Source organism: Christiangramia lutea (assembly GCF_022489035.1).
GTDB classification, from domain to species: Bacteria; Bacteroidota; Bacteroidia; order Flavobacteriales; family Flavobacteriaceae; genus Christiangramia; species Christiangramia lutea.
In genome coordinates this window covers 171,344-268,832 of sequence record NZ_JAKVTV010000005.1, presented here as the reverse complement: position 1 = coordinate 268,832, position 97,489 = coordinate 171,344, and the positions used below count along the sequence as shown (strand labels likewise).

Here is a 97,489-nt window from a genome sequence, read left to right as displayed (position 1 = left end):
GATCCAGGTCTCACAGAACTAAACGAAATTAAAGTAGAAAAAGAGAGGGGATTATCATTGTTGACGGAATCTCAAGTTCCCACGGTTCATGTAACCTTATTCCTCTCTTTTGTTCTTTCTGGTTATACCATCAAAATTTAGAGAAATTAAACTTAAGACGGTTCATCGCCAATAACAGGTATTGTTAAAAAAGTTTAACTTAAGAAGCCAGAAAACAAAAAAATATAGTGGCAAATCCGCGTCACTTAAGCCGCCAAAGGGAGATAGTCGAGACTGTTACAAGCAAGCTTTTTTGATATCATTTCCTGAAATAGATTGACTAAAAATTTAACAACTTTGTTACTTATAAGATGAACACACAATATCTAGTTTGTAAAAAAATTCTGCAAAAATAGGAAACCAATTCAGTGCGAGATAATTTGAGAGAACAAAAAGTTTGAGAATTTGAATAACCACATCTGCTCAATTTCTCTTAAAACAAATACTTATTCTACACTTATTGATCTTTCTTTTGTAAATGAGCAATTACTGCCACCTTCGTTGATTGCTACAGTTGCCTCGACTTTGTAGGTACCTGGAGAGGAATAAGTATGATTCGTAGTCAAACCTGTTCCCTCATTCCCATCTCCATATTTCCAGTTGACTCTGGAAACACTATATTCACCATTATATTCAATTTCCAATTCAACTCTTAAAGAATTTTCAGAATTGGGTTCATGTCGAATATGCGTAACACTGGATTCTCCTAGACAATCAAAAAAACTGTTAGCATCATCTTCACTACATGAAAAAATTACCAATACAAATAAAAAAAACCAAGTTGATAGAATTTTTCTTTTCATAGGTTAAAAACTTAATTATACTAAAAATAGGATTAATTTTACCAGACAACACAATTTTAACACATACAAGATTGTAAAACAAATATATACACGTATTAAAATCTATACCTAAACCTATTAAGTAAAGGTGAGAACTGGTGCAACAACGTCTCATCGCTAAAAGTCGGCAGCCTTAGAATAAATAAAATTAACCTGACCAACAAAACAGTATTAAGCCTAATATTCCGTGTTCCCTTTTCCGTACACCGCCTATAAAAAAGACCAAGGGCAATCACGTTTGTAACCATTTTTTTTATAGTTCGTCATATTCATGATTAACAAGTTTTTTTAATAATGAAAAATCACTTTTTAAATTCGAAAGAAAAAAGACTAAAAACTGGATGGCGGATTTTGATATTTTTAATAGTCTTCCTCTCCTTCTCTTCTCTAATCTTTCTTATGAAACCAATTTTAGGTGATATAACCAAAAGAGAATTTTTAGAAAATTACGGTTTGTTTATTGTTGCCATTTTAGCATTTGGTGCTACCATTTCTACTTTTCTTTGCAGGAAATTTTTAGATAAGAAAACCTTTAAATCATTAGGATTGAAACTTAATAAAAAAGCCGTAAGGGATCTGTTTTTTGGATTTCTTTTGAGTTTTTTTATGTCGGCATTATTTTTTGCTCTATTAGTAGGCTTGGGTTTTATAGAATTTGAAGGAGTTAGTTTCCAGAAACTCAACTTTAATAGTTCATTCAATTTCATTCAATTTATGAGTGTGATAACTATAGGATCTTTAAGCTTAATGCTTCTAGAACACATTTTCGTAGGATATTGGGAAGAATTGGTATTTCGAGGATACCTATTTCAGAATATGATTGAGGGAATAGGCCTGGGAATTTCCATCGTAATAACCTGTATAATCTATGGCTTAATTCATTTTATGAATCCCAATGCAACAATATTATCATCATTAATAATAGTGGCCTTTGGATTTTTAAGAATTTACGGTTATTTGAGTACCAAAATGTTATGGTTATCAATGGGAATGCATATAGGTTGGAATTTTTTTCAAGGTCCTGTTTTTGGGTTCGCAGCTAGCGGTCATAAAAAAGAAACACTCTTGAATCACAATTTTTTATCTGGTAAAGATTATCTCACCGGTGGAGAATTTGGGCCGGAAGGAAGTATTTTGATTATACCTATTTTGATTTTGGCCTTAATAATAATGAGATGGTATTCGGCAAAATTTTATAGAATATAGAAAAGCTAAATTCACTTACTGTTCATCTTTAATTAGTGGCAGCGTTAAAAAGAAAATATATAACTTTACCTGAGCCAGGTTTTCGTAATTATTTTGCCATTTTCTATTTAGGTTTATAGCAGTGATCAAGACCGCGTTTAGTATTTAGACGAAATTAAAAATCAATCTAATGGGACAGACTACCCTCATAATTGCTTTAATAATATTTGTAATAACCACTATCTTCTCCTGGATCATCTTAAAAAATTACAACAAAAAACAAATTGGTAAAAAGATGTCCAAACAATGGAATTCAAAACTTTATTTGTGGCAGGGTATCATTTTTTCAAGTACAGGTTTAACCTTTCTAATTATGTACCTTCTTAAATGGACCAAAATTCTGTCTTTTTAAACCCGTCATCAGTAAAAAACATCTTTCTTAAAAATTTCCTCACGGCGGACTAATTCTCTTGAGAAGTTAAAGGACAGGTATTTATTTTCATAATAAGGTTTAAATTAAATATGAGTAAAGACTTTAAAATTATTGATTATTTAAAACATGGGACTACCCGGCAAAAGGAAGTATTTGGAATATTTAAGAATCACTCGATAATGGAAAAACTTGAAGAATACTCTCCAATTTTAGTAGGGACAATACCTATTAACATTGATATTGACAATAGTGATTTAGACATTATATGTTTTGCAAAAAATTTAAATAGTTTTCTGGAATTTTTAAATAATAAATTTTCGAATGAAGACGAATTTATAGTTATCCAAAAAAATATTAAAGGCAGGCAATGCGTTTTGGCACGGTTCAGACTTGACAATTACGATTGTGAAATCTTCGGACAAAACGTACCTACCCATGAACAGGATGCATATCTTCATATGATAAAAGAATATGAAATTTTAGAAAAAGAAGGTCCTGAGTTTAGAAAGACTATTATAGAATTAAAAAGAACTGGATTAAAAACTGAACCGGCATTCGCCCAATTACTAGGTATAAAAGGAAATCCGTATTCTGGATTATTAAAATACCAGGCCCACATAAATTAAGGTTTAGTAATTATGATAATTAGAATTTAAAATGAAAAAAATTGCAATTCTAAGAGGAATAAATGTCGGTGGGAAAAGAAAAATCCTGATGGCAGATCTAAAAGCCCTATTCGAAAAAACGGGGTTAGAAAATATAAAAACCTACATACAAAGTGGTAATATCATTTTTAATTCAAACTCAAACAATTTCGAGTTAGAAAAAATATTAGAAAATTCCATTAGAGAAAGGTTTGGGTTTAACGTACCTGTAATTGTGAGAAATTCAGATGAGCTTCAAAATTCTATTACTCACAATCCATTTTATAATAAGAATGCCGATATAAATAAACTACACCTAACGTTTTTAAAAGAAAAACCAAGTAAGGAATATTTAGACGAGATCCAATCATTTAATTACGAACCAGATAATTTCAAAATCGACGGACAAAACGTTTTCTTATTTATTGATGGGAAATATCATAAAACAAAATTAAGTAACACCTTCTTTGAAAAGAAACTGAAGGTTGGAGCTACAACAAGGAATTGGAAAACTGTTTTAAAATTGATTGAATTAAGCAAAGACTAATTTCAAATTTTTACACCCATTACCGATAGATGAAAACCATTAAAAGAATGAATAAATTCTGAGTTAGCAAAAACAAATAACTTACTTCAGAAGGCGCCAACACATCCAACACTGATTAATAGACTTCTACTAATAGTATACCATGAAATAAGCCCTTGTGGCTGTTCAATTATAGAGTATACAGAGACCACACCAGATTGCATAAACTCAGAAATCTGAAGGGAACTCGGAAAAAGCATATTTGTTTATTGGTAATTCCGATCTCGCAATAAAATACTATCCCAGGTCATTGGTTCCGGAAAGTGAGAATATTCGACGGAAGATAACCCTGGAGAAACTTAGAAAAGATCATTGGTTATTGGAAATCCTGCTAAAAATCCAGGAATTATAAAAATTTATCCGAATTTTCATGCGCAACCTTTTCGGTTTAAAACATCTAATAAGTAATATTCGTAAATTTCTATCCATGAAGCTCAGCCCAAAAATTTTAATGTTATTTATAATCATTTCGATCTTAGGATGTTCTAAAGACGATTCCAGTAACGAAACAATACTTGTAGGGAATAAATATGCGAACCTTTTATTTGAAACCCGCAGGGAATGTGAAGAAGCCCAGGAGTTATATTTTATAAATTGTGCTCAGGTTATGGAGATAATAAATGAATCTGAAGTTGAAATTTATCTTACAGATATTCTTTATAGAACCAATTTTTATATTAAAAATAATAATCTTATTGTAGAATCCACTTCTTCAACTTACGAATTTTCAGAAGACCTGGTATTCCAGATTCTGGAAAACGGAGACCTAAAATTAGAAGAAGAAACATGGATAAAATTTGAAGGAGATTTTTATGAGTAATCTCTATCTCATAATATAGAGATCGCAATTGAAAGAATACAATTTCAACAGCTTTAGACCTCAACAAATAAAATTTCAAATGTAAATGAGTAAATTACAACCATAGTTATTTACTTAATTATGGAAAATCATAGAATCTATACAATGCCTTTTGCAAGTGTTTATCCGCATTACGTGAATAAGGCGGAAAAAAAAGGCAGAACAAAGGCTGAAGTAGATACTATTATATTCTGGCTTACGGGATATGACAGAAATACTTTTGAAAAGCATCTGGAGAACAAAACCGATTTTCAGACGTTTTTCCAGGAAGCTCCGGAGATCAATCCAAATGTATCCAAAATCACCGGGGTAATTTGTGGTTATCGCGTGGAAGATATTGAAGATGTGTTGATTCAAAAGATCAGATATTTGGATAAACTGATTGATGAATTAGCGAGAGGTAGGAAGATGGAAAAAATCATGAGAGCCTAGAATTTCAATCTCTTAATCCCCCTTCGGAATAGCACTCTAAATTAAATGTAAATTAATTAACCTCAACACTAAGCAGGTTCAAACCAACAACTTCGCATTGCCTCATCCCTATAATTGTCTTTTATTTTCAACTTATTGAAGTTCAATAATTACCAAATTGTGAAAACACCGTCCTTATAGTTTTAGCACTTTTTACGGTTTTTGGCCATCCAGGAATTAATTCTGAATAAAAGCCTCAGGTATCCTAACAAAGGCAACCACGGTGGAAGGAAAACATTCTATACCAGATAAATCCATAAAGTTTTAAAAATCCTGATGTTGAGGATTACAAGACTTTAAGGTTGTGATTGAAAAACTGAATTGTACAGAAAGTCAGGGAATAGAGATAGTTTGTATAAATCCTTTTTTGAATTCCCTTTGTTCGATAATAGCTCTGATTTTTCAATTTACGGTACGCTATATCCCAGCAATGTTAATTTGAAGGATTTCCTGAATATGATTTACAGCTCTCAAGAAAGGGATATCAAATTCTTTTGGATGACTTTGCTCATCATCGCAGCGATCACCACGAATGGTCTAGACAAGCTAGCAGTTCCAGGGATATTGAGATCATATCTATTACCAATGTTTGCTTCCTGAAAAGGGTGAACAAGCTTATAATTTCAGTTTATTTGATCCTGATGGTGGTTGAGATTACGTCGAAGCGGTAGAGGCCTACTATTTAATAACCTTTGATGCAGAACAAACAGACCTGAATCAGGAAAATCATGAATTTCGTAAGGAAGTCTACAATATTTTGAAATTCTTGACCGAAAAAAGATGGATGTTTTTAGAATGGAAGGTAGTCATTTTGCCAGCATTTATAATACCTGGCCTTAATTTCCTAAGGGTCATGAAAAAGATTCTTTCAGGTGCTATTGTATGTGACCACATATCCATCAATGTTTCAAAGAAAAAAGCGTGAAGTTATTCAAAAATATGATGTATTTGCTGTGGCATAAGGTGCAGGAAGTACTTTTGGAGATGCCCGTAAGCTAGTGGATGCAGCCGGAAAAAATTGAAGATGATCTACTATTTTAAAACAATTAATATGTCAAGACTTCTGGAAGGATATGAATGATCAGAATTTTGTGAAGTATCTAGCAGTTGGGACAGTGCATTTGCGGAAAAAGGTTGGAGCTCCCTTTTTCTATCGAACCTTGATAATTCCTCGCTGGTCAATAGATTCGGTAATCCTGACCTAAAATTCAGTACCGTTTCTACCCAAATGCCGGAAACCTTCTAATGCGTATAAGAGGTTCGCCAAACCTAAATTATGGTAATGAAATCTAGTGAAGACTTGGAAGAGTTCATGAAAGATCTGAACATAATACAATATTTTAATTTGAACCTTTCCATCTTTCCTCCTGCCTGATTTCAATTCTGTATTTTTTTCAAATAAACAGAGCTGCGAATAACTAAAACATCTAGTAATCAATTTTTTACATTAAATTGTAGGCATAAAAATCCATTTCAAATGAAAAGTTTCGTGACATTAATATTACTAGCTCTTCTTATTTCATGTGATCAACAACATGAAAAAACGGAAGTAAAGGAGAAAGATCCTGTGGATTTAGAAAAAGAACTCGCTTCTATTGAGGAAACCAGGAGCAACTTCGAAAAAGCAATAGCAGAAAAGCGTTATGCCGATCTAGGAAATTACTCGACTCAGGATCTAATAAGTTTGACACCTGTATGCGGAGAATGGGAAGAATATAAGAATATGATCGAGAATCCAGTTGGATCATTTAGTTACGATAGCATAAAAATGCAACCTAAAGAGACCATCGTGGTAAGTGATAGCATTGCCTATGATTTTGGAATCAGTTCGAGTTATTATACCAATTCTGAAGGTGAACCGGTAGAGATAAAAGCCTCTTTTCTGGCTATTCTCAAAAAAGACTCCAGAGATGGTGTTTGGAAGTTACATAGAGAAGTGGCTACTACCAATCTTGGAAAATGAATTAACCAAAAAACATATTGCAAATCCTGATTTTGAATAAGATACTGAACACTTCCAAATGGCTTCTCTTCGGCTCACTTAGCATTATGATTGGGCTTTACCCAATACTCTATTTTATCATAGACCGGCATTTTGGTCTGCTTTCATCAAAAAGCCAGGATATTTTAAATAATGTTACCTGGAATTATGCATTTTATGGTCATATTATTTTAGGTGGCGTTGCCTTGCTTATAGGCTGGACGCAATTCAGTTCAAGGCTAAGACGAAAGCATATTAAGGTGCATAGAACCATTGGTAAGTTATATTTATTATCAGTACTAATAAGTGGTTTATGCGGGATTTATATAGCACAGTATGCGACTGGTGGGATCACTAATGTCATAGGTTTTACTTTAAGTGCCCTGGTGTGGTTAAGTACAAGTATTTTAGCCTTTAAGGCAATTAGAGCAGGAAAAATCCAGCTCCATAAGGAATTCATGATTTACAGTTACTCCGTTTGCTTTTCAGCGGTTACCCTTAGAATCTGGTTACCACTTCTTATTTTTTTAACCGGAGATTTCATTTCGGCTTATCTAATCGTTGGTTGGTTAAGTTGGGTACCCAATTTAATTGTCGCTTATTTTATTATACTCCGAGAAAGAAATAAGCTTCAAACCCAGCCTATTTAAAAGAATGTATAAAATATTCGATTGCTTTTTTAAATAAAAAATAATTAAGTTCGCCAGGGAAAACAGACCACCGTCGTCTTTCTGCGATCGGGATTGTTATTAATAGGCTACTAAATTCACGGTTTAATTGCATAACAGATTTTTCACTTTAGGATTCGGGGAGCGTACTAAGTTTCAATTAAAATTGATCTTACTTACTTTACTTATTCTCACTCCTTTAATATTCCTTTCATTTCACTCCGGACTTTACTTTTTTGCCCCGATCTTTCTCTGGGCCTTTCTCTCAATTATAGCCCCATTTTTTGATATGCCTTCAATGATCAAAAGTGGTAAAATAACCTATCTGTCTTTATTTTTAATTGCTGAAAAAGAAAAGAATAATCAGATAATAATCCACGGTGGCACCTTATTCGATTATTATTTTAGTTTAGACCCTCATCAAAAGCCTAAGGAAAGGAAGCTGTTAATTTTGGCTGAATATCTAAGCGGAATTCTCAAATTGATCAATTCTAACCAGGATAATCCAGGAATAAATATTAAAGGAACCACCTATATTTTAAATGAAAGGACAGCGAAGAAAATTGGGTTTAAAGTTGAAAGACCAGATATGATCCAAAAGATCATTCTCGTATTGAATTACCCTAACCTTTTTGTCACAAAATCATTCGCAGAAAAAAAATTATCCTTTCCAAAACTTGGCACTACAAAAACCTACATTTCTGACATTAGAACTCTAAATGAAAACACAAAGAAAATCGAAAGGCTCAGGAATATTATAAGTGGCACTGGTATAGATTGATTGAATTCATTTTCTTATTTGAATACACAAATTTCAGAATTTCATGAATCGCAAAACTAAATTCCTTATTCGAGAAAAATAGATAAATTCACTAACCAAACCCTGAAAGTTGGATTAGTATCTTGATATTTAAAATATAATATTCTTCATAAATATAGTCGAAGTGGATTTCTTCATAAATGGATTTTAAAAAAAGAAAAAGCATACTTAGAGCATTGCTCGCAATAGGTACATTAGCTTCCCTATTCTATGTCCCATGGCCATTGGTATGGGCATGGATCCTTCCTCTACCAGATTCGATTCAAGCGCAACTGGACGAGGGTATTGATCATGGTTTTGATGGCATGATCGTGTATGTGGATCAGGCAGGGAAACCACCTGAATTCTATTCTGCTGGCTGGCATGACCGGGAAAATGAAATCCCTGCCAATCCTGAAGCCCTATTCAAGATTGCTAGTATTGGTAAGCTGTATCACGCTGTCGCCATTACGAAGCTGGTAAATACCGGACAATTGTCTCTGGATAAGAAACTTGCAGATTACCTTCCGGATTTGGTAGGTAGAATTGAAAATTCCGAAGACATTAGCCTTAGAATGCTGGTGCAGCATCGTAGTGGTATCCCTAATTATACTGATACGCCAGACTTTTGGGTGAAACCTCCTAACTCTAGCGATGAAGCCCTGCAACGAATTCTGGATCTTCCTGCTAATTTTGAACCAGGTGAAGAATATGAATACTCAAACACAAATTACCTGTTGCTTTCCCAGATCATTGAAAAAGAACTAGGCTATGATTCAAAACGCTATATCAGGGAGGCGATCCTTGATCCTCTTGGCCTAAAAAACACTTATTTTTCTATCCGTGAAATAAATATGGATGACCTCATGAGTGGCTATTATGTTGGTGTAGAAGAGGACATCAAATCAACAGATTATGGTTCTATGGTGGCTACTGCCAAAGAGGTAGGTGTCTTTCTTCGTGCTTTGAACAATGGATCTTTATTCGATGAAGGCGGAATTGAGATCTATTCCTCAATTTATGAATTTAATCATACCGGACTAATCCCGGGTTATCAGAGCATCGCAAAATATCATGAAGATATTGATACGGTAGTGATACAGTTTGTGAATACTACCAATTTCGATGGTTATACCTGGAACCTTTCAGAAATAGTATATAACAGAATTTTGAAGATCCTGAGAAAGGAATAAGATAGCATTATTCCCGTTCCTAAAAGATTTCCACTTCCTGAAATTCCATGAGAATTCCTAAAATCCGGAAATTATCGACAGATAACAATTTTAGCCCGGGATTCCACCTTGTTTCCTCTTAAAGTCCCTTCTAATTTTGTAAGAAAGCATTAATTCATCTAATTAACTTTATGAATATGAGGACTTTTGAGATTATCATCCTTTTGTCAATTTCCATCTTACCATTTATCAAGAGACCGGTTAAAAAACAAATCAAACCAATTTATATTCATATTTTCTTTCTAATCCTGTTAGGTTTACATTTGGTAATTGAGGGGTGGCGGTGGCAAATGTTCCCTGCCTACTTTCTACTCATCTTTTTAAGCTGGAGATTTAAGGTAATAGATCCATCCAGGTCTAAAAGTTTTTCTTTTCCAAGAATCATGGGATATTCAGCATTGTTGATCATTATACTAATTGCCTGGATACCTCCTATTGTACTTCCTGTTTTTTCTCTTCCGGAACCTGCAGGAAATTATGTAGTTGGTACAGAATCGATCTTTATTACTACCGGCAAGGATGAAATAATCACAAAAGATCCGTCAGATACAAGAGAACTATCGTATAAAATCTGGTATCCCAGTGAAACAGTAACAGAAAATTTAAAACCAGAGCAATATATAGATCCCGCAAGTCGAGCTGGTTTCGCCACTAAATATGGATTGCCGCCTTCATCTCTTAACTATCTAGACCTGGTTAAAACTCACTCTTTTTCGGAAATCCCGATAGCCAAAGGAAAATTCCCGGTTCTTATCTTTTCCCATGGTTACGGTTCCAAGGCTACTGGATATTATGCTTTACTGTCTGAACTGGCCAGCCAGGGCTATGTCATTGTCAATATGAACCATACTTACGAAAGTCTGGGAGTTACTTTCCCTGATGGCAGAAGGGCATTTTTTAATTATGAATATCAGAATGAGATCTCAGAAGGTTCTATGGACAGTGTTCAACCCGTTATTGAAGCTTTTAGAACAGGTCTTGATTTTGAAAAAAGACATGTAATCGTTCGAAATACCGTAAAAAACTATTTTGAAGATGAGATTCAGAATAGATGGGCAGAAGATATGATCTATACCCTGGATCAGTTAAAAAAATGGAATGCTGAAGGTTTTCTTAAAAATAAACTTGATTTGGATAGGATAGGAGTTTTTGGGCATTCCGTGGGCGGTGGATCGGCTGGGAAAGTAGCCATGAAAGATCAAAGAATAAAAGCTGCCGCGAACCTGGATGGGATACAATGGGGCGAAATGATAGATAGCACATACCCTATCCCCTATTTATATGTTTCAGCAGACTGGCCGGCAGATCATGAGGATATTAATTCTCATATTTATATCAATAAAAGTTCCGACTATTTCTATGAAAGCAAATTATTGAATTCAGGTCATCCGAATTTTATGGACATACCTTTTATGATACCGGTCGAATCCCTTTCCGGATCTGGAGAGATCGACCCTGGACTGGGTATAGAAATTGTTTCAAAACTACTTACTTCCTTCTTCAATAAACATTTAAAAGGAATTCCCGATGCCGATCCGGTAAAAATCAGTGATCAATATGACTTGCTGGAGTTAAAGACCTATAAAGATGCAAAGTTGTTATCATCATAAGACCTGTAACATTGTCAATTTTGAGGTGAATTAACTAACTTTATTTATTATAGTCTTCTGCCCTATTCTATCATCTCAAAATTATCAGGTATGAAAATAGCAGTTTTTAGCACAAAGCCTTACGATCAGGAATACTTCGAAAATTTCAATGATAAAAAGGATTTTGAATTTACTTTTTTTGAAACTTCTTTAAACCAGGTAACGGCAGACCTGGCCAATGGATTCAATGTGGTATGCGTATTTGTAAACGACCATATTGACGATAAAACAATAAAGATCCTTTCAAAAATCGGCGTTGGACTTATTGCTTTAAGATGTGCCGGTTTCAATAATGTAGATCTCGAATCTGCCAGAAAAAATGATTTAAAAGTGGTTCGTGTTCCTGCCTATTCTCCAGAGGCGGTTGCCGAACATGCTGTGGCTTTAATCCTTACTTTGAACAGGAAAACACATAAAGCATATAATAGAGTAAGAGAAGCTAATTTTTCACTGAACAAGCTTATAGGGTTCAATATTTATAAAAAAACGGTAGGCGTAATTGGTACCGGAAAAATAGGCTCAGCTTTTTGTAGAATAATGAAAGGCTTTGGATGTAAGATCATTGCATATGATGAATATAAATCTGAAGAAATGGAAAAAATTGGGGTCGAGTATAAATCCCAGGACTTGGTATTTAAAGAATCTGATATTATTTCCCTGCACTGCCCTCTCACTCCAGACACGAAACATATGATCAACCGGGATTCTGTGGAAATGATGAGCGATGGGATAATGATCATAAATACCAGTCGTGGTGCCCTTATAGACACAGCCGATATAATCGATGCTCTATCTCAAAAAAAGGTTGGATATCTAGGAATAGATGTATATGAACAGGAAGAAAATCTATTTTTTAAGGACCTTTCCGAAAGTATTATTCAGGATGATCTAATTCTGAGACTTATTAGCTTCCCTAATGTTTTGATCACTTCGCACCAGGCATTTTTCACCCAGGAAGCCATGGAGGAAATAACTAATACCACCCTGGATAATATTGAAGATTTTCAGCAAGGCCGAGCCCTGAAAAATGAAGTATTGCAATGATCCAGAATTGATCTGTCAGAAAAATTCATGTCAAATGTTTGGTAGTTGATATCAGAATTAAGGTTTAAAAAAGACTTCTTTTTTTATATCTCACCGTTCCAACTTATATTCACTTACCAGATATAAATAGAAAGCCATAATAAAGAAACTCTCATTACTAATTCCAGCCTTTATCATTTTCACGATCATAGGCACCATTAGCCATGAAATGGGGCATATTATCGTTGCTGAAAGTCTGGGCTATGATACAGAACTGCATTATGGAAGTATGAGTTTTGATACTTCAGCATTGAATGACAAACTGGATTCCATTTACGTTAAAAACCGGTATCAGATCGAAAATGATCTGCCCTACGAACAGAAAAAGCAATTCGATGAAACCTTTGCTAAATTAGTAAACGAGGGTGTCTTGGTAACCTTGGGTGGTCCCATACAAACAATTTTTACCGGAATAACTGGTTTGATCATCCTATTCGTTAGACGGAAGAAAATCCAGGAACAAGGATTAAAGTTGCCAGACTGGCTTGCTGTTTTTTTATCTCTTTTCTGGTTGAGAGAGGTTTTTAACCTATTTCATTCTATAATATTCGAATTAATCTATAAGGAAGAAAATTATTTTGGCGGTGATGAAAGGTACATTTCTGAATATTTTGGTCTTGGATCAGGAACATTACCAATCATTTTAGGGATTACCGGACTTCTAATAAGCTTATTAGTGATCTTTAAGGTCCTGCCTGGCAAACTACAGTTTCCTTTTATTTTAAGTGGTCTTAAAGGTGGAATCTCAGGTTTTATCTTTTGGTTTGAATTCCTGGGGCCGGTCTTATTACCCTAGATTTAGTTTGAACTAAAATACTTCTTCAAAAAAAAATTCCTTTTAAGCATATGATTTGAATTTACCTCTTTTAACCCAAGACCTAAAAAGAACTTTATTTAATACTGTAATTATCAAAGCATGTTCAGGCGTTTATCTATTCTGAATAAAAAATCAATTAATTAGAATTCAATGGTTTATAATTTTAATGTGTTATTTTTATAATTCAGCAAAGCAAAAACCAGATGAAGAATAGAGAGGACATAGCTTTAGAATTCAACGAGTTCTCTAAAAACTACACTAGTGATATGATTCGCTGTGTACCTCATTATATGGAAATGGTGGAGAGTTTTGTGAATTTTCTACCCGAAGAATTTAAGCCGAATTCAATTCTGGACCTAGGCTGTGGAAACGGTAATATTACTGCCCAGATTGTTTTAAGTTTCCCTAAAGCTACATATACTCTTTTGGATGCTTCAAAAGACATGATAGATCTTTGCCGGAAACAGTTTCAGGCTTTTGATATAAAATATGCCAACACCTATTTTAATGATTTTCAATTTCAGAAAGATCACTACGATCTTATAGTTGCCGGTTTTAGTTTACATCATTGCGATAACGATGAAAGACAGGAACTATTTAAAAAGATTTATTCCTCTTTGAAAGATGGAGGAATCTTCTCTTATTCTGATCTTATGATAAGTAAAAACAACCCGGAACATCCTGGGTTACTTCAGGAATGGGGCAATTTTGTAAACTCCAATTTTCCCGATGGAGAAAAATGGGCCTGGGTCATGGAGCATTACAAGAACTATGATAATCCAACCGATTTTACCGTTCAGTTAAAATGGCTTAAAAATGCCGGGTTTACTAAAATTGAGCTTCCCTTTAAAGATGGTTACTGGATCTATCTTCAGGCGGTTAAATGAAAACAGAATCACTCCTTCGAATCACTTTGCAATTAGTCTAAAATCATTTATCAATTTGAGATTTCAACAGGAAAATATTTTATCTCTAGAGCAAAAAAAGGAAATTCTGGATCTATGGAATAATGAATATCCTCTGAATCTGAACTATCAGGATATTTCCCAACTTGAGGATTATTTGGAGAAACTGAAGGATCAGCATCATCTTCTTTTACTGGATGAGAATGATAAGATTAAAGGCTGGTATTCAGATTTTATTCGGGAAGGTGAAAGGTGGTTTCTGGCGATTTTGGATCATAAATTTCAGGGAAGAAAATTTGGTAGAAAAATGTTAGAAATGGCCATGGAATCTAACTGCGTTCTAAATGGCTGGATCATACCCAATGACGATTATTTAAAATCGAATGGGGAATTCTACAAATCTCCCATTGGTTTCTACCAGAAAATAGGCTTTCAAATCCTGGAAAATATAAAACTAGAAACCGAGAAAATTAGAGCGGTAAAAATACAATGGAGAGATTCTTAAGATGTTTAACCTACGATCTGGCATAATTCATCCAGGGAAATTATCCATGAATGCAGGAGCAGGGTAATCAAAACACAATAAACTACAGTGCTTTAGCGATTTAACAGGGATTTGGTCTAAAAAACTTTCCTGATAACTTATTCTTTTCTAAATTGTTGATATCATTGATAATACCTGGAAATACTTTGTAATATAATTTTTGAAATAGGATCTGAGAGATTCAATTTTAAAGGTTAACTGTAATTCTTCGGTTTATTAATGCTCCCCCCTGTTTTCCCCCCGAAATTTTATTGAACAAGATTAAACGGTTCCCAACTGTATTCTACAATTAGGAATAACGGGTTTAAATTCTGTTCATTATTAATATGGGTGTAAAAAAATAATCTATGAAAACAGTTAAACTTTACCTGGTTCTTATTGCAGTTGTTGGAATAAGCTTCTCTTCCTGTAATAAAGATGAAAATGACCTGAGTGATAATGAAATTGCTGAAAATGTAGCTCAATTATCTTTAGGTCCGGTCCTGAATGGGATGATTAACAATTCCTCTACTAGGCAACAATTGGATGATATCCCCGATTGTTCTGATGAAGCTCCGGCTTATGCCCAGATTTCTCTCATCTATGGCGATGCTAATACGGCAGTAGATGTAGTAGTGGAAATTCTAAGTGATGAGAACGGACTTTTCACCGCTTATAATGAAGATCTGGAGATCACTATTTCACCTGGTTCAACTACAGTATCGGTTACTTTAAACGATTTTCTTATTTACAGCGACGATGAAGGTTCACCCGGAGAGGTGATTTGGGTTGCACCAAAATCGGGAAGCGAATTTGAAATTTTCGTAGATGAACCTCTTCCTAATTCCTGGGAGTTAAGAGCGGGATCAAAAACCTATATTGAAGTTCCTGTGATTTGTTTTGACGACAGACAGGTGAATATGTATGGATATCAGTTTTTCGATATTTTCCCCACTGAAATTTCAACACTATGCTTCTTTGCTAATTATTGCACAGATTCCGGCAGACATTATACAGCCAATTATAGTCTGGACCTGTACCTTGGAACTTCAGACGCAGGTGAGCCCTTATATTTAGATCAGACACCGGTAGTATCAAATAATGGAAGTTACTATGCAGATCCAGTCTGTCTTTCGGTTCCATCACCTCCCGAGGGAATCGGTATGGATGAACCATATTTATATTATGAAATAACTCTAACCGATTGGCCAGGAAATTATGGTTCTGCAGAAGATAATGTAGAATCTGGAACCCTAAGTTGGAATGATGTTCAAGCATTGCTGAACGACGATGGAACAACCACTGAATATCTGCATATATTTATTAATTGTGGTAAGGACGATGAAGAGGAAGGTGAGGATACTTATGTGGTTGTTACGGTAGATACTGAAAATATTAATGAAGACAATCTAAATACAACCGTATTCTTTACTGATAGCAGGAGTAATTCAACCTCCAACGTAAGCAGTCCTGAAAATCACATCGCCCTGGTAGATAAAAATAGAAAGATCTTCTGGAGTGGAAGAACGCTTGAAAATACGGGGGAAATTATAGAGATTGTGGAAATCTATCGTAAGGAAGAAGGCGGAGAATTCATCCTGGTAAGAACATATACAGATCCGGAGATGGAAGGCTTTGTTATAGGCGATATTCGCAGTGATTATGTAGAAGGCTTCGAATTTTACAACCTGATTTTAACCATTTACGGTGAAACTGAACGAACCTTTGTCATTGATCCTAAATTACAAATGAATAGATAAAAAGTTAAAATGACGATTTAAAAAAAGCCGCCCATCAGGGCGGTTTTTATTTATCCTTGAAAATTTTAAATCCAATTTGATATGTTACTAAAAATCACGATCAATCAAGAGAAATTTTTACTCATCTTATTCATGTTATTAGCCGCAAGTGGGATCGCTCAGGAAGACGATAATAAGAATGATAAGGACCCTGGAAAATTCCATCATACACTAACTTTGCAGCATACTACGATGGTAGTAAGCAACTTTGCCAGAAGCGAAGAGTTTTACAAGGGTATCCTAAAATTAAAGGATCTGAATGCAGATTGGTTACCTGAAAAACAAATGTTCTTATCCCTAGGAAATAATCTGGAACTACACGTTGGTGAAGTTCCCGGGGTTGAAATAAACCCTGGTAATTTTAATCATTTTGCATTATCTACCAAGGATCTTGATGGCTTTTTGAATTATCTTAAAGATAAAGGAATCGTTTATTCAAGCCTGGGCGGAAATAACAAATACAAAGTTCAAAAAAGACCGGATGGTGTTAGACAGACCTTCATTCAGGATCCTGACGGATATTGGATAGAAATTAACGATGCCAATAAATACTGAAAATTTTCTATATAAATTTACATCCAGTTATAAACCGAGGCTATCAGTATTAAAAATTAAGATCATTAATGCAAGTTACAATTAGAAAGGAACAGCAAAAAGATCACCAAGAAGTGTTCGACCTTATAAAAAAGGCTTTCGAAACTGAAAAGTATAGCGATCATATGGAACATTACCTGGTAGAAAGGTTGAGAAAATCTGCATCCTTTGTGCCTGAACTTTCCCTGGTTGCCGAAATAAGGAACAAAATTGTCGGACAAATTTTGTTAACCAGGGTGAAAATAAAAAATCGGGAACAGGAATTCCATTCCCTGGCTCTTGCCCCGGTTTCGGTACTTCCAGAATTTCAGGGAAAAGGAATTGGAAGTAAATTAATTGAATATGCCCACCAAAAGGCAAGGGATATTGGTTTTAGTTCGGTTTTGGTTCTGGGCCATGAAAAATACTATCCACAATTCGGTTATGAGCAGGCGGAAAAATATGGAATCAATTTTCCGTTCGAGGTTCCTAAAGAAAACTGCATGTGCATCGAATTAATTAATAACGGACTAAAAGGAATCTCGGGTACTGTAGAATACCCCAAAGAATTTCATCTATAGACATTTTTTAATTTCTCGACATCAAGCGGTTTTTATACTACAACCAATAGCTTTAGTAGAATTTATTTCAGGTTGTTTGCCGTTTTCCAAGGCCTCGATCGCTTTTTCTACGAACTTTTCAGAAACGCCATTTTCATCACGCGGACTGTCATCGATCGCACCATGATACCTTAGAATTCTATTAGAATCCAGAAGGTAAATTTCAGGAGTTTTGGTAGCTCCGTATTTAGGAAAAATCTCCTGACCTTCATCTAAAAGATATAAGAAAGGAAATCCCTTTTCCGAGGCATTCTTCTTCATGGCTTGAAAGCTGTCTCCTGGTTTGACTTCGGGATCATTAGGTTGAATAGCAATCACAGGATATCCCTTCGAAGCATAGGTATTATGAAGCTCAATTAAACGTTGCTCATTTGCCTGGGCATACGGGCAGGTATTACAGGTAAAAACTATAATATACCCTTTAGGTTTATTTCCATTCGCATCCCTGATATTATCAAAAGAATATTTCTTTCCATCAATATTCTTAAGGTTGAATTCAGGCGCTTTATCACCTATTTCAATGCCGTCCTTAAAATCAGACTTTTTCTCAAATAATTTTTGACTACCTGTAAATGAGAACAGGATAAATGCCATCGACAATAATATTATTTTTTTCATGATCAGGTAATTTTTAGTTATAAGAACGGTTCGAGAACCGCAATAATTTCTTCGGTATTTTCAAAAGAAGAACCAATTAATCTATTCTGTTTTCCATTGTAGATATATGTCGCCGGTATAGCGCCAGTCCACTCTGGGGAAACTTTATCTATCCATTTATTATAATTTCCATCCAGAAGAACTACCACCTTAGGCCTTAATTGATTTTTCTTTACAAATGGGATTAACTGACTCTCAATCTTATCAGGAAAGTCAAGACTTACCAGAATAACTTTTACCTCCCTGTTGTTAAATAAAGAATCCACCTCGTTGAAATAGGGCAACTCTTTTATACAAGGCTTGCACCAGGTTGCCCAGAAATTGATAATGTAGGTGGTATCGTTTTCCAAATTGAAGATAGGTTCAATATCTTCAAAATTTTTGTAAATATCTATCCCATTCATGGCAGACTGAGGCTTTGGCCAGGCCCCATTTTTATCCTCTCCTGGTGCTTCAACAATCATTTTGTCTTTGGAGGAACTGCCCTTCTCTTTACATCCATGAATAAAAATAAAAGACATAGCTGCAAGTGCCAGAATGTAACCTGAATATTTTATCTGATATTTCATCCCTATGAAAATACGGATTTTTTCAACTTAAATTCCGGAAAATCATATTTTAAAAAGAAAAGTTGAGAAAAAAGGATACATGATAAAACTAAAATTGAACAAACTCTCTAATTACTGATTATCAGTTTTTTACATATATTTACATTATAAAAATTGTTTTTTGATCGAATATCTACTCCAACAACTAAACTTACTGTTCAATTAAACCTTATTTACTTCTAGTATTTAATCTAAGGTAATAGTTGATAGGAGAAATTGGGATCCCCTTAGATATTATAAAGCAATTAACCATCCCTGTAAAACCTTCGTTTTTAATGGAGGGAACCAGGGACCTAATAACCTAGTTATGGCAGAATCAAATAATTTTTCGCATTCAGCAGCGATATTACCTGTAAGTGACCTTTCAAGATCAATCGAATTCTACACTCAAAAATTAGGTTTCGAAAAAACCTTCGAATGGGGCCAACCTCCATATTACGCTGTAGTAAAAAGAGGTGGTGTTGGTATACATCTTACAAAACGGGCCGATGCCATTATGCCTTCCAAATATCACAGGGCCCTTTATATCTTTGTGAAGGACGTGGATGATGTTTATAAGCAGTGCAAAAATGAGGGGGTGAAAATTGTGAATGATATCGAAGACAGGGACTATAAAATGAAAGATTTTGATATTGAAGACCCGGAAGGTTTTATTATCACATTCGGAAAAGGAGACTAAATTCTGTCTTATTTAGTATACTTTTTCATTTCATCGGTCACATAAACCAATACCTGTTTCCAGGCTTGTAAAAGGTCTGGCCTGCTCTGCTCACCCAATTCCTCTTCGATGGTTTCCATCATGGAACTTAAAACCACAGGATAATGATCCTTGGTAACCCCATAACGTGCGTGGCTTTTACCAAGAAACGCAAGTCCAGATTCTAAATGCTCTGGACGGCTCATGGAATAAACGATTCCACCAAGCATATGGGTCAATAACCTCCCCTGATCTTTCATATTCTTCCGGAAAAGTGCCCTGGCTTCAGGAGCCTTTTCGAATACTTTCTTGTAAAATTTATCTGCGAAACGTTCTTTGTTGGAAAAGATATAGTCTAAAGAATGCTGTAATTCAAGCTGAATATCCATTTTCTTAAATCCCTTTAATTCATATAAAGTGCTTTCATGTTCATGCCCTGCGAACTGGGTTTTATATTCATTGGTGATATGGAAAGTATCTGCAGGTACACTTTTATAAACGGCATGGGAGATCAGGATTCTCGACCCTACCTCTTTATTGAACGACTGAATACGGCTCGCGGTATTTATAGGATCTCCTACTACTGCGAGTTGTTTATGTTTCGGATGCCCCAAGTGTCCAATATAGGCCCGACCAAAGTTGATCCCAATTCCGGTTTTTATTTCCAGATCGAAATCTACAAGTTCCATATGATTAAGCTGTTCTATGGCGTAATACATTCCCAGGGCAGCTCTCGCCGCGTCCCGGCAATTCTTTTCCCGGGTTCCTCCTGAAATCCCAAATAATCCTACGATCTCATCTCCAATATACTGGTAAATCACTCCATTATTCAGCAATATGGGATCCCCAATAATAGTATAAAACCTGTTCAGAACATGGGCTATATCGAAGGTGTTATTTTCTACGGCCATTTTGGTAAAGTTGCGTATATCGCAAAAGAGGATCGCAATAGCACGTTCTTCAGCAACTCCATCGGGTACAGTTTCCAACTGAAGCTTATTGATCTCTGAACTTGTCCAAACCAGCCTTTCTATTTCTACATCTCCCTTGGTATAACATTGGCAGGCCAGCCTGATGGAAGGATCCCATCTTCTGAATTCTGCCATCTGTTGTTCTTTCAGGGTTCTGGGGGTAAGATTAGAAGCTCCCTCAAGAACCCTTATTCTACAGGTTGAGCATCTACCATTTCCTCCACATTCATGCAAATGAGGTATCTGGTTGCTGATAGAACAATCCAGCAAAGTTGAATTCTGGTCGTCATAAACGACCATCTGGCCTATACCGGAATAGGTAATAATGGGATTCCTAACAGCTGGCATCTACTGAATTTTATATATCCGAAATTTACAACTTTTTACTCAAAACACTGAATTACAGGTTTTTATAATTACTAATTTCACTAAATAATTTGAAGGTATTTAGACGATTTCGGGTCTTCTAATCACATAAATCCTTATTTTTATTTTTTGTCTTTTTGTTAATTATGTATGTAAAAAGGAATTATGGCTTCTGGATGACCTTAAACTGGTCTAAAAAGCCACTCTTAGTAGGTTTGCTTTATTCCGCGATCATTTGTGTGATTTATATTTTAATTGATGGATACATTTTAGTTCCCTGGCAGCCAATAAGTATTATAGGTATTGCGGTGGCCTTTTACCTTGGTTTTAAAAATAATAGTTCTTACGATCGAACCTGGGAAGCCAGGAAGATCTGGGGTAGTATAGTTAATAACAGTAGAAGTTTTGCAGCAGCAAGTATCTCATTCATTCAGGGTGATAACCAGGAAAGCATTAAAAAGGAAATGATCTACCGGCACATCGCCTGGATCACTGCCCTAAGACATCAATTAAGGTTAAGCCGCCCCTGGGAGCATCTGGATAAGAGGCTTGAAAAACTATATTCTGCAAAGGTATGCGAGGATTATAACGAAAAGCTCGATTCTGAACTCTCAAAATTTATTTCTGAAAATGAACTGGCTGAAGTTCAGGGTAAATCCAATACCGCAACACAAATTATGAAAAGGCAGGCCATACGCCTGCAGGAATTAAAGGATCTTGGATATTTTGATGATTTCAGGCATATGGAATTTCATCAACTTATAGTTAGTTTTTATGAAGACCAGGGAAAATCTGAAAGGATCAAGAATTTCCCCTTTCCCAGGCAGTATGCTTCCACTACCCTATGGCTAACCTTTGTATTTTGTGCATTCGTACCTTTCGGCTTACTGGATATTTTTCGAAATACAGATGATTGGAGATTCTGGATCTGCCCGATCATTTCAGCATTGATCATCTGGGTATTTTTCCTGATGGAAAAAATTGGGGATTATTCAGAAAATCCTTTTGAAGGTTCTTACAACGACGTACCCATAACCTCTATTGCCAGAGGTATAGAAATAGACTTGCGGGAAATGCTTAATGATGACGAAATTCCTCCTGCAATGGAAGCACAAAACGGCTTTTTACTTTAAACCTAATTTATTTCTCTATTCATGAAAAAGGCCATATATATCCTAATTCTTCTATTATTCCAGGGAAACCTTTCAGCTCAAACAGAAAAACCTCTAAAAACCTTTAGAGGACATTCGGAAACTATACTAGGAATAGATGAATCCCCTGATGGTAAATATCTTTTATCTGGTGATGATGCTTCCGCCTTCATTCTCCGTGATAAGAATAATGAAATCATCATTAATAAGGTAGCACACGAAAGAAGCGTGAATGATGTGGTTTTTTCACCTGATGGGAAAAATTTTTTAACGGCTGGAAGTGACCAGACCTTCAAGATCTGGAAACTTGACGGAACCCTGGTTAAAACAGTAAAGGCAGATGAAATTTACGTAAAAACAGTAGTATATTCTCATAATGGCAATTACATTTTAAGTGGTGGCGGAGATAATACCGCAAGATTGTGGACAGCAGAAGGAGATCTGGTAAGAGAATTTCCTGGTCATTCCTGTACGATTTACCAGGCTTCTTTTTCTCCAGATGATTCCAGTATTATCCTGGCTAGCTGCGACACCACCTTTTCCCTTTGGGAAATAGGAGGCACAAAAATTTTTCAGAAAAAACATCATAAAAGTGGGGTAAGTGCAGCCAGTTTTTCTCCTGACGGAAAAAAGATAATTACGGGGAGTTTTGATAGAACCATTGCCCTCTGGGATCTCAAGGCAAATTTGATCACTGCCTTCGAAGGTCATTCAGAAGATATTAATCAGGTAGAATTTTCAAAAGATGGGAAATTTATCCTTAGTGCAGGTGAAAACGGGTTAGCGAAACTTTGGAGTTTAAACGGAGTTTTGATTAAAACTTTTGGAACTAAAGGGATTACAGACTATACTGCCGCAACATTTTCAGAAGATGGGAAGCAAGTGATCCTGTCTAATAAGGATAATTCAATAGACATTTGGAAAATTTCGGAATCCTGTCTCTAAATATTCAAACTTTTAATACCGGCTACAATTTAGAAAATCCTTTATTGTAATAGACCTTATTGAGTAAAATTCAACTGAATTAAGTTACTGGTATGAAAATTAGGAAAGCACAACCCAACGAATTTGAACCTATTGGAAAACTACTTGTAGAAGTCTATTCCAGCCTCGAAGGTTTTCCTAATCAAAATGAACAACCAGATTATTACGAAATGCTGTTAAATATTGGTGAGATCACGAATAAACCGAATACGCAATTGCTAGTGGCGCTAAGTGACAAGGAGGAGGTTATGGGAGCGGTAGTTTATTTTAGCGATATGAGTTCCTATGGATCCGGTGGAACTGCAACTACCATGAAAAAAGCTTCAGGTTTCAGACTATTGGCGGTAGATCCTGAGTTTAGAGGACGCGGGGTTGGTAAGGGTCTTTCTATTGCTTGTATCAAGCAGGCAAGAAAGGATGGGAATAATGAAATAATAATACATTCCACAGAATTCATGAAGCTCGCCTGGAGCATGTATGAAAAGTTAGGCTTTAAAAGATCTCAAGATCTTGATTTTATACAGAAAGAACTGCCTGTCTATGGTTTCAGACTAAAACTTTAATTTTCTATTCGAATAATGATTTGCCTAAAACCCTCATCAATAAGAACACTGAATATCAAATATTTAATGAAATTGTCCTGAACTTTCATTTTTAATAAAAATGACTTAGTTAAGAATTAAACTGATATTAATCATGATTTTTTCCGATCTAAATTCATAACTTAAAGTTCTAGTTCACCCCTTACTGGCATACCCTATTTGCCGGATTATTTCCAGGTTCTCTAGCCTTATTATAGTTTTTCACTTAACCATAAATCTTACATCATGAAAACCAAAAGCTCTAACGCCTATGGATGGGAGTCTCCGGAGATCATTCATAAATACTCGGTTATCTGGCATTCCCGACTCAGTTTTATTTTAAAAGAACTCGAATTTCTAAAAACCCTTCTTAACAACAACATTTTTCCCATTGTTGAATCACATCTCGCAGATAAAGCTGAAGATTACTTAGAAGAGTTAGCTGAATTAAGAAAAGAAGTATCAAGTTTACTTCATAAGGTGACCATGCACAAAAATGGAGTTAAGATCTTGTTCCTAAAACAACCTCTTTACGAAAATGATTGGGATTACAAACACGAACACCGTAAGCTTCTTATAAAGATGCATGAATTCGATAGTAAATTTCAAATCTTAAAAAAGGAGATCTTCAGGCTTGTTAAGGATGCTATTAAGCATCAAAAACAAAAACGGATCGCCTGAAGAATATTGAAATCTTCTAAAAAAATAACGGCCTTCGAAATATTTCAAAGGCTGCTTATTTTATTAAATGCTTAATTTTAGCGAACTGCTTTCAATAGTGTAGCCATATAAATCCATTTTAGATCCCTGGTGTTTATACCATCATTCATTTTTTGCTGAAGATCTGGAGTCATTCCTCCGTCAAACTCCATGGAATTAAGATATTGAGTCCAGCTATCGAACATATTTACGGTTATATGAGTTGCATATACTTCACTTCCCTGTGGCATGAGAACTCTTAGAAGCTGCCAGTCTCCTTTTTCCCCTGCCTCTACGATACTTTGGTGATAAGGTTTGAAGGTATCAGATTCAGCGTTCTCATAATCTTCATATCTTCCTTCCTTCGCCTTCATTAGATCTATAGAGGCGATCATTCCGGGTTTCATATCATAATTCTCATTAGCCTGGTCTACGACCCTAAGATATAACCTAACAGCAAGGTCCCTTGAACTACCCGCAAGATTTACCCTGTTTTCAAGTTCTTCATCACTAAGGTCTGGATAGGCCATTTTTGCACTTTCCATGATACCAACTCCCGCATTCATCATTTTTACAGGATCATTGAAAACGGTAACCGTAAGATACTGATATCCCTGATCCTCCCCACCGGGAAGCAACTGCCAGAGATCCCAGCCAACTATATCGCCGCTGGCTACACGCTGTTCATGGATCTTCTCCCAAAAATCCTCTGTTTCAGTATAGAAAGCCTCCTGAGAGTTGTCAACCTTCATAAATTCAAAAGTTAAATATGTTTCTTGTGAAAACCCTACACTAGATAGCATTAACATTAAAATCAAACAAAGTACACGTCTCATAATATTCTTTTTTTAAACATCCTTATAAAGATAATTAAATAACCACAAAAATTTGATTATCAGGTTTTTAAAAGTTATTAAAATATTAGATACTAATTACTTATGAACCAGTTTTTTCTTTATTAACTCAAAAACGAATAGATTTTTTGTCAATATTTCTAAAGATTTATGGTTAAATTTAATTGTTCCCATATTCCATTTTAATGAGCTTAAAAGTTGTCTAATTTGTGAAAATTCGGTTTGAGATACCTTTAATTTTCCTACCTGTGCTTAATTATCAAAAAAAGTTTCATAATGGGAGCAAAAATCAATAATTACCTCATCTTCAACGGAAATTGCCGGGAGGCTTTTGAATATTACAAAAATGTCTTTGGTGAAGAATTTACAGAGGTGAGCACTTTCGCAGAAATGCCAGATCAGGAAGGTATCCCGCCGGTAAAAGATGATGAAAAAGACCTCATCATGCATATATCTCTCCGCATAGGTAAGGAGACAATTTTGATGGGTAGCGATACTAGCGGGGAATGGGCAAAAAGCTTTAAGCAGGGCAATAATTTTTCGATTTCAGTAAATACAGAAAATGAAAATGAAGCGAACCGGATCTTCCGTGAACTCTCTAAGGAAGGTAGCATCATGATGCCTATGGACAAAACTTTCTGGGGTTCCTATTTTGGGATGTTAACCGTTAAGTTTGGGATAAACTGGATGATAAGTTTCGCTGAAAACCCTGAGAATTGATTAAATCTTAAGAACAATGGAAACTGAGCAGCATAACCTAAGGATCTTTAAGATTCTTTATATCATTAAAGGGATTCTTACCCTTGCTTTTAGCATTCTTCCTCTACTTTATATTTTTTTAGGAATTTTTATTTTCCAAAAAGACGATTTAAGTCAGGAAGAAGCCCAGGTTGGAGGAACCATAATCATTTTTGCAGGAAGTATGATATTCCTGTTCCTTTTAGTATTGGGAATTTTGACGTTGCTCACTGCGAAATATATAGGCGAAAAAAGAAACTATGATTTTGTTTTTGTAATGTCCATTTTAAATTGTCTCACCGGGATACTGGGTATCATACTAGGAATTTTCACAATTCTTGAATTAAATAAAACCGAAGTTAAAAGGCTTTTCAATAAACCGGTTTGAGTTGAAATATTAATGTATCATGACAAATGCAGGGCCTGATATTATAAAAACTTCAGGAGAAAAGGTAAAGTTCTCATTCACCAAATTAAGACGATCCTTAAAGAAAAGTGGTGCCAGTGATGCGATCGTATCTGCAATTATAAATGAAATAAAGGATGAACTTTACCAGGGAATCTCAACCAAGGAGCTATATAACCGGGCTTACGCGATGCTAAAGGATTACAGAGGAGCCTATGCCTCACGTTATAGCTTAAAAAAAGCTATCTACGAATTAGGTCCATCCGGTTTTGCTTTTGAAAAATATGTAGCTGAAATACTTAGGATAAATGGTTATAAAATTACTCTAAACCCTATTCTCCAGGGAAAATGTGTTACTCACGAAATAGATATTATCGCTACCCGGGATTCTGGAAGACATCTTATAGAATGCAAATTTCATAGCGAGGAAGGCCGAAAATGTGATGTAAAGATCCCTTTATATATTAAATCCAGATTTGATGATATATACGCTTTTGAAAAAAGTCATGAACATGACAAGGGCTGGCTTGTGACAAATACTCAATTTACCCAGGATGCGCTGTCCTATGGAAAATGCGCCGGGCTTAAACTATTAAGCTGGAATTATCCTGAAGAAGGTAGTCTTAAGGAACTTATAGACAAGTCTATGATTTACCCGGTTACTTCCTCTACAATTCTATCATCATCTGAAAAGCAATTTCTCCTGGACCGGGGAATTATTTTAGGAAGTCAGTTATTAAACAAAGACTTTTTACTTGATCATTCCGGTATTTCAGAAGAGCGTAAGAAAAGAATCATATCAGAATTCAGAAATCTTTGCAATAAAGAACTAAATGCATGAGTAGCGGCTTAAAAATAAAATTTCTAGGTGCGGCCGGTTCGGTAACGGGTTCTAAATTTTACCTGGAGAATGAACAAATAAGGTTAATGATAGATTGCGGAATGTTCCAGGGGCTTAAAGAACTCAGGCTTCTGAACTGGCAGGATCTCGATATTGATGTTCCGAAAATCGATCTCGTATTAATCACTCACGCTCACCTGGATCATACAGGATATCTGCCAAAACTGGTTCAACAGGGCTTTAAGGGCAAAATTTACGGCACCTCCCCCAGCCTGGCCATTGCCAGTATTATTTTAAACGATACAGCCAAGATCCAGGAAGAAGATGCTGAACAGGCGAATAAGGAAGAATACAGCAAGCATCACCCGGCAAAACCCTTGTATACCATAAAAGATGTTGAAGAATGCCAAAAGTTATTCCAGTCGGTACATATGGGTGATTGGATCGAGATCGGCCAGGATGTAAAATTCAGGTATTTCAAGGCTGGACATATACTTGGTGCATGCTCAATCGAGCTGAATATTTCAGGTAAGACTCTTGTTTTTTCGGGAGACCTGGGCCGGAATGAAGATCTGCTAATGGAAGCTCCTAAAAAACCACGTTGGGCAGATTATTTATTTCTCGAAAGCACCTATGGGAACAGACTTCATCCTCAGGAAAATGTAGATAACTTACTTTCAGAATCGATCCTAGAAATTATAAATACCCACGGAATTTTACTTATCGCTTCCTTCGCTGTTGAAAGACTTCAATTATTGGCATATATTCTCTGGAAATTATTCAAGTCCAATCGCATTCCGGAAATCCCTGTATATATAGATAGTCCCATGGGCATTGATGCTACAGAAGTTTTCAGTAGATTTCCCGAATTCCATAAAATTCCCCAGCATGATTTTGAAGCTATGAAAAACAGGTTCGAACTGGTTTCATCTTATAAAAGAACCTGGGAGATCATTGATATGAACAAACCCCGAATCGTGATCGCCGGAAGCGGAATGCTTACCGGGGGCAGAATACTTACCTACCTGAAGTATTATATAGGAAATCCATCTACACATTTACTACTTACAGGCTATCAGGCTGAGGGTACCAGGGGAAGACAACTTGAGGAAGGAGCTTATGAAATTAAAATGAAAGGCAGGTATTTCCCGGTGAAGGCGAAAATTGTGAAATTAGAAAGCCTTTCAGCGCATGCAGATCAAAAAGAACTTCTCGATTGGTGCAGTGAAATAAAGAACATCCCTGAAAATGTGTTTTTAATACATGGAGAAAAACATGCCGCTGATGCCCTTAGAGTGAAGATCGAAACCAAATTCAACTGGAAGGTTAGTATCCCAGCACTAAACGATGAGTTCAGCCTTTAATGGTTGATAATCTCAAAATAATTATCTTTAAGCTAAAAGCTTTTTTAAAGGAATTTCAAAAACTAAATCAAACCTAAATATGAGGACTTTAATCATTTTGACCGTCTTTCTTCTGAATTTTTCGATCCATGCTCAATCCAATTCGCTTGCTGAAGAGATACAGATAAAAACCGCAGTTCAGGCTGCTCCTGCTGAAGATCGCGACGGAGCCATGGTATATGGATATAATGATGCAGGCGAGGTGGTACTGCTAAGAAAAGGCACTAATAATAAAGTGTGTATTGCAGATGATCCAAATTTCGATGGCATACAGGTTGCCTGCTATTCAATAAAACTGGAGCCATTTATGGCCCGGGGGCGTGAACTTAAAGCAGAAGGAAAATCTGAAATAGAAAAAAGGGAGATCAGAAAAAAAGAAGTTGAATCTGGCAAATTAAAAATGCCCGATTCCCCCAGTACTTTATATGTACTTTCAGGATCTGAAGAAGATTATAATAAGGAAACGGGTGAGCTTAAAAATGGGAAATTCAGGTATGCGGTTTATATGCCTTATGCCACTACAGAATCTACAGGTTTACCAGCTAAACCCGAAGCACCGGGAATGCCGTGGCTAATGGATCCTGGAACTCACAGAGCCCATATTATGATAAGTCCGGTTTCCAACTAAAATGAACAGGATGGCATTTTTTGCCATCCTTGTTAAACATTTTCAACTACTCTAAGAAGTCTTTTGGCTATTTCCATTGCCACATCATTCAGCTCATTATTCTCTACTGCCTGCATGGATGCGACCGGGTTAACTGCGGCAACTTCAACTTCACCATTATCTTTCTGCTGAAGGATTACGTTACATGGAAGCATTGTACCAATTTTATCTTCATTGCTAATCGCCTTATGTGCATAGGGTGCATTGCAAGCTCCCAGGATATGATATCTTCTAAAATCCACATCCAGCTTCTTTTTAAAGGTTTCATTTACGTTGATCTCGGTTAATACGCCAAAACCCTCCTTTTCCAATTCCTTTCTCACCCTGTCCATTATCTTATCAAAATCACCTTTGATCGTTCTGTTAAAATAATATTTCATTATATAGATTTTAATTTTTTCTAAGCTAAGCAATCTGTCCATCCCGGAAAGCAACCCCAGTTACAAAAACAACTTAATTTACTGATATTAAATGTTTTAAAATCTGTTTTTCATCATGTTTTTTGGGTTTAACATAGATTAACCTCAAAGGAAATTTGAAAATAACTGAAGTATAACTCTAGAAGATTTAAGCCATTTAACTAGTTAATTCTCCCAAAAAAAAGATTCCTGGATGAGTTCTGGTCTTGCAAAAACTTTCAACATGGATGACCTTTTTGAAGGTGATTTCTTTAAAACCAGGAACAACATTTCCTAGGAAATGTGAAAGAACGCAAAAAGGCATGATATTTTTTTAAAGAGAGTATTTTAAGTGCCTTACCAGTATTCTTCCGGTAAGTTCGGCTACTATTTGCTGAGCCAGGTCTGGCCTGCCCACATCCCCCATATACAGGGTGTCAACGGCAACAAACCCATACTCCTTGTCATTTTTTTCAATCAGGCGATAAATAGTACTTTTCCATGGTGTGCCATGGTTGCTTCATATATAGGCTTAGCCAACGGTCCAAAAACGATCTCTGCTCCAGCTTCATTCTTCAGGTCCAGGTGTCCGCTAACAAAATCGGCATGAAAATGTGTTTCAAAAACATACTTGGTCCTTGCAACATCTTTTACTGCTCTGTCCACGTACAATTGTACTTCCCTTAGTATGTCAAAGTCTGCTACCTCGTCGTTAATTTCGACGTAATAAGCGGTATAAACAACGAATCCGGAGTATATATTCAACTTTCATAATTCACGTAATTTTAAATTAATGATTGTGCATATTTAATTTATCTACGTAGTTCTTATGCTAGAAAGTTAGAGCTTAACCGAAGCCAAAGCACTGACCTTTTTCTTGGTTAAGCAGCCCCATTTTATTAAAATTACCACAGGGACTGTTAGACAAAAAAACTCAGGACCCAATTATTTGAGCCCTGATAGTAATAAAGATTTTGAATTTTAAAGGATTAAACCTCATAATTAGACCAGTCTGCGATATCATTTCGTTCTTCAGGTTTAATAGACCTTTTCAGTGTTTTTTCGTCATATTCCATCCCGTGTTTCTTAAGTACATCCTCTGGCACTCCATCCCATACGTTGGGCCGGTTACCCATATACCCAAGATATTCGATCCCTTCCTTACTGGTAAAATAGCCGGTAGTCACAAGGTTCCTTATACGGCTGAAGAAATTAGCGCCCTGAGACAATTCGGGTTTAACTTCCTCGGGATAGGCGATGTCTTCTACAATTTCAATTTGTTCCTCTTTAGAACAGTCTATAAATTCCTTTTCATACCTTTTATAGGTCTCATGACTTAGCCATTTTAAACCTCCTCGCATCGGTGTTTTATGCTCCGGAATGTCTTTAGTGATAAATTCAATAAAGTCGGTGACTCCGGTTTCAGATGCTGGCGGATATTCTCCATCCCCAGGAATAATAATATCGGCAAGAACAGCAATCGTTGCGATCTCAGCTTCGGTGTAGAACTTATCATCCATCAGTTTTTCATCATGGGCGGCCTCTTCAGGAGTCCTTCCATAATCAAACTCTCTTTCCTTAATATCGGTGATCTGGCTTACATCTGTAGTATCATCCAGTCTGCAACTCAGCAATAAGCTGGAACCTGCTCCACCAATTAATAGCGTTTTTAGTGATTCTCTTCTATCCATGATTGCTTATTTTAAACATTACCTTTCTTTAATTCTTCCGCCAGGTAATCTGAAGCTCTCCAGGCCAAGGCCAGGATGGTCCAGGTAGGGTTTTTATCTGCCTGGGAAACGAATCCTCCCCCGTCCATCACGAATAGGTTAGGAACATCATGCGCCTGATTATATTCATTAAGTACCGAAGTTTTAGGGTCGCTCCCCATCCTGGTAGTTCCAACTTCATGAATAATCCTTCCAGGATTTTCAAGTCCGTAATTAGATTCTTTACCAGGTTTTTGCCCGAGAGCGATTCCGCCCATACCACTAATGATCTCTTCGAACGTATCCTGCATATGCGCTGCCTGTTTCACTTCTTCATCACTCCACTTGTAATGGAATTTTAAAACAGGTATTCCATATTTATCTACTTTGTTATTATCGATCTCACAACGATTTTCAGCACGCGGGATACTCTCTCCACGACCAGATAATCCTAAGGTAGATCCATAGAACCGCTTCACATCTTCCATGAGACCTACACCATAACCACCTGCTTTTTTGGTTTCACCGTTAAGGCCAGGCACCATTCCGTTAAGACTTTCCATATTGAAGCCGAATCCATATGAAGGCATTCCCATACCTCCCCAGTATTCAATATGATAACCTCGGGTAAAACCTAAATCTTTTCTGTCATTTAACCACCACGGAGTATACAGGTGCATTCCTCCTACTCCGTCCTCGTTATACCGCTTTCTATCCATAAGAGAAGGAATGAAAGCCATTCGGGAAGATCCCGTAGAATCGTGAAGATATTTTCCAACCACCTCGCTGGAGTTCGCCAGTCCGTTCGGATGTACGGAGGATTTTGAATTCAATAATATTCTTGCCGAGCTACAGGCGCTTGCAGCCAGGATGACCACTTTTGCCTTTACCCTATAGTCTTTGGAATCTGTTTTATCTATGTAATGAACTCCCGTAGCCTTACCGTTACCATCAGTGATAACTTCCCGTACCATGGCATTCACAAACATGTCTACGTTCCCGGTTTCACGTGCTGGCTTTACCAAAACCGATGAGGATGAAAAATCTCCATATACTGTACACGACCTGGCACATTGATTACAGTAAAAGCAGGCCTGACGTTTTTTATTAACTCGTTTTGTCAGGATTGATAGCCTTGAAGGAATCATGGGAACTCCTACCTTCTCTGCTCCCTTTTTAAAGTAAAGTTCGTGTAGCCTGGGTTTTGGAGGAGGTAAAAAATATCCATCCGGCTCATTTGGCATGTTTTCTTTGGTTCCAAAAACTCCAATTAATTTATCAACTTTATCATAGTATGGCTTAACATCGTCATATCCAATAGGCCAGTTATCTCCTTTGCCATCGAAATCCTTTCTTTTAAAGTCCAGCGGACCAAACCTAAGGGAAATTCTTCCCCAGTGATTCGTTCTTCCACCTACCATTCTGGACCTGAACCAGTCGAATTCAGTTCCTCTTTCTTTTGTATAGGGTTCTCCGTCTATATTCCAACCACCATAGGCCATATCAAAATCTCCAAAAGCACGCTGAGTACCGGCACCTCTTCTTGGGGACTCGTAGGGCCACCGTAATTGCGTTCGCTGTTCGGAATTTGCTGGATCAAAATCGGGGCCTGCCTCTAGCAAGGCGATCTTAAAACCTTTTTCTGAAAGTATTTTTGCGGCCATTCCCCCGCCTGCTCCTGAACCTACAATGCACACATCATAGGTAGTAGGTTGTTCAATTATTTGAAAGGACATAAATTATATTTTCTTAAAATCGATTTTTCTGAGATAAAGACTCTTATTCGAATTCTGAATTCAATTAGCACAACTACCAAAAGTCTCAATAATTTAGCACAAATTAACATTTTAAATTAAAAGAAAGATAAAAAAAAGCGAAAAGTCTTAGTTCTTATAATATTTTTTAATCAATCGATCCTTAATTAAAAAACTGAAGAAAAATTACCAGTTGCGGTTTATAGTTTTGATTTTCAATTATTGATTAAAATACTCGAACTTTTGCCTTAATCGGGGCCTGCGCCGATGCGAACCTTTCGAAGGGCACTCAGGAAGGTAAACAACTTACGTAATTCATTCCGGCACGGTAACAAAACCCTATAGAGGAAGTTTCACCACCATGTTCCCCGCAAATCCCGATTTTCATGTTCTAATTCATACTTTTTCCATTTTCAATTCCCGAATTCACTATTTGCCCAACCTCTTCGTGGTCTCATTTTTCGAATAAATCATCCTGTAAGAGACCTTTTTCATAATATACTGGGAGAAATTTTCTAGCATCATCTCTTGAAAAACCATATACCATCTGCGTTAAGTCATCTGTTCCAAAAGAAAAGAATTCAGCATGTTGCGCAATTTGATCTGTCTCTTCAACCGCAGGGGGAAATCTCGATCATCGTACCAAACAAAAAGATCTACAGTATCATTTCTTTCTGAAAATACCTTCTGAGCCGTATCCATGATGATCTTTTCCTGAAGGATAAACTTTTTAAATGACCCTATTAGCGTCCCTGTTAAAGCCAACTTTGGTGGCCAAGTTACACCCCATATTTCCGGATGCCATCGGATGTACTTGATTTGTTGAAGTTAATCGTGCATTTTAGGTATTAAATTGTCCTGTTTCCATGGCTTCAGAATTTTAAAAATGAAGGGTAATTACTTTTTTGAAATGAGATAAGAAAAAAGCAGAGCTGCTAGGAATAATGTAATTTATAACCTGATTTCAGAATCGAGAATGGTTTAAAGGAACTCATGATTGAAAAAATATTAATAAAATAATAAGAATAAAGGCTGCAAGGATATTTAGATTTGTTTAGGTAAACATCACAAGACCAGTAACTCAAAGTTCTTCATTAAATTTTGAAGTAAGAATCCTATTTAAAACGTTTAAAATTCAGCCTCAGATTGAAAAGTTATAAATCTTCAACACTTCCGTTATTTATCGTTTTCTGCCTGCTGTTCTTCCAGTTGGCAGCTGCCCAGGATACCAGCGAAACCCAGCCAGAGGTTGGAACCACTCAAAAGATTGGAGATGTGATCCTTATTGCCCTTCCAGCCGCAACCCTGGGTACAAGTTTTATAATTGGTGATAATAAGGGCGCATGGCAATTTACAAAAGGACTTCTATTAACCGAAGCCGTAACCTTCGGGTTGAAATTAGGGATCAACAAACCACGTCCGGACGAGAGTAATGAAAATTCATTCCCTTCAGGCCATACTTCAACGGTCTTTCATAGTGCAGGATATGTGCATAAAAGATATGGCTTCAACTACAGTATTCCCGCATACGTCCTCGCAGGATTTACAGCTGCCAGCAGAATAGATTCCAAAAAACATGATATCCTGGATGTTCTGGCAGGTGCTGCCATTGGTTTGGGAAGCAATCTTATCTTTACTTCGGAATATCAGCAAAAGCATATGCAACTAACCTTTAGTAGTGGTGATGGTAATTATTTAATAGGTTATTCCTTCAAATTTTAAATTTATGAGGAAGACTTTAATTGAATTTATCTCAAGAATAAAAAAAGTACTTGTTCAGACCTATAAGGATTACGACCATAAACTGCCGTATATCATAATTATGATCATCGCCCTGTTCGTCGTGGTGGGAAGCATAAATTTATTCATTGAACTTACCGATAGTTTAAAGACTGAAGCGATTGCAGACTTCGATGAAACCGTCACTAAGGAAATAATTTCATATCGCAATCCAGGCCTCACTAAATTCTTCATTTTTATGACTGAAGTTGGTGACCTCTACGGATATCTGGTGGTGGTCTCGATCTATTTTCTAATTTCCAGATTGATCTTTAAAAGATGGAAATTCGTTTTACAAACCACCTTGGTTTTGATACTTGCAGTTTCCTCTAATATGATGCTTAAACGCTTTATCGATAGAGCAAGGCCCGGGATCGAACATATGGTGTCGGTTGAAACTTTAAGTTATCCCAGCGGTCATGCCATGAGCGCCATGGCGTTTTACGGTTTCCTCATCTATCTATGTACGAAATTCAGAATGAACAAGATTCTAAAAGTAAGCCTAATTGTCTTGCTTTCGTTTATAATTCTGAGTATTGGAATTAGCCGGATATACCTGGGGGTTCATTTTCCAACCGATATAGCCGGAGGTTTTATTGCCGGATTGATCTGGGTTGTTTTTTGTATCCTCATTCTTAACCTGATTGAAATATTCAGAGGGGATCCTGAAATCTGATATAAAGGAAAATATTTTCAAGAAGGCAAATCAAGCTAACCATTTCTGTTATTGGTCTTAAATTTTTCAGCCACATTAACCATTTCTAAATTTCAATGACTGTTTTACCGTTACCAACATCACCTCCAACCTGTTTGTTCAAAAGTATCATGGGATTGAATGGAAAAACAATCTCCGTGTTCCGTAAGGTATTTTTTTCCACAGGATACGTACAAAAGAAGGTCCTTTAATAGCTTAAGATTAGATGCTGTTTAGGGTGTTATTATTTCATTTAGCTTATTTTAAATGAAAAAGGATAAATTTCAACCTTATATACTTTAAATGTATTTTATACATTTATTATCTTTGCTTATTAGAATTAAACAATGGAAAGAATAGAAAATCTAATTGGGAAGGATTATACGGTTAAAGTTTATTCTCCAGGAAGAATAAACCTGATAGGTGAACATACAGATTATAACCAGGGGTTTGTTCTTCCTACGGCCATCGATAAAAAGATACAACTAAGATTTAAGTCAAATCGGGGAAAAACCTGCAGGATTTATAGCGAAACCTATAAAAAAGGATTTGATTTCATGTTGGAAAAGGATCTTCCGAAAGGTGAGGGATGGGAGAATTATATTCTAGGAATAGTAGACCAGATCCAGAAATTAGGAAAAAAACTGAATGGCTTCGATTGTTTAATAGAAAGTAGACTTCCAATAGGAGCGGGAATAAGTTCTTCTGCTGCCCTGGAATGTGGCGTGGCCAGCGGTTTGAATGTTCTATTTAATCTCGAACTGACCGACCTGGAAATAGTAAAACTTTCTCAAAAAGCAGAAAATGATTTTGTTGGAAATAGTTGCGGAATCATGGATCAATATGCCTCTGTAATGAGCCGAAAAGATCATTTGATCAAACTTGACTGTAAAACCTTGGAAGCCGAATACATACCTGCAGATTTTAGAGATCATAAATTGTTATTACTTAATACCAATATCTCTCATAATCTTGCGGAAAGTGAATACAATATCCGCCGGGAGGAATGCGAAACAGCTGTAAAAATTATACAGAAAGAAAATCCAGAGGTATATTCCCTTAGAGATGTTGATTTTCAGCTTTTAAAACAATATCAGGACCGATTAGATCCTGTAATCTATTCCCGCTGTGTATATGTTTTAAAAGAAAATGAACGGGTTTTAAAAGCCACAAGTAGCTTGAAAAACGGAAATCTTTATGAGTTTGGGAAACTTATGTACGCTTCCCATGAAGGCCTTCAAAATAATTATGAAGTGAGTTGCCCCGAACTGGATTTCCTGGTGGATTATTCAAGGAAAAAAGATTTTATCTACGGTTCCAGGATGGTGGGTGGCGGCTTTGGAGGCTGTACTTTGAATTTAATAGAACAAATCGAAATTGATCCCTATGTTGAAGAAATCTCAAAAGCCTACTTTCAAAAATTCAATATAAAACTCGATGCCATAATTGTTGCTCCAGATTCTGGAACTCAAATAGAAAAAAGATCCTAGAAGTAATGAATACCAGAATAAATAATATTCCGCATAGACGATATAATATTCTCACGGGAGAATGGATATTGGTTTCTCCCCATCGCACCAAACGTCCGTGGCAGGGAAAAACAGAAGAGAGCGGAAAGATAAAAAAGGAAAAATATGATCCATCCTGTTATCTCTGCCCCGGAAATACCCGTGCAAGTGGGGATACTAATCCCAATTACAAAGAACCTTATACTTTCGTAAACGACTTCTCCTCTCTCCTACCCGAAACTCCTAGGATCGATTACAAGAAAGGGCTATTGCATGCTGAAAGTGAAAAGGGAATTTGTAAGGTAGTTTGTTTTTCTCCAGATCATTCGCTCACCCTGCCCTTAATGAAGGAAGAGGATATTACCAAGGTTATCCAAATGTGGAAGAAAGAATACTTGGAATTAGGAGGTAAACAGGACATCAATTATGTGCAGATCTTTGAAAATAAAGGAGCTATTATGGGTTGCAGCAATCCTCATCCCCACGGGCAGATCTGGTCTCAATCTGCGGTGCCTACAGAAATCTTAAAGAAATCTATAAAATTTAAAGAATACTGGGAAGAAAATAAACGTAGCCTTTTAGGAGATTACCTGGTTCAGGAATTAAAATCAGGAGACAGGATTCTGGAAGAAAATGAGCATTTCGCAGCGCTTATCCCTTTTTGGGCGGTATGGCCATTTGAAGCGATGATCATTCCAAAAAGGCATCTACAACATATTGGTAAGTTAAATGAGCTGGAGGAGAAGGCTTTTGCAGAAATTCTTAAAAAGCTAACGATCAAATATGACAATCTATTTGAGACAAGTTTTCCATATTCTTCAGGAATCCATCAAATCCCCACAGATGGAAAAGAATATCCAGAATGGCATTTTCATATGAGTTTTTATCCTCCATTATTAAGATCGGCTACGGTAAAGAAATTTATGGTAGGCTATGAAATGTTCGCCGGTCCGCAAAGGGATATAACTGCAGAACAGGCAGCCCAAAAACTTAATGAACTTTCTGAAGTTCATTATTTGAATCAAAACTGAATTAAAATTAAAAACCTTCGATAGCTTGATTATCGAAGGTTGAATTATGTTGTCGGGATGACAGGATTTGAACCTGCGACCCCACGCCCCCCAGGCGTATACGCTACCAGACTGCGCCACATCCCGATTATTCTGCAAATAAAACAGCTTTATTTTAATTATCAAAGTTTAATTAAAAATTAAACGATCACCCCTTTTTTCCTGAAATACTCCATGAATTTATCTGGATGAGCACCTGTCCTGGTATGGTTTTCCAGCGCATCAATTTTTTGAATATCATCTGGAGATAATTCAAAATCAAAAATGTTGGCGTTCTCAATAATTCTGTCTTTATGTACACTTTTTGGAATACTAGCCACACCTTTTTCAAGATCCCATCTCAGCACGATCTGTGCGATAGTTTTTTTATGCTCTTCGGCTAAGTCTTTAAGGATTTTATGATCCAGGATCTCTCCCCGCATGAGAGGTGACCAGGCCTGATATTGAATAGCATTCTTTCTACAATAATCAATTAGTTCCTGCTGAATTAATTTTGGATGAAATTCATTCTGAAGCACCATGGGCTGAATGCCTCCTAAATCCTTGATACTTTCCAGATGATGCTGAAGACAATTACTAACTCCTATAGCTTTTACCTTACCATCTTCATACAACTTTTGTAGAACCTTCCAGCTTTCCAGAAATTTTCCTGGGACAGGCCAGTGAATTAAGTAGAGATCGAGGTATTCGAAACCAAGTTTCTTTAGGGAGTTTTCAAAAGCCTTCCTGGTATTTTCTTTACCCTGGTCGTCTATCCAGAGTTTGGAAGTTACAAAGATATCTTCCCTTGGAATATTGGAAGAGCTTATTGCAGTACCTACTCCTTCCTCATTATCATAAAATGCTGCGGTATCTATTAGTCGGTAACCTGCCTCCAGCGCATAATGAATCGCGTTTTTCACTTCCTTTCCATCTTCTGCTTTGTAGACCCCAAGGCCCAGGTAGGGCATTTTTACTCCGTTATGCAGTGTAATAGTTGCTTTTATATCAGATATATCCATAGGTTTTTAAAATCCGGAATTTAATGATAACAGAAGGCTAAATCAATTAAGCTGGAGTATTTAAGAATTATTTGACAGAAAAGCTTTTATCTCTTTAAGATAAATTTCTGGCCTGTCCAGCCAGCCATAATGCCCACAGCGGTCTATCTTCACCAATTCTGAATTAGGCAAAATGGAATCAGCTTTTTCAGCAATTTCCATCGGTACCACATCCTGCAGTCCGTGTAAAATTAAAACCGGATTTGTAAAGACCTTCATTTCGGAAGTTTTATCAAAATTGAGGGCACGCATATTTGACCAGACCATAGAATTGACCTCCCTATCTACCTGAAGTAACCTTTCTGCTACCGTGGCTTCATGTTCAGCCTCGTAGAGATAGGCTTTAGCCATATACAGGGCTCGTTTTTTTTCTATTATAAGATTTCCAGGTTTTATTTGAGCCTTAGCCATATACCTAACCAGACTATCATTTTCAGCAGGTTCTAATTGATTCCTTATATCAAACCTTCCGGTATTTTGAAGACTCATTCCTCCGCTATGAGATTGTATCATTCCCTTCACCCTTTCTGGATGTTCAGCAGCATAAGCATAGGCCAGCATTCCTCCAAAAGAATGCCCCAGGATCACCCACTGTTCTATCCCCAGGTGTTTTCTAAGTTTCTCAATATCTTCCACCATGAGATCCACTGTAAAACTGGAGGAACTTTTTTCAGTTAAGGCAGAATTCCCGGTACCTCGTTGATCATAAATAATAGTCATATTATTTTCAGACAGTATTTCGGCCAATTCTGAAAAACCTGTACTGTTCAACCCAGGCCCTCCATTTATAATTAGGATTGGATCACCTTCTCCATAGGTTCTAAAGGCTATACTCCCATCATTCACTTTAAAACTTTGGTAGTCCTGACAAAAAACTGAAAAGCAGGTAAATAACAGAGCTGTAAATAAAAATCTCATAATATAATTTATAAGGATAAAATTAAGTGGTGGTTAATTCCAATTTGATTATAATGTCATTATTCTGTGATCAAAGGAAAAGATCCTTTCGTTAAAAATTGATCATTTTCGTTGAAATCTGAACTGTTCTTTATAACGGTAAATCCATCAAAGGAATCACCAACCGTAACCTTTTCTCGCCTAAAAGAAAAACCTGAATCGTTCTTTCCTTCAAGCACCAGTACATAATCGTCCTCCTCTAAAGAAACAATACTAATTTCGGGCAAAGCTTTTTCTTTTTTCGATTTGGTTATTACATATGCCTGAACAAACATGCCGGTAGCGAGATCTTTCTGGTCTTCATTATCCATGAAATGTCCATGCACCTTCACAGTTCTTTTTTGATCACTAATAGAATTCCCAACCAGGTGTACTATACCTTTAATGGTATCACTTTGAGCTTCAGGAATAAGAAATCTGATCTCCTGCCCTTTTTTAATTTTCATCACATCTTTTTCAAAAACATCAAGTTCTATATGAACATGATCACGGTCTACGATCTGCATAAGTGCAGTGGAAGCGGTTACATACATCCCATTTTTGATGTTCAATTCGGTGATATTCCCAGAAATAGGCGCATAGATCCGTATAACCGAAGAAATAGCACCATTTTCCACAGCTTCCGGATCCAGGTTTAGCATTTGTAATTTTTTCCTTAATGCCGAGTACCTAGAACGGTTGCGTTTATAATCACTTTCAGCTTTGAGGAAGTTCTTTTCAGAGGTAATATTTTCAGCCATTAGTTTTTCCTGCCTGTCATACTCAGATTTCAAATATTTCATTTGTTCCATGGCATCAAGGTAGTCTTGTTGCATCTGAATATAATCTGGGTTCTCCAGGCTAACCAAAAACTGACCTTTTTTAACCTTATCACCAATAAGAAGCTTAGTTTCTTTAACATAGCCACTTGTATATGAATTGATCACAGCCTTATTTTCTGGCGGAACATCGATGATCCCAGTGGCCTCAACACTTAATGGAAATTCCTTTTCCTGGATTTTCCCCAGTTTCATTTCACTGTTTTCAAACTGTTGGAGACTCACCTGAATGACTTCATCTTTTCTTAAAACATTATTCGCTTTTTCATCGCTTTCCCTTTCTGAATTTCCACAGGAAAAAAAAATAAAACCAACAGAGATAATAAAGTAAATATTGAGGATATATATTTTCATGAAATTATTTTAAAGGGTTAAATAATTCAGCCGAATTACGGTTTGATTATACGTATTGAGGTTTTCATAGTAAGAGAGAATGATCTCGAATGAATTTTCAAGGCTCTGTATATATTCAAAGAAATCGATCTCTCCATTTTTATAGCTAATATTGGCAGTTTTTATGATCTCTTCAGAAAGTTCTTTTCCTTCATTTTCATAATACAAAAGAGCTACTTCATGTTTTCTAAGCAACTGTGAGAACTGGGTATATTCTGAACCTAGCCGGATCTTATAGTCCAAATTTTCCAGCATTGCCGCCTCTTTAGCAATATTCGCCGCCTTGATTTTTGAAGAATTTCCGAAGAATAATAGTGGGATATGAATTCCTACCTGATAACCTTGTAAAGGTTCCTGAATGACATCGTTATTCCATTGAAAATAGGTAAGACTAATATCTGGCAGTAGATTTTGCTTTTCGAGATTCGCTTCTGCTTCGAAAATCCTGTGCCTTGAATCATATAGATCAATCCCAGGATTTTTCTCAATTCCCAGGTTGGTGATGCTTAACTTATCAAAAGGTATCTTTTCAATGAAAATGTCTGATTTAATATTAAGTAAGGCTTTGAGCTTTTCCTGGGAAATATTTAGTTCGTTTCTAGCCTGGTTAAGATTTGTTTCAAGTTGTTTATTCTTGGACTTCGCGGTGATTTTTTCAAGGTAATTTGTTTCTCCCAGTTCAAAACGTCTTTTAGCAGCATAAGCGAACTTCTGGTAAAGGCTGTCCAGATCCTCCAAAACAGATATCCTGGCCTTTTCATACTGAATCTCGTAATAGACACTTGCCAGTTCTTGTTTCAGTTTCAATTCTTTCAGGCGGAAGATGTTCTGCTCCTGTTCATACTTATTTTTGGCAAGTTTCTGCCTGCTGAAGTATAAAGTGGGAAAATTGAACATTTGCTTTACCCCGAAAACATCAAGACTTTCATTGTTCGAGAGGTTGCTTTCATCTGTTCCGAAGTAAGCCTCAGTTTTATCAAATGTAAAGGCACTTCCGGTACGGGCATCTGCCTCGTCCAATCTTAAGGCAGATGCTTTTAGCCCGACATTATTTTCCAAAGCTAATAACTGCAATTCTTCAAAATTTCTAATCCTGGTAATTTCTCCTTCCTGGGAAAAAGTTGGTACGCTTAATAAAAACAAGATTATACATAGTGGTTTGATCCTGGAATTAGCTCTAGCCTCCTTTTTCACATTTACTTTACTGAACTTTGAGTAGATCACCGGAAGTACTACGAGTGTAAGTAAGGTAGATGTGATTAAACCTCCAATCACTACGGTAGCCAAAGGACGCTGCACCTCTGCCCCCGCACCGGTGGATACCGCCATGGGCAAAAATCCCAGGGCTGCAGCAGATGCGGTTAAAAGTACGGCTCGAAGACGGTCCTGGGAGCCATTAACCACCACTTTATCTATATTCTTCATTCCTTTTTCCCTTAATGCTTTAAAATGCTCTATTAGCACAATACCGTTAAGTACTGCTATCCCAAAAAGAGCAATAAATCCCACACCAGCTGAAATACTGAATGGCATGCCTCGAAGCCATAATAAAAGTACTCCACCTACAGCGGCCAGAGGGATCCCTGAAAATATCATAATAGCTTCCCTAAAAGTTCCAAAAGCGAAATAAAGCAATATCAATATTAGGATTAAAGCAATAGGAACTGCCACTTTTAACCTTTTAGTAGCACTTTGTAAATTTTCGAATTGTCCGCCATAAGTAATCCTGTACCCTGGCGGCAGACTTATATTAGCATCTACAATTTCCTGAATCTCGTTCACTACGGTTTGCAGGTCGCTGTCTCTTACGTTTACACCAACAACAATTCGACGCTGCGTATTATCACGGGATATCTTGGCAGCACCTTTTTGATAAGTAATCCTTGCAAGTTCACTTAATGGAAGTTTTTCTCCGGAGGGTGTATCAACATATAAGTTCTTCAAATTTGAAATATCCTTCCTGCTATCTTCCTGCAGCCTTAGCACCATATCGAAACGTTTCTCTCCTTCAAAAACGCTTCCCATGGTTTCGCCGGCAAAGCCCATGGTTATGATTCGGTTAAGGTCGGCGATATTAAGACCGTATCTGGCTATTTTTTGGCGATCATATTTCACATTCATTTGTGGTAGCCCTATGATCTTTTCCACGGTAATATCTGCAGCTCCCTTAACGTCCTGAATCATTCCTTTTATCTGCTGCGCCCTCGAATTCAAAATTTCAAGATTTTCACCAAATATCTTGATCGCAATATCTGCACGAACGCCAGTGATAAGCTCATTAAACCGCATTTCAATAGGTTGTGTAAATTCTAGTTCCATCCCAGGAAAAACTGAAAGTGCTTCCTTGAATTTATCGGCCAATTCATCCTTCGTTTTGGCTGACACCCATTCATCTTTCGGTTTTAGGGAAATAATAACATCGCTTTCTTCCATAGACATTGGATCTGTAGGAACCTCAGCTGCTCCAATACGGCTTACAACCTGCTCTACCTCAGGAAAACTATCTAACAGGATCTTTTCCATTCTGGTCGTGGTTTCAATAGTCCTGCTTAAAGAGGTACCGGTTTTTAACACAGGCTGGATCACAAAATCCCCTTCATCTAACTGGGGAATAAATTCACCCCCCATCCTGCTGAAAATAAAACCAGTTATAATCAATATTATTAAGGCAAGCCCCAGAACAAGCTTTTTTTTGCCTAAAGCCCAGTGAATAACTGGCTCATACAAATTGTTCAAACTATTAATGAGCCTAACCGAAATGTTCTTTTCTGAAGGTTTTTTGGCCTTGAGAAAAATAGCCGAGGCTACAGGCACATAAGTAAGACAGAAGATTATTGCTCCTATAAGCGCAAAACTGAAGGTAAGCGCCATAGGCCGGAACATTTTACCTTCCACCCCGCTCAGGGACAAAATGGGGATAAAAACGATAAGGATGATCAATTGCCCGAAAATGGCCGAATTCATCATATGAGAGGCACTTTCGTAGGTTACCCTGTCCTTTAACTGTTTGAGTTCATTTTTCTCCAGACCGGTATACTCACCCTGTTTACGCGTGATCATGAAAGCAGTATATTCAACGATGATCACCGCGCCATCAATTATGATCCCGAAATCTATCGCTCCCAGACTCATAAGATTAGCATCCACTCCAAAAACATACATCATGGAAAGGGCGAATAATAAACATAATGGAATAACCGATGCCACCACAAGTCCGGAACGTAAATTTCCCAGCAGTAATACCACAACGAAAACTACGATCAAACAACCGAAGATGAGATTTTCGGCGATGGTAAATGTGGTGCGTTCTATTAACTGGCTCCTGTCTAAAAAAGGTCTGATAATGATACCCTCAGGTAGAGAATTCGATATTTCATCTACCCGTTTTTTCACCGCATTAATTACCTTATCTGAATTGGCTCCTTTCAGCATCATAACCTGGCCAAGCACGGTTTCACCCTCACCGTTGGCAGTAATAGCACCAAACCTGGTTGCACTACCAAAACCAACTTCAGCGATATCTTTAATATTTACCGGGACCCCAGTTTCGTTTTTAACAACTATATTCCTAATATCATCAAGAGAAGTTACCCGACCCTGCCCTCGAATAAAAAATGCCTGATTTACCTTTTCAATATATCCGCCGCCTGCTATACTATTATTATTTTGAAGAGCAGTAAAAACTTTAGAAATTGAAATCCCCATGGCGTTCAACTTACTGGTGTTAATAGCAATTTCATATTCCTTCACATAACCACCCCAGGCGTTGATCTCCACAACACCTTTAATTCCTGAGAGTTGCCTCTTTACGATCCAGTCCTGGATGGTTCTAAGCTCTTCAGCTGAGTATTGATCTTCAAATCCCGGTTTGGTATCCAGGGTATACTGATAGATCTCGCCCAATCCCGTGGTTATAGGTCCCATTTGAGGTTTACCAAAACCTCCAGGGATCTTTTCAGAAGCAGATTTTATCTTTTCGGCAATTAGTTGTCGAGGCAAATAGGTTCCCATGTCTTCCTCGAAAACAATGGTAACCACCGAAATCCCGAATTTAGAAACCGATCTTATTTCCTTTACTCCGGGTAGGTTTGTCATTTCCAGTTCCACGGGTAAGGTGATATACTGCTCCATATCCTGTGTAGAAAGGTTCTTGGAAGTTGTAATGACCTGCACCTGATTGTTGGTCACGTCTGGAACCGCCCCGATAGGAACCTGGGAAAGAGAGAAAAGACCAAAAGCAATAACAAAGAGCGTCAATAAAAGGACTATTAGTTTATGGGTAATACTAAATTTTATGATCCGGTCGAGCATGGGTTGGTTTCAGGATTGCAATTGGATTACTATCCGTTATTAAAAATATTGAAAATTATATTAAGAACTGGGGAAATGCTATGACAAGGCTTAAAATGATCATATCTCAAAAGTGATTTTTTGGAAAATGAAAGTGTAGAGCTAATCCCAGGTAATAAGGGCTCATTAATGGAATTAAAACTATTTATTGCTGAAAGTATAAATGGAATGGCCTAACATACATCTTAGGGCTTTATCTATGTATTTCTGTATGAAAAGGCACTTAATATAAGTCCTAATAAATTGAAAATATAGAAAACAAAAAAGCCTGTTGAAAGATCAACAGGCTTTTTTTTGGTCGGGGTGGCAGGATTCGAACCTGCGGCCTCCTGCTCCCAAAGCAGGCGCGATAACCGGGCTACGCTACACCCCGTAATGGCGTTTCAACCATAATTGGGCGGCAAATATAAGAATTATTAATCTCCCGCAATGAAAACTTTTAATTTTTTATATCTTAGTTTACTTAATGCTTATTATACCTATAAAAACGAATGCTATGAGAAAATATTTACTGGCCTCCGGACTTGCTTTAAGCCTGATCGCCTGTGGAGAAAATGGAAAAGATACTGATACTGCCCAGGCAGATGAAAATCAGGAGAATGCGCAGGAACAGGTACAGGAACCAACTGAAGTTCCAGATCCCATAGAAGCCGAAAGTTCAGATAAATACTCCTATGAAATGGTGGTTGAAGACCTCGATATTCCATGGGGGTTCACCTTTCTTCCTGATGGAAGCATGCTTATTACAGAAAAGAAAGGCGAGATCATCCATTTTAAGGATGGTAATAAGACGAAAATACAGGGAGCCCCAGATGTCTATGATCGCGGACAGGGTGGCCTGCTAGATGTAGTGCTACATCCAGATTACCAAAGCAATGGCTGGATCTACCTAACCTATTCTTCAAAAGAAGGAGAAGGTGAAGGTGGAAATACGGCTTTGATGAGGGCTAAACTTGAAGGAGAACGGTTAACAAACAAGGAAGTTCTGTATAAAGCTACGCCTAATACAACTAAAGGTCAGCATTTTGGATCAAGGATTGCTTTTGATAAAAACGGACATTTGTTTTTCAGTGCCGGAGAACGCGGAGCCAGAGATGTAAATCCTCAAGACATTACCAGAGATAATGGTAAAGTTTACAGGCTAAATGATGATGGTAGTGTTCCTTCAGATAATCCATTTGTTGGTGAGGAAGACGCCGTGGAAGCCATCTATTCTTATGGACACAGGAATCCGCAAGGTATGATCCTGAACCCTGAAACCGGGGAGATCTGGGTGCATGAACATGGGCCTAAGGGTGGAGATGAAATAAACGTCGTTAAGAAAGGCGCAAATTACGGGTGGCCCATAGTCACTTATGGAGAAAATTACGATGGTACTTCTATAACAGATGAAAGAAGCAAACCTGAGTTCGAAGATCCCATCTTTTACTGGTTACCTTCTATAGCTCCCAGCGGATTTGCCTATGTTTCTTCAGATAAGTTTCCAGAGCTTCAAGGAAATTTACTCGTAGGTTCTTTAAAATTTCAATATCTTGAACTTCTGGAATTAGAAGGAAAAAAGATCAGCAAAAGGACTAAATTACTGGAGGATTCCGGAAGAATTAGAGATGTGCGACAGGGACCCGACGGAAACATTTACGTAGCCATTGAAGGTGAAGGAATTGCTAAATTAACTATCAACCAATAATCAAAAATGAAAAAGTTACTTTTTATTTTCGGCTTGATCGCGATGGTCGCCTGTAAATCAGACAAAAAAGAAAAGGATACTGAAGAAGAATCTTATGTTATTCCTTCATCGGAAAAGTCAAGTGAAAAAACTCCCCTTACTGCGAGTATCGAACGAGGGAAAAAGATCTATGGTGAATTATGTGTTACCTGCCATCTTCCAACCGGAAAAGGAATTGCCGGTACCTACCCTCCTCTTGACGGTTCAAATTGGTTAACCGAAAAAAGGGAAGAAAGTATCCGAGGTGTTAAATATGGCATGCAGGGACCAATAGAGGTTAATGGTGAAAAATATGATAATGTAATGACACCAATGGGACTTAGCGACCAGGAAGTGGCTGACGCTATGAATTATGTGATGAACTCCTGGAGTAATAATATAAAGGATATGGTTACCGTGGAAGAGGTAGCTGCGATCAAAGAAAAAGAATAGAAAAACTTTGCTATAATTCTATTAAAAACCGGACTGTCAACAGTCCGGTTTTTTTATTTATAGCAATAAGTTCAACAAACAGTAAATTGCAAATGAAATCGACAAAAGCTTTTTAAAAAGTAATATTACCTTTGCCAAAATTTCAAGAACATGCTAATAATTGGAATTGCCGGTGGAACGGGAAGTGGAAAGACCACGGTAGTTAATCAGATCATTGATGAGTTAAAACATGAAGAGGTAGATGTAATATCTCAGGATTCTTACTATCAGGATACCACGCATCTTACTTTTGAGGAAAGAAAAAAGATCAATTTCGATCATCCTAAGTCTATAGATTTCGACCTTTTAGGTGAACATTTAAAAAAATTAAAGTCGGGAAAAAGCATTCAGCAGCCGGTATACTCCTTTAAAGAACACAACCGAACCGGTGATTTTGTAGAAATTCAGCCTAGAAAAGTGGTTATTGTAGAAGGGATACTTATACTTACTCATCCGGAGATACGGGAACTTTTTGATATCAAGATCTATGTTCATGCAGACAGTGACGAGAGGTTGATTCGTAGATTAAAACGTGATATCGCAGATCGGGGAAGAGACCTTGAAGAAGTGCTATGGAGGTACCAGACTACTTTAAAACCTATGCATCAGCAATTTATTGAACCCACCAAGGAATTTGCCGATATCATTATTCCAACCAATAGATATAATACGGTGGCTGTTGATATCGTTCAAACCATTATCAAAGATCGCTTAACCTAATTTTGTATCTTTAAAGCGTATGAAATTTAAAGACCTGCGTAAAAAGCCATGGTTCAGGATTATCAGCAATAAATATGTGCTGATAATGCTTGTTTTCGGGATATGGATGTTTTTTCTGGATACCAATTCGTGGTTCATTCATCATGAACTGGATCAGGAAATAAATGAACTGCAGGACAATAAAAATTATTATCAAAAGGAAATTGCGAAAGATAAAGCAGTCATAGAAAAACTTCAGGACTCAGTAGAATTAGAAAAGTTCGCCAGGCAAAAATATTATATGAAAAGGCCCGATGAAGATATCTACATTATTGAATATGATACTATAGACTAATTTCGTCGCAAGACTTTCCGACCAAAACCAACTATAATGAAACATTTGTTATTTCAGGACTTTGAAGAAGTATCTGCAAAACAATGGAAACAAAAGATCCAGGCCGATTTAAAGGGAGCCGATTATAACGAAAAACTGGTTACCAAAACCCTGCATGGGATAGATATCAAACCTTTTTATTCATCTGAAGACATTTCTGACACCTTAAAGGTTTCGAATCCCACGCATTGGAACATTTGTGAAAAGATCTACGTAATTTCGGCCGAAAACGCCAATAAAAAGGCAATTGAAAGACTTCAAAAAGGTGCCGAAGCAATCTGGTTTATTTTACCTGAGAAAGAAATCGATTTCGTTGAACTTTTTAAGGATTTGCCTGAAGACATCAGCATTTTCCTTAAGCCTGAATTTATTGATGCAGATTTTGTTCAAAAGCTGGATAAGTTCTTACAAGGGAAATCCTGGAATGTTTTCATTCAGAATGATATCATCGGAAAGCTTGCCCGAACTGGAAACTGGTTCGATAACCTGAGTTCAGATCACGAACAACTTGACAGAATAGTTCAGGAAACCAGAAATATCGCTTCAGTTACAAGCATTAATCTTTCGCTATACCAGAATGCCGGGGCAAATATTCCGCAACAACTGGCCTATGCCACCGCGCAGGCTACGGAATATTTGAATCATTTTGAGCAGCTGGGATTAACTGAAGAAGAAAGATCATTATTCAAATTTCAGTTCGTTGTTTCAGTTGGATCAGATTATTTTTTCGAGATCGCAAAGATCAGGGCGCTACGATGGCTGTTCGCAACGGTGGCCCGGGAATTTGATTTTAAAACTACCTGCCACATCATTGCTGAACCAACCAAACGCACTAAAACTCTATACGATTTCAACGTTAACCTTCTTCGCACCACTACAGAAAGTATGAGTGCCATTCTTGGCGGAGCTGATGCGATTTGCAATATGCCTTATGACGCCATTTATCATAAAGACAACGAGTTTGGCGACCGTATTGCCCGTAACCAGTTATTGATCATGAGAAATGAGAGTTACCTGGACAAAGTAGGGAATGTGGCCCAGGGAACCTATTATATTGAAACTATCACAAAACAAGTGGCTGAAAAGGCACTGGAAATCTTTAAGGATATCGAAAAAGGTGGTGGTTTCTTAAAGGAATTGAAGGCTGGAATTATCCAGAAAAAGATCAAGGAGAGCGCAGCTGAAGAGCAGGAAAAATTCAATAATGGAGACCTGGTTTTAATTGGTACGAATAAGTTTGAAAATCCGCAGGACAGGATGCAGGATGATATTGAACTTTATCCTTTTTTGAAGAAAAATCCACGAAAGACCTTACTTGAACCAATTTTAGAAAAAAGGCTTAGTGAAGAAAGTGAGCAAAAAAGATTAGAAGAAGAAAAACAAAGCCAGCCAACCCAATAAAATCAAGATTTATGCAACGCAAAGATCTTAAGAATATACACCTTGCCGAGAAAGAATTTTCTAACAGACCTCCTGAATCGGAAAAGGAAACATTCATGACTCCTGAAGAAATAGAGATCAAAACCTCCTACTCTCGGGAAGATATTTCAGAAGCCGAACATTTAAATTTCGCTGCTGGAATTCCACCTTATTTACGCGGACCTTACAGTACGATGTATGTCAGTCGTCCATGGACCATCCGTCAATACGCTGGTTTTTCCACAGCTGAAGAAAGTAATGCTTTCTACCGTAGAAACCTTGCTGCAGGTCAGAAAGGACTCTCTGTAGCCTTCGATTTACCAACTCACCGTGGCTATGATTCAGATCATGATCGTGTGGTTGGAGATGTTGGAAAAGCAGGTGTGGCTATAGATTCGGTTGAGGATATGAAAATATTGTTCGACCAGATCCCGTTGGATAAAATGTCGGTTTCCATGACCATGAATGGCGCGGTCTTGCCCATCATGGCTTTCTATATTGTAGCTGCTGAAGAGCAGGGAGTAAAGCCGGAACAGCTTTCGGGAACCATTCAGAATGATATTTTGAAGGAATTCATGGTGAGAAATACTTACATCTACCCTCCTACTCCTTCGATGAAGATCATTTCAGACATATTTGAGTATACGTCTCAAAATATGCCGAAATTCAACAGTATTAGTATTTCGGGTTATCATATGCAGGAAGCCGGTGCCACCTGCGATATCGAGCTTGCCTATACCCTGGCCGACGGACTTGAATATATAAGAAAAGGACTTGATGCAGGTATGGATATCGATAGTTTCGCGCCAAGACTATCCTTTTTCTGGGCAATTGGAATGAACCATTTTATGGAGATCGCCAAGATGCGTGCAGGACGAATGCTTTGGGCAAAACTGGTCAAGCAGTTTAATCCTAAAAATCCAAAATCGCTTTCGCTTAGAACTCATTCACAGACCAGTGGATGGAGTTTAACTGAACAGGACCCTTTCAACAATGTCGCAAGAACCTGTATCGAAGCGGCTGCGGCTGCATTCGGGGGCACTCAGAGTTTACATACCAACGCCCTGGATGAGGCTATTGCCCTGCCAACCGATTTTTCAGCAAGGATCGCGAGGAACACTCAATTGTATCTTCAGCAGGAAACAAATATCACCAAAACTGTGGATCCGTGGGCTGGAAGTTTTTATGTTGAAAAACTTACTGAAGAGATTGCTCATAAAGCCTGGAAACTCATCGAGGAAGTCGAGGAACTTGGCGGGATGACCAAAGCTATTGAAGCCGGTATCCCAAAAATGAGGATCGAGGAAGCTGCTGCGAAAAAACAGGCTCGAATAGATAGCGAGACCGATGTGATCGTTGGGGTAAATAAATACCGCCTCGATAAAGAGGAAGAGCTGGTTACACTCGAAGTAGATAACCAGACAGTACGTAAGCAACAGGTTGCAAGACTCGAAAAGATTAGAGCCGAGAGAAATGAAGAAAAAGTTCAGGCTGCTCTTAAAAACCTGAGAAAGGCTGCTAAGGAAGAAAATGGGAATTTACTGGCACTTGCTGTAGAAGCAGCCCGAGAAAGAGCTAGTCTTGGAGAGATAAGCAATGCTTTGGAAGACGTATATGGCAGATATAAAGCGAAAATTCAATCGTTTAGCGGGGTATATTCAAAAGAAATGAAAGATAACAGCTCATTTAATAAAGCCAGGGAACTGGCCGATAAATTCGCCGAAATGGAAGGCCGGAGACCAAGAATCATGATCGCTAAAATGGGCCAGGATGGTCATGATCGTGGTGCTAAAGTTGTAGCGACAGGCTACGCCGATCTTGGTTTCGATGTGGATATAGGTCCGCTATTCCAGACCCCGGCGGAAGCTGCCCAGCAGGCTGTTGAAAACGACGTACACATTCTGGGAGTTTCTTCACTTGCCGCCGGGCATAAAACTCTGGTTCCACAAGTGATCGATGAGCTAAAAAAATTAGGCAGGGAAGATATAATGGTAATTGTTGGTGGAGTGATCCCTTCTCAGGATTATCAATATCTTTTCGATGCAGGAGCAGTAGCAGTATTTGGTCCTGGGACCAAGATCAGCGATGCCGCATCCCAGCTTCTGGAAATATTAATAGACGAATAATCTAGTTAGCAGTTGGCAGGGCAAATGAATGTAGATTGTAAATTGTATAACGTATAATGTATACTGAACACTGAATATTGAAAACTGAATACTGAACACTGAATACTGACAACTGAATACTGAATACTGAAATTATGGACTTAAAGAAAAAAATGCTTCGAGACGATGCGCTTGAAGGCAAAAATATCATCGTTACTGGAGGAGGTAGCGGACTAGGAAAATCAATGACCAAATATTTCCTGGAACTGGGAGCGAAAGTGGCGATCACTTCCAGAAATCTTGAGAAACTTCAGAATACTGCAAAGGAACTGGAAGAAGAAACTGGGGGGACCTGTTTCGCAGTTCAGTGTGACGTTAGACATTACGAACAGGTAGAAGCCATGCGCGATGCTGTGATAACTGAATTTGGCTCTATAGATATCTTATTGAACAACGCCGCTGGAAATTTCATTTCCCCTACCGAACGTCTAAGTGCAAACGCTTTTGATACCATCATTGATATCGTTTTAAAAGGGAGTAAGAATTGTACCCTCGCTCTTGGGAAACACTGGATAGATCAAAAAGAGGAGAATAAAACGATCTTAAACATCGTCACCACTTACGCCTGGACCGGCTCGGCTTATGTGGTACCAAGCGCGACCGCAAAGGCAGGCGTTCTGGCCATGACCAGGTCGCTGGCCGTAGAATGGGCGAAATATGGAATCCGTTCCAACGCGATCGCACCCGGCCCTTTCCCAACCAAGGGTGCTTGGGATCGATTATTACCGGGAAACCTTAAAGAGAAATTCGACCTGGCTAAAAAAGTTCCTTTGAAGCGTGTGGGAGACCACCAGGAACTGGCTAATCTTGCCGCTTACCTGGTTTCAGATTTTTCGGCTTATGTAAATGGAGAAGTGATCACCATAGACGGTGGTGAGTGGCTAAAAGGCGCTGGCCAGTTCAATTTACTGGAAGAAATCCCGGAAGAAATGTGGGATATGCTCGAACAGATGATCAAGTCGAAAAAACAAAAATAAAATACATCTATTGATAATAAGAATCTATATCCATAGATATCATTAAACTTTAACCAGACCTTTATTATAGCAAGCATATCCAGGACCAGGTTTGGGCTAAATCTGGATGTGCTTCCTATTGAATTTTTTTTACTAAATGAAAAACCTAATAAGCGCCTCAATATTTACTTTAATTTCACTATGCATATTTTCTCAGAAATCGGACCAGGCAATACCTTCAAAAATTAAATTTAAAGACGGAACAACAAAATCTGTTTTAATCTCTGAGCTCGGGATAGCCAGTTCCAAAATTATTTCTTATAAAACCTCTGCTAATTCAAGTTCACTGCCCGTCACGCCCCAGTTAGCTGAAAGTATATCTGCAAATGATAACTCCTTTTTCTTAAAATCTTACACAATCAATGACGATTCCTTCTTTTTGAATCTAGTTGTCGGCGGTGCCGCAGATTTATACTACTACTTTGATAAATCAAATACGATGAAGTATGTGGCATACACACCTGAATTTGGCTATAGGGAACTTGCCAAATGGAAATCATCTATTAAAAAAGAAGGAAAGGAATTTAATAAGGAAACGAAAGAGTTTTTAGGTGTCCTGAGCTTGATTTTTAGTGATTGTGGCCAGGATATCTCTCTGGAGAACATCAAACTTTCCCTTAAAAGTTTAAGTAATTCATTCATATCGTATAATGAGTGTAAAGATCAATTAGATTTTAAATCTTCAGAAATTAACAAAAAAAGCAAAATTAGAGTTGGCCTGCTTGGAGGGATAGATTATAACTCCTTAAAAACTAATACTCCAGTTGCTTCAAATGGAAAAGGAGAAACCAATTTCACTATTGGTACAGAGATAATTCTTATCCCTTCATTTCTCAACTCAAAATTAACTCCTTTATTAAGCCTGAATTATACAAAAACTGGTGGTGAGGCTAATTATTTATCTACACCAGAATTTGATAAGCTGGAATTGGACTTTCAGCTGGTGGAACTATATGCCGGCCTTAGATATAATCTATTACCGTATAGTTCTAAAGTGAATCCTTTCATTGGTATTAGCATGGGGAAAAGCTTTATTTTAAATCATGAAAACTCAATTTTGAAAACAAGTTCTGATGGATCTTCTACACCAGAACCTCTATATTATGGAAATCCTTATAAGAACCTGTCAAATGATATGAGATTGGGATTCCATTATCAGGCGGGTATAAATTACCAACTAACCAAAAACCAAGGCCTCATCTTAAAATTAGATTACTCCTCCATGTATGAAAGCCTGGAAGAATTTCAGTTCAATAGGTTTACATGTGAGGCAGGATATTACTTTAACTTGTAGGTTTTCTGATATTCAAAAATAGAACAATGTCTTTTCTAGAATCTATAATTTAAAGTTTCTATTAATTGCTATTTCTGAAGAATTTCAGGAAGAAATGTGGAATATGCTTGAACAGATGATCAAGTCGAAAAAGGGCAAATAGAGCTTCTTATTTTTTCAGTTTTCAACAAAAAATCTGAAGAAAATATTAAAAACCGGAGAAAGTCCCGAATTTACTAGGAACTTATCCGGTTTTTTCTTTAGAAGCTGTTAACAATTTCATTTTCTAAACCTATAATAAATTGTATTTTTACCTTTCAAAAATCATACGTTTTTAATGGGTAAAATCATTGCTATTGCCAACCAGAAGGGAGGCGTGGGAAAAACCACAACATCTGTGAACCTTGCGGCTTCTCTTGGGGTTCTGGAAAAAAAGATATTATTGATTGATGCCGATCCTCAGGCCAATGCTACTTCAGGCCTTGGAATTGATGTTGAAGAGGTGGAAAATGGAACCTATCAGCTACTGGAACACTCCATAAAAGCTGAAGATGCCATTCAAAAGACCAGCTCTCCAAATCTGGATATTATACCAGCCCATATAGACCTGGTTGCCATAGAAATTGAACTTGTAGATCAGGAAAACAGGGAGTCCATGCTTAAAAAGGCAATCGAGCCTTTGCGCGACCTGTATGATTTTATACTTATCGATTGTGCACCTTCCCTGGGATTATTAACCCTGAACGCCCTAACGGCGTCAGATTCGGTGATCATCCCTATTCAATGTGAGTATTTTGCCCTGGAAGGTCTTGGTAAACTGCTTAATACGATAAAAAGTGTACAGAAGATCCATAACAATAAACTGGATATTGAAGGTCTTTTATTAACCATGTATGATTCAAGATTGAGACTTTCTAACCAGGTTGTGGAAGAAGTAAAAAAACATTTTGACGAAATGGTGTTTGAAACAATCATTCAGCGAAATGTACGTTTAAGTGAAGCGCCCAGTTACGGAGAAAGCATTATAAACTATGATGCTTCCAGCAAAGGAGCCAGCAATTATTTAAGCCTGGCACATGAAATTATAAAGAAAAACTAGTACAAATGGCGAAGGCTACCAGAAAACAAGCTTTGGGAAGAGGACTTTCGGCGCTGCTGAAAGACCCTGATAATGATATAAAATCTGCAGAGGATAAAAATGCCGACAAACTGGTTGGCCATATTGTAGAACTGGAATTATCTTCCATTGAAGTTAATCCATTCCAGCCAAGAACAAGTTTTAACGAAGAATCACTGAAGGAACTTGCTTCCTCTATCCGTGAATTAGGAGTAATTCAGCCTATCACGGTTAGAAAACTGGATTTTGACAAATACCAGCTTGTTTCAGGAGAAAGAAGATTCAGAGCCTCCAAACTGGTTGGATTAAAAACCGTTCCTGCTTATATCAGGATAGCTAATGACCAAGAATCGCTGGAAATGGCCCTGGTTGAAAATATACAAAGACAGGATCTTGATCCTATCGAGATATCCCTTTCTTATCAAAGATTGATCGATGAGATTCAGCTTACTCAGGAACAGTTAAGTGAGCGCATTGGGAAAAACAGGTCTACGATTGCCAACTATCTGAGACTCCTAAAACTCGATCCTATCATTCAAACAGGAATGAGAGATGGTTTTTTAAGTATGGGACATGGCAGGGCTCTTATCAATATCGATGACACCCAGAAACAGCTTGAGATCTACGAAAAAATTATTGAAAAGTCATTATCTGTACGTGAAACTGAGGTTTTGGTTCGTGAATTGAACTCAGATGGTAAGCCTGCAAAAACTGCGAAAAAAGTCTCTGTACCGAAAACCTATAAAAAGGGGATCAAGGAATTCAATGAATATCTGGGAACCAAAGTAGATGTAAAGGTTACCAAAAAAGGTAGCGGAAAACTAACTATACCATTTTCTTCCGAAGAAGATTTCGAAAGGATCAAAAAACTAATCCGGGGTGAAGCTTAAACCTTACTTCTTTTCATTCTTCTTCCTGTTCTTCCTTTCGGTTGCTTCAGCACAACAAGATTCTTTACTTGTTACGCCTGAAAAGAAATCAAAAAGGGAATTAAAAAGAGAACAGCGAGAAAAAGAATACGAGCCATACAATGCTCTTGCTCCGGCTAAAGCCGCTTTCTATTCTGCAGTTTTACCAGGTCTGGGACAGGCTTATAACGGAAGTTACTGGAAGATCCCTATCGCCTATGCCGGAATTGGAACGGGTATTGCCTATTATTTACACAATGATAAAGAATATGATAGTTACCGTAATGCCTATAAAGACCGACTTGCTGGCAGGCCAGATGAGTATGAGGGAAGGATTTCCACCGAAGGTTTGATTCGAGCACAGGAGCTTTTTCAAAAAAATAAAGAGATCTCTATACTGGTAACTGTAGGTGTCTATGTGCTGAATATCATTGATGCCAACGTTGAAGCCCATTTAAGACAGTTTAATGTAGATGAAGATCTTTCGGTTAAACCAGGTCTTGATTTCGACGCCTTAACCGGAAAAACCAATTACGGACTTACACTTAATTACAGATTCTAATATGAATATCGCTCTCTTGGGTTATGGAAGAATGGGTAAAACCATAGAAAAGATCGCGGAAGACCGCGGACATGAGGTTGTTCTTAAAGTTAGTGACGACATCGATAATCATGAGCTGGATGGATCTAAAATAGATGTTGCTATAGATTTCAGCATTCCCGATGCAGCCTTTAAAAACATTTCTACCTGTTTTAGAAATAACATTCCTGTAGTGAGCGGAACCACCGGCTGGTTAGACAATTACGAAAAAGCTAAAAAGATCTGTAATGAAGAAAATTCAGCATTTATCTACGCTTCAAATTTCAGCTTAGGGGTAAATGTATTTTTTGAGCTCAACCAAAAATTGGCAAAAATGATGCAGGGTCTGGAAGATTACTCGGTAGAGATCGAGGAAATTCACCATACCCAGAAACTTGATGCTCCCAGTGGAACGGCAATTTCCCTGGCTCAACAGATACTTCAGGAAAATTCAAAATTAAAGGGCTGGCAACTCGAAGATGCCGATGCGGATGAAATTCCGATTTTTGCCAAAAGAGAAGAAAACGTTCCTGGAACTCACACCGTAACTTATGATTCTGAGATCGACAAGATCGAGATCACCCATACAGCAAAGTCGAGAAAGGGATTTGCATTGGGTGCCGTGGTTGCTGCTGAATACTTAAAAGATAAGTCGGGAATTTTCACGATGAAGGATGTACTTTCCGAACTTTTTAAAAATTAAAATGTAACATTTAGGCCTATTTTCTGCCTAATACGCTAAAGAATATATAATTATGACATTTACCGAATGGTTCATTTTCTTCCTGCTTTTACAGGTAGTTCATTTTTTGGGAACCTGGAAACTTTATCAAAGAGCAGGCAGAAAAGCCTGGGAAGCGGCAATTCCTGTTTATAACGCATTAGTATTAATGAAGATCATAAACAGGCCATGGTGGTGGGTGATATTAATGTTCATACCCATTGTAAACCTCATCATTATACCAGTAATTTGGGTAGAAACCATTCGTAGTTTTGGTCGGAACTCGACTGCCGAAACTTTTGCGGTGATTCTAACTCTGGGCCTTTACATCTACTATGTAAACTATGCCACCAATGATGCCTATATAGTAGACAGGGATCTCAAGCCACGCACAGAAGCCGGGGAATGGATAAGTTCTATCCTATTCGCAGTTATTGCAGCTACCATCGTGCATACTTATTTCATGCAACCGTTCACCATTCCCACCTCCTCTCTTGAGAAGACCCTGCTGGTTGGTGATTTCCTATTTGTAAGCAAGTTTCATTATGGAGCCCGGGTACCGGGAACTTCCGTTGCTTTCCCAATGGTACATGATACTATTCCAGTGCTTGGTGTCAAATCTTATCTGAATAAACCTCAAATTCCTTATTTCAGATTCCCTGGATTCGAGAATATTGAAAGAAACGATATTGTGGTCTTTAACTGGCCTGTAGATACGGTGCGAAAGTTCCATGATAGGTCTGGCAAACATTTTAAAAAACCTATAGACAAAAAATCTAATTACGTTAAGAGAGCGGTGGGTGTTCCGGGAGATTCACTTTCGGTTGTGGATGGTTACGTGCATATAAATGGGGAGCAATTACAACTCCCAGACCGTGCTAAGCCACAATTCTCCTATATAGGAAAAACCAAAGGGCAGCGATTCAATCCACAGGTACTTTATAAACGCTATGATATTACCGATGGTTTTGGTTACCTGGAAAATAACGGCTTCTTTATTCAGTCTCTTTCAGATGAGAATTATGAACTTTTCAAAAGTCATCCTAACGTCGCTTCCATAAGAAGATATGTAGATTCCGCAGGGGTTAAAAATGCCAGCCTCTTCCCGAACGATAGAAAAAGGAACTGGAATAATGACAATTTCGGACCCATCTATATTCCTAAAAAAGGTGTAACTGTAGATATCACTCCAGAAACCATGGCCTTTTATAAGGAGATCATTGAGACTTATGAAGGTGAAGAATTTGGCCTGAACAATAAGCTAAGTATCAATGGCACCCAGGTTCTATTGAATGGCTCTCCTATAGACAAATACACCTTTAAACAGAACTACTACTGGATGATGGGTGATAACCGGAATAATTCTGAAGACAGCCGTACCTGGGGTTATGTTCCGGAGAACCATGTAGTTGGAAAACCTGTTTTTATCTGGCTTAGCTGGGATTCAAATGCCAGCGGCTTCGATAAGATAAGATGGGAAAGAGTTTTCACTACCGTTAAAGGTGACGGAGAACCAACTTCTTTCCTTCCCTATTTCCTTATTATCCTGGTAATTTTCTTCGGATGGAGATATTTTAAAAAACGTAGAGAAGAAGCTTAGAGTTTATGAAACCTGTGCTATTACATCCCTCCTATTTTGGGCCAATAAGCCAATGGACAGCTATTGCAAAAGTTGAACAGCTTTACTTCGAAAATGAGGATAATTACCAGAAGCAAACCTATAGAAACAGAATGTATATCTATGATGCCAATGGAAAGCTTACCCTGAACATTCCTATAAAACATAGTTCTGCTCTGGGATTGAAGACAAAAGGTCATCAGAAATATAAGGATGTACAGATAGAAAATGATTTCGACTGGCAGCTACAGCACTGGAGGGCTTTTAAAGCTTCCTACCAGACTTCGCCATTCTTTGAATTTTACGAGGACGATCTATATCCATTATATCATAAGAAGTATAAATTCCTTATGGACTTCAATTATAGGTGCATGGATTTTGTGGCAGAAAGCCTTCAGATTGACTGGAAATTTGAAAAAACTGATGAATTCATTCTGAATCCTGAAGATAAAATGAATTACAGGGCATTGATAAATGCCAAATCTGATCTTGGATTTGAGAATTCGAAATACACCCAGGTTTTTGAAGAAAAAAGAGGTTTTTTGTCGAATTTATGTATTCTGGACCTGATCTTTAATGAAGGAAATGCTTCCTTAGATTACCTGCTGTCACAGGAATTAAAGCCCGATCTTGGTTAGAACCGGGTAATGATCGGAATAATCGATCTCGTATTTCTTAAACTCCTTAATAGACAATTCATTTTCAATCAAAAGAAAATCTATACGTAACGGAAAATAATCCAGCTTAAAGCTTTTTCCAAAACCGCTACCCGCTTCCAGGAAGGCGTCATTAAATCTGCCGTCCTGCTTGATCAAATTATAGATATACGAAAAACTGGTATTATTGAAATCTCCGGCAATAATGGTTTTGTAAGGTGATTTCTGAAGATCTTCCATCAGCATTTCAGCCTGTTCCTGTTGCAAAGAGAAGCCATAACCAATTCTTCCCAGTAACTTTTTCGAATCCTCCTTCTGAAGATCATCAATTCCAGGCTTGATATTTAAGGATTGGAAATGCACATTAAATACGCGTACCGTATCTTTTTTATCAATAACCACATCTGCATAAATAGCATTATTATTGCCGTCATGAGGAAAATCAAGAGAGGCCGTGTTTACGATTGGAAACTTAGAGAAAATAGCAGATCCAAATTCGGCATTCTTACCCTTTAGTTTTACGTACTCATAGGGATATACCTTGGACAGCTCGGCAGCACCAACGTAGTGCTCCTGCACACAAAGTATATCAGGATTCTTTTCTTTTATAAAATCGGTGATCTTTTCAGGAATATCTTTTCGATCAGACCATTCGTAGGCATTAAACATCCTTACGTTATAACTCATCAGGGAAAGATCGGCTGAGTTATTTTCATCGATTTCAGAATCTGAAACCTTCACAAACCCCAGTACATAATTATACCCCAGCAATAAGATCAAAAGAGATAAAAGCATCTGCCGTTTAAACCTCAACACCCAATACACCAGGAATAGAACATTAAGAATAATAAGCACTGGAACGCCAAGGCTTAGAACCGAAAGTAAGGGAAAGGATTTTGGAGGAATTAACGGTAATAAATAAGAAAACAACAAGGCGGTTGCCGCAAGAGAATTCAGGATAAATATAAATTTATCAAACAGGCTCAGTTTCTTCATTTAATCTTCTTTTCCGGCCTGAAATAAAAAGTCCTTTTCAGCTTTACTAAGACTTTCATATCCACTTTTACTGATCTTATCCAGTATAGCATCTACCCTCTTCTGCTTTTCATCTTTATTGAAATTGCTTTTTCCTGAAGTGCTTTTTGTACTTCTGGATGTTTTACCGGTTCTATGAACAGTCTTCATTTTAGCTTTACGCTCTCTAGGCTTGAAAAGGGATGCTATGTAATCCATAATATTTTCAAACCATTTCCCAATATCGTTCCCTTTTTTTAGCTGATTGGTATATAGATAACCTAAGGCCGCTCCACCTAAATGCGCCAGATGCCCACCTGCATTTCCCATAGGAATCTGAATAATATCGATTACCACCAGGAAGGCTGCGATCCACCAGAACTTGATGCTGCCTATTAACATCAGCCTAACCCGCATATTCGGGATATGCGAAGCTATACCTATAAGCACTGCCATAACTCCGGCAGAGGCACCCATTAAATAAGATTTTCCTGTTCCCTGGAAAGCCGGGAAAAGGTTATAACTAAGCATATAGACCAACGCACCTATGATCACCCCCAGGAAGTAATAATTCAAAAGTCTTTTTGGGCTGAAATAGTTAAGGAAATAAATACCTGAGAAATAAAGTATCAGCATATTAGAAAGTATATGCCATATACCGCTATGCAAGAAGGAATAAGTAATTATGGACCATGGCTTCAACAAAAACTCCATTGGCTCCTTTGGAAAAACGAACCATTCTATAAGGAAATCTGAAGGTAGTTGAAAAAGATAGGCTATGGTCCTGAACAAAAAGAACAATATAAAGACCAGCACATTGATCGCAATGAGCTTTTCAGTGACCGTAGCGGTCTGGATCTTATATCTTAATCTATCTGATGATTTCATCAATACCAGCGATTATCATTAAACTGGTTCTTTTTCCAGTAGTACATCATTAAAAAGCCGAATAAGGCGCCACCTACGTGGGCAAAGTGGGCAATGGATCCTCCAAAGATGGAATATCCAGTAACACCGGAAAACAAATCTAAGATAATTAGTCCGGGAATAAAATACTTCGCCTTAATTGGAACCGGTACAAACAGTAAAAATAACTCTACATTTGGAAACATCATCCCGAACGCTACCAGTATACCATATATTGCACCCGAAGCTCCAACCGCCGGGGTAGCGTAAGATTCTACCATAGAACCTACCGCGTCTGCATCCAGTCCTGAAGGATAACTATACTGTCCGGTTGCCGCGGCAGATCTAGCTGCTTCCTGAAGAAAATCGGCTACCTCTGCCGGGGTATATCCAATTTCCAGGAATTCATTTGCCCCATTCTGATAGGCATAAAAATTCACCAACGTATGCAGAAAGGCTGCACCTATTCCGGCTCCAAAATAAAAAATTAAAAAACGTTTCTGGCCCAGCATCTGCTCTATTGGGCTACCGAATGCCCATAATGCATACATGTTAAAAAGTATATGCATAAAACCTCCATGCATGAACATATGAGAAACGATCTGCCATACCTGGAAATTAGTGTGTTTTACAAACCATAAAGCGAAATACTCATAAGCTACATCACCAATTAACTGGCTTCCAATAAAGAATATTACATTAATTATAAGTAAAACCTTTACGGTTTCAGTCATTCTTCCCATCAGGCAAATTTTTTATCCAGTTCATCTACAGATAAAGTAGTGAACACTGTTTTATTAAAAGGACTCAGTGCCGGTTCTTTACAGGCAAAAAGTCTATTTAGAATATGTTGTTGTTCTGCTGAATTCAATAGCGTTCCAGACCTTACCGCCATGGAATTCGCTAAAGACTTGGCCAGCAGATCGGTTTGAGAAAAGCCATTATCGGGCACATCTTTTTCGAAATCGGCCAGTAACTTTTCTAACAGGATCTCCACTTCACTTTCAGAAATCAGGGTTGGAATTCCCGTAATCTCAACCTCATCTTTTTTGATCTCAGAAAAAATGAATCCGGTTTGTTCAAGGGATTCCTTGATCTCCTTCAGCATCTCCACCTCGTGATGATTGAACTGAAGTCTTAAAGGAAATAACAGCTGCTGACTCACTGCAGATGAAACTGTTATATTCTTCAGCAACTCTTCATAAAGCACTCTGGTATGAGCCCTGTGCTGATCTATAACCAGGATCCCGCTCTTTAAAGTTGAAACGATATATTTCTTCTGAACCTGGAATGTGGATTTTTCGGTTTGCTCTTCTTTTGCTCCGAATAAATTCCCGGTGACTTCTTCACTTTCAAATTCTATCTGCCGAATATCTACTTCGGTTTCAGTTTCAGATTGCATTCCCGAGTAAAGACTTTCCCATTCCGGATGTTTATCTCTTTTATATCCTCCACCACCTCCGGAAAATGGAGATTTTGGAGCACTTTCCTGCTGAAACGGATTAAAGTTTCGATCTACCTCCACCTGCGGAATATCGGCTTCCTTATTTTTATATTCATAAGGAGTGTCCAGTTCAGAATCTCTTTCAAAATCCAGCATTGGAGCCACGTTGAACTGCCCAAGACTATGTTTAATAGAACTTTTCAGAATTGCATACAAGGCATGCTCGTCATCAAATTTGATCTCTGTCTTGGTAGGATGGATATTTATATCGATCGATTTTGGATCTACTTCCAGGTAAAGAAAATAACTTGGATAATTCTTTTCCTTCAGCAAACCTTCAAATGATGCGACAACCGCATGGTTGAGATAAGGACTTTTTATGAATCTGTTGTTTACAAAGAAGAACTGTTCTCCCCGGCTCTTCTTGGCAAATTCAGGTTTTCCAACGAAGCCTGATATTTTCACAATCTCGGTATCCTCCTCTACCGGAACCAGTTTTTCATTGGTTTTTCCACCTAAAATATTGGTGATACGCTGGCGAAAATTCGTCACTGGAAGCTGAAAAAGCTCACTCCCATTATGAGTAAGTGAAAAACTGATATCTGGATGTGCCAGGGCAACTCTCTGGAATTCATCGATAATATGCCGGGTCTCGACATTATCTGATTTCAAAAAATTGCGACGAGCAGGAATATTATAAAAAAGGTTTTTTACACTCAGGCAGGTTCCTTTTGGTGTCACGCAGGGATCCTGAGAAACCACTTCACTTCCTTCTACCTTGATACAGGTTCCAACCTCATCCTCTTCGGTTTTGGTTCTAAGCTCTACATGGGCGATAGCGGCGATAGAAGCCAAAGCTTCACCGCGAAACCCTTTCGTCTTCAGAGAAAATAGATCGTCTGCAAGTTTTATTTTTGAGGTCGCATGCCTTTCAAAGCTCATTCGGGCATCGGTAATATTCATACCCACACCATCATCTATCACCTGGATAAGGGTTTTACCGGCATCCTTGATCACAACCTGGATACGGCTGGCTTTTGCGTCTATTGAATTTTCGAGAAGTTCTTTTATTACCGAGGCCGGACGTTGCACCACTTCACCCGCAGCGATCTGGTTGGCAACATGATCGGGCAACAATTGTATTACGTTACTCATTTAACGGGGATTCGAGAAAATGGACAAATCAAAATCTAATATCCACAGACAAATGAAAAGTAAAATTATGATGATATAAATTACCCTGCGATTAATACTTCGGTTTCCTCTGGTTCGGCTGGATTTACGTGCTTCAGCCCAATGAGATCCGAAATCTATCGCGTTGGTAGCTTCTTTATATTTATTGAATTTTGAATCAAAATCATAGATATTACCCGTATCCTTACCCTTATAATAGCGAGGGGTATAGTTATACCGGGTATTCTTTCTGATCTTGTTAAAATTGATTTTCAAAACTGTAGACTGTTTGCTGATCCAAATTTACTCAAAATGCTTCAAAAATCCGAAGGCTGAGAGTATTAATAACTGAGCAATAACAATGCCGTTTTGAAAAGCCTTGCCGGCTTGCTTTTAGCCTTTGTAGAATTTAGCATCCTTTCTAAGCTGAGCCATTTTAATGGCAGCGATAGCAGCTTCGGTTCCTTTGTTCCCGTGCTCTCCTCCACTTCTGGCGCGGGATTGCTCTATATTGTTATCGGTTAATACGCAAAAGATCACCGGGATATCATTCTGGATATTAAGATCCTTGATTCCCTGGGTCACACCTTCGCAAACAAAATCGAAATGCTTTGTTTCTCCCTGTATCACGCTACCAACTGCCACTACAGCATCAAGCATTTCAAAGCTCTCCTGCATTTTTTTACAGCCGTAGATCAATTCGAAGCTTCCGGGAACATTCCAGCGTACGATATTCTCCTTCTTAACTCCATTTTCTATCCAGGCGTCGAATGCCCCCTGGAAAAGTCCCTCTGTTATTTCATCATTCCATTCAGAAACAACGATCCCAAACCGAAAGTCTTTCGCGTTTGGGATCGTATCTTTATCGTACTCTGAAAGGTTATTACCTTCTGTAGCCATATTCTAATTTTTCATTGCGCGGGCCTGCCCTAGATAGATAGGCACTTTTTCTGCTTCAGGAGCATCTGGATATTCATCTTCTATTTGAAGTAAAAATCCTTCTGCAGCATCTGCATCACCAAGTTGAATTGAAGTGATGGCAGCTTTCAAAAGAAACCTTGGCGTTGTGAACGAGTTCGATCTCATTTCAGCAGCCTTTTCATAATAACCTAATGCTTCCTCTGGTTGTTCTAATTGCATAAACGCATCTCCAATACCACCTGCAGCAAGAGCTGAAAAGATCTCATCGTCACTTTCAAAACCTTCTAGTTGTTCAATAGCCTCCTGGTATTTTCCAGTTCTCAAATATGCAAAACCGGCGTTATAATGTGCAAGATTTGCAGCATCAGTTCCGCCATAATTATCAATAATATCAAGGAAACCATATTTTCCCTCTCCGCCATTCAGCGCAAGATTGTATAGGGAATCGCTTTCAGCTCCATTTGCTCTTAAAGCCGATGCCATATAATCCTGAGCTTTGGCCATTTCATTGGCTGCCTCATTTTGCTTTGGCTCTAATACGAAACGGTTATACCCTAAATATCCTAAAACAGCAACTATAGCCACACCTACGATGATGTAGATGTATTTTTGATTATCGGCCACCCATGTTTCGGTTCTACTTGCTCCTTCATCTAAAGTGTTAAAAACTTCTGCAGTTGTAGATTCCTGTTCTGCTGTTTGTTCCCTTTCCTCCTTATTGGAAGGCTTGTATCCTCTTTTCTTATACGTTGCCATAAAAATTTGTTAATGCGTGGCAAAAATAGAATTTTTTGTGAAAATTAAAAGATAAATTATTTGTATTTTTTATATAATTTCAGCTTCTTCGAGAGCGAAAAATAGCTCTCAACAATTAATCTTTTTCCAGCTGAAATACAGCGATTTATGCATTTAAAAAATCTTAGCCTGCTTAATTATAAGAATCTAAAGTCGGCTGAATTTGAATTCGACGAAAAGATCAACTGTCTGGTTGGAAATAATGGTGTGGGTAAAACCAACGTGCTGGACAGCATCTATCATTTGTCTTTCGGAAAAAGCTATTTTAACCCCATAACATCCCAGAATATAAACCACGATTCCGACTTTTTTGTGGTTGAAGGCGAATTCATCAAAAACGGGAAATCTGAAAAAATACTTTCCAGTGCTAAAAAAGGTCAGAAGAAAGTCATAAAAAGAAATAACAAGGTATATGAAAAGCTTAGCGATCATATAGGCTTTATTCCTACTGTTATCATTTCACCATCAGATAGAGACCTGATAATTGAAGGTTCGGAAACCAGGAGAAAATTTATAGACGGAGTGATCTCCCAAAGTGACCCGGTTTATCTGAACAAACTATTACAATATACCAAGCTGGTATCACAAAGGAATTCATTATTAAAATATTTTGCTGCCAATAACACATTTGAAAGGGACACGCTGGAAGTTTACAATTTGCAAATGAGCAGCCTGGGTCAGGAGCTTTTTGAAAAAAGAAAGGAATTCCTGAAGGATTTCATTCCTATTTTCAACAAAAGATATTCTGACATTACTAACGATAAGGAAGTTGTTGACATCAATTATAAAAGTCAGCTATTTGGATCGTCTTTGTCCAATTTACTGGAAGAGAACCTTCAGAAAGACATGGCTTTGCAATACACTTCTGTGGGAACCCATAAAGATGATTTAAGTTTCGAGATCGAAGGGCATCCCATTAAAAAATTCGGATCACAGGGTCAGCAAAAATCATTTTTGATCGCCCTGAAGCTGGCACAGTTCGATTTCATCAAAAAAATAAGCAAGGTAAATCCTATCCTTTTGCTAGATGATATTTTCGATAAACTGGATGAGCACAGGGTTTCACACATCGTTTCCCTGGTAGCAACCGATCAATTAGGACAAATTTTCCTTAGTGACACACATGCCGACAGGACCGAAAAAGTGGTTAAAAGCAGCAATCAATCCTATAAAATATTCAAGCTTTGAAAAGACTAATCCTGATATTTGCCATTATCATCATGACCTCCTGTTCCCAGAACGATCCCAAGGAACAGCTAAAAAATCTTAACGGCTACTGGCAAATAGAAAAAGTTGAAATAGCAAAAGATTCTGTCGTGGAATATAGTTTGAGTCAATTGATAGATTATATAGAGATCACAGATTCAACAGGTTTCAGGAAGAAATTGAAACCAAAGATCGATGGTGGGTTTATCGAAAATTCAAATAATTCAGAAAAAGTCACGGCGAGAATTGAAGACAACAGCCTTTTTCTTTATTATAAGACCCCCTTCGACGAATGGACAGAGGAAGTTGTAGAAGCTAATGCTGAAAAACTGGTAATTCTGAACCGGGATGATAAAAAATACTACTACCAACGATATAAACCTTTACTAAGCCAAGATGAAAAAGAGACGCAAGAATGAAGAAATGAAACTGGGCGACCTGCTCAAGAGTTTCGTTGATGAAAATAAATTAGATAAAAAAGGGCTGAACCAGGTAAAAGTGAGAGATGTCTGGAACAGCCAGATGGGGCCGGCCATAGAAAAATACACGACCAATCTGATGTTGAAAAATGATACGCTTTATGTACAGTTGAGTTCTTCGGTTTTACGAGAGGAACTGAGTTATGGAAAGGAAAAGATCATTAGAAATCTCAACGAGGAAATGGGCAAAGAGATCATTTCAAAACTGGTATTGAGATAAGACCTGTTTTAATTCAAATTTCAATAGTTATGAGTCATAAAGTCAAAGTATTCCTGATCTATTTCTTTTCCTTTATTATCATCTTTTCAGTGTTTAGATATTTGCTGGAATTAATTTTCCCTCAAATGGAACATCTTTATCTAATGATCACGGCAGCAGTTATTACTGTGGTTCTTTCGCCCAGACTGGACAAAGATCAGAACGGCCGCTATATTCTAAAATCGATTTTCAGTAAGAAACCGCTTATAAAGTAACTATTTCAAATTTAGAGACCCTGAAACAAGTTCAGGGTGACGCATAGAATTGCATTGTGAAGAAGCATAACGACTGAAGCAGTCTCTGCACTACTACCTCAAAGTTTGAGATTGCGTCGCTTAGCTCATAAGGACCCTGAACCAAGTTCAGGGTGACGATAACCCCAAAATTTCGTCATGCTGAATTTATTTCAGCATCTCATTTTTTCAACCTCGACTGCGTTCAGTTAGACAATATTGGAAAAAAGCATAAAAAAACCGGACTCAAAAAAGTCCGGTTTTCTTGATTTATTGAAATTGTTCTATTAGAACATCTCTCTTCCTGCAAAATGGAAAGCACCTTCAATTTGTGCGTTCTCATCGCTATCACTACCGTGAACCGCATTTTCTCCAATGCTCTTCGCGTATTTTTTTCTGATAGTTCCTTCAGCGGCCTCCTCAGGGTTAGTAGCTCCAATAAGAGTTCTGAAATCTTCTACAGCATTGTCTTTTTCAAGAATTGCTGCAACGATAGGACCACGTGTCATGAATTCAACTAATTCTCCGAAAAATGGACGCTCTTTATGGATCGCATAAAAAGTCTCAGCATCTCTCTGAGTCATTTGAGTAAGCTTCATTGCTACGATTCTGAATCCTGAAGCTGTGATCTGGTCTAGTATTCCACCAATATGCCCGTTCTCTACTGCATCTGGCTTAATCATGGTGAATGTTCTATTTCCTGCCATTGTATGGTTTTTAAATTTGGTGCAAAAATAAATAATTCCTTCCCATATACAAGTCCTTTAAGCTTTTATGTTCAACTACTGAATTTCCATTAGATGCAACCCTTCATTTAAAAGGTTAATTTTACATCTGAAAAAATGACATTTTATAATCTTCCTGGAAATATAAATTTCAAGTCCCTACTATTTCTTAAGTAGTATTAAATTGTATATTTAGCCCCGAATATGATAGATACCAGAATACTCGAAATAACGGCCGAGCTGGCCAAGGCTGAAAATATAGTGATAGTGCCCCACAAAGGTCCAGATGGGGATGCGATGGGATCCAGTCTTGGATTATGGCATTTTCTGAAAGACAAAGGTCACAATGTAAAGGTTATTGCTCCAAACGATTATCCCCATTTTTTAAAATGGTTACCGGGTAACGAGGAGGTTATTATCTATGAAAATGAGAAGGAAAGATCAGACGGACTTATATCTGAAGCTGAGATCGTATTCACCCTCGACTTTAATCATCTTTCAAGGTGCGGCGGAATGCAGGATTCCCTGGTAGCATCAGATGCGGTTTTTGTTATGATAGACCATCACCAGGAACCTTCAGATTATGCTCATTATACCTATAGTGATTCAAAGATGAGCTCTACCTGTGAAATGGTGTATAAATTTATCGATAAACTAAGAGCCAGCAAGAAGATCACTCCAGAGATCGCGACCTGCCTATATACAGGAATCATGACCGATACCGGATCTTTCCGCTTCAGCTCTACTTCAAGTGACACTCACAGGGTGCTTGCAGATCTTATAGATAAAGGAGCTGTAAACGACCAGATCCACAATAACATTTTCGATACGAATTCTGAAAATAAATTGCAATTACTGGGGACTGCTTTGCAAAACCTGAAGGTGAATAAAGAGCTCAGAACGGCCTATATAAGTCTTTCCCAGGATGAGTTGGACAGGCATAATTTTCAAAAAGGAGATACCGAAGGTTTTGTAAATTACGGGCTATCCCTGGACGGAATTATTTTTGCAGTGATCTTCATCGAAAAAGCCAATGAAAGCATAATCAAAATGTCTTTCAGATCTAAAGGAGACTTCGACGTCAACAAGTTTGCACGAGCTCATTTTGAAGGTGGCGGTCATATAAATGCAGCTGGTGGAAAAAGTGATCTTTCATTGAATGATACAATTGTAAAGTTCAACCAGATCTTACCAGAATACAAAGAAGAACTTTCAAAATGAGATTTACAGCAGTTATATTTTTATTGATCCTTGCAGCTTCCTGTAAATCGCCGGAAGCGAGATATCCTGTATCCCAGAACAGTGGTTCATATATAGACGAATCTGTGGAAAGGAATAAGGAAATGATCGCCCAGGAAGAAGATTATATCAAAAAAGTCATGGGTGAAAATGTAGATACCGAATATTTATCTTCTGCCGACGGATTCTGGTATTATTACAACGAAAAGTCGACCGACAGTACGAATACCAGAACACCCGATTTTGGCGATGTAGTGGTTTTTGATTACTCAATTTCAAGCATAGAGGGAAAATCTATTTATGCCAAAGGTGAAAAACCAACCCAGGAATACACCATGGATAAAGAAAAACTCTTTACCGGTTTAAGGCAAGGTTTAAAACTAATGAAAGAAGGTGAAACGGTTACCTTTCTTTTCCCCTCTCACAAGGCATTCGGTTATTACGGAGACAAAGAGAAAATAGGCAGCAACACGCCAATCACCGCGAGGGTGACCCTACACGAAATAAAAGAAGAACCCAATCAGGAAATAAATAATTAAGAATGAAATAAGCCTGGGAGAATTTCCAATTTCCAATGGAATGATCTTTGGCTATTAATATCTGACCCTAAAAACAATTAAATACAGATGAGAACAAAGAGCTTTTTTTTACTATTAACACTAGCATTTGCACTGATATCCTGTAATGAGGAATATCCGGAGCTTGAGGACGGAATGTATGCCGAATTCAACACTTCCATGGGACCAATCGTTGCGGAACTTTATTTTGAAGAAACCCCTATGACCGTGGCCAGCTTCGTCTCTCTTGCCGAAGGAACCAGTAAAATGGTAGACAGTACCTACGAAGGTAAAAAATACTACGAAGGTCTGATTTTCCACCGTGTTATCGATGGATTTATGATCCAGGGTGGAGATCCTACCGGAACAGGTAGTGGTGGCCCGGGATACAAATATCCAGATGAATTTGTAGACTCCTTAAGTCATGATTCAAAAGGAGTCCTTTCAATGGCTAATGCCGGTCCTGGCACAAACGGAAGCCAGTTTTTCATAACTCTTGCTCCGGTTCAGCAACTTGACGGAAAACACACAGTATTCGGAAAGATCGTAAAAGGTCAGGATGTGGTAGACTCCATCGGGAAAACTGAAACTGCCCAGCGTGATCGTCCTGTGAAGGATGTAGTGATGAACGAGGTGAACATCATTAGAAAAGGTAGTGCTGCTAAGAACTTCGATGCTCCAAAAGTATTTGAATCTGAACTTGCTGCCATTGAAGCAGAAAAGGAAGCTGAAGCGAAGAAAATGCAGGAAATGGCAGAAGAAAAAGCCGAAGAATTTGAAGCTTTGGAAGCTAAAGCAGACTCTTTAGACAGCGGACTTAAAATCTACTTTGAAAATAAAGGAGAAGGAGAAAAACCAAATAATGGCCAGAAAGTAATGGTAAATTATTCAGGTTATTTTGCTGATGGTACTATTTTCGACACCAATAGAATGGAGTTAGCAAAAGAAACGGGAATCTATGATCATAGAAGAGATTCTGCCGGAGGATACCAGCCAATGGCCATGGTATACGGCCCGGATGCTCCAATGATCCCTGGTTTTAAAGAAGGAATTCAACAGATGAGTATAGGTGATGAAGCTGTACTTTGGATCCCTAGCCACCTAGGTTATGGAGAAAGAGGTGCTGGCGGAGTAATACCTCCGAATGCAGACCTCATCTTTAAGATAGAACTGGTAGAAATGGCCAACGAAACAAAATAATCAAAGTTTTAAAAGCTAAAAAAGCCCTCAGAAATTTTCTGAGGGCTTTTTTATTTTCTACATCTTCACGAGATTTTAATTCTCCGGAATGTTCTTTAAAACTTCCAGTAAGAACTTCCAGTATTTCTGGGCAGATTTAATACTTGCCCTCTCATCTGGAGAATGTGCTCCTCTAATGGTAGGACCAAATGAGATCATATCCATTTCAGGATAGTGGCTTCCAATGATCCCGCATTCCAATCCGGCATGGCAGGCAGCAATATCAGCTCTTTCACCATGCATTTTTTGATAGATCTCATCAAGAGTTTTCAAAATAGCAGAATCGCTATTTGGTGCCCATCCTGGATATTCGCCCGACAGTTCAACATCAAAACCAGCAAGTTCAAAAACAGATTTAAGAGAACTGGCCAGGTCATCCTTAGAAGATTCAACAGAACTTCTTGTAAGACATTTAATATAAACCTCACCATCTTTAAGCGTGACATTGGCGATATTATTAGATGTTTCCACCAGTCCTTCAATTTCCGGACTCATTCTATAAACACCATTATGTGCCCCTGCCAAAGCAAGTAAAACTTCTTTTTGAGATTTAAGATCCATAATGGAGTTCTCTGTTGGTATCTTCTGAATTTCCACAGTAAGATTTGGTTCCAGGGAAGTATATTCAGATTTGATATCAGCCGCACGGGACTCTATTTCTTTTTTAAAGCTTTCCTCCTCAGTATCTGGTATGGCGACTATTGCTTCACTTTCACGCGGAATCGCATTTCTAAGTCCGCCCCCATTGATGGCTGAAATCCTTAATTTCAGATCTTCAGAAGTGTTTAGCAAAAGGCGATTCATCATCTTGTTGGCATTACCTAAACCTTTAATGATATCCATCCCGGAATGACCACCCATTAAACCTTTTACTTTAACCGAGTAAGAACGGTAAGCATCAGGCATTTTCTCCTCTTCATATTTTTTGGTAGCCGTTATATCTACTCCCCCGGCGCAACCAATTCCTATTTCATCGTCTTCTTCAGTATCAAGATTTAGAAGGATCTCTCCATCAAGTAATTCCGGACTCAAACCTTTAGCCCCGGTCATCCCCGTCTCTTCATCAATAGTGAAAAGAGCTTCGATAGCAGGATGCTCAATAGAGTCGCTTTCCAGGACAGCCATCATAGTAGCCACACCAAGGCCATTATCAGCACCAAGAGTGGTCCCTTTCGCCTTTACCCAGTCTCCATCTACATACATGTCTATTCCCTGAGTGTCAAAATCGAAATCGGTATCATTATTCTTCTGGTGTACCATATCAAGATGCGCCTGAAGAACTATCTTCTTTCGATTCTCCATTCCAGAGGTAGCCGGCTTATAGATCACCACATTACCAACACTATCCACTTCAGTTTTTAAATTGAGGTTATTCCCGAAATTCTTAATGAATTCAATAACTCTTTCTTCTTTTTTCGAGGGTCTGGGAACTGCATTCAAATCTGCAAATTTGTTCCATAAAACTTTGGGTTCCAATGCCCTTATTTCTTCGTTCATTGATCTAAATTTTGGTATCTTCACAAAGGTATTCGAAAATACTGAACTCTAAAATTTGAGTCCTCCTGAATATTCCTATTTTTATCTTGTGAAAAGAAAGTCTACCCTTGTTCTGGCTATACTTCTACCGGTACAGATCATCGGGATAAATCTTCTGGCTCGACATTCAGAGTTTGTGGAAGAATATTATTCTCATGGATTATATCCAGTGATTTCCAGAATTATGAGATTTAGCCTTGGAATCGTCCCCTTTTCCATGGGTGATATACTTTACGGAATTCTGATCATTCTTGCCATCATGTGGCTGGTAAGAAGAATTTCTCAGAAATTTAAAGATCCGAAGATCTGGATTCCAGATACGCTGGCTACCCTCTCTGTGATCTATTTCTGTTTTCACCTATTCTGGGGATTTAATTATTACAGGTTACCTCTCCACAAAAGCCTGGAGATTGATAATAAATACACCACCGAAAAATTAATTACGCTCACTGAAAAATTGATCGAAAGGTCTAATGGTTTACATGCTGAACTTGCAGCGAACGATTCTACAAAAGTAAATTATGACTTTTCGAAAAGGGAATTATTCGAGACTACGTTACAGGGTTACAAGAATATCGAGAATGACTTTCCGGAACTGGCATATAATGGCGAGGCTTTAAAAAGATCTATTTATAGTCTTCCCCTTACCTATATGGGCTTTAACGGTTACCTGAATCCGCTAACGAACGAGGCACAGGTTAATAGTTTAATACTGCCCTATAAAATCCCTACCACGGCAAGTCATGAGGTTGGGCATCAACTAGGATTTGCCAAGGAGAATGAGGCAAACTTTATCGCCTGCCTGGTAACCATGAACCACCCCAACAAACACTTCCAGTACTCTGGCTATACTTTCGCATTGAGTTATTGCCTTAGTGAACTCTATAGAAGAGATAAAGAAAAAGCCGATGAACTTATTGAAAGAATGAACCCTGGAATTCTTAAAAACTACCGGGAAGTAGATGAGTTCTGGCTAAAACATCAAAACCCGTTTGAACCCATTTTCAAGGCTACCTATAACCGGTATCTTATCGTGAATAATCAGGCCGATGGGATGAAAAGCTATAGTTATGTGGTTGCCCTTCTCGTAAATTATTTTGACGATACCCGCAATGCCTTTTAGATACTATAGGATTGCTGAAATTTTCTTACTTTAAGGCTCTTAAATTTTAGACCTATACTTTTATTTAAATCCACTAAACATTTATGAAACTAAAATTACTGATCTTAGGTGTATTCCTTTGTAGTTGCGTATTGCATTCCCAGGAATACTTCCCCAAGAATGATGGTGTGAAAACCCGTAACACCAATTACACCGTTTTTAAGAATGCCCGTATCCACACAGATCCCCAAAATGTGATCGAAAATGGGATGTTCGCAATAACAGAAGGAAAGATTACCGCCGTTGGGAAATCCATCGATATTCCTGAAAATAGTATCGTGATCGATCTTAAAGGGAAAGAAGTGTATCCATCCTTTATAGATCTTTTCAGCGATTTCGGAATTCCAGAGCCAAAAAAAGCTGAAGCTGGGAATACTCCTCAATACGATGCAGCACGGGAAGGATTTTACTGGAACGATCACATAAGGCCTGATACCGAAGCTATTTCACACTTCAAATTCGATTCTAAAGAAGCTGAAAAATATCACCAAGCGGGATTTGGTGTAGTAAACACTCATGTCCCAGACGGTATTATCAGGGGCGCCGGAATGCTGGTGGCTTTAACTCCGGAAGTATCTGAAGGTGACCGAATCCTTGAAGGAAGGTCGTCACAATACCTATCCCTGGATAAAAGTGTACAATCCAGGCAATCTTACCCTACTTCTACCATGGGAGCCATGGCTTTGATACGCCAGGCTTATCTGGATGCAAAATGGTATGCAGAAGGCCATGCAAAAAACAAAGATCTTGCTCTTGAAGCTTTGAACAGAAATAAAAACCTAGTTCAGATATTTGCTACAGATAATTTACTTGACGAATTCAGAGCAGATAAAGTAGGCGATGAATTTGGAATTCAGTATGTGATACTTGGAAGCGGAAAGGAATATCAAAGGCTCGATAAAGCAAAAGCTTCGAATGCTACCTTTATCGTACCTCTTAAATTTCCGAAGGCTTTCGATGTTGAAGATCCTTATCTTGCTAACCAACTAAGTCTGGAAGAAATGAGAGAATGGAACCAGGCTCCGGCGAACCTGAAAATGCTTTCCGAAAAAGAGGTTCCTTTCACTTTGACCACACATTCAATAGACGCTGAAAAAGATTTTAAAACTAACCTTTTAAAAGCCATAGAATATGGCTTACCAAAAGCAGAAGCCCTGGCCGCATTAACTACAGTTCCGGCGAAAACAATTGATCAGGAAAATAAACTGGGCGTGATAAAAGAGGGTGCCTGGGCAAACTTTCTGATCACTTCCGGAGATTATTTCGAAAAGGAAACTACCCTCTATGAGAACTGGGTACAGGGAGAGAAAAAGATCCTGAGCAGCATAGATGCAACCGATATTACCGGAAATTATAATCTGAAAGTAAATGGAAAGACATATGAACTTAAAATTAGCGGTGACCCGGTTAAATTAAAATCTGAAGTAAAGACCAATAACTCCAAAATAGGTTCAAAGCTCAGTTTTGAAAATAACTGGATGAATCTTCTACTTTCTTCTCCAGATACTACGAAATCAGATTTCATCAGACTGGTTGCTAATGTTCCTTCAGAAACAAAGCAAATCTCGGGGAAAGCTATTCTGCAAAATGGGAATGAAACTACGTTCCAGGTAATAAAGGCTTCAGAAGCTGAAAAGAAGGATGACATGAAGAAAGATAAGGAAATCCATAATTTGCTACCGGTCACTTATCCCAATATCGCCTACGGTTTTTCAAGCAAACCTCAACAACAAAACGTACTTTTCAAAAACGCTACGGTGTGGACCAGTGAAGAAGATGGTGTTCTAGAAAATACCGATGTACTGGTTAAAAATGGTGAAATTGTTAAAATTGGAGCTGGAATAAATGCCGGTGGAGCAAAAGTCATCGATGCGACGGGGAAACATCTCACCGCAGGAATCGTAGACGAACACTCACACATAGCGGCATCTGCAATTAATGAAGCCGGTCACAACTCTTCTGCTGAAGTACAAATGGAAGATGTTGTAGATCCTACCGATATTGATATTTACCGCAATCTTGCCGGTGGAGTTACAACCATTCAGCTTTTACATGGTTCAGCAAATCCTATTGGAGGCCAATCGGCAATCCTGAAATTAAAATGGGGAGAAAGCGCTGAAGATATGATCTTTGAACAGGCTCCTCCTTTCATCAAATTTGCTTTAGGTGAAAATGTAAAACAATCCAACTGGAGTGGCGGGAGATTTCCTCAAACCCGTATGGGTGTAGAACAGGTTTTTACCGATTATTTTAGCCGGGCGAAAGCTTATGAATCGAGCAGAGACGATTCAGATTTCAGAAAAGACCTGGAAATGGAAACCATTTTGGAAATCCTCAATGGCGAAAGATTTGTTTCCTCACATTCATATATTCAAAGCGAGATTAACATGCTGATGAAAGTTGCTGAAAATTTCGGTTTTAATATCAATACTTTCACTCATATTCTTGAAGGATATAAAGTAGCTGATAAAATGAAGGAACACGGCGTGGGAGCTTCTACTTTTTCTGACTGGTGGGCGTATAAATATGAGGTAAATGATGCCATTCCTTATAATGCTTCGATCATGACCGAGGCCGGCCTTACCGTTGCAATTAATAGTGATGACGGTGAAATGAGCCGAAGGTTGAATCAGGAAGCAGCCAAAAGTGTAAAATATGGTGGAATGAGCGAGGAAGAAGCCTGGAAAATGGTGACCATCAATCCGGCAAAGCTGTTACATATAGATAACCTGGTTGGCAGTATAAAAACAGGAAAACAAGCCGATCTTGTTCTCTGGAATGACCATCCTCTCTCCATCTACGCAAAACCAGAGAAAACCATGGTTGAAGGCGTTTTCTATTTTGATATAGAGCGCGATTCAGAAATGCGCAAGGAGATCAGGAAAGAGCGTAATGAACTTATTGGTATGATGTTAAAAGCTAAAAACAACGGTGTAGAAACCCAGCCAATTAAAAAAGAAGAAAAACAAAGAGTTCACTGTGATCTACTAGAAGAGGTAAAATAAATTTTAGGAAAATGAAATTACTTAAGACATATATATTAATCGCGATCCTGATGATCTCAGGACAAAGTTTTGCCCAGCAAACTCCTGCAGGAAAACAAACTGAAGCAATAACCATTGTTGGAGCGACAGCTCACCTGGGAAATGGGGAAATTATAGAGAATAGCCTGATAATTATTGAAAACGGAAAGATCATAGAGGTAACCTCAAAAGATCTCACTAAAAGGCAATATCCTGGAAAGATCATTAATGCAGAGGGAAAACATGTTTATCCTGGTTTTATAGCTCCAAATTCTACCCTGGGACTCGTAGAGATCTCTGCCGTTAAGGCTACAGTAGATCAGGATGAAATAGGTGAAATGCTACCGAACATTAGAAGTTTGATTGCATATAATGCCGAAAGCAAGATCGTGGAATCTATGAGGCCTAACGGAGTACTTCTGGGGCAGATAGTTCCTCGTGGAGAAAAAATCTCAGGCACTTCCTCTATCGTTCAATTCGATGCCTGGAACTGGGAAGATGCGGTGGTAAAAGAAGATGATGGTTTACATATCAACTGGCCTGAAAATTATAAAAGAGGCAGATGGTGGAGAGGCGAAGACCCAGATCTGAAACCTAACAAAGAATATATGGAGGATGTTCAGGAACTTTCAGATTTCTTTTCGTCTGCCCGGGCTTACCTGGAAGGAAAAAGGGATTATAAAAACCTACAATTCCTAGCCATGGAGCCGGTATTTAACGGAGACAAAAAGGTGTTTGTACACGTTGATGGTGAAAAGGAGATCCTGGACCTTATTCAGTTCAAAAAAGAACATAAACTCGAAAACCTGATAATTGTAGGAGGTTATTATGCTCTTGGTGTTGCTGAAGACCTTAAAAACAATGACATTCCTGTTCTGGTGAACAGGCCTCACAGTATACCTGAGGAAGCATATGAAGATTATGATTATCCCTACAAATTAGCAAAACTACTCCAGGATAAAGGGGTTCTCGTAGCCCTTGAAAGCAGCGGACAAATGGAAAGGATGAATACGCGAAATTTACCTTTCTATGCCGGAACAGTCGCTGCCTTCGGAATGGATAAGGAAGATGCCCTGAAATTAATTACATCTAATACTGCAAAGATCTTGGGTATAGATGATAATTACGGTAGCCTGGAAAAAGGTAAGTCGGCCACTTTGTTCATTTCTGAAGGAGATGCTCTGGACATGCGAGGAAATATTCTTACTCATGCCTTCATCGATGGCCGCAAAATTAGCCTGGAAACTCATCAAACAGAGCTTTGGAAGCGATATTCCAGGAAATATAAGGAACAGGAAAGTGAATAGTATTTCCTGATATTTTAAGGTTGCCTGAAATCTGGACACGTCAAGCTGAACTTGTTTCAGCTTCTCTATAGGTTGATAAATTTAATCTTTAAAGATCTTGAAATAAATTCAGGATGACGTCAATTCGGTTTTCAGGCAACTTTTTTTATGCTTATTATCTATGTATTTTTACGCCTATGTTAAAACAGATCACAAGCCTGCGGAACAAAGAGATCAAATGGCTATTACAATTACAGGAAAAATCCCGCAATCGTAGAAAAGAAAACTCTTTTGTAATCGAAGGACAAAGGGAAATTTCCCTTGCCGTAAAAGGTGGCTACTCCCCTCTTCATCTCTATTTTGTTCCCGAGCTCATGGAGCTGTCGGAAGTGGTTGAAATATCCAAGGCTAATAGCAGTAACCCTGCATCGATCACAGAAATAAGCCACGAAGTCTATGAAAAGATCGCCTATCGGGGAAGTACTGAAGGATTGATCGCTGTATTCAGAACGAAAGAACATCAACTGGAAAATCTTGAATTTTCAAACACTAATCCGCTCATTCTGGTTGCGGAAGCACCTGAAAAACCGGGAAATATCGGTGCAATTCTAAGAACGGCAGATGCAGCTGCGGTAGATGCTGTGATAATTGCCAATCCAAAGACCGATCTATATAATCCCAATATCATTAGAAGCAGCGTAGGCTGTATATTTACTAATAAGATCGCTACCGGGCACACCTCTGAAATTATAGATTTTCTAAAAAGACAGAATATTCCAATCTATTCTGCAGCTTTACAAGCCTCGAAGCCTTACCACGAAATCGACTTTAGTAAAGGCTCAGCTGTTGTTATGGGAACTGAAGCTACAGGCTTAAGCGACGAATGGTTGGAAAATTCTACCCAGAATATCATCATTCCCATGCATGGCGAAATAGATTCCATGAACGTTTCTGTAGCAGCAGGAATTCTTATTTTTGAAGCAAAAAGGCAGAGAGCCGTCCACCCCAAATAAATCAGGAAATTTTGACAGCAGAAACTCTATTTTATATCATTATAGCCATCATTATCATAGATTTTATCATCGATAAAATTCTGGATGCGGTGAACGCGAAACATTTTAATGATCCTATTCCTCCTGAACTTACCGATGTTTACGATAAAGAAGAATATGAGAGATCACAAAGATATAAGAAAGAACGTTTTAAATTCGGGATGATCTCCAGTACATTTTCTGTCCTGCTTACTTTAGGATTTATAATTTTTGATGGCTTCTCTTTTGTAGACCAGCTGGCGAGAAATTTTAGTGACAGCAATATCTTGGTAGCCCTGATCTTTTTTGGGATTATTATGTTAGGTAGTGATATTCTCATGACCCCTTTTTCATGGTATAGCACATTTGTAATAGAAGAAAAATATGGTTTCAATAAAACTACCAAAAGAACCTTTTTTTTGGACAAAGTAAAAGGCCTGGTGATGTCTGCCATAATTGGTGGGGGAATCTTAGCCCTTATCGTTTGGTTCTACCAGTTTGCCGGAGATAATTTCTGGTGGTATGCCTGGATATTAATTGCCGTATTTTCAGTTTTCATGAATATGTTCTATGCGAAACTAATAGTTCCATTATTCAATAAACAAACTCCGCTGAGAGAGGGTTCCCTTAGAACAAAGATTGAACAATATGCGAAAAGTGTTGGATTCCAGCTTGATAACATTTTTGTAATAGACGGTTCAAAAAGGAGTACCAAGGCCAATGCCTATTTTTCAGGGTTTGGAAGAGAGAAGAGAATTACCTTGTATGATACACTTATCAATGATCTTGAAGAGGAAGAAATAGTAGCTGTTCTCGCTCATGAGGTAGGACACTATAAAAAAAATCACATTATCGTTAATCTAATTGCATCTGTCCTAACAACTGGTTTTACGCTCTGGTTATTATCGCTTTTTGTGGGGAATCCATTACTTTCTGAAGCTTTGGGTGTAGCAACACCAAGTTTTCATATTGGTTTAGTAGCCTTCGGAATTCTATACAGTCCAATTTCAGAAATTACCGGACTCGTCATGAACTATATTTCAAGAAAGTTTGAATACCAGGCAGACAATTATGCCCGAAACACCTATAATGGTGATTCACTAATTTCCAGCTTAAAGAGATTATCCAAGAATACTCTGAGCAACTTAACCCCTCATAAAGCCTATATTTTTGTACACTATTCTCACCCGAGTCTATTACAGAGATATCGAAATTTGAAGGCCCAATTTTAGTTGTTTCCTTATAATCTTAATTGTATTTTTAGCCTATGACAGAGGCAGCAATAGCAAAAGAAAACAAGCAAATTGCAAGGCAGTATAAGGAGTTACTGCGTATAAGTTATCAAACACTTTCTGAAGATGACAAGAAACTTATCAGGAAGGCGTTTGATACGGCAGTTGATGCGCACAAAGACCAGCGCCGTAAATCTGGGGAAGCCTATATCTTCCATCCCATTGCCGTAGCAAAAATAGTAGCATCTGAGATTGGACTTGATGCCACCTCCATTGCGGCAGCATTACTTCACGATGTGGTAGAAGACACTAAATATACTCTCGATGACCTAAGGGAAATGTTTGGTGAAACCGTGGCAAAGATCGTGGACGGACTCACAAAAATATCAAGCCTTAAAAAGGACAAAGATGTTTCCCTGCAGGCAGAGAATTTCAGGAAAATGCTGCTTACCCTGAATGATGACGTAAGGGTAATTATTATTAAGATCGCAGACAGGTTGCATAATATGCAAACCATGGATGCAATGCGACCGGACAAACAGGTGAAAATTGCTTCGGAAACACTTTATATTTACGCTCCCCTGGCCCACCGAATTGGGTTATATAATATTAAAACCGAACTGGAAGACCTGGGACTGAAATATACCGAGCCGGAAGTTTACCAGGATATCCTCACCAAGATCAAGGAAAGTAAGGAAGAGCAGGATGCCTATATTAAAGAATTCAGCAAGGTTATCCAGGATAGCCTGGACAAGGAAGATCTTGATTATGAAATTAAAGGTCGTCCGAAATCGATCTATTCCATTAACAGAAAGATCAAGGCCCAGGATATAAGTTTTGATGAAATCTACGATAAGTTTGCGATCAGGATCATTTACAATAGTGAACCTTCTCAAGAAAAATTCCTGGCCTGGAAAATATATTCTATCGTAACAGACCACTTCAGGCCTAATCCCACGAGATTAAGAGACTGGATCTCTTCCCCTAAATCTACCGGATATGAAGCCCTACACATTACGGTAATGGGACCAAAAGGCAGATGGGTGGAGGTGCAAATTAGAAGCGAGCGCATGAACGAGATCGCTGAGAAAGGTTATGCCGCTCACTATAAATACAAGCAAGGTAAAAATAACAAAGAGGAAAGAGGGTTTGAAGAATGGGTTACCCGTTTGCAGGAAGCACTGGAAAGTCCGGATGTAAATGCCGTAGATTTTGTAGAGCAATTCAAACTGAACCTCTACTCCAAGGAGATTTTTGTTTTTACTCCGCAAGGAGATCTAAAATCCCTGCCAAAAGGTTCTACGCCATTAGATTTCGCCTTCAGTATTCATACAGAAATTGGTATACATACGCGTGGAGCACGGGTAAACAATAAACTTGTACCTCTTAGTCATGAACTTAAAAGTGGTGACCAGGTAGAGATCATAACTTCAGATAACGCCAAACCAAATATAAACTGGCTGGATTATGCGAACACTGCGAGGGCACGAGCCAAAATAAAATCTTCTCTGAAGGAAGAGAAAAAAGAAATCGCCGAAGAAGGAAAAGCCATACTGGCCAGGAAATTAAAGGCCCAGAAAATTCAGTTCAACGAGAAATCTATTAATGAACTGGTAGTTTTTTTCAATCTTAAAACAAGCCTGGACCTTTTCTACCGGGTTGGAATTGGAAAGATCGACAATAAAATGCTGAAGGATTTTGCAAATTCCAGAAGCAATGCTCTGGTAAGTTATTTTAAAAATAAGATCAAAAAGTCGCAGGTCGCAACAGATCTTGACAAAGAAGAGATCACGGCCAAGTATGACCAGCTGGTTTTCGGAAAGGAAGAAGAAAAGCTGGAATACAAATTATCCAATTGTTGTAATCCAATTCCAGGGGATAGCGTTTTTGGTTTTATTTCAGTAAACGACGGCATAAAAGTTCATAAGAAGGACTGCCCGAATGCTCTTCAGCTACAAAGCAATTACGCCTACAGGATCATCCAGGCAAAATGGATAGACAGTTCTCAACAGGACTTTGTTGCCGTGATCAGGCTGCAGGGAATAGACAACCTGGGTCTTGTTAGTGAGATCACTAAAGAGATCTCCAGCAATATGCACGTGAACATGAAAAACCTGAATTTTGACAGTTCAGACGGGATCTTTAGCGGGCGGATCACCCTGGTTGTGAAGAATAATAATATCCTGAATACCATCATTCAAAGGCTGAAAAAAATTAACGGGATAGACAAGGTTAGCCGTGAATAAACTTATACCTTTGCAAAGCAAATTATGAGCAAAAAAGTCGTAAATAAGAACGACCAGGCGGTCGTTAAGAACGTTTTCACTAAATATCTTGAAGAAAAAGGACACCGGAAAACTCCGGAGCGTTTTGCTATTCTTCAGGAGATCTATAATTCTGATGATCACTTCGATATTGAGTCTCTTTATATTAAAATGAAGAACAAAAAATATCGAGTGAGTCGGGCTACACTTTATAATACTATTGAATTATTACTCGAGTGTGGTTTGGTAAGAAAGCATCAGTTTGGTCAGAATCAGGCACAATATGAAAAGTCTTATTTTGACAGGCAGCACGATCATATTATACTTACAGATACCGGAGAAGTGATAGAGTTTTGCGATCCCAGGATACAAAGTATCAAACAAACCATTGAAGAGGTTTTTGATATTGAGATCAAGAAACATTCACTCTACTTTTACGGAAATAAAAAATCAACCAATTAAGTTTAGAAATTCATGGCAGTAGATTTACTACTAGGTCTTCAATGGGGTGATGAAGGAAAAGGCAAAATTGTTGACGTCCTTACCTCAAAATACGATATTATTGCTCGTTTTCAGGGTGGCCCTAATGCCGGTCATACATTAGAATTTGACGGTCAGAAACATGTTTTACACACTATCCCATCTGGAATTTTCCACGATGACAGCATAAACCTTGTAGGTAATGGTGTAGTGATAGACCCGGTGATCTTTAAAAGAGAACTGGATAACCTGGCAAAACATAATATCGATTATAAGTCTAAGCTACTTATTTCAAGAAAAGCTCATTTAATCCTTCCAACGCACAGACTTCTGGATGCAGCTTCTGAAGCTTCAAAAGGAAAGGCAAAAATAGGATCTACTCTCAAAGGAATAGGACCTACTTATATGGACAAGACTGGAAGAAATGGATTGCGTGTTGGCGATCTTGAACTAGAAGACTGGAAAGAGAGATATCGTGCCCTTGCCGATAAGCATGAGAAAATGATCGCTTTCTACGATGTGAATATTCAATATAACCTGAAAGAACTGGAAAGAGAATTCTGTGATGCCGTGGAAACCCTGAAGGAATTAACTTTTATAGATAGCGAAGAATACCTTCACAGATCGATGAAAGAAGGTAAAAGTATCCTTGCTGAAGGAGCTCAGGGCTCTTTACTGGATATAGATTTTGGAACTTATCCATTTGTGACTTCTTCGAATACTACGGCAGCCGGAGCCTGTACAGGTCTTGGAGTTGCACCAAGAGAAATAGGCGAAGCATTCGGTATTTTTAAAGCTTATACCACCAGAGTTGGTAGTGGTCCCTTCCCTACCGAACTTTTTGATGAAGTAGGTGAAAAAATGGGACGCATAGGAAATGAATTTGGAGCCACCACCGGTAGAAAAAGAAGATGTGGATGGCTGGACCTTGTAGCATTGAAGTATGCCGTTCAGGTGAATGGTATTACCCAGCTAATTATGATGAAAGGTGATGTGCTTAGCGGGTTTGACACCTTAAAAGTATGTACAGCTTATAAATACAAAGGAGAGACTATAACTCACCTTCCTTATAATATTGAACCTGAAAATCTTGAACCTGTTTATACAGAAGTAAAAGGATGGAAAGAAGATCTCACAAAAATGACCGATTCTTCTTCACTGCCAAAGGAATTCAATGATTATGTAGACTTCCTGGAAAAGGAACTGGAAACACCTATTACCATCGTTTCTGTTGGTCCCGATAGAAAACAAACAATTAAAAGATAGATTTTTTTCTATTGAAATAGAAAAAGCCCCGCTTCTGGCGGGGCTTTTTCGTTTATAGGATATTAATTTTTCTTATTCACTATCCGTCTGAATCATCTCCGTCTGAATCGGAAACGATAAACAGGCTTGCTATCGCAGTTGCGGTTTCGGCAGTTATTGGTTCATCAAAAGCCTGAGTAACCGCTTCGGTTACATCACCTACAATAGGGTCTGCAAAATTTAGCCCGGTTACGTTTACTCCGCCCTGCATCACATTCTCTTCTCCATCATAAACCGCCTGAGTTGCTTCTGGCATACCATCGCCTCTCATACTTCCGGTGATCCAACCTTCCAGGCCTCTAATTCTTCTAATTTCAGAAGCGTGTCTTGCCTCTACCGAATGGATTTGAAGCGCTGGTTCCAGAAATGCTGTACCCATTAAATTTCCAGCCTGTCCTTTATAAGCTCTCACTCCAGTATCTTCAAAAGCCTGAGCTAATGCTAGTAATTGAGCATAAGCTGTTTCCTGACCAATTCCATTATCGTTAAAAGGATCAAAAGCTCCCCCGGCAGTAAAATCAAAGGTTGGAGATTCTACGGGAGTTGCTCCTGCACCTTCCAGTCCTGCACGCAGAAAATCTACGTGAGCAGATTCGTGCTTAGAAATTTGCATATATACAGTTTCTGCACGTCCTGCTGGCAGCACTCCAGATTCTAAAGCTTTTATATAGAATTCAGCTTCGAGATATTCTAGTGTAAGTGCTAATTGTAAAGCATCGACTGCAGAATTCCCCTGGAAAAAAGCAGCTGTAGCCGCTTTTGCTTTTCCGGAAGTTGCCAGACCAAATGGCACTGCAGCTGCTGCTGCCTTTTTCCCAAAAGATCCCAATGTATTGAACATCTCTCTTCTAGAAGAAGATTTTGTTGTTAGTTTTTCAGATGAAAATTCATCCAATAATTTTATTATACTCATAATTTTGTTTTTAAGGTTAGTAGATTATGCTCCGGTCATTGGTTCTGGCAGATTGTCTGCTGTAAATTCAGTGACAATAAAACCACCTGCAATGTCAAATACTTCAGATGGGTCATAAGCCACGTCCAGTCCATTTTCAGGATTAACTATATCATCCCCGGCAAAATCTGCGGAATCTGGATTTATCAGGGAACGTATCGCTGAAGCATGTCTTGCCTCGACAGAAACGATCTTTCCGGCCAGGGTGAGATAGGTAGCATCCGCAATTCTATCTCCTGCTCCATTATATGCACCTACTCCTGTATCTTCCAGAGCCATTGCTGTTGCTAGAACAGAGTCTCTACTATCAAAATCTATAGAGGAAACATCAAATTCAAGATCGGGTAATGTATTTTCTTCTCCAGCAGCCGCTGTGATGGCAGCCTTAAAAAAGTCTCTGTGAATTACCTCATGATTGTAAAGGTCGTCCATTAGATCCTTCTCTTCCTGAGGAGCACCGGCATAATAACCCCCGGCACGAACCTGTGTATAAAATGCTGCCTCAAGCTGTTCCAGGGCATATGCATAATTTAGTATACCAACATCTCCGCTTCCAAGGTCAAATACTTCATCTCCTGGATCTGTTGGTTCCATAGGATCTGGATTTGAAGGAGATTGAGGATTTCCTGGATCGAATTCTTCCTCACTACATCCGTAGAGTAGAAAACTTGTTCCTGCAATTCCAAGTCCACTCATTTTAATGAATTTCCTACGGGAATTATTTTTCGATTTTTTGGAAGACGCTTCCACAACATCCACCTTTACTAAGGGTTTTTTCATAATTAAATTTTTAGTTTCATAGAAACATACGGAGACAATTCAGCATCGGTTTGCCTTAAAGAGTTAAGTTTATCTTAAAGCCATCTTATTTTGTGAATGTTTAAGAATTTAAACATTTTTTTATACTGCCTTTAAGAAAGTTTTTAAAGCGCATAGCTTTTTTCTACTAGTATGTTCACAGAAAATGCTAGCCGTAAATTTCTTACTTTTGAAAAAAATTCAGCTTCTTGAAAACTTACTTTTTTACCATATTCCTTTTGCTTTTTTCTTTTCAGTTAATGGCTCAGACGAATCAGGAAATCAATTATGATTCAGACCGAACACTGAAGAATGAAGATAAATATCCAGGCGCTTTAATCCTTAGTAAAGTCAACAACCAGGTTTATTTCGATCATGACGGAATTGAGGTTTGGTGCGATAATGCCGTTTTTTATAAAAACGCCAATTTCTTCAAGGCCTACGGTAATATTCGAATGCAACAAGGAGATAGTGTTAGAATGACAAGTAATTATGCGGAATATAATGGTAATACCGAATTTGCTTTTGCCAGCGGAAATGTAAGAATGACCCGGCCCCAAACTACTCTGGAAACAGACAGTCTTTTCTTTGACCGATTAAAACAACAGGCTTACTATAGAAGTGGTGGAAAAGTAACCGATACCGCTAGTGTTCTTACCAGCACGGTAGGGCGTTATTATATGGAAGAAGATAAATACAGTTTTATTAACGAGGTTGTAGTTACCAATCCAGAATATACCATTAACTCTGAGCAGCTGGATTTTTATTCTGAATCGGGACATGCCTATTTATATGGTCCTTCCACTATTGTAAGTGAAACGAGCACGGTTTATTGTGAAAGAGGTTTTTATGACACAAGGGCAGATAATGGCTATTTCGTAAAGAACTCCCGAATAGATTATGAGAACAGGATCTTAAAAGGAGACAGTCTGTACTTCAACAGGGAAAATAGTTTTGCATCAGCTACTAATAATATACGGGTAATAGACACCATTAATGACAGCCAGGTTACTGGTCATTATGCCGAGGTTTTCCGGGATAAAGATTCAGTATTTATCACAAAAAAAGCTGTTGCGGCAAGTTTACAGGAAAGAGATACCCTATTTATTCATAGTGATACTATCATGATCACTGGTAAACCCGAAAAGAGGATAATTAGAGGTTTTTATGATGTTAGGATCTTTAAAGAAGACCAAACCGGCGAGAATCCTATGAGTGGTCGAAGCGATTCTATTTATTCAGATCAGGAAACAGGACTTACCAAACTTATAAATATCAGCAGCATGGGGAATGGCAAACCGGTACTCTGGTCGGGCAACAATCAAATGACCGGGGATAGTATTCACCTGCAAAGCAATACTAAAACGGAGCAGCTTGATTCTTTACTGGTTTTTGATAATGCTTTTCTTATTCAAAAGGATACCATTGAAGGTTACAATCAACTAAAAGGAAAGGAACTTACCGGTTATTTCAAGGATAATTCGATGGAACGGGTTATAATAGACAAGAATACCGAAACGCTCAATTACATGCGGAATGAGAATAACGATTTGATCGGAATCAATAAAACGCTCGCGAGTTCGGTAGAGATATTCTTCGAGGAACAGCAGATACGGGACATCTATTATTATAATCGTGTGGACGGCAATCTCACACCAGAACAGGAATTTCCGCCAAATGCCCGACAGTTGCAGGGGTTCAACTGGCGTGGTGAGGAACAGATACTTTCCAAGGAAGGCCTTTTTAAGGATCAGCCCGAACCGGAACTAAAAAAGATCAAGGGTATAGCTTTACCCGATGAACCTGAAGAATTTTTTGAAGAACGGGAGGAGGACGACCTGTTACTCAACGAAAATTCAAGACTGAATCCTAAGATCCTTCAGAACAGGAAAGCGGACAGTCTTAATTTTAAAACTGACACGATCCAGAACACCATCAAGGAAAGCCTTAAAGAAAATGACAGCTTGAAAAAGTCAATTGAATAATGAAGTGTTGAAGGAAGACTTTATAAAATATCAGGCACAAACTACTCCGCATCCACTCGCATTGGAAGTTTCTCATGCTAAAGGATCTTATATCGTAACAACAGACGGTAAGGAGCACCTCGATTTTGTTGCTGGTGTATCGGCCTGTAGCCTGGGGCATTCCCACCCAAGGGTTGTAAATTCCATTAAGAAACAGGCTGAAAAATATCTTCATGTGATGGTATATGGCGAATATGCCCAGAAACCAGCCGTAGAACTAACCAGGCTTCTTGCAGAGCATTTACCAGATCCTTTAAACAAAACCTACCTCGTGAACTCAGGGACAGAGGCGATTGAAGGAGCCATGAAACTTGCTCGCCGGGCAACCGGAAGAAGCCAGATTATTGCTGCGAAAAGTGCGTATCATGGAAATACTATGGGTTCTTTAAGCCTGATGGACTATGAAGAACGGGTGAAGCCATTCAGACCATTGATAGGCAATATTTCTTTTATTGCTTTTAATAAAGAAGAAGATCTTCAAAAAATCACTTCAGAAACTGCCGGGGTAATCCTGGAAACCATCCAGGGCGGAGCTGGTTTTATCATGCCTGTGAATGATTATCTGAAGAAAGTGAAGGAAAGGTGTCAGGAAGTTGGAGCCTTGCTTATTCTTGATGAGATCCAACCCGGTTTTGGACGAACAGGGAAACTCTTTGGATTCGAAAACTTCAAAGTGGTTCCAGATATTGTCGCTCTGGGTAAAGGAATGGGCGGAGGCTTACCTATAGGTGCTTTTTCAGCATCAGAAGAATTAATGGACCTGTTAATGGATAATCCCAAACTGGGTCATATCACGACTTTCGGAGGGAATCCTTTAATTGCATCAGCAGCTTTGGCAACTCTAAGGGAAATCACTGATACCGACCTTATTCAGCAGGGCCTGGAAAAGGAAAAATTGTTCAGAAAACACTTACAGCATCCTCTTATTGAAGAAATTAGAGGAAAAGGTCTTATGCTCGCCCTTATTCTAAAATCTGCCGAAATTGCCGATAAGGTTGTTTTAAGAGCTAAAGAAAAACAACTCATTCTCTTCTGGCTATTGTTCGAAAAACGGGCAGTGCGGCTTACTCCGCCACTAACCATCTCTAATGAGGAAATCCTGAAAGGTTGTGGCATTATTGTTGACATACTCTGTGAGATTGAAAACAATGACAGGGATGTTAATTAATTTGTTAACAACAATAGAGAGTATTTCCCAAATCACTTTTAATCATTTATAACTTTAGTACAGTAGAAATCCCTTAATCCCTCTCTTATGCAATTAAGCCATAACGAAGAAGATAATTTCTCACTTGCCCGATTCGAATCTATGCTTAAAACTAATGATGTTTTGTTCTTCGATTCGAATGAGTTTGAAAACATTATCAATCATTATCTTGAAAATGGTAAGATCTCGCTTGCCAAAAGGGCCGTGAAGATGGGGCTGGCTCAGCACCCTACTTCTGTGAATTTAAGGTTATTCAAGGTAGAAATCCTAGTTTTTGAAGACAAACTCGATCTGGCAGATGGAATTCTAAATGAGCTAAAAGAACTGGAAACTTCAAATGAGGAGATCTATATTCAAAAGGCTCAGATCTATTCTAAAAGGGATATGCATACTGAAGCGATCAAAATGCTGCAGTCTGCACTGGAAATTACATTAGAGGATGCTGAAATATTTTCTTTAATGGGTATGGAATACCTTTTCCTGGAAGATTTCGAAAATGCGAAATACAGTTTCATGAAGTGCCTGGAGGCCGATGAGGAAGATTATTCCGCACTGTACAATATTATGTATTGTTTTGATTTTCTTGAGCAAAAAGAAGAGGCAGTAGATTACCTCAACATGTACCTCAACAAGAACCCATATTGTGAAGTAGCCTGGCATCAGGTTGGTAAACAATATTTCGATCTTAAAGAATACAAAAAGGCTCTTGCTGCATTCGATTTCGCAATTATAAGTGACGACAGGTTCGTAGGTGCTTACCTGGAAAAAGGTAAAGTGCTGGAAAAACTGAAGCGTTACAACGAGGCCATCGAGAATTACAATATCACCCTGGAGCTGGAAGACCCTACTTCGTTCGCCTATTTGAGAATTGGTAAATGCTTTGAAAAAATTGGATGTGACGATCTGGCATTAAAGAATTATAAACAAACGGTACACGAGGATCCCCTTCTTGATAAAGGCTGGATTGCGATCACCGATTTTTACATAAAAAGACAGAACTTCCAGAAGGCGCTTTATTACATTAATAAAGCCATAAATATTGATGAGGAGAATGTACTTTACTGGAAAAGGTATGCCAAGATCAATAACCGTCTAAATTTTTATGAGGAGGCTGAGCAGGGGTATAAAAAGAGCCTTGAATTAGGAAATTACGAGCTTGAGACCTGGATCACCAGGTGTGACCTTCTGATAAACTTAGGAGAGTATGAAACTGCAATTAGCAGCATGCTTCAGGCGCTGGAGTTTTATCCAAACACAGCTGAAATAGAATACCGCCTTGCCGGTTTGTTCTTCTGCACAAACAAAGGAGAAAAAGGTTATTTTCATTTGAATAATGCTCTAAAAATCGACTCTGAATATTATATTATAATTGAAGAGTTATTCCCAGATATTTTTAACCGAAAAAGCGTAAGACAAATTATAAATTCCTTCGTAAAGCTCTCTTAGTAATTTTGCTACCTTTGGGCGAAATCATAAAGAAAGAAGATGCAACGAAGTTTTTCCGATTACCTTAAAGTCACCTTTAAGGGAATGGCCATGGGTGCTGCCGATGTTGTTCCTGGTGTTTCAGGTGGTACCATAGCCTTTATTTCAGGAATCTACGAAGAATTAATATCAACTATTAGTGGGGTAAATCCATCGCTGCTGTCTACCTGGAAAAATGATGGTTTTTCGGCTATGTGGAAAGAGCTGAATGGAAATTTTATAGTGGCTCTATTCACCGGGATCCTGATAAGCATCTTCACCGTAATGCGCCTTGCAAATTACCTTCTTGAGAATCACCCCGTACTTATATGGGCTTTTTTCTTCGGTCTTGTGGTTGCCAGTATTTGGTTTGTCGCCAAACAGATTCCTAAATGGAATTTTAAGATCATACTGGCATTAATAATTGGTGCCGGGGTTGCCTATTATATAGTTAGCCTCCCTCCTCTTTCACCTAATTCAAGCAGCTTATTCCTATTCTTTGCCGGCGCTATAGCCGTTTGTGCCATGATCCTGCCTGGAATTTCCGGAGCTTTTATCCTTGTTTTGCTTGGAGCCTATAAGTCGGTTACCGAAGCTGCTCATGATTTTGATATTAAGACACTTGGTATTATAGGTTTGGGCGCCATATTTGGTTTACTTACTTTTTCTAAAGTCTTAAAATGGCTATTTGTACATTACAGCAATATTACACTAGCCGTATTAACAGGTTTTATTGCCGGCTCCCTTAACAAGATCTGGCCTTGGAAAGAAATACTGGAAACCGAGATGTATGGTGATAAAGAAGTTGTTCTTAAAGAAGCCTCTGTACTTCCATGGAACTTCGATGGAGACCCACAGACATTATGGGCCGTTTTATTGATGCTGGCAGGTTTTTTTCTGATCATATTTCTGGAATACATAGCAACCCAAAGCCCAAAAGTTCCAGATGCAGCAAACTAGAACGTTTACCGATAAGATCCTGCTTGTACTTAAGGGTCTTGCCATGGGCGCCGCGAACAAAGTTCCAGGTGTATCCGGTGGTGTGGTAGCGTTCGTAGCAGGCTTCTATGAAGAATTTATTTATTCCCTTCAAAAGATAAACCTTAAAGCCTTTAAACTCTTGATATCTGGCAGATTTAAAAGCCTTTACCGTTATGTAAATGGTAAATTTTTAGGTTTGTTGATACTGGGAATGCTTATAAGTTATTTCAGTGTTTCAAAGATCCTGGATTACCTGATAGTACATTACGAACTTTATGTATGGTCTGCATTCTTCGGAATGATCATAGGTTCTATCTATTATATAAGTAAAGACTTTGGAGAATGGGATCGTAATTCGATTTTATTTGCAGCACTGGGGATCCTTGCCGGAATTGGCATCAGTTTTCTGGAACCTGCCAGGGAAAATGATAATCTATGGTTCGTTTTTATTTGCGGGATGATAAGTGTTTCCGGAATGACCCTCCCTGGACTTTCTGGGAGTTTTATCCTGATCCTTCTCGGCAATTACGTTTTACTTCTCGTAGATTCGGTAAATGCGCTGTATGATACGATGGCCGAAGTAATCCTGCTGGATTTCAGTTTTGTCGATAATTCTGAAAGACTAAGGATGCTACAGGTGCTCGTGGTGTTTGCGGCCGGTTCCCTGGCAGGCCTTGTTTCCTTATCTCATCTTCTGGGCTATGTTCTGAAAAAAAGCAAAAAGGAAACCTTTGCCGTAATTATAGGTTTTATTACCGGTTCCTTAGGAGTGGTATGGCCATGGAAGGAAAAAATTTATAAACTTAATGAGACCGGAGAGCCACTCATAGACCGGGAGGGCAACAAGATCATCGATAATTATGACCGTTACCTGCCTGATATTGGTACTTCCGAAACCTGGCTGGCCATATTTTTTATCCTAATTGGAATATTCATTGTGCTTGGCCTGGCCTGGTATGAAAATAGAAATTCTAAGCAATGAAAACATTCGGACTAATTGGCAAAAATATCGACTACTCTTTTTCAAGGAAGTATTTTTCTGAAAAGTTCTACATTGAAAACCTGGACGCTCAATACCTCAACTTTGATATTCCTACCATTGAAAAATTTCCAGAGGTCATTGGACAGAATTCAATTAATGGATTGAATGTAACCATTCCTTATAAGGAAAAAATAATTCCATTTCTTGATAGGCTCGATTCCCACGCTGAAAAAATCCAGGCCGTAAATACCATTAAATTTGAGAATGATGGAAGTCTTACTGGTTACAATACCGATTACTGGGGATTTTCCAATTCTCTGAAACCTTATTTACAAAAACACCATAACCGAGCTCTTATTCTGGGAACGGGAGGAGCTTCAAAAGCAATCGCCTATTCCCTCAAATTGCTTAATATTGAATACAGTTTCGTTTCAAGAAAATCAATAGAAGGTCATTTAACCTATTCTGAGCTGGATGAGAAGATTCTTGAAGATCATCCTCTTATCATAAACTGCACACCTTTGGGAACTTCACCAAATATTGAAGCTTACCCTGAAATTCCGGTGGAATTCATTTCAAAAAAACACCTCATATTTGACCTGATTTACAATCCTTCAGAAACTATGTTACAGAAACTCTGTTCCGAACAGGGATCGCAAACCCTTAACGGGTTAGAGATGCTCAAGCTCCAGGCAAACAAGGCATGGGAGATCTGGAACTCCTGATTTCGGACTATTTTTTCACGCATATCAGTTACATAAATAAAACCAATCTCTTGTTCAATTTTAGGGGAGTTGTTATCTTTCAGAAATAATAGATTTTGAGGAACCCTAACATTGAAATACATGTCACAGCAAGAAAATGAAAACAAGAAAAAAGAGCATTCTTCCGAAGAAGCAAAGAAGCCTGAAGAGGTAAAAAAAACGGAAGAAAGTTCTTTGAAAGAGAGCAAAGACGAAATGCAGGCGGAATCTGTTGGTGACCAATCAAAAGATACTACGGAAAAAGCTTCAAATAAATTGGAAAACACCAAAATGGAAGGTGAGAATTCGGGCTCTACCGACCATGAAGATGCCATGCTAAGCGAATCTGCATCAGGTAAGGCAACTTCAGATCAGAAAGAAAGAGAAAAGGAAAATCCAGACGAAGATCCCTATACTGAAATTGAAGGAGAAGAAGCAGAAAACCCCTTTTTTAAAGAACCTGAAGTCTTGAAAAAAGACTCCGAAGAAAACGAAAAGGAAAATAAGGAAAAGAAAGTTTCAGACTCTACAGATCATGAAGACGCCATAGTATCTGAATCTGCTTCCAGGAAACAAGCTGCCGATAGAGATGAAGATGATGACGATGATCTGGAAAGTGATATTGGTGATGCGGTGGTTGGAGAACGAAAAAAATCTTCAGGAAAGGATCATCAAGAAGATATGGATGATGCGGTTGCTGAAGACAGTGAAGATGAAAGCGCTGGAGAACGCCATGATATAGAGAAAAAAGATTACCATTCTATGAGTCAGGAGGCCCTGGCTGATGAACTGGAAAGCCTGCTTAAAAAGGAAAAAGTACAGGCCATCAAAGAGCATGTGGCTGAAATACGTTACGAATTCAATGCGAAGTTTGACGAGGAAATGGAGGAGAAAAAAGAAGATTTTCTTGCCGATGGAGGGAACATTATAGATTTCCACTACTCTACTCCATTGAAAAAACGCTTCAGCTCGCTATATTTTGATTATAAAGAAAGGCGTAATGATTATTACAAACGCCTGAAAAAGGACCTCAACGAAAATCTTCAGAAACGACTGGAACTTATCGAGGAACTAAAAGGTTTACTGGATGTAGAAGAAAATATCAATACCACTTATAATCATTTCAAAGAAATTCAGGAAAAATGGCGTACGGCCGGACCTATACCCCGGGATAGATATAATAATGTCTGGAACACTTACCACCACCATGTGGAAAATTTCTATGATTTCCTTCATCTTAACAGGGAGTTCAGGGATATGGACTTTAAACATAATCTTGAACAGAAATTAAAAGTGATAGACCGTGCTGAAGAACTTGTGCAGGAAGATAATACCAACCGTGCTTTCCGCGAACTGCAAATGCTGCACAAGATGTGGAAGGAAGAAATTGGCCCGGTCGCTAAGGAATATCGTGATGATATCTGGGAAAGGTTTAGCGCTGCCACAAAGCAGATTCATGACAAGAGACAGGAATATTTCAATAAGCTCGACGAGCAGTATGAAGAGAACTGGGAACGCAAACAGCTTATCATTGACAAGATAAAGGAGATCGCTGAAGAGGATTTCGACAGTCATAACAAATGGCAGCAGAAAATAAAGGAGATCGAAGCTTTAAGGGAAGAGTTCTTCAACGCAGGGAAAGTTCCACGAAGCAAAAATCAGGATACCTGGAATGCCTTTAAGGAAAACGTTAGAAAATTCAACCGTAAAAAGAATGCTTATTATAAAAATCTGAAAAAGCAACAGTATGAGAACCTTGAAAAGAAAAAGGAACTGATACAAATCGCTGAGGATAATAAGGATAGTGAAGATTTTAAAACGGTGACTCCTCTTATGAAGAAGATACAGGCCGACTGGAAGAAAATTGGGCATGTACCAAGAAAAGACAGCGATAAGGTTTGGAAACAGTTCAAAAAAGCATGTAATCATTACTTCGACCGCATGCATGCACAGAGAAATGAGGACAATAAAGAGGAGATCGAAGCTTTCGAAAAGAAAAAAGATATTCTGGACAAGGTAAAAGATATCGAGCTTTCAGGAAACAAGAAGGAAGATCTTCCAAAAATAAAAGAGCAGATAAATGCGTGGAAAGAAATAGGAAAAGTACCATACAACAAACGTTTCATAGAAGGTAAATTCAACAAAGCTCTAGATCAGTTATTCAAAAAAATGGATGTTGATCATACCAAGGCCGAAATGATGAAATATGAGAATAAGGTACAGGCTCTTGATGATGCTGATGATGAAAAAAGAATCAGGAACGAA

Annotated in this window: 92 protein-coding genes, 2 tRNA genes and 2 pseudogenes (1 of these 96 only partly in view); 68 read left to right on the top strand and 28 right to left on the bottom strand. The window is 38.1% G+C overall.

The window, feature by feature from the left end; all coding sequences use genetic code 11:
• Positions 1-485 precede the first annotated feature (485 nt).
• Positions 486-800, bottom strand: coding sequence for a PKD domain-containing protein (locus ML462_RS14640; protein ID WP_240714571.1), 315 nt, complete (start codon positions 798-800; stop codon positions 486-488).
• A 480-nt stretch (positions 801-1,280) separates the two neighbouring features.
• Here ML462_RS14640 and ML462_RS14635 point away from each other — a divergent pair, with 480 nt between their 5' ends.
• The 18 genes from ML462_RS14635 (at position 1,281) to ML462_RS14550 (ending at position 17,669) form a co-directional block, all read left to right on the top strand.
• Positions 1,281-2,087 carry a CPBP family intramembrane glutamic endopeptidase gene (locus ML462_RS14635; RefSeq protein ID WP_240714570.1) on the top strand — a complete coding sequence of 269 codons (807 nt, stop codon included), beginning with the start codon at positions 1,281-1,283 and terminating at the stop codon, positions 2,085-2,087.
• A gap of 501 nt (positions 2,088-2,588) precedes the next feature.
• A complete protein-coding gene (locus ML462_RS14630) occupies positions 2,589-3,125 on the top strand; it encodes a DUF4269 domain-containing protein (RefSeq protein ID WP_240714569.1) in 537 nt (178 codons plus the stop codon).
• A gap of 31 nt (positions 3,126-3,156) precedes the next feature.
• Complete coding sequence (locus tag ML462_RS14625) at positions 3,157-3,690, top strand: DUF1697 domain-containing protein (protein ID WP_240714568.1); 534 nt, start codon at positions 3,157-3,159, stop codon at positions 3,688-3,690.
• A 490-nt stretch (positions 3,691-4,180) separates the two neighbouring features.
• The gene (locus ML462_RS14620; protein ID WP_240714567.1) at positions 4,181-4,549 is read left to right on the top strand and encodes a hypothetical protein; all 369 of its coding nucleotides are present in this window, start codon (positions 4,181-4,183) and stop codon (positions 4,547-4,549) included.
• 120 nt (positions 4,550-4,669) lie between these two features.
• The gene (locus tag ML462_RS14615; protein ID WP_240714566.1) at positions 4,670-5,020 is read left to right on the top strand and encodes a DUF2200 domain-containing protein; all 351 of its coding nucleotides are present in this window, start codon (positions 4,670-4,672) and stop codon (positions 5,018-5,020) included.
• Between the two features lie 360 nt (positions 5,021-5,380).
• Positions 5,381-5,659 (top strand): hypothetical protein, encoded by a 279-nt coding sequence (locus tag ML462_RS14610; RefSeq protein ID WP_240714565.1) that lies wholly within the window; start codon positions 5,381-5,383, stop codon positions 5,657-5,659.
• Positions 5,660-6,536: 877 nt separating this feature from the next.
• On the top strand, positions 6,537-7,022 hold the full coding sequence (locus ML462_RS14605) for a DUF4440 domain-containing protein (protein ID WP_240714564.1): 486 nt from the start codon (positions 6,537-6,539) through the stop codon (positions 7,020-7,022).
• 32 nt (positions 7,023-7,054) lie between these two features.
• On the top strand, positions 7,055-7,690 hold the full coding sequence (locus ML462_RS14600) for a DUF2306 domain-containing protein (RefSeq protein ID WP_240714563.1): 636 nt from the start codon (positions 7,055-7,057) through the stop codon (positions 7,688-7,690).
• 127 nt (positions 7,691-7,817) lie between these two features.
• Positions 7,818-8,489, top strand: coding sequence for a hypothetical protein (locus tag ML462_RS14595; RefSeq protein ID WP_240714562.1), 672 nt, complete (start codon positions 7,818-7,820; stop codon positions 8,487-8,489).
• Positions 8,490-8,668: 179 nt separating this feature from the next.
• Positions 8,669-9,700, top strand: a complete 1,032-nt coding sequence (locus ML462_RS14590) for a serine hydrolase domain-containing protein (RefSeq protein WP_240714561.1) — start codon at positions 8,669-8,671, stop codon at positions 9,698-9,700.
• A gap of 170 nt (positions 9,701-9,870) precedes the next feature.
• Positions 9,871-11,349 carry an alpha/beta hydrolase family protein gene (locus tag ML462_RS14585; protein WP_240714560.1) on the top strand — a complete coding sequence of 493 codons (1,479 nt, stop codon included), beginning with the start codon at positions 9,871-9,873 and terminating at the stop codon, positions 11,347-11,349.
• A 90-nt stretch (positions 11,350-11,439) separates the two neighbouring features.
• Entirely contained in the window at positions 11,440-12,432 is a 993-nt protein-coding gene (locus tag ML462_RS14580; RefSeq protein ID WP_240714559.1) for a 2-hydroxyacid dehydrogenase, read from the top strand.
• 208 nt (positions 12,433-12,640) lie between these two features.
• Positions 12,641-13,267, top strand: coding sequence for a hypothetical protein (locus tag ML462_RS14575; RefSeq protein WP_240714558.1), 627 nt, complete (start codon positions 12,641-12,643; stop codon positions 13,265-13,267).
• A gap of 224 nt (positions 13,268-13,491) precedes the next feature.
• Complete coding sequence (locus tag ML462_RS14570) at positions 13,492-14,175, top strand: class I SAM-dependent methyltransferase (RefSeq protein ID WP_240714557.1); 684 nt, start codon at positions 13,492-13,494, stop codon at positions 14,173-14,175.
• A 55-nt stretch (positions 14,176-14,230) separates the two neighbouring features.
• Complete coding sequence (locus ML462_RS14565; RefSeq protein ID WP_240714556.1) at positions 14,231-14,698, top strand: GNAT family N-acetyltransferase; 468 nt, start codon at positions 14,231-14,233, stop codon at positions 14,696-14,698.
• Between the two features lie 386 nt (positions 14,699-15,084).
• Positions 15,085-16,476, top strand: a complete 1,392-nt coding sequence (locus tag ML462_RS14560; protein ID WP_240714555.1) for a hypothetical protein — start codon at positions 15,085-15,087, stop codon at positions 16,474-16,476.
• An 81-nt stretch (positions 16,477-16,557) separates the two neighbouring features.
• Complete coding sequence (locus ML462_RS14555) at positions 16,558-17,070, top strand: VOC family protein (RefSeq protein ID WP_240714554.1); 513 nt, start codon at positions 16,558-16,560, stop codon at positions 17,068-17,070.
• A gap of 68 nt (positions 17,071-17,138) precedes the next feature.
• Entirely contained in the window at positions 17,139-17,669 is a 531-nt protein-coding gene (locus ML462_RS14550) for a GNAT family N-acetyltransferase (protein ID WP_240714553.1), read from the top strand.
• A gap of 21 nt (positions 17,670-17,690) precedes the next feature.
• Here the strand turns inward: ML462_RS14550 and ML462_RS14545 are convergent, their stop codons facing one another.
• Positions 17,691-18,326, bottom strand: a complete 636-nt coding sequence (locus ML462_RS14545; RefSeq protein WP_240714552.1) for a thioredoxin family protein — start codon at positions 18,324-18,326, stop codon at positions 17,691-17,693.
• A 17-nt stretch (positions 18,327-18,343) separates the two neighbouring features.
• A complete protein-coding gene (locus ML462_RS14540) occupies positions 18,344-18,934 on the bottom strand; it encodes a TlpA disulfide reductase family protein (protein ID WP_240714551.1) in 591 nt (196 codons plus the stop codon).
• Between the two features lie 346 nt (positions 18,935-19,280).
• On the opposite strand from ML462_RS14540, the gene ML462_RS14535 reads away from it, so the two are divergent.
• Complete coding sequence (locus ML462_RS14535; protein ID WP_240714550.1) at positions 19,281-19,652, top strand: glyoxalase superfamily protein; 372 nt, start codon at positions 19,281-19,283, stop codon at positions 19,650-19,652.
• 8 nt (positions 19,653-19,660) lie between these two features.
• Here the strand turns inward: ML462_RS14535 and ML462_RS14530 are convergent, their stop codons facing one another.
• Complete coding sequence (locus tag ML462_RS14530) at positions 19,661-20,989, bottom strand: adenylate/guanylate cyclase domain-containing protein (protein ID WP_240714549.1); 1,329 nt, start codon at positions 20,987-20,989, stop codon at positions 19,661-19,663.
• A gap of 164 nt (positions 20,990-21,153) precedes the next feature.
• Here ML462_RS14530 and ML462_RS14525 point away from each other — a divergent pair, with 164 nt between their 5' ends.
• The 4 genes from ML462_RS14525 to ML462_RS14510 all read left to right on the top strand — a co-directional run bounded on the left by ML462_RS14525 (position 21,154) and on the right by ML462_RS14510 (position 24,404).
• On the top strand, positions 21,154-22,140 hold the full coding sequence (locus ML462_RS14525) for a bestrophin family protein (RefSeq protein WP_240714548.1): 987 nt from the start codon (positions 21,154-21,156) through the stop codon (positions 22,138-22,140).
• A gap of 21 nt (positions 22,141-22,161) precedes the next feature.
• Positions 22,162-23,103: a WD40 repeat domain-containing protein gene (locus ML462_RS14520; RefSeq protein ID WP_240714547.1), complete on the top strand. Its 942-nt coding sequence runs from the start codon at positions 22,162-22,164 to the stop codon at positions 23,101-23,103.
• A gap of 92 nt (positions 23,104-23,195) precedes the next feature.
• A complete protein-coding gene (locus ML462_RS14515; protein ID WP_240714546.1) occupies positions 23,196-23,705 on the top strand; it encodes a GNAT family N-acetyltransferase in 510 nt (169 codons plus the stop codon).
• Positions 23,706-23,969: 264 nt separating this feature from the next.
• The gene (locus ML462_RS14510) at positions 23,970-24,404 is read left to right on the top strand and encodes a hypothetical protein (protein WP_240714545.1); all 435 of its coding nucleotides are present in this window, start codon (positions 23,970-23,972) and stop codon (positions 24,402-24,404) included.
• A gap of 77 nt (positions 24,405-24,481) precedes the next feature.
• Here the strand turns inward: ML462_RS14510 and ML462_RS14505 are convergent, their stop codons facing one another.
• The gene (locus ML462_RS14505; RefSeq protein ID WP_240714544.1) at positions 24,482-25,174 is read right to left on the bottom strand and encodes a hypothetical protein; all 693 of its coding nucleotides are present in this window, start codon (positions 25,172-25,174) and stop codon (positions 24,482-24,484) included.
• A gap of 378 nt (positions 25,175-25,552) precedes the next feature.
• Between ML462_RS14505 and ML462_RS14500 the strand changes: the two genes are divergently transcribed.
• The 5 genes from ML462_RS14500 to ML462_RS14480 all read left to right on the top strand — a co-directional run bounded on the left by ML462_RS14500 (position 25,553) and on the right by ML462_RS14480 (position 29,292).
• On the top strand, positions 25,553-25,996 hold the full coding sequence (locus ML462_RS14500; protein ID WP_240714543.1) for a VOC family protein: 444 nt from the start codon (positions 25,553-25,555) through the stop codon (positions 25,994-25,996).
• A 16-nt stretch (positions 25,997-26,012) separates the two neighbouring features.
• The gene (locus ML462_RS14495) at positions 26,013-26,402 is read left to right on the top strand and encodes a hypothetical protein (RefSeq protein ID WP_240714542.1); all 390 of its coding nucleotides are present in this window, start codon (positions 26,013-26,015) and stop codon (positions 26,400-26,402) included.
• 19 nt (positions 26,403-26,421) lie between these two features.
• Positions 26,422-27,261: a restriction endonuclease gene (locus ML462_RS14490; protein ID WP_240714541.1), complete on the top strand. Its 840-nt coding sequence runs from the start codon at positions 26,422-26,424 to the stop codon at positions 27,259-27,261.
• Entirely contained in the window at positions 27,258-28,625 is a 1,368-nt protein-coding gene (locus ML462_RS14485; protein ID WP_240714540.1) for an MBL fold metallo-hydrolase RNA specificity domain-containing protein, read from the top strand. Before ML462_RS14490 ends, ML462_RS14485 begins: the two co-directional genes overlap by 4 nt.
• A gap of 79 nt (positions 28,626-28,704) precedes the next feature.
• The gene (locus tag ML462_RS14480) at positions 28,705-29,292 is read left to right on the top strand and encodes a hypothetical protein (protein ID WP_240714539.1); all 588 of its coding nucleotides are present in this window, start codon (positions 28,705-28,707) and stop codon (positions 29,290-29,292) included.
• Positions 29,293-29,324: 32 nt separating this feature from the next.
• On the opposite strand, the gene ML462_RS14475 is transcribed toward ML462_RS14480, so the two are convergent.
• The 6 genes and pseudogenes from ML462_RS14475 to ML462_RS14455 all read right to left on the bottom strand — a co-directional run bounded on the left by ML462_RS14475 (position 29,325) and on the right by ML462_RS14455 (position 33,957).
• Complete coding sequence (locus ML462_RS14475) at positions 29,325-29,711, bottom strand: DUF302 domain-containing protein (protein WP_240714538.1); 387 nt, start codon at positions 29,709-29,711, stop codon at positions 29,325-29,327.
• Between the two features lie 495 nt (positions 29,712-30,206).
• A complete protein-coding gene (locus tag ML462_RS14470; RefSeq protein ID WP_240714537.1) occupies positions 30,207-30,494 on the bottom strand; it encodes an MBL fold metallo-hydrolase in 288 nt (95 codons plus the stop codon).
• 224 nt (positions 30,495-30,718) lie between these two features.
• On the bottom strand, positions 30,719-31,420 hold the full coding sequence (locus tag ML462_RS14465) for a gluconate 2-dehydrogenase subunit 3 family protein (RefSeq protein WP_240714536.1): 702 nt from the start codon (positions 31,418-31,420) through the stop codon (positions 30,719-30,721).
• An 11-nt stretch (positions 31,421-31,431) separates the two neighbouring features.
• Positions 31,432-33,174 (bottom strand): GMC family oxidoreductase, encoded by a 1,743-nt coding sequence (locus ML462_RS14460; RefSeq protein WP_240714535.1) that lies wholly within the window; start codon positions 33,172-33,174, stop codon positions 31,432-31,434.
• Between the two features lie 307 nt (positions 33,175-33,481).
• Positions 33,482-33,790: pseudogene (locus ML462_RS16195) on the bottom strand (putative PEP-binding protein).
• Positions 33,745-33,957 (bottom strand): hypothetical protein, encoded by a 213-nt coding sequence (locus tag ML462_RS14455; RefSeq protein ID WP_240714534.1) that lies wholly within the window; start codon positions 33,955-33,957, stop codon positions 33,745-33,747. Before ML462_RS14455 ends, ML462_RS16195 begins: the two are co-directional and overlap by 46 nt.
• Positions 33,958-34,338: 381 nt before the next feature.
• On the opposite strand from ML462_RS14455, the gene ML462_RS14450 reads away from it, so the two are divergent.
• The 4 genes from ML462_RS14450 (at position 34,339) to ML462_RS14435 (ending at position 38,204) form a co-directional block, all read left to right on the top strand.
• A complete protein-coding gene (locus ML462_RS14450; protein ID WP_240714533.1) occupies positions 34,339-34,914 on the top strand; it encodes a phosphatase PAP2 family protein in 576 nt (191 codons plus the stop codon).
• A gap of 4 nt (positions 34,915-34,918) precedes the next feature.
• Positions 34,919-35,647, top strand: coding sequence for a phosphatase PAP2 family protein (locus ML462_RS14445; RefSeq protein WP_240714532.1), 729 nt, complete (start codon positions 34,919-34,921; stop codon positions 35,645-35,647).
• 365 nt (positions 35,648-36,012) lie between these two features.
• Positions 36,013-37,155 carry a galactokinase gene (gene galK, locus ML462_RS14440; RefSeq protein WP_240714531.1) on the top strand — a complete coding sequence of 381 codons (1,143 nt, stop codon included), beginning with the start codon at positions 36,013-36,015 and terminating at the stop codon, positions 37,153-37,155.
• 5 nt (positions 37,156-37,160) lie between these two features.
• Positions 37,161-38,204, top strand: coding sequence for a UDP-glucose--hexose-1-phosphate uridylyltransferase (locus ML462_RS14435; protein ID WP_240714530.1), 1,044 nt, complete (start codon positions 37,161-37,163; stop codon positions 38,202-38,204).
• A 52-nt stretch (positions 38,205-38,256) separates the two neighbouring features.
• On the opposite strand, the gene ML462_RS14430 is transcribed toward ML462_RS14435, so the two are convergent.
• From ML462_RS14430 to ML462_RS14405, 6 genes are all read right to left on the bottom strand, one after another.
• Positions 38,257-38,330 (bottom strand) — tRNA-Pro (locus ML462_RS14430).
• 53 nt (positions 38,331-38,383) lie between these two features.
• On the bottom strand, positions 38,384-39,244 hold the full coding sequence (locus ML462_RS14425) for an aldo/keto reductase (RefSeq protein ID WP_240714529.1): 861 nt from the start codon (positions 39,242-39,244) through the stop codon (positions 38,384-38,386).
• A gap of 60 nt (positions 39,245-39,304) precedes the next feature.
• On the bottom strand, positions 39,305-40,201 hold the full coding sequence (locus tag ML462_RS14420; RefSeq protein ID WP_240714528.1) for an alpha/beta fold hydrolase: 897 nt from the start codon (positions 40,199-40,201) through the stop codon (positions 39,305-39,307).
• 59 nt (positions 40,202-40,260) lie between these two features.
• Complete coding sequence (locus ML462_RS14415; protein WP_240714527.1) at positions 40,261-41,412, bottom strand: efflux RND transporter periplasmic adaptor subunit; 1,152 nt, start codon at positions 41,410-41,412, stop codon at positions 40,261-40,263.
• Positions 41,413-41,421: 9 nt separating this feature from the next.
• Positions 41,422-45,762, bottom strand: a complete 4,341-nt coding sequence (locus tag ML462_RS14410; protein ID WP_240714526.1) for a CusA/CzcA family heavy metal efflux RND transporter — start codon at positions 45,760-45,762, stop codon at positions 41,422-41,424.
• A gap of 334 nt (positions 45,763-46,096) precedes the next feature.
• Positions 46,097-46,174 (bottom strand) — tRNA-Pro (locus tag ML462_RS14405).
• A 123-nt stretch (positions 46,175-46,297) separates the two neighbouring features.
• On the opposite strand from ML462_RS14405, the gene ML462_RS14400 reads away from it, so the two are divergent.
• The 14 genes and pseudogenes from ML462_RS14400 to ML462_RS14335 all read left to right on the top strand — a co-directional run bounded on the left by ML462_RS14400 (position 46,298) and on the right by ML462_RS14335 (position 60,546).
• A complete protein-coding gene (locus tag ML462_RS14400) occupies positions 46,298-47,488 on the top strand; it encodes a PQQ-dependent sugar dehydrogenase (protein ID WP_240714525.1) in 1,191 nt (396 codons plus the stop codon).
• A gap of 6 nt (positions 47,489-47,494) precedes the next feature.
• Positions 47,495-47,959 carry a c-type cytochrome gene (locus ML462_RS14395; protein ID WP_240714524.1) on the top strand — a complete coding sequence of 155 codons (465 nt, stop codon included), beginning with the start codon at positions 47,495-47,497 and terminating at the stop codon, positions 47,957-47,959.
• Positions 47,960-48,100: 141 nt separating this feature from the next.
• Positions 48,101-48,718, top strand: a pseudogene (gene udk, locus ML462_RS14390) (uridine kinase); the annotation flags it as partial.
• A 19-nt stretch (positions 48,719-48,737) separates the two neighbouring features.
• Positions 48,738-49,052 carry an FtsB family cell division protein gene (locus ML462_RS14385; protein ID WP_240714522.1) on the top strand — a complete coding sequence of 105 codons (315 nt, stop codon included), beginning with the start codon at positions 48,738-48,740 and terminating at the stop codon, positions 49,050-49,052.
• A 36-nt stretch (positions 49,053-49,088) separates the two neighbouring features.
• Positions 49,089-50,492 carry a methylmalonyl-CoA mutase subunit beta gene (locus tag ML462_RS14380; protein WP_240714521.1) on the top strand — a complete coding sequence of 468 codons (1,404 nt, stop codon included), beginning with the start codon at positions 49,089-49,091 and terminating at the stop codon, positions 50,490-50,492.
• A gap of 11 nt (positions 50,493-50,503) precedes the next feature.
• Positions 50,504-52,636, top strand: a complete 2,133-nt coding sequence (gene scpA / locus ML462_RS14375; RefSeq protein WP_240714520.1) for a methylmalonyl-CoA mutase — start codon at positions 50,504-50,506, stop codon at positions 52,634-52,636.
• A gap of 134 nt (positions 52,637-52,770) precedes the next feature.
• Complete coding sequence (locus ML462_RS14370) at positions 52,771-53,652, top strand: SDR family oxidoreductase (protein WP_240714519.1); 882 nt, start codon at positions 52,771-52,773, stop codon at positions 53,650-53,652.
• 418 nt (positions 53,653-54,070) lie between these two features.
• Entirely contained in the window at positions 54,071-54,985 is a 915-nt protein-coding gene (locus tag ML462_RS14365; RefSeq protein ID WP_240714518.1) for an outer membrane beta-barrel protein, read from the top strand.
• Between the two features lie 316 nt (positions 54,986-55,301).
• Positions 55,302-56,063: a ParA family protein gene (locus ML462_RS14360; protein ID WP_240714517.1), complete on the top strand. Its 762-nt coding sequence runs from the start codon at positions 55,302-55,304 to the stop codon at positions 56,061-56,063.
• 5 nt (positions 56,064-56,068) lie between these two features.
• A complete protein-coding gene (locus ML462_RS14355) occupies positions 56,069-56,971 on the top strand; it encodes a ParB/RepB/Spo0J family partition protein (protein ID WP_240714516.1) in 903 nt (300 codons plus the stop codon).
• Positions 56,961-57,551, top strand: coding sequence for a DUF5683 domain-containing protein (locus ML462_RS14350; protein WP_240714515.1), 591 nt, complete (start codon positions 56,961-56,963; stop codon positions 57,549-57,551). The genes ML462_RS14355 and ML462_RS14350 overlap by 11 nt, the downstream gene beginning before the upstream one ends.
• Position 57,552: 1 nt before the next feature.
• The gene (dapB, locus tag ML462_RS14345) at positions 57,553-58,272 is read left to right on the top strand and encodes a 4-hydroxy-tetrahydrodipicolinate reductase (RefSeq protein WP_240714514.1); all 720 of its coding nucleotides are present in this window, start codon (positions 57,553-57,555) and stop codon (positions 58,270-58,272) included.
• 52 nt (positions 58,273-58,324) lie between these two features.
• Positions 58,325-59,890 (top strand): signal peptidase I, encoded by a 1,566-nt coding sequence (gene lepB, locus ML462_RS14340; protein ID WP_240714513.1) that lies wholly within the window; start codon positions 58,325-58,327, stop codon positions 59,888-59,890.
• A 5-nt stretch (positions 59,891-59,895) separates the two neighbouring features.
• Entirely contained in the window at positions 59,896-60,546 is a 651-nt protein-coding gene (locus ML462_RS14335) for a WbqC family protein (RefSeq protein ID WP_240714512.1), read from the top strand.
• On the opposite strand, the gene ML462_RS14330 is transcribed toward ML462_RS14335, so the two are convergent.
• The 7 genes from ML462_RS14330 to ML462_RS14300 all read right to left on the bottom strand — a co-directional run bounded on the left by ML462_RS14330 (position 60,526) and on the right by ML462_RS14300 (position 66,778).
• Positions 60,526-61,560 carry an endonuclease/exonuclease/phosphatase family protein gene (locus tag ML462_RS14330; protein WP_240714511.1) on the bottom strand — a complete coding sequence of 345 codons (1,035 nt, stop codon included), beginning with the start codon at positions 61,558-61,560 and terminating at the stop codon, positions 60,526-60,528. The genes ML462_RS14335 and ML462_RS14330 overlap by 21 nt on opposite strands.
• A complete protein-coding gene (locus ML462_RS14325) occupies positions 61,561-62,466 on the bottom strand; it encodes a rhomboid family intramembrane serine protease (RefSeq protein WP_240714510.1) in 906 nt (301 codons plus the stop codon). It lies immediately after the preceding gene.
• A complete protein-coding gene (locus ML462_RS14320; RefSeq protein ID WP_240714509.1) occupies positions 62,466-63,227 on the bottom strand; it encodes a rhomboid family intramembrane serine protease in 762 nt (253 codons plus the stop codon). Before ML462_RS14320 ends, ML462_RS14325 begins: the two co-directional genes overlap by 1 nt.
• Positions 63,227-65,083, bottom strand: coding sequence for a DNA mismatch repair endonuclease MutL (gene mutL / locus ML462_RS14315; protein ID WP_240714508.1), 1,857 nt, complete (start codon positions 65,081-65,083; stop codon positions 63,227-63,229). Before mutL ends, ML462_RS14320 begins: the two co-directional genes overlap by 1 nt.
• Positions 65,084-65,377 (bottom strand): hypothetical protein, encoded by a 294-nt coding sequence (locus ML462_RS14310; RefSeq protein ID WP_240714507.1) that lies wholly within the window; start codon positions 65,375-65,377, stop codon positions 65,084-65,086.
• A 117-nt stretch (positions 65,378-65,494) separates the two neighbouring features.
• Positions 65,495-66,001, bottom strand: a complete 507-nt coding sequence (ribH, locus tag ML462_RS14305) for a 6,7-dimethyl-8-ribityllumazine synthase (RefSeq protein ID WP_240714506.1) — start codon at positions 65,999-66,001, stop codon at positions 65,495-65,497.
• Between the two features lie 3 nt (positions 66,002-66,004).
• Complete coding sequence (locus ML462_RS14300; protein ID WP_240714505.1) at positions 66,005-66,778, bottom strand: tetratricopeptide repeat protein; 774 nt, start codon at positions 66,776-66,778, stop codon at positions 66,005-66,007.
• 147 nt (positions 66,779-66,925) lie between these two features.
• Between ML462_RS14300 and recF the strand changes: the two genes are divergently transcribed.
• Genes recF through ML462_RS14280 form a run of 4 tightly spaced genes read left to right on the top strand, consistent with a single transcriptional unit; the run spans position 66,926 to position 68,976 of the window.
• Positions 66,926-68,005: a DNA replication/repair protein RecF gene (gene recF, locus ML462_RS14295; RefSeq protein WP_240714504.1), complete on the top strand. Its 1,080-nt coding sequence runs from the start codon at positions 66,926-66,928 to the stop codon at positions 68,003-68,005.
• Positions 68,002-68,442 (top strand): lipocalin-like domain-containing protein, encoded by a 441-nt coding sequence (locus tag ML462_RS14290; protein ID WP_240714503.1) that lies wholly within the window; start codon positions 68,002-68,004, stop codon positions 68,440-68,442. The genes recF and ML462_RS14290 overlap by 4 nt, the downstream gene beginning before the upstream one ends.
• Positions 68,420-68,722 carry a DciA family protein gene (locus ML462_RS14285; RefSeq protein WP_240714502.1) on the top strand — a complete coding sequence of 101 codons (303 nt, stop codon included), beginning with the start codon at positions 68,420-68,422 and terminating at the stop codon, positions 68,720-68,722. Before ML462_RS14290 ends, ML462_RS14285 begins: the two co-directional genes overlap by 23 nt.
• Before the next feature lie 29 nt (positions 68,723-68,751).
• A complete protein-coding gene (locus ML462_RS14280) occupies positions 68,752-68,976 on the top strand; it encodes a hypothetical protein (RefSeq protein WP_240714501.1) in 225 nt (74 codons plus the stop codon).
• Positions 68,977-69,281: 305 nt separating this feature from the next.
• Here ML462_RS14280 and ML462_RS14275 read toward each other — a convergent pair whose 3' ends face one another.
• Positions 69,282-69,701, bottom strand: a complete 420-nt coding sequence (locus ML462_RS14275; RefSeq protein WP_156277374.1) for a nucleoside-diphosphate kinase — start codon at positions 69,699-69,701, stop codon at positions 69,282-69,284.
• A gap of 222 nt (positions 69,702-69,923) precedes the next feature.
• Here ML462_RS14275 and ML462_RS14270 point away from each other — a divergent pair, with 222 nt between their 5' ends.
• From ML462_RS14270 to ML462_RS14260, 3 genes are all read left to right on the top strand, one after another.
• Complete coding sequence (locus ML462_RS14270) at positions 69,924-70,940, top strand: DHH family phosphoesterase (protein ID WP_240714500.1); 1,017 nt, start codon at positions 69,924-69,926, stop codon at positions 70,938-70,940.
• Entirely contained in the window at positions 70,937-71,497 is a 561-nt protein-coding gene (gene gldI, locus ML462_RS14265) for a gliding motility-associated peptidyl-prolyl isomerase GldI (protein ID WP_240714499.1), read from the top strand. The genes ML462_RS14270 and gldI overlap by 4 nt, the downstream gene beginning before the upstream one ends.
• Positions 71,498-71,584: 87 nt before the next feature.
• Positions 71,585-72,715 carry a peptidylprolyl isomerase gene (locus ML462_RS14260; protein ID WP_240714498.1) on the top strand — a complete coding sequence of 377 codons (1,131 nt, stop codon included), beginning with the start codon at positions 71,585-71,587 and terminating at the stop codon, positions 72,713-72,715.
• A gap of 75 nt (positions 72,716-72,790) precedes the next feature.
• On the opposite strand, the gene ML462_RS14255 is transcribed toward ML462_RS14260, so the two are convergent.
• Entirely contained in the window at positions 72,791-74,251 is a 1,461-nt protein-coding gene (locus ML462_RS14255) for an aminoacyl-histidine dipeptidase (RefSeq protein ID WP_240714497.1), read from the bottom strand.
• A 55-nt stretch (positions 74,252-74,306) separates the two neighbouring features.
• Between ML462_RS14255 and ML462_RS14250 the strand changes: the two genes are divergently transcribed.
• The 8 genes from ML462_RS14250 to ML462_RS14215 all read left to right on the top strand — a co-directional run bounded on the left by ML462_RS14250 (position 74,307) and on the right by ML462_RS14215 (position 86,034).
• Positions 74,307-75,413, top strand: coding sequence for a DUF3810 domain-containing protein (locus ML462_RS14250; RefSeq protein ID WP_262914770.1), 1,107 nt, complete (start codon positions 74,307-74,309; stop codon positions 75,411-75,413).
• Positions 75,414-75,496: 83 nt separating this feature from the next.
• Positions 75,497-78,457: an amidohydrolase family protein gene (locus tag ML462_RS14245; protein ID WP_240714496.1), complete on the top strand. Its 2,961-nt coding sequence runs from the start codon at positions 75,497-75,499 to the stop codon at positions 78,455-78,457.
• 11 nt (positions 78,458-78,468) lie between these two features.
• The gene (locus ML462_RS14240) at positions 78,469-79,782 is read left to right on the top strand and encodes an amidohydrolase family protein (RefSeq protein WP_240714495.1); all 1,314 of its coding nucleotides are present in this window, start codon (positions 78,469-78,471) and stop codon (positions 79,780-79,782) included.
• 176 nt (positions 79,783-79,958) lie between these two features.
• Positions 79,959-80,774 (top strand): TrmH family RNA methyltransferase, encoded by an 816-nt coding sequence (locus tag ML462_RS14235; protein WP_240714494.1) that lies wholly within the window; start codon positions 79,959-79,961, stop codon positions 80,772-80,774.
• 11 nt (positions 80,775-80,785) lie between these two features.
• The gene (locus ML462_RS14230; RefSeq protein WP_240714493.1) at positions 80,786-82,024 is read left to right on the top strand and encodes a M48 family metallopeptidase; all 1,239 of its coding nucleotides are present in this window, start codon (positions 80,786-80,788) and stop codon (positions 82,022-82,024) included.
• A 35-nt stretch (positions 82,025-82,059) separates the two neighbouring features.
• Positions 82,060-84,270, top strand: a complete 2,211-nt coding sequence (locus ML462_RS14225; RefSeq protein WP_240714492.1) for a RelA/SpoT family protein — start codon at positions 82,060-82,062, stop codon at positions 84,268-84,270.
• 24 nt (positions 84,271-84,294) lie between these two features.
• Entirely contained in the window at positions 84,295-84,750 is a 456-nt protein-coding gene (locus tag ML462_RS14220) for a Fur family transcriptional regulator (protein ID WP_026934828.1), read from the top strand.
• 12 nt (positions 84,751-84,762) lie between these two features.
• Complete coding sequence (locus ML462_RS14215; RefSeq protein ID WP_240714491.1) at positions 84,763-86,034, top strand: adenylosuccinate synthase; 1,272 nt, start codon at positions 84,763-84,765, stop codon at positions 86,032-86,034.
• A 79-nt stretch (positions 86,035-86,113) separates the two neighbouring features.
• Here ML462_RS14215 and ML462_RS14210 read toward each other — a convergent pair whose 3' ends face one another.
• Positions 86,114-86,986, bottom strand: coding sequence for a ferritin-like domain-containing protein (locus ML462_RS14210; protein ID WP_240714490.1), 873 nt, complete (start codon positions 86,984-86,986; stop codon positions 86,114-86,116).
• Between the two features lie 24 nt (positions 86,987-87,010).
• Entirely contained in the window at positions 87,011-87,805 is a 795-nt protein-coding gene (locus ML462_RS14205) for a ferritin-like domain-containing protein (RefSeq protein WP_240714489.1), read from the bottom strand.
• A gap of 278 nt (positions 87,806-88,083) precedes the next feature.
• Here ML462_RS14205 and ML462_RS14200 point away from each other — a divergent pair, with 278 nt between their 5' ends.
• From ML462_RS14200 to ML462_RS14170, 7 genes are all read left to right on the top strand, one after another.
• Positions 88,084-89,808, top strand: a complete 1,725-nt coding sequence (locus ML462_RS14200) for an OstA-like protein (RefSeq protein WP_240714577.1) — start codon at positions 88,084-88,086, stop codon at positions 89,806-89,808.
• A 7-nt stretch (positions 89,809-89,815) separates the two neighbouring features.
• Positions 89,816-91,015, top strand: coding sequence for an aspartate aminotransferase family protein (locus ML462_RS14195; RefSeq protein WP_240714576.1), 1,200 nt, complete (start codon positions 89,816-89,818; stop codon positions 91,013-91,015).
• Positions 91,016-91,102: 87 nt separating this feature from the next.
• The gene (locus ML462_RS14190) at positions 91,103-92,500 is read left to right on the top strand and encodes a tetratricopeptide repeat protein (protein WP_240714488.1); all 1,398 of its coding nucleotides are present in this window, start codon (positions 91,103-91,105) and stop codon (positions 92,498-92,500) included.
• Between the two features lie 39 nt (positions 92,501-92,539).
• A complete protein-coding gene (locus ML462_RS14185) occupies positions 92,540-93,478 on the top strand; it encodes a DUF368 domain-containing protein (protein ID WP_240714487.1) in 939 nt (312 codons plus the stop codon).
• The gene (locus ML462_RS14180) at positions 93,465-94,481 is read left to right on the top strand and encodes a DUF368 domain-containing protein (RefSeq protein ID WP_240714486.1); all 1,017 of its coding nucleotides are present in this window, start codon (positions 93,465-93,467) and stop codon (positions 94,479-94,481) included. The genes ML462_RS14185 and ML462_RS14180 overlap by 14 nt, the downstream gene beginning before the upstream one ends.
• Positions 94,478-95,206 carry a shikimate dehydrogenase family protein gene (locus tag ML462_RS14175; RefSeq protein ID WP_240714485.1) on the top strand — a complete coding sequence of 243 codons (729 nt, stop codon included), beginning with the start codon at positions 94,478-94,480 and terminating at the stop codon, positions 95,204-95,206. The genes ML462_RS14180 and ML462_RS14175 overlap by 4 nt, the downstream gene beginning before the upstream one ends.
• A 120-nt stretch (positions 95,207-95,326) precedes the next feature.
• Positions 95,327-97,489 carry the 5' portion of a DUF349 domain-containing protein gene (locus ML462_RS14170; RefSeq protein WP_240714484.1) on the top strand. It continues 192 nt past the right edge of the window, so 2,163 of the gene's 2,355 nt are visible here — the first part of the coding sequence; its start codon is at positions 95,327-95,329; its stop codon lies off the right edge, out of view.

Excerpts from the sequence above, each read along its gene's own strand:
- ML462_RS14635 (WP_240714570.1), top strand. The coding sequence starts at position 1,281 with ATGAAACCAATTTTAGGTGATATAACCAAAAGAGAATTTTTAGAAAAT.
- ML462_RS14630 (WP_240714569.1), top strand. The coding sequence starts at position 2,589 with ATGAGTAAAGACTTTAAAATTATTGATTATTTAAAACATGGGACTACC.
- ML462_RS14625 (WP_240714568.1), top strand. The coding sequence starts at position 3,157 with ATGAAAAAAATTGCAATTCTAAGAGGAATAAATGTCGGTGGGAAAAGA.
- ML462_RS14620 (WP_240714567.1), top strand. The coding sequence starts at position 4,181 with ATGTTATTTATAATCATTTCGATCTTAGGATGTTCTAAAGACGATTCC.
- ML462_RS14615 (WP_240714566.1), top strand. The coding sequence starts at position 4,670 with ATGGAAAATCATAGAATCTATACAATGCCTTTTGCAAGTGTTTATCCG.
- ML462_RS14605 (WP_240714564.1), top strand. The coding sequence starts at position 6,537 with ATGAAAAGTTTCGTGACATTAATATTACTAGCTCTTCTTATTTCATGT.
- ML462_RS14590 (WP_240714561.1), top strand. The coding sequence starts at position 8,669 with ATGGATTTTAAAAAAAGAAAAAGCATACTTAGAGCATTGCTCGCAATA.
- ML462_RS14585 (WP_240714560.1), top strand. The coding sequence starts at position 9,871 with ATGAATATGAGGACTTTTGAGATTATCATCCTTTTGTCAATTTCCATC.
- ML462_RS14580 (WP_240714559.1), top strand. The coding sequence starts at position 11,440 with ATGAAAATAGCAGTTTTTAGCACAAAGCCTTACGATCAGGAATACTTC.
- ML462_RS14575 (WP_240714558.1), top strand. The coding sequence starts at position 12,641 with ATGGGGCATATTATCGTTGCTGAAAGTCTGGGCTATGATACAGAACTG.
- ML462_RS14570 (WP_240714557.1), top strand. The coding sequence starts at position 13,492 with ATGAAGAATAGAGAGGACATAGCTTTAGAATTCAACGAGTTCTCTAAA.
- ML462_RS14560 (WP_240714555.1), top strand. The coding sequence starts at position 15,085 with ATGAAAACAGTTAAACTTTACCTGGTTCTTATTGCAGTTGTTGGAATA.
- ML462_RS14555 (WP_240714554.1), top strand. The coding sequence starts at position 16,558 with ATGTTACTAAAAATCACGATCAATCAAGAGAAATTTTTACTCATCTTA.
- ML462_RS14550 (WP_240714553.1), top strand. The coding sequence starts at position 17,139 with ATGCAAGTTACAATTAGAAAGGAACAGCAAAAAGATCACCAAGAAGTG.
- ML462_RS14545 (WP_240714552.1), bottom strand. The coding sequence starts at position 18,326 with ATGAAAAAAATAATATTATTGTCGATGGCATTTATCCTGTTCTCATTT.
- ML462_RS14540 (WP_240714551.1), bottom strand. The coding sequence starts at position 18,934 with ATGAAATATCAGATAAAATATTCAGGTTACATTCTGGCACTTGCAGCT.
- ML462_RS14535 (WP_240714550.1), top strand. The coding sequence starts at position 19,281 with ATGGCAGAATCAAATAATTTTTCGCATTCAGCAGCGATATTACCTGTA.
- ML462_RS14530 (WP_240714549.1), bottom strand. The coding sequence starts at position 20,989 with ATGCCAGCTGTTAGGAATCCCATTATTACCTATTCCGGTATAGGCCAG.
- ML462_RS14525 (WP_240714548.1), top strand. The coding sequence starts at position 21,154 with ATGTATGTAAAAAGGAATTATGGCTTCTGGATGACCTTAAACTGGTCT.
- ML462_RS14520 (WP_240714547.1), top strand. The coding sequence starts at position 22,162 with ATGAAAAAGGCCATATATATCCTAATTCTTCTATTATTCCAGGGAAAC.
- ML462_RS14515 (WP_240714546.1), top strand. The coding sequence starts at position 23,196 with ATGAAAATTAGGAAAGCACAACCCAACGAATTTGAACCTATTGGAAAA.
- ML462_RS14510 (WP_240714545.1), top strand. The coding sequence starts at position 23,970 with ATGAAAACCAAAAGCTCTAACGCCTATGGATGGGAGTCTCCGGAGATC.
- ML462_RS14505 (WP_240714544.1), bottom strand. The coding sequence starts at position 25,174 with ATGAAGGTTGACAACTCTCAGGAGGCTTTCTATACTGAAACAGAGGAT.
- ML462_RS14500 (WP_240714543.1), top strand. The coding sequence starts at position 25,553 with ATGGGAGCAAAAATCAATAATTACCTCATCTTCAACGGAAATTGCCGG.
- ML462_RS14495 (WP_240714542.1), top strand. The coding sequence starts at position 26,013 with ATGGAAACTGAGCAGCATAACCTAAGGATCTTTAAGATTCTTTATATC.
- ML462_RS14490 (WP_240714541.1), top strand. The coding sequence starts at position 26,422 with ATGACAAATGCAGGGCCTGATATTATAAAAACTTCAGGAGAAAAGGTA.
- ML462_RS14485 (WP_240714540.1), top strand. The coding sequence starts at position 27,258 with ATGAGTAGCGGCTTAAAAATAAAATTTCTAGGTGCGGCCGGTTCGGTA.
- ML462_RS14480 (WP_240714539.1), top strand. The coding sequence starts at position 28,705 with ATGAGGACTTTAATCATTTTGACCGTCTTTCTTCTGAATTTTTCGATC.
- ML462_RS14475 (WP_240714538.1), bottom strand. The coding sequence starts at position 29,711 with ATGAAATATTATTTTAACAGAACGATCAAAGGTGATTTTGATAAGATA.
- ML462_RS14465 (WP_240714536.1), bottom strand. The coding sequence starts at position 31,420 with ATGGATAGAAGAGAATCACTAAAAACGCTATTAATTGGTGGAGCAGGT.
- ML462_RS14460 (WP_240714535.1), bottom strand. The coding sequence starts at position 33,174 with ATGTCCTTTCAAATAATTGAACAACCTACTACCTATGATGTGTGCATT.
- ML462_RS14445 (WP_240714532.1), top strand. The coding sequence starts at position 34,919 with ATGAGGAAGACTTTAATTGAATTTATCTCAAGAATAAAAAAAGTACTT.
- galK (WP_240714531.1), top strand. The coding sequence starts at position 36,013 with ATGGAAAGAATAGAAAATCTAATTGGGAAGGATTATACGGTTAAAGTT.
- ML462_RS14435 (WP_240714530.1), top strand. The coding sequence starts at position 37,161 with ATGAATACCAGAATAAATAATATTCCGCATAGACGATATAATATTCTC.
- ML462_RS14425 (WP_240714529.1), bottom strand. The coding sequence starts at position 39,244 with ATGGATATATCTGATATAAAAGCAACTATTACACTGCATAACGGAGTA.
- ML462_RS14420 (WP_240714528.1), bottom strand. The coding sequence starts at position 40,201 with ATGAGATTTTTATTTACAGCTCTGTTATTTACCTGCTTTTCAGTTTTT.
- ML462_RS14415 (WP_240714527.1), bottom strand. The coding sequence starts at position 41,412 with ATGAAAATATATATCCTCAATATTTACTTTATTATCTCTGTTGGTTTT.
- ML462_RS14410 (WP_240714526.1), bottom strand. The coding sequence starts at position 45,762 with ATGCTCGACCGGATCATAAAATTTAGTATTACCCATAAACTAATAGTC.
- ML462_RS14400 (WP_240714525.1), top strand. The coding sequence starts at position 46,298 with ATGAGAAAATATTTACTGGCCTCCGGACTTGCTTTAAGCCTGATCGCC.
- ML462_RS14395 (WP_240714524.1), top strand. The coding sequence starts at position 47,495 with ATGAAAAAGTTACTTTTTATTTTCGGCTTGATCGCGATGGTCGCCTGT.
- ML462_RS14385 (WP_240714522.1), top strand. The coding sequence starts at position 48,738 with ATGAAATTTAAAGACCTGCGTAAAAAGCCATGGTTCAGGATTATCAGC.
- ML462_RS14380 (WP_240714521.1), top strand. The coding sequence starts at position 49,089 with ATGAAACATTTGTTATTTCAGGACTTTGAAGAAGTATCTGCAAAACAA.
- scpA (WP_240714520.1), top strand. The coding sequence starts at position 50,504 with ATGCAACGCAAAGATCTTAAGAATATACACCTTGCCGAGAAAGAATTT.
- ML462_RS14370 (WP_240714519.1), top strand. The coding sequence starts at position 52,771 with ATGGACTTAAAGAAAAAAATGCTTCGAGACGATGCGCTTGAAGGCAAA.
- ML462_RS14360 (WP_240714517.1), top strand. The coding sequence starts at position 55,302 with ATGGGTAAAATCATTGCTATTGCCAACCAGAAGGGAGGCGTGGGAAAA.
- ML462_RS14355 (WP_240714516.1), top strand. The coding sequence starts at position 56,069 with ATGGCGAAGGCTACCAGAAAACAAGCTTTGGGAAGAGGACTTTCGGCG.
- dapB (WP_240714514.1), top strand. The coding sequence starts at position 57,553 with ATGAATATCGCTCTCTTGGGTTATGGAAGAATGGGTAAAACCATAGAA.
- lepB (WP_240714513.1), top strand. The coding sequence starts at position 58,325 with ATGACATTTACCGAATGGTTCATTTTCTTCCTGCTTTTACAGGTAGTT.
- ML462_RS14335 (WP_240714512.1), top strand. The coding sequence starts at position 59,896 with ATGAAACCTGTGCTATTACATCCCTCCTATTTTGGGCCAATAAGCCAA.
- ML462_RS14330 (WP_240714511.1), bottom strand. The coding sequence starts at position 61,560 with ATGAAGAAACTGAGCCTGTTTGATAAATTTATATTTATCCTGAATTCT.
- ML462_RS14325 (WP_240714510.1), bottom strand. The coding sequence starts at position 62,466 with ATGAAATCATCAGATAGATTAAGATATAAGATCCAGACCGCTACGGTC.
- ML462_RS14320 (WP_240714509.1), bottom strand. The coding sequence starts at position 63,227 with ATGGGAAGAATGACTGAAACCGTAAAGGTTTTACTTATAATTAATGTA.
- mutL (WP_240714508.1), bottom strand. The coding sequence starts at position 65,083 with ATGAGTAACGTAATACAATTGTTGCCCGATCATGTTGCCAACCAGATC.
- ribH (WP_240714506.1), bottom strand. The coding sequence starts at position 66,001 with ATGGCTACAGAAGGTAATAACCTTTCAGAGTACGATAAAGATACGATC.
- ML462_RS14300 (WP_240714505.1), bottom strand. The coding sequence starts at position 66,778 with ATGGCAACGTATAAGAAAAGAGGATACAAGCCTTCCAATAAGGAGGAA.
- recF (WP_240714504.1), top strand. The coding sequence starts at position 66,926 with ATGCATTTAAAAAATCTTAGCCTGCTTAATTATAAGAATCTAAAGTCG.
- ML462_RS14285 (WP_240714502.1), top strand. The coding sequence starts at position 68,420 with ATGAAAAAGAGACGCAAGAATGAAGAAATGAAACTGGGCGACCTGCTC.
- ML462_RS14280 (WP_240714501.1), top strand. The coding sequence starts at position 68,752 with ATGAGTCATAAAGTCAAAGTATTCCTGATCTATTTCTTTTCCTTTATT.
- ML462_RS14275 (WP_156277374.1), bottom strand. The coding sequence starts at position 69,701 with ATGGCAGGAAATAGAACATTCACCATGATTAAGCCAGATGCAGTAGAG.
- ML462_RS14270 (WP_240714500.1), top strand. The coding sequence starts at position 69,924 with ATGATAGATACCAGAATACTCGAAATAACGGCCGAGCTGGCCAAGGCT.
- gldI (WP_240714499.1), top strand. The coding sequence starts at position 70,937 with ATGAGATTTACAGCAGTTATATTTTTATTGATCCTTGCAGCTTCCTGT.
- ML462_RS14260 (WP_240714498.1), top strand. The coding sequence starts at position 71,585 with ATGAGAACAAAGAGCTTTTTTTTACTATTAACACTAGCATTTGCACTG.
- ML462_RS14255 (WP_240714497.1), bottom strand. The coding sequence starts at position 74,251 with ATGAACGAAGAAATAAGGGCATTGGAACCCAAAGTTTTATGGAACAAA.
- ML462_RS14245 (WP_240714496.1), top strand. The coding sequence starts at position 75,497 with ATGAAACTAAAATTACTGATCTTAGGTGTATTCCTTTGTAGTTGCGTA.
- ML462_RS14240 (WP_240714495.1), top strand. The coding sequence starts at position 78,469 with ATGAAATTACTTAAGACATATATATTAATCGCGATCCTGATGATCTCA.
- ML462_RS14235 (WP_240714494.1), top strand. The coding sequence starts at position 79,959 with ATGTTAAAACAGATCACAAGCCTGCGGAACAAAGAGATCAAATGGCTA.
- ML462_RS14225 (WP_240714492.1), top strand. The coding sequence starts at position 82,060 with ATGACAGAGGCAGCAATAGCAAAAGAAAACAAGCAAATTGCAAGGCAG.
- ML462_RS14220 (WP_026934828.1), top strand. The coding sequence starts at position 84,295 with ATGAGCAAAAAAGTCGTAAATAAGAACGACCAGGCGGTCGTTAAGAAC.
- ML462_RS14215 (WP_240714491.1), top strand. The coding sequence starts at position 84,763 with ATGGCAGTAGATTTACTACTAGGTCTTCAATGGGGTGATGAAGGAAAA.
- ML462_RS14210 (WP_240714490.1), bottom strand. The coding sequence starts at position 86,986 with ATGAGTATAATAAAATTATTGGATGAATTTTCATCTGAAAAACTAACA.
- ML462_RS14205 (WP_240714489.1), bottom strand. The coding sequence starts at position 87,805 with ATGAAAAAACCCTTAGTAAAGGTGGATGTTGTGGAAGCGTCTTCCAAA.
- ML462_RS14200 (WP_240714577.1), top strand. The coding sequence starts at position 88,084 with ATGGCTCAGACGAATCAGGAAATCAATTATGATTCAGACCGAACACTG.
- ML462_RS14190 (WP_240714488.1), top strand. The coding sequence starts at position 91,103 with ATGCAATTAAGCCATAACGAAGAAGATAATTTCTCACTTGCCCGATTC.
- ML462_RS14185 (WP_240714487.1), top strand. The coding sequence starts at position 92,540 with ATGCAACGAAGTTTTTCCGATTACCTTAAAGTCACCTTTAAGGGAATG.
- ML462_RS14180 (WP_240714486.1), top strand. The coding sequence starts at position 93,465 with ATGCAGCAAACTAGAACGTTTACCGATAAGATCCTGCTTGTACTTAAG.
- ML462_RS14175 (WP_240714485.1), top strand. The coding sequence starts at position 94,478 with ATGAAAACATTCGGACTAATTGGCAAAAATATCGACTACTCTTTTTCA.